We start from the raw sequence: 115,343 nt of genomic DNA on the forward strand, positions 1-115,343 counted from the left end.
CTACATAAAACAAGCGTCTTTCTTCTTCTAATTCATTTCGTGTATTCATACTCATGGCTGAAGGAAATAAACTTTCTTCTAAACCAACTATATAAACATAAGGGTACTCTAAACCTTTAGATAAATGTATAGTCATTAATGAGACTCTAGGTGTATCATCTTTTTCACTATCAAAATCAGTTGCTAAAGCTACATCTTCTAAAAATGAAGTAAGTGATGCATCTTCTCCGGTTTCAATTTTATCTGTTATAAAATCCTTAATACCATTTAATAATTCTTGAACATTTTCAACTTTATTAACACCTTCAGGTGTACCGTCTTTTTGTAAATCTTTAACTAATTGCGTTTGTTTCACTACTAAATCTGCCATTTCAAATGCATTTTTAGTTTGTGCTTCAATTTGCAATCGTTGCATCATATTTATAAAATTTTGCAACTTTGTTTTTGTTCCAGAATTTATTTTAATATCTATTTTGTCAATATGCTTAATAATGTCAAAAATTGACTTTTTATAATGATTAGCAGCTATTGCTAATTTATCAAGAGTTGTAGCACCAATACCACGTGCAGGGTAATTAATAATTCTTTTTAAAGCTTCTTCATCATTTGGATTTATTAGTATGCGTAAATAAGATAATAAATCTTTAATTTCTTTACGTTGATAAAATGAAATACCTCCATAAATTTTATACTTAATATCTTTCTTTCTTAAAGCATCTTCCATTGCTCTTGACTGAGCATTGGTTCTATATAAAATTGCAAAATCATTGTTTGTTAATTGATGATTCATTTGATTTTCCCAGATAGATTGAGCTACAAATCTTCCTTCCTCTCCATCAGAAATAGTTCGCATGATTTTAATACTTTCTCCGGGATCATTTGCTGTCCATACCTCTTTATCTAGCTTCGTTTTATTTTTATCAATAACACTATTTGCAGCTTCTACAATATTATTTGTAGATCGATAATTTTGTTCTAATTTAAACGTTTTAACATCTGGATAATCTTTTTGAAAATTCAAAATGTTATTGATGTTAGCACCACGGAAACTATAAATACTTTGTGAATCATCACCAACAACACATATATTTTGAAAACGGTCTGCTAATGCTCTTACTATTAAATATTGCGAATGATTGGTATCTTGATACTCATCAACCATAATATATCTAAAACGATCTTGATATTTAGCTAACACTTCTGGAAAACGCGCTAATAACTCATTCGTTCTTAATAGTAAATCATCAAAGTCCATTGCTCCAGACTTAAAACACCTATCAACATATTCTTTATATATCTCCCCTACTTTTGGTCTGCTTGCCTGTAAGTCTGCTTCTTGTAAATCTGAATTATTAAAATAAGCTCTAACAGTAATCAAACTATTTTTAAATGATGATATTCTACCTAATATTTGCTTTGGCTTGTATCGGTCTTTATCCAAGTTCATTTCTTTAATAATTGCAGTTATTAAACGTACTGAATCTTGAGAATCGTAAATTGTAAAATTTGAAGGGTATCCAAGTTTATCAGACTCAGACCTTAAAATACGCGCAAAAACAGAGTGAAATGTTCCCATCCATAAGTTTTTCGCTTCACTGTATCCTACAACACTACCAATACGCTCTTTCATTTCACGAGCTGCCTTATTTGTAAATGTTAGTGATAAAATGTTAAAAGAATCGACACCTCCTTGCATTAAATGTGCAATCCGAAAGGTTAACACACGTGTTTTACCAGACCCTGCTCCTGCAATAATTATCATTGGGCCATCTTTTTGTAAAACGGCTGCTCTTTGTGGTTCGTTAAGTTGCTCTAAATAAGTGTTCAAAGAAATATAAATTGAAAGAATTTAAAAACGGAAAATTAACCATTCTTTTAGGTTTTATAAAATATGTTGGCATTTTTTTATTCACAGTCTATTATTTACTTTTTTAGATGTTTTTTCTGATCCTATTTTTATATTTTTATATTTGGTTTTTAAAGAAGACTTGTATATTAGCGTTTCATAGAATCTATATTTTAAGATGGAAGATAAAATTATTGAAGGACTGGCATATGCTTTGCCTGCATTAGTAACAGGAGGAGTTGCTTATTTTATTTTAAGTGCTTTTATTAAGCAAGATAATAACGAGAAGAAATTTAATGCTTTAATTCAAAAGAAAAAAGAAAGCTTACCTATAAAATTACAAGCTTACGAAAGAATGTTATTGTTTTGTGAGCGTATAAATCCTACAAAATTATTAGTTCGTGTTAATCCTATTGGGAATAAAACCGAAGATTATTTACAATTGCTCATAGCAAGTATTGAACAGGAGTTTGAACACAATTTAGTTCAACAACTTTATATTTCAGATAATAGTTGGAAAGCTGTGTTAACATCTAAATTAGCAATCATAGCTAAATTAAGAAAAGTTGCAGAAAGCTCAGAAACCTCAAAAGATTTACGTGAAAATGTTTTAATTGATTATAGCAAGGAAGAAAACCCTACAGAAATGGTGGTTACTTTTTTAAAACAGGATGTTAAAAAGTTATTATAATTATTATTTTAAGTTTTCAAGAATAAAATCTAGAGTTTTATTTGTATTTAAGTTTTCTGCGTAAGCATCTGTTATATGTATAGGAGGCACTGCATATTTGTTTTTTATTAAATATTTAATATCTTCTAAATACTCTAAAGAAACTTTCCCTGTTATTAACAAATTTAGGTCTTTTCCTGACTTATAATAATCGTATATTTTTTTTAATCCAGTTAAATATAAATAATCTTTTGTCAATCCTCCTCCTCGATGCACTCTTGTTGTAATATAAAAAGCTTGTTCTTTTCCCAAATCATATGTATTATGTAACATTCTAAATGTTCTTGAAAAAGAATACCCTTTAGCTAAACTATCTACAGCTATAACTCTATAAGCTAGTTCTTTTAATCGTTTTATGGTTAAATTACCAGACATGTATTCACTAAATACTGCTAAACCTTCTTGAGTTTCTTCATTATTAGGAAAGCCATGTGAAAATATTTTTAATTTGTGTAATAAACCATTCATAGTTGTAACCATATGTACACCTATTTCATGATTGGTTAGAATTCCCATTTCATTTTTTGAGAATCTATGATTACTATTTAACACTAAAGTTTGAATATTATTTAAAACCATAGCTATTGCTCCCATGGCTGAAGATTCTTTTATATTGAATGAGAAATCATATCGGTTAGCATATTCTTTAAAAATAGATGTAGCTTCTTCTGATGTATACTTTGGTTTAAATATTTTATCTTTTTTGTTTTCTTCTTCAAAATGTAATATAAATTTTGCATTTTCAACATCTTGCTCTGTAGGTGTTCCAAAAGAATGTAAACTATTATAATAAAACCTTTTACCTTTCCCTACAGTTTCAATACATCTTACTATACCTGAGTAGAAATAAATAATATCTTCATATAAATCTCTAATCTGCTCGTTTTCTATAGATTCTAAAGGCTGTGTGAAAAATTTTTGATGAATTTTAAATTTATCAAAATCTCTTTTAGGGTATTTAAAAACTGGATCAGTTAAATATTTAGATTTAAAAAAACGTTTTTTCTCTTCTTCTATATTTATTGGATTTACATAATTTAAAAGTTCTATTTTCTTAACAAGTTTATCTATTTTCTTATCTATTTTAAAAAGTGCTGTACTTGCTACTTGCATATGATTAATTGTAAGGCTCCTTTAAAAGGTTTTGTATTTTATTATTTATATTTTAGATAAAAAGCTTCTGCATGTTTTTTTAAGCCTACTTCTAAATATTTTTCTACAGCTAAAACCACTTCTGGATACATTATTTGCTCTAACTCGTCACAATAAATTTTAGCTATCTCGGTAGCTAAAACCAATGTGTTTTTGAAATTTTGAGTAATATATTTTAAAAAATATCCATTACCCTGAAATGTATCATTTATTTTAGCTGTTGATTTTATACCATTTGGCAACGGCATTTTCTCTAAAATAGTTCTCCATGATTCTATTTCATCAATAAACTTTTTATTATTAATATTTAAAGTCCCTAAATTCCATGTAGGTACTTCTCTATCCCATCTTTTCCAGTTATATGAATGCATATCATAAACTATACAAGTTCCAAATTTATTTTCAATTTTTGAAATTAAAACACCTACTATTTTATAAAAGTTCATGTGTTTTATTAAACTTTTAACTTTCAATTCTTCTTGTAATGGTTCTTTCCATAATTCTTTTCCCCAAGCATCTGAATAAATAGCTGTTTCTGGAGTTCTATTTAAGTCGTATTCAAACCGTGAGTCTAATCCTGCAATTACAATAGGATGTGATTGAATCATTTGCTTTGTTGCTGGATCTTCTTCATACCAACGTTCATATTCGGTATGCAAACAATTATTCCATAATTCTTTTCTGAATTGATGACCATCATGAACAGCACCACAAACATAAGGAACATATTTATCTATTTTTAGTGTAAAAGAATAATCACTACAAACCGCTTCAAAAACATCTTCAGATTCAATTTTTAAAACTATTTGTTCAATGGTTAACTTTTCCATCAACTTAAAATTTTCTTTAAAAAAGCATATGTCTTCTTTTCTAATATATCAACAGTTCCATCTGCAAAAATTACTTTCTTAATATCTTCAAGTAGTAATTTTTTATCATTTTCAGAGTAACTATTATCTTCTAAATATTCACGTACCTTTAGCAATTTGACTTCTTCATCAGCATCCATTACTATTTCAGTATGAATTTTATTATATAAATCCTCATTAATAGTTGAAATTATATATTCACTTTCTTCTTTTGTTTCTATATAGTTACAATGGGCTACAAACAATAGCACATAGGTTCTAAATTCTTCTTTAGTCCAACTCATAATCATTATTATTTTTCAATAGGTAACTCTAATCTACTAGCCCATTCCGTCCATGAACCATCATATATAGTATAATTTTTAATTTCTGCTATATCTGCAGCCAAAGCTAATATACAAGCAGTTATTCCTGAACCACAAGTAAAAATTATTGGAAAATCATTATTATTTTTTTTAACAAAAAGAACTTTAAGTTCATCTTTACTTTTCATTTTACCATTCTTTTGTACCTCAGTATATGGTAAACTATAGGATGTTGGTATATGTCCCCCTCTTAAATCTGCTCTAGGTTCAGGTTCATTAGCTTCAAATCTACCTTTCGAACGAGCATCTAAAATAAATTTTTTATTATTTACTGAGGCTTCTATAACTTCTTCAGTATAACTAACTTTATCTGGTTGAAAATTGGCTTGAAAATCTCCAATAAAAAGTTCTCTTTCTTTAGGTTTTTCTGTTATTAAACCAGCTTTTTTCCAAGCTGGTAAACCACCATTTAAAACAGTTATATTGTTAAAACCAAAAGTTTTAAACAGCCACCAAACTCTAGGAGATGAATACATTCCTATATCGTCATAAACCACAATACAACTATTATTATTTATCCCAAGTTTACGAACCTCTTTTTCAAAATTTTCTTCAGAAGGTAAGGTATTAGGGTATTTAGCTTCTTTTTTTAAGAATACATTTTTAAGATCAAAAAAAACAGCATTTACAATCTGTTTTTTTTTGATCTATCATCTTATTTTTAGTTGTAACTTTTTTAATTGTTGCGTCTAAAATTATTAAATTTTCAGCGGTAAAATTATTTTGTAACCATTCAACCTCTACTATAGGCTGATTAATTTTAAGCTTCATCTACTCTACGCTTTAAATCTGTCATTCTTCTGAATGATGCATTTTTTTCTAACACTTTACTTTCTAAAAAATCAATTACTTTTTCTTGAATTTTTACTTTTGACACTTTATTTATGTAGGTAATACCTCCTGGGCTCATTACATTAACCTCTACAAGTTTACCTCCAATTACATCGATACCTACAAAATACAATCCGTCTTTTACCAATTTTGGGCCTATTTTATTACATAAAACTTTTTCTGCTGCCGTAAGTTTATGTTTTTCTACCCTTCCACCTGCTGTAATATTAGAACGATGATCTTTATCACCAGGAATCCGTTTCATTGAACCTATAGGTTTTCCATTAAGTAATAATATTCTTACATCCCCTTTATCAGCTCCTTCAATATAATCTTGAAGTATTACATAATCAGAAGATCCATCACTTTTGTATATATAAAAATCAAGTAACGAATTAATATTACTCATTGCCGATTTTTCTATTAAAATAACTCCAGAACCACCATAACCATTTAAAGGTTTTAAAATCATTTTATCGCAAGGTGATTCTTCAATCATTTTAATTAAATAATCTTTGTTTTTAGATACATGAGTAACAGGTATTATTTCATTATTTGGATCTTCAAAAACTGCAGTATATAACTTATTATTAGCTTCCCGCATTCCTTCTACAGAATTAATTATAAAGACATCATCTTTAACAGAATCAAGAAAATTTAGCATTAAAGGATCTAAAGGTGGATTTCCTCTCATGAAAATAGCATCAAAGCCAGCTAAGGGAAGCATTTCCTCTCTAAGTGTAACTTTTTTATAAAATGACTTTATACTTGATGGTACTTTTTCTAGTCTATTAATAATTGAACAAAATGCATTTGTAACACTATTACGTATAGTTAAATTTGAGGGTGTACAAATTGCTACTCCATGCCCTCTTTTCACACATTCATGTATTAGTGTTAAAGTTGAGTCTTTCTCAGGATCTATTTCTTCCCAAGAATACATTAAAAAGCATATATTCATTTTGATTAACTTGTAATGTTATATATTAATTATAATTACTTAACTTGTTCATAATGATCATCCCAATTTTTTGGTTTCGGATCACCTAACTTTCCAACAGATTTAGCTACAATCATAGAAACTGTTGCATCACCAGTTACGTTTATTGTTGTACGTAACATATCTAAAGGCCTGTCAACTGCAAAAATCAATGCTAAAGCTACTGGATATAAATCTTTTGGAAATCCTATAGATTCTAATACTATAACTAGCATTACCATACCTGCACCTGGAACTGCAGCACTTCCTATTGAGGCTAATAAAGCTGTTAATACAATAGACATTTGATTTGCAAATCCTAATCCTTCTGGCCACAATACTTGCATAACAAATACAGCTGCAACAGCTTGATATAAACTTGTTCCATCCATATTAATAGTTGCCCCAACTGGTAATACAAAACTAGATACCTCTTTATCTACTCCTATATGTTCTTCAACACGTTCCATAGTAACTGGTAATGTTGCTGCACTTGAACTTGTTGAAAAAGCTAATAATTGAGCAGGACTCAATTGTTTTAAAAACCACAATGGGCTTTTCTTCGTATACACACTAACTAAAACACAGTAGAAAACAATCATTATTAATAATCCAAATACTACTACACCTGCATATTTTAATAATGCTAATAATATATCTGGGTCACCTGAAGTAACTACTACATTTGCTAATAACGCAAAAACAGCAAATGGTGATATTAACATAATTAAATCTACCATTTTAAGAATCGCATCATTTAAACTATCAAAAAAATCTTTTAATGGTTTTGCTTTCTTCTCTCCTATCAATAACATAGATATACCTAAAAAGATAGTAAAAAAGATAACTTGAAGCATTGCTTTATTATTACCCATAGCTTTCATAGCATTATCAGGCACCATATCTACAACAAATTGTAATGGACCACTATTCTTTTGCTTTCCTGCTTCAGTTATTTTTGCAGTAATACTTGAGCTTTTAGCATATGTATTTGTTAATTTATCAACTGTTTCTTGTGAGATACCATCACCAGGCTCAATTACATTAACTAAAACTAAACCTATAGTAATTGCTGCTACAGTTGTACCTATATAAATTATAATTGTTCTAACTCCTATATTTTTAAACTTAGAAATATCTTTTAAATCAGATATACCTTTAATAAGAGATGCTACTATTAATGGAACAGCTATTAATTTTAATAGTTTTACAAAAATAGTTCCGAGAGGCTTTATCCAATCAGACACAAAATTGTTCCATCCTAATTGTAATGCTAAAAATCCGAAAAGAATTCCTAAAAGCATACCTATTAAGATTTGCCAATGTAGCGCTAATTTTTTCATATAAGTTTAAGTTATTTATTCTAGATGCTAAAAGTATAAATAATTATTTAAAAAAAGTGTGACTTTAAATTTGTATCTTGTGTCTCAGTATATAGAAACAATTTTTAACATTTTAAATAAATCAAACAAGAAATGGCAGGTATTTTAGACTTATTAGGCAGTGACTTAGGTAAAACAATTATATCAGGTGTTGCTGGATCTACAGGACAAGACACTAATAAAACTAGTAGTGTTTTAACTATGGCATTACCAGTTTTAATGAAAGCAATGCAACGAAATGCGTCAACTCCTGAAGGAGCTGAAGGTTTAATGGGGGCCATTACGAAAAAACATGATGGAAGTATTTTAGATAATCTTGGTGATTTATTTAATGGTGGTGTTGATAAAAATGTAGTTCAAGATGGTGGTAATATACTAGGTCATATCTTAGGGAATAAACAACAAGGTGTTGAACAAGTTATTGGCCAAAAAGCAGGAATAGATTCTGGATCTGTTGCTAATATTTTAAAAGTAGCTGCCCCTATTTTAATGGGTGTTTTAGGTAAACAATCTCGCCAAAATGGAGTTAGTAACTCTGGTGATTTAGGAGGTTTACTTGGTGGTTTATTAGGAGGAAACTCAACTCAAAAAGAACAAAGCTTCCTAGAAAAAATATTAGATGCTGATGGTGATGGTAGTGTAATTGATGATGTTGCTGGAATGGTATTAGGTGGTGGTAATCAACAAAAATCTTCTGGTGGAGGACTGTTAGGTGGTTTACTAGGTGGTTTATTTGGAAAAAAATAGAAACTAATTTTATATTTACTGAAAAGAGAGCTCAATTGAGCTCTCTTTTTTATGTATTTAACCTTATTCTCTATAAGTTTTTATTAATTGGACAATTCATATTCTCCTTTCAATTTAATAACAACAACAACATCATTGTCAATAAGGTTTTTAAAATACCAACCGTGTTTTCCTTCAAAAGGAGCTGTTAAAGTACCTCCCATATTGTTAGAGTATGCTACTGTATAACTTTCATAAAAAACATCTTTTGGGGGATTATCTTGTTTTACTTCTCCATGAAAATCAGTAAAAACAATTTGATCAGTTGTTGACCATTCATATTTCATACTTCCATATTTTAGCATTTTAACTTTGTACTCTATACCTTTCTTTGCTGGAACTATAACTTTAATAACATCTTCTCTTTTTGGCAATTGCTTTTCAGGAGGAGCATTATTTGCTTCGATAGGTTTTATTATATCAGAACTAGAACCTACATCATCAAGTGTTATCTTATTAAAATTTAAACTTGAAGCAGAAGTAGTATTCATTTCAACTTCTTTTTTGTGTAACTTACTAAAGCCAAATAGTTTTCCTGTTCCTAAAGGGTCAATGCCATACTCAGCTGGTAAAACAGCTACTAAGAGTACTATACTCGCAATAAAGAAAGCTATAATTAGTGATTTTAATATCTTTTTTTTACTGTTTAAAGATTGATTGTTTGTTGTCATACTTGTATTTTAAGAAGTTAAATATCCTGTTAATTGATACCCTAATAATAAAAATCCAGCTGCCATTAAAAGTACATTAGTAGTTTTAGAAAATTTTAGATAACTATCATATTGTCTCCAAAAAGAAATACACAATAAAACAAAACCTAAAGCTAAAAATTGACCTACTTCTACTCCTAGATTAAACCCTAATAAGTTTACAAAAAGGCCATCTTTATCAAACTCAAACTCTTGTAATTTAGAAGCTAATCCAAAACCATGAAATAAACCAAAAATTAATACTGCTTTTTTAGTATTAGGTTGTTTTCCTATAAAGGTTTTAAAACCTCCTAGGTTATCAAATCCTTTATAAATTATTGACAATGCAATAATTGCATCTATCAAAAATATATTGATATTAATGCTAGCTAAAACCCCTATAAGAAGTGTTATACTATGTCCTATAGTAAAAAAAGTAATGTAAGTTATAATTTCTTTTGTTTTGTACAAAAAGAATATCACTCCAATTAAAAAAAGTAAATGGTCATAACCTGTAACCATATGTTTAGCTCCTATATAGAGAAAAGGACCAAATGCTATTCCTTTATTATTTAATAAAAATATCTGTGTTTTATCATCTACACCATGAGCAAAACTTATTAAAGGAATAAAAATTAAAATAATTAATAACAGGATTGTTCGTTTACTTTTAAAATTCATTTTTATTTTTTTAATGTATGTATCATATGATAACATCTGCTTGTTTTAAGAACTCTCATTTTTTTAAATGGAGTAGATTTAACATCGATTTCTACTACAAATATAAAATTTTCACTGTCATTTTTATAATTACTTCTTCTTATAAAACAACGTTTTTTTATCTTATAAGATAATATACTCATAAACAAATATTTCTAATTTCTGAAATATTTGTAATTTATAGTTATGTTCTTTTAGCATCAAAAAAAGTCCACAAAAATTAATTTTATGGACTCAATAATATAGAAATTAATATTATTTTAATTCCTATTGCTTCTATTAGCACTTCTATTTTTGTCTGAAGGTTTTTGATTAAATTTATAAACAAAACTTAGACTAAATCTCTGAGCATTTCTATTTCTTATTTGATTTATTTTATAATTACTTCCTACAATATTTTCTCTAACCTTACTACTATTAAATGGATTTGAAATATTTAATATAAGATTACCATTATTTTTAAATAAACTTTTACTAACTGCAAAGTTCATATAAGTTATTGGTAATGTAGTAGTTTGTACATTTACTCTTTTTCCAATATGATACATTCTTGTTTGTAGCCTTACCCCTTTTGGTATTTGTATACTTGTTGAAAGATTTACAAACCAAGTTTTATCAGAAATAGTTGCATCTGAAGAATTTATAATTCCTGTTTGTTTATAATTATAAGCATTAAAATCTCCCGAAAAGCGTAACCACTTTAATGGATTATATGACCCAGAAAGCTCAAAACCATAGCGTTTTTCATTTTCTAAATTAATTGGAGATTGAACAAATACACCTTGAGAATCTTCAACAGTTTCATACTGAAAAACATCTTTTGTATCAGAATAATAAAGAGATGGACTCAATCTAAATTTCTTTTTTCTATAGTTAAAAGATAGTTCAAATGAATCTGTATAACTTGGTTGTAACAAAGGATTACCAGTAAAGCGTGCTGTAAAATCTTTTAACTCCAAAAAGGGATTTAATTGCCACAAAGAAGGTCTTCTAATTCTTTTACTATAACTAAGTTGCCCTGATAAGTTATTTTTAAACTCATACCCAATAGTTGCTGAAGGAAATAAATTCGTATAATTATTTTTTAAATTTAATTGTTTAATTTCACTACCTATAGATACTTTTGTTGCTTCTAAACGCAAACCGAATTGAAAATTAAATTTATTAATTTTAGTATTATATTGAGTGTAAGCTGCAATTATCTTCTCTTTATAATTTAATTTATTATTGATCCCATTAATAATTTCAAAACTTCCATTTTTTAATTCTTCAGCTAAAAATTCATTTACAATTTTTCTATTTTCATACTTTCCTCCAAACTCTAAATGCCCTTTTTTTCCAGTAGTAGTTGTGTAATCAGTTTGAATGGTAATATCATCAGTATTTGTTATACCACTAGTTTGAATTGTTGCTATTGGAGCTTTTATTGGATAGGTTTGTTCAGTTTCCAAATTCCAAATTTTATTACTGTTCCAAAAGTCGTATTGAAAATCTATAGTGAATTTAGTGTTACTCGAATCGAATTCTTTAGTGTAATTGGCTTCTAATTGATTATAATCTCTTTTTTCTTTTGAATTTCCAAGGGTGGAAATTGAGTTTTTAATATTCATAGATGTTGAAATATCATAATCTAATGATGTTGTATCAGTATCTTCAGTTTCATTCCTGTAATAAGCTAGAGTTATCGTGTTCTGTGCATTTAAATAATAATCGGTTCCAAAATAAAATAACTTCCCATCATCATGTCTATTTTCATCTTCATTTTGAGTTAAATATGTTGTAACTCCATTTTTTATTGTTTCCTGCTTTTTTGAATAATCTCCTTCATAATTTGTATAACGAATTCCTAAGTTTGTAAAAAAATTAAACTTTTTAGTTTTGAAATTCACATTTCCTAAAGCTCTATAATCATCTGGAATTCCTACTACCAACCGTACCTGACCATTTAAACCTGATTTTCTATTTTTCTTTAGAATTATATTAATAATACCAGCTCCACCTGAAGCATCATACTTTGCTGAAGGATTTGTTATTACCTCTATTTTTTCTATAACATCTGCAGATAACTGCTCTAATGCTTGCGTCTGAGTTAAACCTGATCTTCTTCCATTAATTAAAATTTGAACATTTGAATTTCCTCGTAAACTTATAGTACCATTAGGGCTTACATTAACGGAAGGAACATTGTTAAGAACATCTGTTGCAACTCCTCCTTGTGTAGTAATGTCTTTACCTACCCTAAATACTTTTTTACCCAATTTTAAAGAAACTTCAGACGCTTCTCCTTTTACAATAACCTCTTCTAATGTCTTAGAGTCTTCTTTCAGTGCAATACTACCTAGATCAATGCTTTTTTTATTATCAGAAATTTTTATTGATTTTTCTATAGAAATGAAACCTATATATTGAATTTCTAAAAAATACTCACCTTTATTTAATTTAGTAAAAACAAAATTTCCTCTTTCTTCAGTTACAGTTCCTTCAATAATTTCTTTTTTAATATTTTTTAATACAACTGTAGCATAGGGTAAAGGTTCATTTATACTGTCTGTTATTATACCTGATATTTGTCCTATGCCGGTATTTTTTTGAGCATAAATTGAAAAACTAATAAACAAAAAACTTAAAAACGTAATAAGTAACTTCATAACTTGAATATTTTAATTTTCTTCAAAATTCAATACTTTAACTACTTCTTTTTTATATTCTTATGTAAACTGCTCTATTGTTTTGTCAACTACTCTAAAAACACCTTTATTTACTATATTTTTACAGTAAGAAATATGTCATATGAAAAAAGCACTTTACATAATTATCTTTCTTCTTTTTAGCTCATGCTATCATACAAAAAATGATAGTAGATATATTATGACAGATGTCTCGGAAACTTTATTTAAAATTGGAGACAATAGTTTATGGGCTAAAAAAAATTATGATGACAGCGATTGGAGTACACAAAAGATAATTCCAAAAAAGGATAAAATATTTTGGGCTAGAAAAGAAATTAATATCACAAAATCTCCAGATTCTCTTCAGGTAATTGGTTTAGGTATTCATTCTTTTGGTGCCTACGAAGTTTATTGGGATGGAATTTTTATTGGTAGAAATGGGCTGCCTGGAAATGAACTTAAAAGAGAAAAAATAGGGACAACCAATGAAAGTTTTATTATACCCAATAGCTTACTTAATAAAGGTAATCATTCTATAGCCTTAAGAATGTCTCAACTTTATGAAAAAAAAGATACACGAAATGTTTATACGTATATATTAGAATATGATTACCTAATAACATATAAATTAAAAGATACTATTTATATAAACATTTTAGCAGGAGCATTTTTGCTCACTTGTATTTACTATCTTTTTTTATTCATTAATGATAAAAAACAATATACAATGTTGCTATTCAGTTTATCTAGCCTTTTGTTTTTTCTCTTAATTATTATGGAATATATTAAGTTTTACATACCTATCCATTATTCAAGTTTCATACTTCGTTTAAAAGTAATTGGTGTCTTAACCTTATTAATTTCTTTTTTGGTTCCTTATTATTTTTCTATTCAGTTTCCTTTCAAACATTTTAAAAAACTTATAGTAGTGTATGCTATTTTCTTATTGTTAATCTATAGGTTTTATTCTCATTCATTTGATTTAACAGCTCTTTTTCTATCACAGATGATGTGGCTATCTTCAACTATGATAATTTCTTATGCTATCTATAAAAAGCAAAAAAGTGCTATTATTATTTTAATAGGTTTGATATTAAGTTTTATCATTTATAAAATTTCAATTTATGATGTTAGTTTATTTGTTAGTTTTAGTATCATTTCTTTATGTATGTTTTATTTATTGTCTGTAAAACTAAAAGATCAAAGAGTAGCCTTTGAGTATTCAATAGCTGAGTCTACACGATTGAAATATGAATTACTTAAAAAGAATATTCAACCTCACTTTTTAATGAATACATTAACATCTTTAATAGATTGGGTAGAAGAATCTCCTGAAAAAGGTGTGGAATTTATTGAAGCACTAGCAGAAGAATTTGATGTATTAAATCAAGTTGAAAATGAAAAATTAATTCCTATATCACAAGAAATAAAGCTATGTAAAAGTCATTTAAATGTTATGAAATATAGAAAAGAAGTCGATTATATTTGGGAAGATGAAGGCGTATTAAATGATAAAAACCAAACCATTCCTCCTGCAGTTATTCACACACTTCTTGAGAATGGAATTACACACTGCTCTCCTTTAAATAACAATACTATGAAATTTAAATTAAGTGTAAAATCAACTAATGAAAATTTAATATATACATTTATAACCTATGGAGAAGTACGAAATAAAATTAAAAATAAGACTGGAGGTACAGGGTTTAAATATGTAAAAGCAAGATTAACTGAAAGCTATGGTCAATCATGGGAGTTTACCTCTAACTCTATAAATAATGGTTGGGAAAATGTAATTAAAATAAACAACATATGAGGATTTTAATTATTGAAGATGAATCAAGAATTGCAAAAAGAATTGAACGTATGACCAAAGAATTCTTTTTAAATACTTTAGAAAATATAACTTGTTTGTACTCATTACCTGAAGGACTAGACTATATCAAAAAAAACAAACTTGATTTAGTTTTACTTGATTTGAATTTAAACGGTGAAAGTGGATTTAACATCTTAAAAAATAGTGTATCAGAAGATTTTCATACAATTATTATTTCTGCAAATAAACATGAAGCTTTAACTGCTTTTGAATACGGAGTATTAGATTTTATACCTAAACCGTTCAATAAATCTAGGTTAGATCAAGCTTTTAATAGAATTATTAAAAAAGAAGGGGTTACTACTGAAAATTTACAGTTTTTAGCAATAAAAAAAAGAAATGGGATTCAGTTAATTAATATTAATGAAGTAATCTACATAAAGGGAGCAGGTGTATACACTGAGGTTTACCTAACAAATGGAGAAAAAGAGCTACATGATAAATCTTTAGAAAAACTTTCTCAACTATTACCTCAAACCTTTTACCGCATTCATAAATCTTATTTGGTTAAAATTATAGAGATTAAGGAAATAATAATACAGTCAGGAAGCAAATACTCTATTGAGTTAAAAAACAATGATATCCTACCTGTAGGTAGAACAAGGTATAAAACATTAAAGGAATCATTATTATAAAAAAACCTATTTCAGTTTTGAAATAGGTTTTTTTATAAAATTTTATTACAAATTGATAATTTGCAAATTTTATACTATGTAAGCATTCCTCCATCAACTGATAATGTTTGCCCTGTAATATACGCACTCATATCAGATGCTAAAAACACGCAAGCATTTGCTATATCTTTAGGACTTCCTCCTCTTTTTAAAGGAATTTCATTACGCCAGCCTTCAACTACTTTCTCGTCTAACTTAGCAGTCATTTCAGTTTCAATAAAACCAGGAGCAACTACATTACTTCTTATATTTCTAGAACCTAACTCTAATGCTACAGATTTAGAAAAACCTAAAATACCAGCTTTAGAAGCAGCATAATTTGCCTGCCCTGCATTTCCTTTTAAACCTACAACAGAACTCATATTAATAATTGAGCCTGCACGTTGTTTCATCATTGGACGAATTACAGCTTTTGTTAAATTAAAAACAGACTTTAAATTTACTTGTATAACCTTATCAAAATCATCTTCAGAAATACGCATTAATAAATTATCTTTAGTAATACCTGCATTATTTACCAAAATATCTATTGTTCCAAATTCCTTTAAAACATCTTTAGCTAATTCTTGAGCTGCATCAAATTCAGCTGCATTAGATTGGTATCCTATAGCTTTTACACCTAAATCTGTTAATTCTTTTTCTAATGCTTTAGCAGCATCTACAGATGAACTGTACGTGAAAGCAACATTAGCTCCTTGTGCTGCAAATTCTAAGGCAATTCCTCTCCCAATACCTCTGGTTGCTCCAGTTATAATTGCTGTTTTATTTTCTAAAAGTTTCATTTATTAGTTGTTTTAACTATAGCAAATATACTATAATACTCTTTAATCTATAATTTTCAAGTTTAAAAATATCACTTTGTAATTTCTCTTTTAGCTATAAAAAAAACCATAGATTTTATATAATAAATCTATGGTTTTGAATAGTTTTAAGAAAGGTTAACTTATTGCTTCACCTCTTTTTTATCTACGTAATTAAATAATTTATCTACATCTAACTCAGTAATTTTACCTAATTTTTGTAACGATTTAACATCTAAATCTTTCTTATTTCCTATTACCATTACGTTATATGATTCTCCTTTAACATTTTTATCAAAGAACGATTTTAAATCAGTTATAGTCATATTTTTAATCGTGTTATACATTTCTTCACGATTATCATTATCAATACCTAAATTCTTTAATCTTTCATAAGACCAAAAGATACTAGATTTTGTAATTCTTTGAGCTGCAATTTTCTTTAATGTAGCTTCTTTTGCTGCATTAAATTGCTTTTCAGCTTCTGGCATATTATTCATTAAATCCATCATAGCATCAACTGCTTGTGATAATTTATTTGCTTGAGTACCTACATACGCCATTACATAATTTGAATCATCTTTTTTACTTGCATTACTATAAGATGCGAATGCAGAATAAGCTAAAGACTTACTTTCTCTAATCTCTTGGAATACAATTGATGATAATCCGCTACCAAAATAAGTGTTGAACAATGTTGATGCTGCTAAGTTTTTAGGATCAAACGGAGCACCTTTTGCTAAAAATAATAGCTCACTTTGAACCATATCATAGTTAGTAAAAAATACATTACCTCCTGTTTCTGTTTCTTTATATACTTTTTTCTCAGGGTAATCTTTTAATTCTCCATATAATTTATGGTGAGTATTTAAAGCAGAAACAGCAGCATCAACATCTTTTCCGTAATAAAAAATACGTTGCTTATAGTTTTTCATATCTTTTACAATATTCACTAACTCTTCTGGATTGATTGCTTTTAACTCGTCTATTTGCATAATATCACGTAAACGAGAGTTTTCACCATATTTACCATAGTTCATTAATCCACCCCATAGAATATTCCCTTTTTGAGTTTTACCATCTTGACGTCCTTTGTAAATTTTTTCTACATACTTAGCATATGCTTCTGGATCAGCTTTGGCATTATCCCATAAATGTTCAAGTAATTCAAGTCCTTTTGACAGGTTCTCTTTCAATCCTCTTAAACCTACATACGTTTTATCATTTTGAGCACTTACATAATAGTTAATACCTAATTTATAAAACTCTTTTTTAATTTCTTCAGCTGAATACTTATCAGTACCAATGTATTCTAGATAACCAGCAGCTAAGCTTAATTTCTTATTATGATCTCCCCCCATATCAAAAATGATATTTAAATCAAATAAATCATTCTTTTGATTAGTTATATAAGAAACATTTATATCGTTTGCTGTTTTAGTTTCCTTGATTGCAGTTTTATAATCTATAAATTTAGGTTCTAAAGTAGCTGATTCAACTTTATTAAAAGCTTGAATAAACTCAGAACTTTTACCTCTATTTAAATTTACAGGAGTTATTCCAGGGTTTTCAACTTTTACGATATTCTTATCTTCCCCTTTTCTTTTATAAGTAACTACATAATTATTTTGGTAGAACTTATTAGCAAAGTCTACTAATTCTTTTTTAGTTACTTTCTTTAAGTCGTTTAAAAACTTAACTTTATTTTCCCATTTTTCATGGTGAATAAATGCATTATAATATGCACTTGCTAATGCAGTATTATTTTCATATTGACGTGTTTGACTTAATTTTAAATCATTTACAACGGCTTCAATCATCCACTCGTCAAACTCTCCTTTTTTCAATTTTTCGATTTGCTCAAGTAATAAATCTTTAACTTCTTCTAAAGTTTGCCCTGATTTAGGATTACCAGTAAAATTATGGTATCCATAATCATTTAAAAATGTAGGAGAACAACCAGCTCTTTGAACAACCTGCTTTTGATTTAAGTTTAAATCTAATAAACCTGCATTTCCATTAGCCATAATCATATCACATAAAGTAACTAACTTCTCTTCTTCAGAATTTACTCCTTTAGAACGATACGCTATAGAAACACTTTCTGATGTTGGACCAAAAACCTCGTTTATAACCGGTTGAGTTATTGCATCCTCTTTTGGTAACACTGGATGTGTTAATTCTTTTTTCTCGAATTTCCCAAAATTATCGTTTACCTTTTTAATTGTAGCATCAAAATCAAGATCTCCAACTAACACTACTGCCATATTATTAGGTACATAATATTTGTCAAAATAATTATTGATATCAACTAAAGAAGGATTTTTTAAATGTTCAGCTGTTCCAATAGTTTTTTGTTGTCCGTAAGGGTGCTTAGGAAATAACCCTTCTAACATTGCAGCATAACGTTTTCTAAAGTCATTATCTTGTCCTCTATTAAACTCTTCAAATACAGCTTCTAATTCTGTATGAAATAAACGTAGAACTAACGTACTAAAACGCTCTGACTCTAAGCTTAACCACTTATCTAATTCATTTGCAGGAATTTTATTTTTATATACAGTTTCTTCAAACCATGTATGTGCATTAGTACCTGTTGCACCTAATGAACTAGTCATTTTATCATATTCATTAGCGATAGAAAAATTAGATGCTTCTAAAGAAACTTTATCAATTTCTTTATAAATAGCTTTCTTTTTTTCAAGGTCTTCTTCTGTTCTGTGCTGCTCATATAAGTCAGAAATTTTTTTCAAATATTCTTTTTCTTTTTCCCAATCTAAAGTTCCTATTTTATGAGTTCCTTTAAATACCATATGCTCTAAATAGTGAGCTAAACCAGTAGATTCTTTTGGATCATAATTTGATCCTGCACGAACTGCAATATAAGTTTGAATTTTAGGCTCATCAGTATTTTTACTTAAATATACTTTTAAACCATTCTTTAGTGTGTACAAACGAAGTCCTGTAGGATCATTTGCAACAGTTTCATATGCAAAACCATTTGCATCTGTTTTTTGTTCTGTTTTTACTTCATTATTTGTAGTAGTTGATTGTTTACAACTCGACACAAATACAAGTAACATGCTAACTAATAGCAACTTAAATTTCATCATGATAATTAATAGTGTTTGATTAAAATAAAAAATCCGTTGAATTTACAAATTCAACGGATTTTATTTAGTTAAATTATGTTAATTCAACATTTTTTTTTGATTTATGGTTAAATTAAGCTAAAACCTTAGCTACCATTTCACCTATTTTAGCTGGAGATTCAACAACGTGAACTCCGTTTTCAGCTAATATTTTCATTTTTGCTTGAGCAGTATCATCATCACCACCTACAATAGCTCCTGCATGTCCCATTGTTCTTCCAGCTGGTGCAGTTTGTCCTGCTATAAAACCTACAACAGGTTTTCTATTACCATCAGCTTTAATCCAACGAGCAGCTTCAGCTTCTAAGTTACCACCTATTTCACCAATCATTACGATTGCTTCAGTTTCTTCGTCATTCATTAATAGCTCAACAGCTTCCTTTGTTGTAGTTCCAATAATAGGATCTCCTCCAATACCAATAGCTGTAGTTATTCCAAAACCTTGTTTTACAACTTGATCAGCTGCTTCATATGTTAATGTTCCTGATTTAGAAACAATACCAACTTTTCCTTTTTTGAAAATAAACCCTGGCATAATTCCTACTTTAGCTTCATCAGGAGTAATAACTCCAGGACAGTTAGGTCCTACCAAAGTACAATCTTCCTTAGCGTCGATATAAGCTTTTACTTTTACCATATCAGCGGTAGGAATACCTTCAGTAATACAAATAATTACTTTAATTCCTGCTTCAGCTGATTCCATAATAGCGTCAGCAGCAAATGCTGGTGGCACAAAAATAATAGAAGTATCAGCTCCTGCTTTTTGTACAGCTTCATCTACTGTATTAAAAACTGGTTTACCTAAATGCTCTTGACCTCCTTTACCTGGTGTAACACCTCCAACAATGTTGGTTCCATAATCTATCATTTGACCAGCATGAAAAGTTCCTTCACTACCAGTAAATCCTTGTACTATAATTTTTGAATCCTTATTTACTAAAACACTCATTGGTTTGTTTTTATTTTTAAATTTGCTATGACAAAAATAGTTTTTTAGAACTTATTTTTGAAACTTTTATTTCTTTTTTTGTTCTTTTAAGAAACGTTTAATTTCTGCGATCTCTTTTAACTTTTCTCTAGACTCTGAAATTGGGGTTCCAAAATACGATTTACCACCTTTAATAGATTTAGTTACTCCTGTTTGTCCTAGAATAACAGCTCCTTTACCAATGGTAATTCCGCTATTTGTACCAACTTGCCCCCAAATAGTTACTTCATCTTCTATTATTACGCAACCTGCAATCCCAGTTTGTGAGGCTATTAAACATTTTTTTCCAACAACAGTATCATGACCAATATGAACTTGGTTGTCAATTTTTGTACCTTCTTTAATAGTAGTATTACCTGTTACTCCTCTATCTATAGTACATGATGCTCCTAAATCTACATTATTTTCAAGAATAACAGTTCCTCCTGAAATTAACTTATCAAATCCTTCTGGCCTGTTTTTATAATAAAAAGCATCTGCTCCTATAACAGTATTAGCATGGATCGTTACATTATCACCTATACTACAATTGCTATAAATTGTTACATTAGGGTGAATTATACAATTTTTACCTATAGAAACATTTTCTCCGATAAAAACATTTGGTTGAATTATTGTCCCCTCTCCTATTATTGAAGTTTCTGAAACAATTGTTTTTGAAGCTATAAAAGGGTTAAAATACTTTATTATTTTATTAAAATCACGAAAAGGATCATCAGAAATCAATAACGATTTTCCTTCAGGACATTCTACCTTTTTATTAATTAAAACAGTAGTTGCTTTTGACTTTAAAGCTTTATCATAGTACTTAGGATGATCAACGAAAACAATATCACCTTTTTCTACAACATGAATTTCATTGATTCCTGTTATAGTAAAGTTTTTTTCGCCAACATATTCAATATTTAATAATGTAGCTATTTGCTCTAAAGTTTGTGCTTTTTTAAATTTCATTTTAAAAAGAAATTCCCGCCTTAGCGGGAATATTAATTATTCTTTTATACGCTCTTGGTATGTACCTTTAGTCGTTTCAATCTTTATTTTATCTCCTTCATTTATAAATAAAGGAACATTTACTCTTGCACCAGTTTCAACTGTAGCTGGCTTAGTTGCATTCGTTGCTGTGTTTCCTTTAACACCTGGTTCAGTATGTGTTACTTCTAAGATAACACTTGCTGGCATATCTACTGATAAAGGCATATCATCTTCTGAATTAATAATAATAGTTACAACTTCTCCTTCTTTCATTAAATCTGGAGCATCTAAAGTGCTTTTTTCTAATGTAATTTGAGAATAGTCAACTTGATTCATAAAATGAAATGTTTCACCTTCACTATACAAATATTGGAATTTGTGAGTTTCAACTCTAACATCATCAATCTTTCTTCCTGAAGGGAAAGTGTTATCTATTACTTTACCACTAGTAACACTTTTTAATTTTGTTCTAACAAATGCAGGTCCTTTTCCTGGCTTAACATGCAAAAATTCAACAACTTTATAAATGTCATTGTTATATCTCATGCATAATCCGTTTTTAATATCTGATGTTGTTGCCATTTTATATTCTTATGTTTTTATTAGTTCTTAAATTATTAACAATTCTATATTGTTAACTCGCTTTAAAATATCCTTTCATGATACCTCTATGAGAATCTTTTACAAATTGTAAAATTTCATCTCTTTCAGAAGTTGCTTGCATTTCAGCTTCAATGATCTCAACTCCTTGAGTATTATTATAATTTTTCTGATACAAAATTCTATAAATATCCTGTATCTCTCTTATTTTTTCTGTTGAAAAACCTCTTCTTCTTAAACCTACTGAATTAATTCCTACATATGACAAAGGTTCACGTGCAGCCTTAACAAAAGGTGGTACATCCTTTCTAACTAATGACCCTCCTGTTACAAAAGCATGCTTTCCTACAGAAGCAAATTGATGAACTGCTACCATTCCTGCTAATACAACATTATCTCCTACTGTTACATGCCCAGCTAATGTAGTATTATTAGAAAAAATACAATTATCACCAACAATACAGTCATGTGCAATATGGCAATATGCCATTATTAAACAATTATTACCTATAACTGTTTTCATTCTATCAGAAGTTCCTCTGTTTATGGTTACACACTCTCTTATAGTAACATTATCACCTATAATAACAGTTGTTTCTTCATCATCAAACTTTAAATCTTGGGGTATTGCAGAAACTACAGACCCAGGGAAAATACGACAATTTTTACCTATACGTGCTCCTTCCATTATAGTAACATTTGATCCTATCCAAGTTCCTGATCCAATTTCTACATTTGCATGTATTGTTGTAAAAGGTTCAATAACTACATTTCTTGCAATTTTTGCTTGAGGGTGTACGTATGCTAGAGGTTGATTCATAATTTATTTCACTTTAGAAATTTGAGCCATTAATTCGGCTTCACATACTAATTTACCATTAGCATATGCATAAGATTGCATATGACAAATACCTCTACGTATTGGTCCTATCAATTCTGCTTTAAATGTTAAAGTATCACCTGGTAATACTTTCTGTTTAAACTTAACATTATCCATTTTCATAAAATAAGTTAAGTAGTTTTCTGGATCAGGAACCGTATTTAAAACTAATACTCCTCCACATTGAGCCATTGCCTCAACTTGTAAAACTCCAGGCATTACCGGTGCACCAGGAAAATGTCCAACAAAGAAATTTTCATTCATTGTTACATTTTTCATCCCAACAACATGAGTGTCTGATAATTCAATAATTCTATCTATCAATAAAAATGGTGGACGATGCGGTAAAATATCCATTATTTGGTGGATATCCATTAAAGGAGGTTGATCTAAATCATATTTAGGAACATTGTTTCGCTTTTCTAACTTTATGATTTTAGCTAACTTCTTTGCAAAAAGAGTATTCACTAAATGCCCAGGCTTATTAGCTATTACTTTTCCTTTAATACGAGTTCCAACAAGTGCTAAATCACCAATAACATCTAATAACTTATGCCTAGCTGCTTCATTTGCCCAATGCAAATTCAAATTATCTAAAATACCATTTGACTTAACTGCTATATTATCCTTTTTAAAAGCCTTTTTTAACTTTTCCATTGTTGTATCTGATAACTCTTTATCAACATAAACAATAGCATTGTTAAGATCTCCACCTTTAATTAAGTTGTTTTCTAATAACATTTCAATTTCATGTAAAAAACTAAATGTTCTAGCTGCTGAAATCTCTTCTTTAAAATCAGAAATTTTAGTTAATGTAGCATTTTGGGTACCTAATATCTTAGTTCCGAAATCTACCATAGTAGTTACTTGGTATTCATCAGCTGGCATTAATATTATTTCACTACCAGATTCTTCATCTTTAAAAGATATTATATCTTTAACTACATATTCTTGTATTTCAGCATCTTGCTCAACTAATCCTGCAGTTTCTAGAGCTTCTACAAAAAATTTAGATGATCCATCCATTATTGGTGGTTCAGAAGCATTAATTTCAATAATTAAATTATCTATATCTAAACCTACTGCAGCTGCTAAAACATGTTCAGAAGTTTGAATTTGCACTCCTTTCTTCTCAAGATTAGTCCCTCTTTGAGTATTTGTAACATACTCAGCTTTTGCTTCAATTGTTGGCTTTCCTTCTAAATCAACACGAACGAATGAATATCCGTTATTTACTGGCGCTGGTTTAAAAGTCATTGTTACCTCATTACCAGTATGTAACCCTACACCCGATAATGTTATTTCATTCTTTATTGTTGTTTGTTTTTTACTCATTTTTGTTTTGTCGAGTATTCAACTCTTTTTCAATTTTATGAATAGTAGTTGCTATGTTTGGTAAATTTTTAAAATGTACGTAAGATTTATTATAATCTGAATAATTAAAAGCTGGGGTACCTTGAACTACGTCTCCATCTTTTAAACTTTTTCCAATACCAGATTGTGCTTGTATTCTAACCTTATTGCCTATCGTTATATGTCCAACAATTCCAACTTGTCCTCCAATCATACAATACTCTCCAATTTTAGTAGAACCAGCTACACCAGTTTGAGAAGCAATAACCGTATGTTTACCTATTTCAACATTATGTGCTATTTGAATTTGATTATCCAATTTAACACCTTTTCTTATAATTGTAGAACCTAAAGTAGCTCTATCAATTGTTGAATTAGAACCAATATCAACATTATCTTCAATAATAACATTTCCTATTTGAGGAACAGCTTTATATTCACCGTTTTCATCTGGTACAAAACCAAATCCATCAGAACCAATTACACAACCTGAATGAATTTTACAATTATTTCCTATTTGGGTTTCAGAATATACTTTTACACCCGAAAATAATGTACAATTATCTCCTATAGTAACGTTATCTCCTATATAAGAATTAGGGTAGATTTTTACATTTTCTCCTATGCTTACATTTTCTCCTATATAACTATAAGCTCCAATATACTCTTTAGCACCTATTTTTGCTGAATCAGCTATTGAATGAGGGTTCTCTCTTCCTTCTTTATTATTTTTTACTTCATTATAAAATTCTAATAATTTAGAGAAAGCTTTATAAGCATCTTCAACCTTAATTAGAGTTGTGCTAATTTCTTTTTCAGGCTCAAAATTTTTATTTACAATCGCTATACTAGCTTCAGTAGTATATAAATATGAATTATATTTAGGATTTGATAAAAAGGTTAATGAACCTGATTCACCTTCTTCAATTTTAGATAACTTTGATACTTCGGCTTCTGGATTACCTACAATCTCTCCTTCTAAAATTTCGGCTATTTGTTTTGCTTTGAATTTCATTAATCGCAAAAGTAATTATTTTTGTTTAATTACATCTTTTAATAACAAGATCATTTAACTTTGAACAAGTATTTTAGGGTAACAAAGGTAATATTTCACCACTGGTTTGGTTAAAGCTAAAACATTTAATTGATCTGATGCTTTAGCAATATCTTTCAATTTCCCTTTTTTTGTGTATATTTTTATAGGTTTTTCGGTGTTGTATGCTTGATTTGAAATTTTATTAGAAAACACAAAGTAATTAAGTGCTTCTTTATTTAAGTTAAGCCTATCATTTACTATGGTTATTGTTTCTTTTATCGACTTATCAGTAAATGGAGTTTCTTGAATTTTAATCTTGAGTAACTCTCTATTAACAATCATTTTAGATAAATTTGATAAAATAAAATCGTCATGATTTATCCATTCTTTAATAGCTGATAAAATATCATAATCATCTAATCTAGAAAATATTTTTAAAGTTTCTTTAGTAAAATTATTACTTGATATTGTATTATAAAGAAAATGTTTTAACGCTTTACTTCCAAACAATTCTACTCCATTAGATGCTAACTCTTTTGCTCTTTTTAATACATTGACTAAAATACTTTCAGCAACGATTCCTGTTTTATGTAAATATACTTGCCAATACATTAAGCGTCTGGCAATAATAAACTTTTCAACAGAATAAATCCCTTTTTCTTCTATCACTAGCTCATCATCAATTACATTCATCATAGCTATTAACCTATCAGACGAAATATTTCCTTCAGTAACACCTGTGTAAAAACTATCTCTTTTTAAATAATCTAACCTGTCAATATCTAACTGACTTGATATTAATTGGTATAAAAACTTTCTATGATATCTCCCTTCAAAAACTTCAATAGCCAAACTTAATTTCCCATTAAACTCTTCGTTTAATTCTCTCATAAATTTTAATGAAATTTCTTCATGAGATATTCCATTAACAATACTGTGCTCTAATGCATGAGAAAATGCTCCATGACCAATATCATGTAGCAAAATTGCTATACATAAGGCATTCTCTTCTGCTTCAGAAATTTCAACATTTTTTGTTCTTAATACAAGAACTGCTTTTTGCATTAAATGCATGCATCCTATTGCATGATGAAAACGAGTATGATTTGCTCCTGGGTACACCAAATTTGATAATCCCATTTGAGTAATTCTCCTTAATCGTTGAAAAAAAGGATGCTCAATAATGTCAAAAATTAACGTGTTAGGTATAGATATAAATCCATAAATTGGATCATTTAATATTTTTAATTTATTTGTTTGTGGCTTATTCAAAATAGATAATTGCTTCAATTTTAAGCAAAAGAATTATAATTTATTAACAAAACCAAATAACCGATAGCTTTATTAACGTATTTTTAGCTTTTACAAATACAACAAAACTTATATTTAGCGTTAAATATAAGCTAACACGATAAAAAAACATATGCGAAATATAGATATACTTTGGGTTGATGATGAAATAGATTTACTAAAACCACACATTTTATTTTTAGAAAAGAAAAATTATAAAGTAACATCGTGTACTAACGGTACAGATGCTATAGACTTAGTAAACGAAGAAAATTTTGACATTGTTTTTTTAGATGAAAATATGCCAGGAATTACTGGTTTAGAAACTTTAGCTGCTATTAAACAAATAAACGCAAATCTTCCAGTAGTTATGATTACTAAAAGTGAAGAAGAGTATATTATGGAAGAAGCTATAGGTTCAAAAATTGCTGATTATCTAATTAAACCCGTGAACCCTAATCAAATACTATTAAGCTTAAAAAAGAATTTAGATCATTCTCGATTAGTATCAGAAAAAACTACTTCTAGTTACCAACAAGAATTTAGGAAAATCTCTATGGATTTAGCTATGGTTAATACATATGATGACTGGACTGATTTATACAAAAAACTTGTACATTGGGAACTTGAACTTGAAAACATTAACGATACTGGAATGCTTGAAATTTTAGAATCGCAAAAAACAGAAGCTAATACTCAGTTTTTCAAATTTATTAAGAAGAACTATCAGGATTGGTTAACTAATGATGATAAACCCACATTTTCTCACACACTTTTTAAAGATTACATTATACCTAATTTAAGTGAAGACCAAGGTGTTTTATGGGTTGTAATTGATAATCTTCGTTATGATCAATATCGAGTGTTAGAACCATTTATCAACAACTATTATAAAAAAGAAGAAGAACATTCATACTATAGTATTTTACCAACTGCTACTCAATATGCAAGAAATGCAATATTTTCAGGTTTAATGCCTTCTGAGATGGAAAAATTACATCCTGAATTTTGGAAAAATGATACTGATGAAGGTGGTAAAAACCTATATGAATCTGACTTTTTAACATCACAAATTCAACGTTTAAACTTATCATTACAGCACGAATACTACAAAATTGTTTCTTTAAAAAGTGGTAAAGATTTAGCTGATAATTATAATGGAACTAAACAAAATGATTTGACTGTGATAGTTTATAATTTTGTAGACATGCTTTCACATGCAAAAACAGAAATGGAAGTTATAAAAGAACTTGCAGGTGACGATAAAGCTTATAGATCATTAACTGTAAGTTGGTTCAAAAATTCACCTTTATATGAAATCATTCAAAAAGCACAAAAATTAGGACAAAAGTTAATTATTACTACTGATCATGGTACTATTAACTCTAAAACTCCTACCAAAGTAATTGGAGATAAAAATATTAGTTCTAACTTACGTTATAAAACAGGAAGAAGCTTAAGCTATGAAGATAAAGATGTTTTTGCTGTAAAAAATCCAAAAGATATTTTTTTACCATCTGTAGCTATAAACAGTCCTTTTATTTTCGCTAAAGAGGATTTATTTTTTGCTTATCCTAATAACTATAATCACTTTGTTAAATATTATAAAAATACGTATCAACATGGTGGTATCTCATTAGAAGAAATAATTATACCTTGTGGTGTTTACAATCCTAAATAAAATGAGAAAAACATTTTTTTTTATTTTATTATTTACTTTATGTTTAAACATTTTTTCTCAAAACCAATACGACAAACTCAGTAAAGCTGCCATGAAGTTAACTGAACAAAAAGTAACTTATGATCCTAGCTATTTTTCAATATCTTATCCCAATGGGGATACTCCTAAAGATAAAGGTGTTTGTACAGACGTAGTTATTCGTACCTATAGAATTCTTGGTATTGATTTACAAAAAGAAATTCATCTAGATATGAAATCTAATTTTAATCTATACCCAAAAATCTGGGGATTAAGAAAAACTGACACCAACATTGACCATAGAAGGGTTCCAAATTTAATGACATTTTTTAAACGAAAGGGCACTATAAAAACAAATTCTACAAATGCTAAAGATTATCTTCCTGGAGATATTGTTTGTTGGAATTTACATGGAGGAGTTACTCATATTGGGATAGTTGTTAATAAAAAATCAAATAATAAAAAACGTTTTATGATTGTTCATAACATAGGTGCTGGCCAAATACTTGAAGATTGCTTATTTAATTTTAAAATTATTGGTCATTATAGATATAAAAACTAAATTTCTATACTCTCATAAAGTTCTTTATTTTTGTTTTTATGGATAAAAATTATTCTTTAAAAGAAATACCTTTAATAGCTGAAGAAGTTATTAAAAATTTACAAAACAAAATAGTTTTATTTCAAGGTGAAATGGGCGTTGGTAAAACTACTTTAATCAAAGAAATTTGTAAGGTCTTAGGAGTTGAAGATGTGGCTCACTCCCCTACTTTTTCATTAGTAAATGAATATCATACTAATAATAATGGAATTGTATATCATTTTGATTTTTATAGAATTGAAACAGAAGAGGAGGCATACGATATGGGAATAGAAGATTATTTATACAGTAATCAATTGTGTTTAATTGAATGGCCTGAAAATGTTAAAAATTTGCTACCTTTAGAAGCTACTACTATTCAACTTTCATTATTGGAAAGTGGTGAACGTAATATTCAACTAAAAACTAACTAATGAGCTCTATTTCTTCGCCTTTTACTAAAGAACAATTAATGCCACAGCCTGAAATGCTTGAAATAAAAAAGCAAAAAGGAGAACTTTTTATAGGCTTACCTAAAGAAACTCATTTTGAAGAAAAGCGAATTAGCTTAACCCCTGATGCTGTTTCTGCATTGGTTGCTCATGGGCACAGAATTGTTGTTGAAACTGGAGCTGGAGATGGTGCTAATTATTGTGATAAAGAATATTCAGATGCTGGAGCTAAAATTTCTTATGATATTAAAGAAGTTTTTGCTTGTAATATAGTTTTAAAAGTTGAGCCACCTTCTCTTGATGAAATTAAAATGCTTAATCCACAAGCTGTTCTTATTTCTGCTTTGCAATTAAAAACTCAAGATAAAAAATACTTTGAAGCATTAGCTAAAAAAAGAATTACTGCCATTGCTTTTGACTATATAAAAGATGATCATGGTGTATACCCTATTGTAAAATCACTTAGTGAAATCGCAGGAATTGCCTCTATGCATATTGCTGCAGAACTAATGACTACAGCTAATGGTGGAAATGGTTTATTATTAGGTAATATTGGTGGCGTTCCTCCAAGTGACGTAGTAATTATTGGTGCTGGTACTGTTGGTGAATTTGCTGCTAAATCTGCTATTGGATTGGGGGCTAGAGTTAAAGTTTTTGACAATTCTATAACTAAATTAAGAAAACTACAAAATTGCATTAATACTCCAATTTACACCTCTACTATTCAACCTAAAACATTAGCTAAAGCATTAATGCGATGTGATGTTGCTATAGGTGCTTTAAGAGGTAAAAATAGAGCGCCAGTAGTTGTTACTGAAACTATGATTGAACAAATGAAAAAAGGTGCTGTTATTGTTGATGTAAGTATAGACAGAGGTGGTTGTTTTGAAACTTCTAAAATTACTACACATAGTAAACCTACTTTTACAGATAGTGGTGTGATACATTATTGTGTTCCTAATATACCTTCAAGGTATTCTAGAACTGCTTCTTTTTCTATAAGTAACATTTTTACTCCTTACTTACTTGAAATTGCTGAAGAAGGTGGCTTTGAACATGCTGCTCGATTTGATAAAAGCTTACGAAATGGAATGTATTTTTACCACGGTATTTTAACAAACAAAACAGTTGCTGATTGGTTTGATTTACCATATAGAGATATTAACTTATTGTTTCTATAAATCTAATTATTAATATTATAACTTGGTAAATTAAATTCAAAAACACTTCCTTTATTTACATAACTATTAACAGTTATTTCTGTTTTGTGAAGTTCCATTATTTTTTTAACGATAGCTAAACCTAAACCAATACCTTGTTCCTTATTGGTTAATGTAGCCTTCATGTGTCGATCAAAAATTAATTCTTGATCATGCTCATAAATACCTGGTCCATTATCTTTAATTTTAACTGAAACATAACCTTGCTTATTAGATAAGTATATTGTTATTTTACCATTAATTGGTGTAAACTTTATCGCATTATCCAATATATTCTGTATTGCTCTTTCAATTAATTTGACATCTGCCATTACCGGTGGTAATGATGTTTTAACAATCATAGATATTTTTATATTCTTGTTTTTTGCTAATATCTCATATCGTTGTTTAATATCTAACATTAAATTAGTCAGGTAAAATGGCTCTAAATTTATTTCAATTTGTTTTATTTCAAGTTTAGAATACTCAAATAGTTGATTTACTAAGTTGGATAAATAACAAGCACTCTTTTCTATTATATCCATAAACTCTTTTCTATCATTAATAGCAATACTCCCTTCTTTTATTTTTAAAGTTTCTATATACCCTCTAATAGCTGTTAAAGGAGTTCTTAAATCATGTGAAACATTAGCTATTAGTTCTTTTCTAAAACTATTTATAGACTCTTTTTCTTTAATATTATGCGATATCGTTTGAGCCATGTTATTATATGTAACAGCTAAAACAGATAAATCAGAATTATATGGGTTGGGTATTCTACTACACAAATCTCCCTCCTTAAACTTATTTACATGATGAATGATTGTACGTAAACTTTTAGTTAAAAACCAAATACTTAACCAACCTATGAAAACAGCAAAAATCATAGTTAATAAAGTTGTTCTAGTACATAACTTAAAAAAATAGTCGGTAAATAGTGAATCACAAATCTGTTGAAATTTTTGACTTGCCAATATTATATATATATAACCTTCCTTATTATTTTTCACAAAATGAGCTGCTGAAAATATTTTTTGTTTCCCAGCTTCTCTAGGGTCATCCCCCAATATATACTGCTCTTTATTTTGTATAAACTTTTTTACAGGTAATAAACTAATCTTCTTTAATGGCTTATTCGGATTCGTATGATCTAATACTACTGAATACAAAATTTCTCCAGATTCATTTAGTAAATACACTTCTATAGCTCTATTAACAGCCATCATATCATGCATTATATCGCCAAATAAACTTTTATTTACAGAGCCATCATCTAAAAAAGGAGAATTCTTTTTGAACTTCTCTTCTATTAAATGATTAGCAATATTAGCATTAAGTCTTTGAGTAGTTTCGCTATAAAACTTTTTAACTGAGAAAAACGTTAAAGAAATATACACTATTCCTACAATAAAAATTAGTGTTAAAAACGTAAATCCTAATTTTAAGATTAATTTATTCGATACTGCTTTGTGATTTTTCATGGGAGGGTATCTTTAACTCATCGTTAAACTTATACCCTACCCCCCAAGTAGTTAATATAAATTTAGGGGTTACCATATTTTCTTCTATTTTACCTCTCAATCTATTTATGTGTGAATTTACTGTATGCCTATAACCATCAAAGTCATATCCCCATACTAATTCTAATAATTTCTCTCTACTATAAACTTTACCTGCATTTGACGCCATTAAAACAAGTAAGTCAAACTCTATTGGTGATAAGTTTATTTCTTTGTTTTTTAAAAGAACCTTGCGCTTATCTATATTTATAGATAACTCTTTAAATGTTAATTCATTGTTAGATTCAATTATTTTTTTGGTTCCCGAAGTATTTTCAAACCTCCTAGTTACAGCTTTCACTCTAGCAATAAATTCTCTTACGCTAAAAGGTTTTGTTATATAATCATCAGCTCCTAACTCTAAACTTAATACCTTATCTAGTTCCTCTGTTTTTGCAGTTAGCATTATTATTGGAGTTTGCTTTACTAACCTAATTTGTTTGCAAACCTCTATTCCATCAATATTAGGTAACGTAATATCTAATATTATTAATGTAAAATCATCATTTAAAGCTTTCTCTAAACCTACATCTCCTTTAAAAGCCTTAATAATAGTATAATTAAGGTCTATTAAATGAAATTCTAACAATTTAGAAATTGCAACATCATCTTCAATAATAAGTACTTTTTTCATTTACAAGTATAATAGCATAAAAAACTGGGGAAAGGCTAACATATAAAATTTAGTCGTGATATAAAAATGATTTTTCTGTGATACTTCCGTGATACTTATAAAAGTTCTTTACCTCATTAAAATTAGCTGCAGCTTTTTTATACATCATAAATACTAACTTAAAAACTATTTTATGAAAAAATCAGCTTTATCACATAGTTCTAATTCTTTAGAATTATATAAACAAAGCAAAGAGGTAAACCAAATAAATAGAGAGTTTAACTTTAATGCTATTAGTAATTTGTCCCCTGAAAATCAAAACCTATTTATAGAATATGGTATTGCAAAAAAAACAACATCTACATTTAAAAGCGTTCTCAATGCTTTTGAATATTGGTTAGGAAAAACTCCTAATAATGTAGCTGCTTCATTTTTAAATGATACAATAACCTATAAAGAATTAGATAATGAAGCTACCATTTTAGCTCTTATTTTAAAACAAAAAGGAATTAAATCTGGAGACACTATTGGTCTGTACACACATCGGTCTATTCATTTTCTAATTGGTATTGTTGCCGCACTTAAATTAGGGGCAATATATGTGCCTCAAGACCCACGGATTGTACCACCAAAAATGTTGAAAAACATTAGTGAATTAAGTAATCAAAAAATGATACTAACCTTTTCAAATTACAAAGAAAGTGTATCTTTTTTTTCTACTAAACAAACTATTCTAATTGATAAAGAATTAAAAAAGAAGATTTACAGAAATTTATATGGCAACATAAAACTTATTAATTATAAGAATGATAATATTAATAAAATTTGCTTCATTTTATTTACATCTGGTACAACAGGGCTACCTAATGGAGTTCAAGTAACTCATAAAAACTTATGTAATATTCTTTTTAACTCTCCAGGTAACTTAGGAATAAAACCAGGTACAAAAGTAGCACAATTGCTAAATATTTCCTTTGATATGGCTGCTTGGGAAGTTTTAGGCTGCCTAGGTAATGGAGGCACTTTATTAATAAGAGATAAAGATATTAACGAAACAGCTCAAAAAGCTAATGTAATTATCGCTACACCAACTGTTTTAACTACAATTAACTATAAAAAATGTAAAAATATAGAAACTGTGGCTGTTGCTGGAGAACCTTGTCCAGTTATACTTGCAAACACTTGGTCAAGAATTTGTAATTTTTACAACTCTTGTGGCCCAACAGAAACTACTATTGTGAATACAATGAAAAAATGTATTCCAGGAACAAGTGAATTATCAATTGGTAAACCAACTCCTAATAACACTGTTTATATTTTAAATGAAGATATGAAACCAACAAAAATTGGTGAGGTTGGTATTATGTGGGCTGGTGGAGATTGCGTTACAAAAGGCTATTTAAATAACGATATTTTAAATGCTAAAAAATATTTAGATGACCCTTTTTTGTCAAAAAAAAGTAAAATGTTTAATACTGGTGATTTAGGAAAATGGAATGAGGCTGGAGAATTAATTCATTATGGAAGAGTTGATGATCAAGTAAAGATTAAAGGCTTTAGAGTAGAACTAGATGCTATTTCAAAAATAATTGAAGGTTTTAAAGAAGTTAAAAGAGCAGTAACATTAAAACATCAAAACTTTCTAGTTTCATTTATTGGATTACAAGCAAAAACTAAAACTAATCTTACTGAGCTTATAAAAAAAGCAATAGAGAAAGAACTACCATATTACTATGTACCCAATGAATTTATCTTTTTAAATGAACTTCCTAAAACTTCTAGAGGGAAAATTGATAAAAGGGAGTTAAAAAAATCTTTAAATAAATAAATCATGGAAAATATCATATTACCTCCAAAAAAAAGTTTTCTATATAGATTAGGAAAACATCCTTGGTTAATACCATATCATCGTTTATTTATACTTATTTCATTAATAAATATTGGTATTTTTATAAAGGCATATACCACTTGGAATTGGTTTAAAGCAGAAGGAATTGAAATTGATAAAATAGCCCAGATAATTATATTCAATTTTGCCTTAGGAATTTTAATTAGACAACAATATGTTATTAATTTATTATTTAAGATCGCAACTAGTCCACCTAAAAATTGGCCTTTATTTATAAGGAGAATTTGTGCTAAAGTATACCACTTTGGTGGCATACATAGTTCTTCCACATCAATGGGAACTCTTTGGTATTTAATTTTTGTAGGTTCACTATACTACCATTATTTAAATTATTTGCCAGGTGTTAATATTGAAATTATCATCATAACCACTATGATCTTGGCTCTATTAATTGTAATCATTCTTATGGCTTTACCTCAAATTAGAGCAAAATACCATAATCAATTTGAATTAACTCATAGATTAGGTGGATGGACAGTGCTGATTTTATTTTGGGTACAAATGTTTTTGTTTATTAATATTCAAAATACTCACAATACACTTTTTTACAGTTCTGATTTCTGGATATTAATCACTCTAACAATAAGCGTTATTTTACCTTGGTTACGACTTAAAAAAGTAGATATCGAAATAGTGAAACCTTCTAACCATGTAGCGCTTACATCTTTTAACTATGGGGTTACTCCTTTTGCAGGTTCATCTACTGCTTTAAGTAAAAACCCTTTATTAGAATGGCATTCTTTTGCTAATGTTCCTGCTCCTGATAAAGATGGATTTAGATTAACCATATCTAGAGCTGGAGATTGGACTGGTAACTTCATTTCTGATAAACCTGAAAAAATTTGGGTTAAAGGTATACCAACTGCTGGAGTTGGTAACGTAGATAAACTATTTAAAAAAATTATTTGGGTTGCTACAGGAAGTGGAATAGGTCCTTGTATTCCACATTTACTATTAAATGAAACTCCATCCGTTCTTATTTGGGCTACAAGAAATCCAGAAAAAACATATGGTGAAAAATTAGTAAATGAAATTAAAGCAGTTCAACCTAATGCTATTATATGGGATACAGATGCTAATGGAAAACCCGATCTAGTTAAGCTTGCTTATAAAGCATATAGTGACTTTAAAGCTGAAGCTGTAATATGTATATCTAACCAAAAACTTACTCAAAAAGTTGTTCATAATATGGAATCTAGAGGAATTCCTGCTTATGGAGCTATTTGGGATTCTTAAAAATTAATTTAAACATAATAAAAATGAACGTACTATTTGAACAAATAGGAAGGGTTGTTGTTGCCAAGCTAAATCGACCTAGCGCATTAAATGCGTTAAATACTGAAACCATGTATGAGCTAATATCTAAACTAGAAAAATTTGATAAATCACCTTCAGTAGGCTGTATAATTATCACTGGAAGCGAAAATATTTTTTGTGCTGGTGCAGACATTAAAGAAATGGCATCTAAAAATTTTTCTCAAATGTTTGAAGAAGATTATTTTGGATATTGGGAAGTATTTTCAAAAATAAAAACCCCTATAATAGCTGCTGTTTCAGGCTACGCTCTTGGTGGAGGCTGCGAATTAGCAATGATGTGTGATACAATTCTTGCTTCAGAAAATGCAGTATTTGGTCAACCAGAAATAAAATTAGGAGTTATACCTGGTATTGGTGGTACTCAAAGGCTTACTTCCTTGGTAGGTAAATCTAAAGCTATGGACATTATCCTTTCAGGAAGAAATATTGAAGCTAAAGAAGCAGAGAACATTGGATTAGCTTCCAAAATTATTTCACAAAACAACTTCTTAAACAAGGTCATAAAATACGCCCAAAACATTGCTAATTATTCTAAAACTGCATTAATAGCTTCGAAAGAAGCTATTAATCAATCATTAGAATGCAGTTTAAAAGATGGAATTGTATTTGAACGAAGAGTATTTCATTCTCTATTCAATACTCAAGATCAAAAAGAAGGAATGGATGCTTTTTTAGAAAAGCGAATAGCAAATTTTAACTCAATTTATCAACCAATTAAAAAATAACTTTACCATGAAAAATTTAATAATATCATTTGTAGTACTTACTATATCTGTACTTAACATTTACAGTCAAGAAGAAAAAGAAAATAAAACAAGTTTTGCAATTATGCCTATACATAATAGTGGCGCAGGATTTAATAATGTTTTCTTAGGATCACATCAAATAAAACCAAAAACAAATTTAACTTTTTATAGTGTTTTTTGGGTAAATCCATCTTTTGGTAATCAAGGTAAAGATTTATTTTTAGAAACTGGTATTGGTTTAGGCTACTCTTTAGCTAATAATAAGCTTTATTTAAACCCTAGCTTAGGTTTTGGTCATGGAAAGTTACTATCAGGTGCTGCTGAAACTAAAATTGCTGAAAGTATAATACCTAGTTTGTTTATGATTTATAATTCTGGTAGATTTGAATTTGAAGCATATACCGCTTATTATAAAAGTTTAAGAGGTGAAGGTAACTCACAAGACTTAATGCTTAATTGGGTTATACCAGGGTTTAAAATTAATAAGAGTTTATCTATTGGAGGGTTTTATGAACATCTAGGTCAAACAAGAGCAGATAGTGGAAATACAATTACCTTATACCAATACTTAGGTGCTTATATTAAAACTACTCTTAATAATGGTGTTTGGTTTAGATTCGCAGCTGGACCAAATATTTCTGGTGATCGTGTAAACTCAAAAGAATTTTATAAAATACAAGCTTTTATACCTATATAAAATTAACTTTTACTGATTTATAACTTGAAAAACCAAAGAGAATAATATCTTTGGTTTTCTTTTTAATAAAAATCACAAGAATCTAATATTATTTTATAACTCTAACCTTAATTATCTCTACTTTTGCATTCAGAAAAAATTTAATTATGCAGTTATTAAAACGTTTTGGATATTACCTTATAGGATTAGCATTAGGCTCAGTTGCTGTATTGTTTTTTTGGAAAAACAAAAATGTCTCTTTTGATTATGGTATGGATGCAAGAACTTTAAAATCTATAAGAATTAAAAAACGTCTATTTTCTAACGATGTTAAACAAATACTAGCTACAAAAAAAATTGATACTTCATATATTTCTCAAATTTTAAAAAATGGAGATGTTGATTTTGGCAAAAGTAAAGCAAGACAAAAACCTTGTGCTGAATATTATATTACTGGTAAAGACAGTTTAAAAAACATGAGTTTATACGTAACACGTTGTGATTCTACTTCAACTATTGATAAAATATTTATCAATTAACGATATTTATCATGTAAACCTATACCTTTTAATATCATAGGTATTATTTTTTCTAAACGCTTTTGTTTTGTAGTTTCACGTTTAGCTTCTATTAAATAATTTACATATTCTCGTTGTTTACTTAAACTGAAAGAATCAAATTTTTCTAGAAGTAATGAATTACTATCCAATTCATTTTGTAATTGTTGAGGAATTATAATAGGTGTTTTATTTTTTTGTGGTTTTATTGCTTTTCCTTTTTCAGCATTATCAATAGCTTCTAGAACATAACTTTTTACTAGTTCAACATCAATATCTTTTAATGAATTAAATCTCCACTGTCTCATTGCTTTTGTTTTTCCCTCTTGTGCGTTTATAAGTAATTTGTTTTCATCTTTCAAAAATATTCCTTGATGAAACCATAAACCACAATAATTTTTAAAAGCCGACATCCCTATTATGTTTTTCCCTTTATATAAATAAGCTGGAATTCCCCATTTTATATCTTCCTCTAATGGTAATTCTTGTAAAGCAGAACGCAAGAGTTTTAACTCTTGCGTCCATTTATTTTTGTCTTGTATATATTCTGTTACTTTTAAATTCATTTTTTTAAATAGAGTTATCACCTAAGGACATCATCCAACTAACACCATATTTATCTTTTAGCATTCCAAATTTACCTCCCCAAAAAGCTTCCGCAAAAGGCATTAAAATAGTACCTTCTTCAGCTAATCCATTAAAAACAGTTAACGCTTCATTTTCATCTTCTGCATTTAAACTAATTGCAAAATTATTTCCAGCTTTAAAATCCTCCTTTTCATTTAAGAAGTCAGAAGCTAAAATAGCCATATTTCCAACCTCCAAAGTACAGTGCATAATAAGTTCTTTTGCAAAGTCAGGAATCATATTGCATATTTCTTCAGGTGCTTCTTTAAATTGCATTAGCATTGTTATTTCACCACCTAAAATATCTGCATAATACTTCATTGCCTCTCCACAATTACCGTTAAAATGTAAATACGTACTAGTTTTCATACTTTTTTAAATTAGTTTGCTACTTCACTCATAAACCTAATTCTCATCAATCGTAATTCATCTTCATCATAATCTCCATCAAACTCATCAAGTGCATCTTGTATTTTATCCGTTTCAGCCTCCATGAAATATTCACTTATCTCTTCTTGCTGATCTTCATCTAATAAATCTTCTATTGCATAATCAATATTAAGTTTAGTTCCAGAAAATACAATAGCTTCCATTTCCTTAATTAATTCAGGCATTTCTAACCCTTTTGATTTTGCTATGTCATCTAATGGTAATTTCCTGTCAGTATTTTGAATAATGTATAACTTTAATCCAGAGTTTACTCCAGTACTTTTTACTATTAAGTCATCAGGCCGCATTACATCGTTTTCTTCAACATAATTCGCTATCAATTTTACAAAATCTTTACCATATTTTTTAGCTTTACCTTCTCCAACACCGTGAACCTTCGATAACTCTTCTAAGTTTATTGGATACTTTAAGGCCATATCATCAATTGAAGGATCTTGAAAAACAGCAAATGGAGGTACTCCTAATTTCTTACCAACATTTTTCCTCAAGTCTTTAAGCATTGCTACTAACTTATTATCTACACCAGCACCATTAGATTTAGTATTAGTGATAATAGTACCATCGTCATCAGTAGCATATACATGATTCTCTGTCATCATAAATGATGTTGGACTACCTATAAACTCTTTTCCTTTTTTGGTTAATTTTAAAACACCGTATTGTTCAATTTCTTTTTTAATTAAATCTACTACTAATACTTGACGTATTAAAGCCATCCAATAATGATTATCTTTATCTTTTCCTATTCCAAAAAATGGTTGTTGTGTGGTTTTATGAGATTTTAATAATGCGTTTTCCTTACCTATTATAGTATTTACCACTTCTTTAGGTTTGTACATTTCATTAGTATCTCTAATTACTGAAAGTAGCTTTACTACTTCATTTTCTGCTTCATGTTTCTTTTTAGGGTTACGCATGTTATCATCCAAATCTGCACCTTCTCCATTTACAGCGTCAAACTCTTCTCCAAAATAATGCAATAAATATTTACGCCTATTCATTGATGTTTCTGCATAACCTACAACTTCTTGTAATAAAGCATGCCCTACTTCTTGTTCAGCTACAGGTTTATTTGCCATAAACTTCTCTAACTTTTCAATATCTTTATACGAATAGAAAGTTAAACAGTAACCCTCTCCTCCATCTCTACCTGCTCTACCAGTTTCTTGATAATAACTCTCTAAACTTTTTGGTATATCATGATGGATAACAAAACGAACATCTGGTTTATCTATTCCCATTCCGAAGGCAATGGTAGCAACAACAACATCACAATCTTCCATCAAAAACATATCTTGATGTTTAACCCTTGTTTTTGCATCTAATCCAGCATGATAAGGCACCGCATTTATACCATTAACCTGTAATACTTGTGCTATTTCTTCTACTTTCTTACGGCTAAGACAATAAATAATTCCTGATTTACCTATTCTAGTTTTGATAAATCTAATTATATCTTTTTCTATTTCCTTTGTTTTTGGACGTACTTCATAAAATAAATTTGCCCTGTTAAAGGAAGCTTTAAAAACATTGGCATCACTCATACCAAGCGTTTTTAATATATCTTCTTGTACTTTTTCTGTAGCTGTAGCTGTTAAACCTATTATTGGAACATTATCAATTTGTTTAATAATCGCTCTAAGGTTTCTATACTCAGGTCTGAAATCATGCCCCCACTCTGAAATACAATGGGCTTCATCAATTGCCACAAAAGAAATTTTTTGTTGCCTTAAAAAGGTTACATATTCCTCCTTAATAAGTGATTCAGGAGCAACGTATAACAACTTTGTTATTCCGCTTTCTATATCAGATTTTACTTGGCTTATTTCTGTTTTATTCAAAGATGAATTTAAAACATGTGCTATTCCTTTATTTTCTGAAATCCCCCTTATAGCATCAACTTGATTTTTCATCAAAGCAATTAATGGAGAAACAACAATAGCTGTTCCTTCTTTCATTAGTGCTGGTAATTGATAACATAATGATTTACCTCCCCCCGTAGGCATGATCACAAACGTGTTCTCATTATTTAAAATGCTATTTACTACATTTTCTTGTAAACCTTTAAACTTATTAAATCCAAAGATTTTCTTTAATGCTTCATATAAATCCGACTGCTCTATACTCATTTCTTTTAATATAAAATTAAAAACAGAAATCTAATTTATAAAAAAACTATTAATAAAAGATATAAACTTTCTTTTTATTAAAAGATTTTGTACCTAAAATATTTCTATTTTTACACTTTTAAATTATACTTAAACTATTAAACTTGAAAAACTCAAGCGATATCCTTTCAATTGCTAAAGAAACATTACTTTCTCAAAGTAATGCTATTGCTAATTTAGCAAATTTATTAAATAACTCGTTTATAAATGCTGTAAACTTTATACTAAATTCTAAAGGACGTGTAATTGTTACTGGTATTGGTAAAAGTGCTAACATAGCTTCTAAAATTGTTGCCACCTTAAATTCAACTGGAACTCCTGCTGTTTTTATGCATGCAGCTGATGCTATACATGGTGATTTAGGAAATGTTCAACAAAATGATACAGTTATTTGTATTTCTAAAAGCGGAAATACTCCTGAAATAAAAGTGTTAGTACCTTTAATAAAAAATTCTAATAATAAAATAATAGCAATAACAGGAAATCCAGACTCTTTTCTAGGAAAAAGTGCAGACTTTTTGTTAAATTCTTATGTTGAAAAAGAAGTGTGTCCTAATAACTTAGCTCCAACCTCTAGTACTACCGCCCAATTGGTGTTGGGAGATGCTTTAGCTGTTTGTTTGCTTGAGTTAAGAGGATTTACTAGTAGTGATTTTGCTAAATATCACCCAGGCGGTGCTTTAGGTAAACGCTTATACTTACGTGTTTCTGACCTTGTTAAAAATAACGAATTACCTAAAGTGAATATTTCTGACCCTTTAACAAGGGTTATTATTGAAATATCAGAAAAAAGATTAGGTGTAACAGCAGTAGTTGATAAAAATGGTTCTATCGTTGGAATTATTACTGATGGAGATATTAGGCGTATGCTTGCTAAGACTACTAAAATTGATGAGCTAATTGCTAATGATATAATGAGTAAAAACCCAAAAACAATACACATAGATGCTATGGCTATTGATGCATTAGATGCACTTGAAAACAATAGTATTACACAAATATTAGCTATTGATGATTCAAATAAGTATGTTGGTGTTGTACATTTACATGATTTAATAAAAGAAGGAATATTTTAACAATGGCTACCAAAGAAATGTCTTTTTTAGACCATCTTGAAGAATTAAGATGGCATTTAGTTAGAAGTTTTGCTGCAATATTTATTTTAGCAATCGTAATATTTGTTAATATTAATTTCATTTTTAATGAATTCTTATTAGCCCATTTAAAACCTGATTTTACAACATATCAATTTTTTTGTAAAATTTTTTCTGCTATTGGAATAGATAGTAGTTTTTGTAACATAGAGTTTGCTCAAGAACTACAAGTACTTAATCCAACTGAAGAATTAATGACAGGTATATGGTCTTCATTAATTCTAGGTTTTGTTATTGCTTTTCCTTATGTTTTATGGGAGTTTTGGCGTTTTATAGCACCTGGTTTACACAGTACAGAAAGAAAAAAGTCTCGAGGGTTTATTTTTACTTCTTCACTATTATTCTTTTTAGGTGTACTATTTAGTTATTATGTAATTTTACCTATGTCAGTTTTTTTCTTTTATAACTTTTCCATTGGAGATTCTATTGTTAAGAATTTTAAATTAGGAGCCTATATTAGTTTAATTACAAATACGTTACTGGGGGTAGCTGTATTTTTCGAATTACCGGTTGTAATTTTTTTCTTATCAAAAATAGGACTTATAACGCCTCAATTTTTACGTAAATACCGTAAACATGCATTAGTAGTAGTATTAATTTTATCAGCTATTATTACACCTCCTGATGTTGCTAGTCAAGTGATAGTATCAGTGCCAATTATGATTCTATACGAAGTAAGTATTTATGTTTCAAAATATGTAATAAAAAAACAACAAAAAAATGTCTCAAAAAGTCCAAGAGTTTAATGAATACCGTTCTAAAATGAACGAAAAAATATTATCCAATGATAATAAAATAATTAAACGTATTTTTAATTTAGATACTAACGCTTTTAAAGAAGGTCATTTACCTGTAAAAACTAAAGAATTACTTGGTTTAGTTGCTTCTGCAGTTTTACGTTGTGATGATTGTATAGCTTACCACTTAGAAACAGCACATAAAAGTGGTGTTACTAAAGAAGAAGTAATGGAAACATTAAGTATTGCTACTTTAGTTGGAGGTACCATTGTTATTCCACATTTACGTAAAGCATACGAGTACTGGGAAGTATTAGAAAGTAATTAAACAATTTAACAATGTTTTAATGATGCTAGTAATATCTTTTATATACTTTTAAGAAATTAAAACATTGAACTTTTAAACTCACAAATGAAATTAAAAGCAGATAACATACAAAAGCTTTACGGTAGTAGAAAAGTTGTAAAAGGAATTTCTTTAGAAGTAGAACAAGGGGAAATTATAGGATTATTAGGTCCAAATGGAGCTGGAAAAACTACTTCTTTCTATATGATTGTTGGAATGATAAAGCCTAATGGTGGAGCTATTTTCTTAGATGATGAAGAAATTACCGAAGATGCTATGTATAAGCGCTCTCAAAAAGGAATTGGTTATTTAGCACAAGAAGCTTCAGTTTTTAGAAAACTTTCTGTAGAAGATAATATTATGTCTGTTTTAGAATTTACAGATAGAAATAAAGAGCAAAGAAAAGCACGTTTAGAAGAACTAATCGAGGAATTTAGTTTAGGTCATGTTCGCAAAAATAGAGGAGATTTACTTTCAGGAGGTGAACGCAGGAGAACCGAAATTGCTCGTTGTTTAGCTTCTGACCCTAAATTCATACTATTAGACGAGCCTTTTGCTGGTGTTGATCCTATTGCTGTAGAGGATATCCAAGGAATTGTAGCTCAATTAAAAAATAAAAACATCGGTATTTTAATTACTGATCATGATGTTCAAGCTACTTTAGCTATCACAGATAGAACATACTTAATGTTTAATGGAGGTATACTTAAAGAAGGAACACCTGAAGAATTAGCAGAAGATGAAACTGTTCGTAGAGTATATTTAGGTAAAGATTTTGAATTAAAGAAAAAGAAGTTTTAAATCACTAAAATCCTATTTACAAACACAATAGACAAAACAAAACTACTTATTACGAGTAATGAAAAAAATGTTTTTTCTAAGTTTTTGATTACTTCTTTATTCATTCTATTTACCATTCCAAAAGGGATACGAATAAGAAGCATATAAAATAACACATAAAGTATAACTCTAAAATATACTGATAAATTTAAAATTAATAATTTTAATAAATTCCCAGTAACTAAACCTAAAGTTCCCAATACAATAATTCCCGAAAAAAGAAAAAAAGAGTAACTTAGTTTATTAATTATAATTGATTCTCTATTACTTATCTTTTCATTTTCTCCTTCATTAATTTCGTTATTGGTTAATAAGCTCACTTTTTTAAAAACTACTATCTTTTTATATAAAAACATTGCTAAGAATGAAAAAAAGAAAATCAAAAACAGTCTTGTAATAAAAATCATAAAGCTTTTTTTAAAAATAGAAAGTTCTGACCTTTTTTAGGGAAATTTTCAATTTTACCGAAATTTTCGTAGCCTTGTTTTAAATAAAACCCTTCTGCTTGAAATGAAAATGTTTCTAATATTGCTAGCTTTGCCCCTTTCTCTATAGCAATTTCTTCAGCTTGTTTTAAAAGTTTTCCTCCTAAACCTTTTTTCCGTTCACTTTCATCAACCCAAAGTATTTTTATCATAAAACCAGCATAATAACCAACCCCACCTATAACACCTCCAACAATTTCTCTTTTATTATTTTTTGCTATTAACTCAATAGGAATCCAAACATCAGGTAATATACGTTCAGTTTGACTATCATTATAATGATTTATTTCAGAAATAATTTTTTCTATTTCATCCTTATTTTGACATTCTTCTATTGTGTTCATTACTTATTTATTAAGTTTTGAAGTAATGAAACTACGATGTATAATAAAATAATTATAGGAATAGCTACAAATTTCAAAGCAACAAGTAGTATTAGTGAGGCTATTAAAAATAAATACTTAACTATATTCTCTTTAAAAGAAAAAGTTTTAAACTTTAAAGAAAACAACGGTAATTCTGTATTCATAATAAAAGTTAGTAATACTGTTATAACTATTAAAAAATATTTATTTTGAACAATATTATTAAAAAATGAATATCCTGAATATTCAAGTATAAGTGGTAATGAAATAACAAATAAACTCATTGCTGGAGTTGGTAAACCTATAAAACTATCGGATTGACGTTCATCAATATTAAATTTAGCTAAACGATATCCAGCACCTAATGTTAATAATAAACCTAAATAAGGTAAATTACTTCCAGATCTTCCATATTCATCAATACCAAAATACCCAACTGCATCAATATCTATTGCATTTACTAATAACTGTAACATTACTATACCTGGTACTACTCCACTTGTTACCATATCTGCCAAGGAATCTAACTGCTTCCCCAACTCTCCTTGTACTTTTAATAACCTAGCAGCAAATCCATCAAAAAAATCTAACCCAATACCAATAATTACTAAAACTGCTGTACCTACAAAATCTCCTTTAACTGCAAAAATTGTAGCAATTGTTCCACATAATAAATTTCCTAAAGTAATTAAATTAGGTATCTGTTTTTTAATATTCATAGTATATAGAATTTAAAGGCGAAAATAAGAAATCATTTTATCAGTTTTACTTTTTCATTGTTTTTTGTCATATTTGTTAAAAATAGCTAATCAATAAAATCAAATGCCAAAAATCACAACTAACTTTACACCAAATTTACCTTTTAGAAATCCTCATTTTAATACAATTTATCGTCCATTATTCATGAGAGATACTATTAGTTATGAAAGAAAAAGGGTTATAACATGGGATAATGACTTTATAGATTTAGATTTTTCATGTATTGGTTCAGATACTCTTGTTTTATTAATTCATGGTTTAGAAGGCAGCTCCAATTCAAACTATATGATCACTACTTCTAAACAACTTAATAAAAATGGATATGATACTGTTTGCATGAATTTAAGAGGATGTAGTGGTGAAGATAACTTATTATTAGGAACTTACCATAGTGGTAAAACTGATGATGTAGATTTTATTATAAATTATTTATGCCAAGAATATCAATACAAAAATATTCTTATTATTGGATTTAGTTTAGGCGGAAATTTAGCTTTAAAATATTTAGGTGAATATGATGCTATACCTGAACAAATAAAAGGAGGAATTGCTATTTCAGTTCCTATTGATTTAACAGCTTCTCAAGCTGAACTTGCTAAATTTAAAAATAAAATATATTTAACAGAGTTTTTGAGAACTATGAAATTAAAACTCCTTAAAAAATCTGAAAAATTTCCTGATTTTAAGCTTGATAAAAAATTATTATTCAAAGCAACTCGTTTTAGACATATTGAGAAGCAATATACAGTTCCTGTTTTTGGATTTGAAAGTTCAGAAGATTATTGGAAAAAAGCAAGCTCTAAACCTTATATACCTAACATAAAGCACACCACACTATTAATAAACTCATTAGATGATAGTTTTTTAACAAAAGAGTGTTACCCTTATAGTGAAGCTGAAAATTCTACTAATTTTTATTTATTAACTCCAAACTATGGAGGTCATGTTGGTTTTTTATCTTCTTTTTCTAATTCACATAATTATTGGTTAGAACAAAAAATTATTGATTTTATCAATGAAAAAGTTATTTTAACTTAGGTTTTAAGTAAGTTAAATATGTTAAAAACAATATCTATTAAAAATGATAGTTATGTTCTTAGTATTTTAGATATTTGTATATCATTCAACCTTAAATATTGAAAACACGTTTTTTATTTTTTATTGTACTATTTACAAGTACATTACAAGCTCAATTCAGAAATTATTCAAATGAATTTTTAAGTATTGGTGTAGATGCTGGCGCTTTAGGTATGAGTAAATCTGTAGTAGCATCTACTAATGATGTCAATTCTATTTATTGGAATCCAGCTGGATTAGTAGCTGTTGAAGATTATCAAGGCTCCTTAATGCATGCTTCCTATTTTGCTGGAATTGCAAATTATAACTTTGCTGGTTTTGCAATGCCTATAGATCAAAGGAGTGCTTTAGGTATAGCTATAATTCGTTTTGGTGTAGATGACATTTTAAACACAACAGAATTAATTGATAATCAAGGAAATATTGATTATAATAGAATAAGTCTTTTTTCTGCTGCTGATTATGCTTTTAATATTGGTTATGCGAGAAAAATGATATTAGATGGTTTTCAACTTGGTATAAATGCTAAAATTGTACGTAGGGTTATTGGTGATTTCGCAACTTCTTGGGGATTTGGTTTTGATGCAGGAGTTCAATTTGAAAGAAATAATTGGAAATTTGGTTTAATGGTTCGAGATATTACCACAACTTTTAACACTTGGGCTATTAATAAAACAGAATTTGAAAAAATTAAAAATGCTATTCCAGGAAAAAACCAAGAATTACCAGAAACTACAGAAATAACAAAACCAAAAGCTCAATTAGGTATTGCTAAAAGTTTTTCTATTAATCGTTTTTTTAGCTTACTTGCTGAAATTGATTTAAACATGAGGTTTACTAAAACAAACGATATCATTGCTTCTGATTTTGTTAGTATAGACCCTTCTTTGGGATTACAATTAGATTATGAAAAAATGGTGTTCTTACGTTTAGGTATTGGAAACATTCAAAATACTACTGAATTTGACGGAAGTAAATCCACAGCAATTCAGCCTAATTTGGGTGTTGGTTTTAATTACAAAGGCATTCAAATTGATTATGCTTTAACAAATATTGGTAGTATTGGTAATGCTTTATATTCTAATATTTTTTCTATTAAGTTTGATTACAGTTTTTTTAGACAATAACTATGCTTAAAAAATACCTTATTCTATTTTTTGTTTTATTTGTTTTTAATTTTTCAAATGCCCAACAAGGCATTAAACTTTCTGCTTACGCTGAAGTAAGTGTGCTAACTTATGGTCCAGGTTATGCCCTGTATGAAAAATTTGGTCATACAGCTATTAGAATACAAGATCCTGTTTTACAATTAGATTTAATCTATAATTACGGTTTTTTTGATTTAACTGAAAGTAATTTTTATGTAAACTTTACAAAAGGCTACATGAAATATAAATTAGTTCGCTATTCCTTCCCTCCTTCTTTAAGAGGCTATAATGAAGATCAAAGATGGGCAAAAGAGCAAATTTTAAACCTTACTAATAAACAAAAAAATAGTTTTTTTAGCTATTTAGAAAATAATGCTCTTCCAAGCAATGCTAGTTATTTTTATGATCCTTTTTTTAATAATTGTTCAACAAAACCAGCAGATATTATTAAAAATGTGTTAGGAGATAATGTAATTTTTAAAGATGATTTTGTTATTGAAAATTCCTCTATTAGACAACTCATGAATAATGAAATACATACAAATACATGGGGAAGTTTGGGTATTAATATTGCCTTAGGCAGTAAACTAGATAAAATAGCTACTTCAAAAGAATATTTATACTTACCTGACTACGTTTTTAAATCTTTAGCCTGCTCAAAAGTTATTAAAAACGGAAAAGAGGAAGACCTTGTTATTACCACTAAAAACCTTTTAAATTACCCTGAGAAAAAGTTAAAATCAGATGCTATTAGCCCTTTTATAATCTTTTTTATACTGTTCCTTATTGGTTTAATTATAACCATTAAAGATTTTAAAAATAACTCACGATCAAAATGGTTAGACTTTTTAATTTTTTTTACAACTGGCGTTTTTGGAATCTTAATTATTTTCTTGTGGTTTTTCACTAATCATTCAACAGCTCCTAATAATTTTAATATTCTTTGGGCTTTTGCTCCTAACATTATAATTTCTTTTCTTATAAATAGAAAAAATCCACCAAGGTGGATTTCTAAATACATTTTACTATTACTAATTTTACTCGTATTAATTCCAATTATATGGATATTTAGAATTCAACTTTTTCCTATTGAATTACTAAGCTTTTTTATTCTACTTCTAATTAGATATACTTATTTATTAAAGTTTACAAAAAACTTTGAATAGCTAACTCATAACTTTGTAAACCAAAGCCTGTAATTATTCCTTTAACATTAGGAGCTAAATAACTTTTATGTCTATACTCTTCCCTTGAATAAACATTAGAAATATGCACTTCAATTACTGGAGTATTTATTGCTTTAATAGCATCAGCTATTGCTACAGATGTATGAGTATAAGCAGCAGCATTTAAAATTATTCCATCATAATCAAAACCTACTTTATGTAACTTATTGATAAGTTCACCTTCAATATTTGATTGATAATAGCTCAAATTTAAAGATGTAAATTTTTTTTGTAAACTTTCGTAAAACTCATCAAAAGAGTTATCTCCATAAATAGTAGGTTCTCTCTTTCCCAATAAATTTAAATTGGGGCCATTTATAATAAGTACTTTTTTCATTTCTTTCTTTAAATAAAAAGTAAAGTTAGCAATTGTTATTTACATTTACCTTTAACTAAACAAAAAACCGTTGAATATTTAAAATACTCAACGGTTTAGTGATTTTTATATAGATTTTATTATCTTCTACTATAATTAGGAGCCTCTTTAGTAATAGCTACATCATGTGGATGACTTTCATTAATTCCTGATGCTGTAATTCTAACAAACTTACCCGTGTTTTTAAGTGTTTCAATGTCTTTAGAACCACAATAACCCATTCCTGCACGTAAACCTCCTATAAATTGATGAATACTTTCAAATAACTCACCTTTGTATGGTACACGCCCAACAATACCTTCAGGTACTAATTTTTTAATATCATCTTCTACATCTTGGAAGTAACGATCTTTCGAACCTTTTTTCATTGCTTCTACTGATCCCATTCCTCTATACGACTTAAATTTACGTCCTTCATAGATAATTGTTTCTCCTGGCGATTCTTTAGTTCCTGCTAATAAAGATCCTAACATTACACAATCTGCGCCTGCTGCAATTGCTTTTGGAATATCACCTGTATAACGAATACCACCATCAGCAATTACTGGTATTCCAGAACCTTTTATAGCCGCAGCAACTTCTAATACTGCTGAAAACTGTGGAAAACCAACACCTGCAACTACACGTGTTGTACAAATAGAACCTGGTCCTATACCAACTTTAACAGCATCTGCACCAGCATCAACCAAGTATTTTGCTGCTTCAGCAGTAGCTACATTACCTACTACTACATCTAATTCTGGAAACTTTTCTTTAACCGATTTTAATGCAGCTACAACAGTTTTTGTATGTCCGTGGGCTGTATCTATAATAACAGCATCAACACCTGCTTTAACTAAAGCTTCTGCTCTATCTACAACATCAGCTGTAACTCCTAATGCAGCTGCTACACGTAAACGTCCAAAAGTATCTTTGTTAGCTATTGGCTTTTGAGTTACTTTAGTTATATCTCTAAAAGTAATTAAACCAGTAAGCTTATAGTTTTCATCTACAATTAATAATTTTTCAATCTTATTTTGTTGGAGAATTTTCTCAGCATCTTTTAACGATGTACCAACATTAGCAGTAACTAAATTTTCAAAAGTCATTACTTCTACAATTGGCCTATTATTTTTATGTTCGAAACGTAAATCTCTATTGGTTACGATTCCTTTAAGAGTGCCATTATTATCTATTACTGGTATACCTCCTATCCTATGCTCTTTCATTAATCTTTTAGCATCTGATACTGTAGCTTCTAGAGATAAAGTTACAGGGTCAATAATCATACCACTCTCAGCTCTTTTTACTTTTCTTACCTCCTGAGCTTGTTGCTCAATAGTCATATTCTTATGTAATACTCCAATACCACCCTCTCTTGCGATTGCTATTGCCATTGCAGACTCAGTTACTGTATCCATTGCAGCAGATACAATAGGAACGTTTATTGTTATATTTTTAGTAAATTTTGTTTGAATTGAAACTTCTCTTGGAAGAATTTCTGAATATGCAGGAACTAATAAAACATCATCATATGTTAAACCTTCTCCTACAATTTTTGACTGGTGAGCATCCATAAATGTAATCAATTTTACTCTTTAAAAAGAGCGTTTAGTTGTTAAAAATTAATTACGTGCAAATATACTATAATTATTCTTAAACTATAATTTAAGTTTATGTTAAGTTTCTTTGGTAATTATTTAAATTAAATCTAAATTAACTTTGTAAAGTTTAAAAAAGTTTATTCCTTTGTTGATTAATTATATTAAATCTAAATAAAATGAAGGTTATATTAAAAGCATCTCTGCTAATATTAGTAGCTATAGTTCTAAAGTCATGTTCCTCAGAAAACGACGAACTTCCACAAAATAAAGTAACAGTAAAAGAAGTGATTGCAAATTATGCAAAATTAGTACACCAAAATTACTTAGACAGTTATAATGCTGCTGTTAAAATGCAAAACACAATTAGCTCATTTACAAGTACCCCCTCACAAGCTGGTTTTGATAGTTCAAAAAAAGAATGGTTAGCAGCTAGAGATATTTATGGTCAAACTGAAGTGTTTAGAGGGTCAAATGGTCCTGTTGATTCTGAAGGTAGCGAAACATGGGTAATAAATAATGAAGGACAAATGAATGCTTGGCCTTTAGATGAAGGGTATATTGATTATGTAACAGCTAGTTCTGATGCATATGCTGGATACACAGCTTATAGTGGTGGTGTTATTGCAGGAACTGATGCTATTACAGAAGCTTTTTTAATTGGTAAAAATGAAAAAGAAAATGATAAATCAATTTCTACAGGATGGCACGCTATCGAATTTCTTTTATGGGGACAAGATGAAACAAACCCTAAAGACCTAAAAGCAGGACAAAGATCTGTAACAGATTACACTACTGATTCTAAAAAAGAGAGAAGAAAAACATACTTAAATGTAGTTACTTCAATTTTAGTTAAGGATTTAAAAAAATTAGTTGATACATGGGCAACAGGAGGTGAATACTACAAAGTATTTATGGCTTTATCTGAAAAAGATGCATTAAAAAATATTATTTCTGGCCCTTTCTTTTTAGCAAATGAAGAATTATCAGAAGAGAGAATGCTAAAACCTGTTGATTTAACAGACGGAATAGATCAATCTGGACAAGAAGATGAACACTCTTGTTTTTCTGACAATACGCATAGAGATGTAGTTACAAATGCCCAAGGAATTATTAATGTTCTTTTTGGAAAATACGGAACTATTTCAGGTGCATCTGTTTATGATTTAATTAATCAACAAGATAACACAATCGCAAAAAAGTTTAAAGATGCTACAGATCAAATGATGTCAAAAATTAATGATATTGATACGAAAGCTAACAATAAAAAACCTTTTGATTTATTGCTATTAGAAGAATCTACTTCTAATCCAGGAACTATTGTTGCTGCAGGTCAATCTTTAAAAGATCTTGGAGGAAATATTAGTGAAGTAGCTGTTAAAATAGGAGCTCCAGTTCAATAAACATCTTTTTAATAATCAAAAAGAAAAAGGTCTATTAACTTAGGTCTTTTTCTTCTTTATTTTAATTCATATTAAATTATAAAGTCATATTAAAAAAATGAAATACATAAGAGTAAAGAAGAATATAAGAATCAAATTGCTTTGCATTTTCTGTATAAGATTCTTCTTTTCATCATGTTCTAAAGATAATTTATCTAATGAATATCTACCAGTAAATCAATATGAACAAGGAGAAGAAAATTTAACTGATAACTTAAGTGTTGCTACAACAAATAATAATTCTTTTGGAAAAGAGATACCCGGATTAAATAGAACTGATAAAATTCGTTTTGCTTCTGGTAATTCATTATTTAATCAATCATGGGTTTCTGCACCAGCGTCAACAACTGGTTTAGACGGTTTAGGTCCAACTTTTAACTCCAGAGCATGTGCTAGTTGTCACTTTAAAGATGGTAGAGGGAAACCGTTTGAGCCTTCTAATATAGGATCAAAAGGTTTTTTAATTCGTTTAAGTATCCCTGGAAGAAATCCTCATGGAGGACCTTTAGCAGTTCCAAATTATGGAGATCAACTTCAAAATCATGCAAATTTAAATATTAAAAAAGAGGCTGATATTAATGTTACATATACTTATATCGAAGAAACATATCCCGATGGAACTAAATATCAATTAAGAAAACCGAGCTATTCAATTATAAATGAAAATTTTGGATCATTAACCGGTGTGTTAATTTCCCCTAGAATTGGCCAACAAACAATTGGGTTAGGATTAATAGATGCACTGCCTGATAATGAAATATTAAAAAATGAAGATGAATTTGATACTAACAAAGATGGTATTTCCGGTAAGGCAAATTATGTTTGGAATGCCATTGAAAATAAAACATCATTAGGTAAATTTGGGTGGAAAGCAAATCAACCTTCTTTAAAACAACAAATTGCTGGAGCTTTTTTTGGTGATCTAGGTTTAACAACTTCTATTTTTAACAATAACCCTTGTCCATCCCCTCAAAAAGATTGTTACGATGCTCCAGATGGTGGAAATCCTGAAGTTACAGAAAAACAAATGGATAGAGTTTTATTATATCAAACTTCTTTAGCTGTTCCTAAAAGACGAAATTATAAAGAACAAAATGTATTAAACGGAAAAGCTACATTTAATAACTTAAAATGTATTAGTTGTCATTCTACTAACTTTAAAACTGGTAGCTATAGTTTTAACCCTTTATTAGAAAATAAAAATATTAAACCATATTCTGATTTTTTATTACATGATATGGGAGAAGGATTGGCTGATAATAGGCCTGATTTTTTAGCAAATGGAAAAGAATGGAGAACACAGCCATTATGGGGTATTGGACTTATAAATACCGTAAATAAACACACATTTTTATTACATGATGGAAGAGCTAGGAATATTGAAGAAGCTATTTTGTGGCATGGTGGTGAAGCTGAAAAATCAAAAAATGAATTTAAAAAATTATCAAAACAACAAAGAGAAGAACTCTTAAGCTTTGTTGAATCTCTTTAATATTATATTTATGAAAAAAGCAATTTTATTACTTGCAATTATATCATTTTTTTATGTATCGTGCTCAAATGACAACACAGTAACACCTGATTATAAACATGAAATTGTTACTTCAGTCACTGATCAAATTATTTTACCTAATTTAAATACAATACTTGAAAAATCTATAGCTTTAAAAAATTCTGTAGAGCAATTCTCAAAAGATCAAACTACAAATAACTTATTAGATGTTAGAAGTAAACTAACAAATATTACTGAGTTTTATGCTAAAATGTATGTTTTTAACATTGGACAAGCAAAAAGTAATTTTATGAATCGTAAAATTAATTTTTGGCCTGTTTATAATATTTCAATCGAAAAGAATATTAGTGAAGGTACTTTTACAAAGTCTTCTATTTTAAATTTAGGAAGCGCTGCTAAAAACTTACCTGGTTTAAATTATTTAGTATTTAAAAAACAGAATACTACTGATTTATTAAAGGAATATAACGCAAACATAAATAGAGTTAGATATTTAAAACTCATTACAAATGAGTTTCATAACAATATAATACAAGTATCTTCTATTTGGTCTTCTACTGGGAATAATTATGCTGAAAGCTTTAAAAGTAATAATGAAAAAGGATTATTAAGCTCTTTTAATTTACTATATAATGGTATGTACAATGTTATAGATAACTGTAAAGTTACTAAAGTTGGTAAACCTGGTGGGCTTGAAAAATCTTCACATACAAACCCTGAGATAGTAGAAAACTTTTACACTGGAAATTCTTTAAATTTAATATACAACAATATAACTTCAGTAGAAGAAATACTATTTTCTGATAAAATAACTTCAGTGTCTACTTATATTAAATCGATTACAAAAAATGATGATTTAAACAATCAAATTAAAAATAAAATTAAGACTATAAAAGAAACTATAAAATCAATAAAAAAACCATTAAAAGAAGCTGTAAATACAGATAAAACTAATATTAAAAAGCTTCACGTTAGTTTGAAAGAATTACTTGTACTATTTCACACTGATGTGCGTAGTATACTATCTATTATTATTACAGGAACTGATAATGATGGAGATTAAAAACAAAAAGCGGATATATTAAATATCCGCTTTTTGTTTTTATATTGAATCTAGTAGTAACCTTACATATTCATTTGTTGACTCTTTGAATACTTTTTTTGTTTTTCCTTGTTCTAACACTACTCCTTTTTGTAATACAATAATTTCATCAGAAATAGCTATTGCATCTTTTATATCATGAGTTACAAAGATTGCTGTACAATTCGTCTTTTTTAATATTTGATGTAAATCTTTTCTTAATTGATTTCTTAATACTACATCTAAATTACTAAAAGGTTCGTCTAAAATTAACAATTCTGGTTTCGGTGCTAATGCTCTTGCTAAAGCAACTCTCTGTTGCTGCCCTCCTGAAAGTTCATGAGGGTACCTAGTATTCATACCTTCTAGGCCTACCAACGATAAAACTTCAGAAACTCTTTCTTTTTTATCTGATTTCTTTGATATTCCATACACAACATTTTGAAAAACTGTTAAATGAGGAAAAAGAGCATAATCTTGAAATACCATTCCTACATTACGTTTTTCAGGTTCAATAAATATTGATTTAGATGAAACTACTTTTTGATTTAGCTTTATCTCTCCGTTATTTAAAACTTCAAGTCCCGATATTAATCGTATTAATGTTGTTTTTCCACTTCCACTCTCTCCTACTATAGATACTATCTTTCCTTTTTCTAAAGAGTATGTAATGTTATTTAAAGCTATAACTTTACCATTGTTAAATGATTTACTTAATTTATTTATTTCTAAAATTTTAGTATTCATTATTTTGCTTTAGATATTAGTCTGTTTAAAAATATAATTGGTAATACACCTGTTAATACTATAAATAATGAAGGTAATGAAGCTTCGGCTACTAACTCATCACTTGCATATTCATATGCTTTTACGGCTAGTGTATTAATTTGATAAGGCTTTAGTATTAAGGTTAAGGGTAATTCTTTCATTACATCAACAAAAACTAAGATAAATCCACTTAAAATGGCTGGTTTCAATAAAGGTAATTCAATTTTAAAAAAAGTCCCTAAATTACTTTTTCCTAACATTTTTGAAACTTCAGATATAGATTTACCCATTTTTAATGAGGTTGCCTCAATTGGGTTATATGCTACGGCAATATACCTTACCACATATGCATATACTAATGCTATAATTGTTCCATTTATTATGAATCCTATTTTTAAATCAAAACTATTTTTAAAAAAAGTAATTAACCATTTATCTAATGACAAAGTAGGAATTAAAACGCCTACAGCAATTACAGCTCCTGGTATTGCATAACCAAGTGTTCCTATTCTAGTTATAGCGTTAATTATAGATAACTTATTCCATTTAGCCATAAAAATTAAAGCTAAAGCAAAAATAATTGCAAAAAAAGCTGACACTAAAGAAAGAGTAAAACTTTGAAAGGCTACATGCAAAAAATCGGTTGTAAATACTTCTTTATATGTTAAAATAGCCCAGTAAATTAATTGTGAAACAGGAAAAATAAAACCACATAAAACTGGAATTAATACAATTGTAAAAAACAATGTTTTAATTCGTTTATTAATAGGATGCTTTTTTAAATTTTGATGATTCTTAGAAGAATTAAAGTACCCTATTCGTTTACGTTGTCTTTTTTCTATAACAATTAAAATAAATATAATAGCAACTAAAATAGCAGACAAATAAATAGCCGTTTCTGGCTCTTCTAAAGAAAACCAAGCTCGAAAAATCCCTGTTGTAAATGTGTTTACTCCATAATATTTAGCCGCACCATAATCATTTAACACTTCCATTAGTACTAAAATTAATCCGCCTACAAATGCTGGACGAGCTAATGGTAAAATAAGTTTAAAGAATGTTCTTCTTTCACTACCTCCTAAAATTTTAGAGGCTTCAATTATATTGTTTGATTGGTTTATAAAGAATGCTCTTGATGCTACATAAACATAAGGATATAATGATGCGCTTAAAACAAATATTAGTCCAAATTGATTCATTATATCAAACTTCACTGGTAATAACTTATCAATAACACCTCCATAATCAAAAATCCCAGCATATGCATATGCTGTTATATATGAAGGTATAGCTAAAGGTAAAATTAACAACCACTCTAGCTGTTTTTTTAATGGTATTTCATATCTAGAAACTATCCAAGCTGATGATATCCCAAATACTAAGGTTAAAATACTGGTACCAATAATAAGAACTAAAGAATTACCAATATAATTTGGTAAAAGAGTTACTACTAAATGATTCCAAGTATCACCTGGCCCATAAAATAAATTAAAAAAGATTGTACCAATGGGAATTGCTACAAACAAAACAATGGTCAATAATAATATTGACCATTTATTTGTATCTCTCTTTATGTTTTGAAATCTAATTTTCACTTACTATTTGTATAAAAACTACAAATATATTTCTTTATTTCCAGCCAGCCCTATCAAAAGTTAAAACAGCTTTCTTATTATTTTTTCCTAACTGAGTTAATGATAAACCATCTTCTTTAAACGTACCCCAAGAAGCTAATAAATCAGACGGTGCAATTTTTGTATTTACAGGATACTCATAATTAGCCTTAGCAAAAACTTTTTGTGCTTTTTCACTTGCTAAAAACTCAATAAACTTTATTGCGTTTTCTTTATTAGGAGCATATTTAGCTATCCCAGCACCACTTACATTAATATGAGTTCCTCTTCCTTCTTGATTTGGAAAAAATATTTTAATTCCTTTCCCAGCTTTTACTTCCTCTGGATCTTTTGAATTTAATAATTTCCCTATATAATAAGTATTAACAATTGCTACATCACCTTCACCTGCAACAACAGCCTTTACCTGATCACGATCATTTCCTTTTGGTGAACGTGCCATGTTAGCTACAATGCCCTTTGCCCATGTTTCAGCTTTTTCTTCTCCTAAATTAGCTATAATTGAAGCTAATAATGATTGATTATATATATTTCCTGAAGAACGTATTAATACTCTTTTATTCCATTTTTCATTAGTTAAATCTTCATAAGAAGATAACTCATTTTCTTTTACTTTTTCAGGATTATATACCATAACTCTAGCTCTTTTTGTTAATGCAAACCAATTGTTATCAACATCTTTTAAATGTGAAGGTATTGTATTGTTCAAAAATTCAGAAGTAGCTGATTGTAACAATCCTTTATCTTTAGCTCTTACTAAACGACCAGCATCAACAGTAATTAAAACATCAGCTGGAGATTGCTCTCCTTCAATTGTCATTTTTTGAATTAATTCATCTGCTTTTGCATTGACAACATTTACTTTTATACCTGATTCTTTTTCAAATTGAGCAAATAATTCTTGATCTGCCTTATAATGACGGTGTGTATATACATTTACTTCTTGTTGCTTTTTCTCTTCTTTTTTAGCTTCTTTTTTGCAACTTAACACTAGTAACGCTATAACAAAAACACTTATTATTTTTTTCATTCTATTTCGGGTATTAATCTCTTAAAAAGAGTATTTATTTAACTTTAAATAATATTATATTTTAATTTCTAAGGTAACATAATAACTTCTAGGGGCTGATGGTATAATACCAGGACCAGGATAACCAGTAGCTCTTCTAGTAAAATATTTTTCATCAAGCATATTATTAACTCCTGCTTCTAGCTTAAACATTTTATATTTATAAGAAGTTGAAAAATCCAGTACATTGTAACTTGGTATAATTCCATTAACACCACTTAAACTTGGGGTTACAGAGTTAGAAGCATCAGTAAATTGCTTAGATAAATAGGTATATTGAATATTTGACGAAAAATTTTGATAACCAAATTTAAGTCCCGTCTTTAAATTTAAATCTGGAACAAATTCTACTTGATTATTTATGACACCTGGAACTTCAGATCTTGTATACTTTGATTTTATAAATGAAGCATTAATAAAATAACTAAAACTATAATCATTTTGTATTTTTAAAATTCTTCTTAAATCAAAATCAAATAAACTTTCAACACCTAATATTCTAGCATCTCCTACGTTTCCTCTTTCTTGAATAACTCTTCCATCTGCTAAACCTTTAGATACTAAACCTATTCTGTCGTTATAAAACAGCCCAAAAGCACCGAAATCATAAGAAATATACTTATTTATATTTCCTCTAACCCCAATATCAGTAGTGTAACCTTTTTCATCATCTAAATTACCAATTCTAAATGATGGATTAACAATATTTAAATCTGAAAAAGTAACCGAACGATAATTTTGTGATATATTTCCGTAAAGTTCAAAACTTTTTGATGCTTTATAACTTAATCCAAGTCCTAATAATAAAAATGACCTTGTATTATTTTTATTACTAGTAATAGTTTCATTCAATATTACATTACCAGCTCCATCTGTATTTATTTTTTTAAAATACCCTTCACTTTCTGTTTTGATATACTCAAATCGTATACCAGGTGTAACAGAAATTTTATCATTGATATAAAATATGTTTTCACCAAAAACAGCTATATTTAAATTAGGATTAAGGTAATTAGATTGATTGCCATAATTTGGATATTGGCCCAAAGCTGAACTAAAGTTTGCATCGGTACCTTTCGTACCTGGACCTTGAATAGAAGTATTATTAGCCTTATAAAACTTAGTTCCTACTAAAAAAGTAGCTTCTCTATTAAAAATATTGTAGCTACTTAACAATCTTGCTTCAAAACCAAAATTTTTAAAGTCGCCTTCTATTAAATCTCTTTCATCTCCAGGATCTACTTGATTTACCCTATTGGTTCTAAACCCTAAAGCTTTTCTTGTAGCATCTAAACCAAAGAAATTAAAAGTAAAAGTAGTTTTTTCAGAAAATTCATGAGACAATTTAAAATTGTACAAAAACCAATCAATTTTAAACCAGTTTCTAGCTCTATTGCTTTGATAAGGATTTTCATTAAACATAATATCTGTTAACCCTCCTGCTTGCTGTGCTAAATAATTAAGATATGTTACCTCAAACTCTAAATTTGTTTTATCATTTACTTCATAACCTAGGTGAAAAAACGCATTTTTAGAATCGAACTTTGAATTTGGTCTAAAACCATCACCTTGCTTGTAATTATAATAGGCTAAATAACTCCATTTATTTTTTGTTCCATTTATGCTTGTAAAATTTGTAAAAAGGCTATTACTTCCAATAGTATTCCTAGTTAAAATTTCTAATGATTTATTCGCGTTTGGCTTTTTTAGTACAAAATTCACCAATCCTCCAAACTGCGTTCCGTATTGTAATGAAGCTGCTCCCCTTACTATTTGAATTTGTTCAATTGCTTCTGCTGGCGGAGAATAATAACTTTCAGGATATCCTAGTACATCTGCACTAATATCATATCCATTTTGTCGTGTATTAAAGTTAGATGTTCTATTCGGGTCTAAACCTCTTCCCCCAATATTTAATTGTAACCCTGCATCATCATTTTCAAAAATATTTAATCCAGCTACTTGACTATATATCTGTCTTGCATTATTTGACGCTAAGTTTACTGTAGACTGATTTAATAATACAACTTCTGTTTTTTTTCCTGCATAAATAGCTGTTTTAACAACATCTTTTAATCTAGATAACTCAAAAACTTTTCTTTTTTGTGCCTGAATTACTATCTCAGATAATTCTTCAGTAAAAGAATTTAAAGTAATGTTAAGTATAGTTTCTTTTTGAGAAAAAGAAACTGTTTTTTCTAATAATTGATAATTATCTACATAAAATACAATATTCAATTGGCTTTTATCAGTTTCAAAAGAATAACTTCCATCAATTCCCGATTTTGCTAATACTCCTCCATTACTATTAAATATTTCAACCTTATTTAAAGGTTTATTCTCTTCAGAAGTAACAATTCCTGTTACTTTAAATTGAGAAAAAACAGATGAAGAAATCATCAATAACAATACTAATAATCTATAATCCTTTAATTTTAATTTCATGATTAAAAGGTATAATCCACTTTTTATGTTTAAAACTCTCTTTTTGTTTCATTAGATCTGTCTTTGGATCTATGTATAATTGACTCATTCTTCCATTTAAAGCTACATAACTGTCTACATATACTTCTACATTTTTATGCCCCTGACTTTTAAAATGATTTCCTAAATAATGTGCATATTCTAAAATAAAATCTGGCTGAAAACTCATTTGTTTTTCCTGAAAAGAAGTTAAAAAATCATCATTTTCAACATAAAAAAACTTTCCTGATTCTCCATCTACTATTTTAAAAACTGAGTAACCAGCTTTTTCAATTAACATTACTCTCCATGAAAATCGAAACCCCTCTTCTGTCCAAAATAACTCACCTGGATATAATAAATATCTCCATGGCAATATTATTTGAAAAGTTAAAAATAATCCTACTCCAACTAATAATAAACTCTTCTTAATTTTTGAATAATTATAATTTGTTATTGAAGTAATGGAAATAGTTTTTTTATTATTTAATAGTTTTTTTAATTTATTTATAATTTTTTGATGAAAACTATCATCAAAAAAGATTAATGTACCTACTATCATTATAAAAGGAAACATCCCAATAGGAAATAAAATCCTAGTAAATACATGAAAGAAAACTACTAAAACAAATGCATATGTTCTTGTTTTCTTAGCTAATAATAAAAAAGGTATTGTTAAGTCATATATTGCTCCTGACCAACTCATACTGTAATGAAACCATTCCAGTTGCATCAAATTATTACCTATAATTGGCAAATCATATTTTGATGGCAGCCATATTTTTAAAGGCATGGCCCTTAATAACCAGTCAGAATTTAATTTTGCTAACCCCGCATAAAAATAAACTATTCCTAACAAAATCTTAATACTATCTACAGTCCATTTAGGTATATTTACATACCTTGTTTTCTTTAGATAACTATCTAATGAAAAAGATTTATTAGCAGGTAAAAAACATAATAAAAAGCTCATTAAACTGATAAAATAATAATGATTAAGATATGTTGTCTTATCCATTAATTCAATAAAAGTAAAGCTTAGAAAAAAAGTAATAATAGAAATTCGGTATTTAAATCCGATTGCAATAAACAAAGCAGATAAACCGCAAATAAAAAAAATAACATAAGTAAAATTACCTACAGGTTTTACCCACTCAAAACCGTAATACGAAAAATGAAATGTTGGTTCTAAATACAATTTTTCAATCCAACCATTTAACCAAAACCTAATTATACTCAATAACATCATTACTCCAAAAAATAGTCTAAATACTATTAATGGAGCAATGTTTGTTTGTTTTGATAAATATTTTTTTAAAAGCATTTGTTGACAAAAAACTGTCTATATCTTACCTGGTGCTATTCTTTTTTAACAATTATGATTAATAATTATTAATCACCATCAGCATCAACATAGTCAACATTTACATTAAAAGCTTGTAACATATCAACTTTTAATAATACAACAGCTTTTTGAAGTTCATCATAAGCTTTTGTCATTTTTGTATTATCGTCTGCTATTTGTTGATTAAAATTTGAGTTTAATGTATTAATCTGAGCTTTAGCGGCATCAAATTGAGCGTTAATTTTAGTAGCCAAATCATTTTTATTTAGTGCATTTAAATACGCTTTAAAGCTACTACCTTCAGTACTTGATTTAAAGTAAGTACCATTAAATAAAGCTTTCACAGCAAACAATGATTCTAAAGCTAACTCTTTAGATATTGTTTTTTTATAAAAAGCTTCAACTTTTTCAGGTAATACAGTTGAAGAAAAATTTCCAGCTGGAATACCTATTTTAACTGCTCGTAATCTTTTTTCGTAGTAAAAGATATAATCATTTACAAATTTGTTTAAAGAACTAGTTGCTGTGTTCCCTGTACTTGTAACAAATTTTTCTCTATAAGTTCCTTCCCAATCATTTACTACTGCAACTGCAGTTTCATTAATTTTTTGAACTACATCCGTTACATATTTTTTATAATTAGCAGCTTTAGAATTTGTTGTATATTTTTCTAAAATTTCAGTATCATTAACTCCTGTTCCATGTAATAAAAAATCTAATGCAGGAAAGCCTTGTGCATCATGATTGTTTGGATGTGTAAAATCATATCCTCCATTAGTAATATTACTTTCTATATCAGCTTTAGAAACAGGATATATATTAATAAAATTAACAAACTCTAATTCTTCTGCTTTACCAATATTAAACATAGCTACATACTGCCATGATTTATAGGCATTGTACCAAGATGTTCTCAAATTATCAAGAGTTGACTGAGTAGGACTGTTTGTAAAAGCAGAAGATTTAGTTTTTAAATCAACAACTTTATTTTTAAATTCTTTAAACGAAGGTATAATAATGTTATCAGCTACATTCGTTAAAATTTTGCTTCTATCAAAAGTATCATCTGTTTTATTATCTGGATTGTCAGAACTTGAACTACATGCTACCCCCAACATTGTAAGCACTAGTATAAATAAACCTTTCTTCATTATAATTATTTCTATTTATTCTAAATAAGTGCAAATATATAAAAAAAGTAGCTGAGTAAACAGCTACTTTTAATATCATTTAACGAGACTTAAATATTATTTTGCTTGATCTACAGTAAAACCATAAACAGCAGCTATTCTAGTAGACATATCATCTAACGTTTTAGTTGTTAGTGTCCAAAAACCATTACCCGCTTGTAACGCTGTTAAGAAACCTTCTATTTCTGCTACTGGTAAATGAGCTTTTCCAGATGTATCTTGAGTGAAACGTAAAGAGTGAACAAACCCGTAACCTTCAGATAAATCATGAAATGCTGAAGCTTTATCTGTTGCTAAAGTAGCTTTACCTGCTTGTAAATAATGTACAGCTCTAACTGCAATTACTTTAGAGACAGCTTTCTTAAGAATAACTATTTGTTGATCTCTTAATGTATAATTTTTTGCAACAATTGCAGCTCTTCCTAATTTAAAAGCTTCATAAATTTCTTTAGCAATACCTTTAAAATTAGAATTTCCATCAACTTTAGCTAAATACTTGTTTAAAAAGCTATCTGCACCTAATTTTGGAGATGCACCATCAACTTCTGCACCATATAAATATCCATAAGCTTCATCCCACTTATGCTCCATGGTAGTATAATTTTTACCTGTAGCTAAAGTTCCCGCATCATTATCAGCTACATTAGTAGCTTCATCTAACACTTTCTTACTTAAATAATTATTCAACATTTGATCTACCATTAATGCACCTATTAATGATTTAGCAAATGCTTGATTATATTCTAATCCTTTAGCATTAACATAACGAGTAGATCCTCCTCCAGCTTCTTGAATTTTACCGGCAGTTCCTGCTACTGCATTTGTTGCCCAATTAGGGAATACTTCAGATACTTGACTAGAAATATAACCGTCAAATTTAGCTTTAATAGCATTTGCCTCCGTAGTATTCGACGCAAAATAATCAGCAGAAGCAGCAGTTTTACTCCTAACATTTTTAGAAGAAGTGTTTAAAGTTGCATCAGTAAAATCATTATTTCCTGCTGCATGTGTAAACATTCCATCTAACTTAGCCTTTGTATTAGTTGATACTTTTAATGCACTAACCAATTCTTCAGCCATTTTAATTCTAGTTGTTTGACCCGAATAACTAACACTCGTATTCCCTCCCCTATTGAATACATAAGTTGCAGGAGCTTCTACTGGTGGTGTTACTACTTCATCACTTGAACATGAAGAAAACATAATAGCAAAAATAGCTACTGCTGAAAATATAACCCTTTTCATCTTTATTTAGATTTAGTTTTAATAAATATTTGACGACAAAAATACAATACTAAGCAAAACACACAAAGTTTAATTAGATTTATTTTAAATAAAAACAACAAAGGCTCTATCACTCATACTTATTTTACTGACGTTCATGACATTAAACCTATTAATTAAAACTAAAAAAAGTATATTTAGAATACATTATTAACTAACTAAATGTTTTTTAAAGCTATGAATACTTCTAACGACATCTTCATTAAAAGAAAAGCTATAGTAAAAACATATAAAATAAAAGGAACCATTGGTGAAGTTAACAACCCAAAAGCTTTTGTTATACACTTTTCATTAACGGTATCCCCTTCTAAAAATATAGTTTCAGGTATAGTAAAGATTAGGCAAGAAATAAACAAACAATGTATTAAACTTAATGTTGTAGGAAAGATAGAAGCATCTAATTATTATACAAATAATAACGTTGTTCATTTATTTGGTGAGTATTTAGTATCTCTCCCCCCTTTAACTATAGGATGTTATTTAGAAAAGTTTACTGCTTGCTTAGAAGTTGACAATAATTGGAATGGTATAGGTAGTTTTATTAGTGGGGCAAAAAATGAAAATAATATCCCTGTAAAGTCAATTTGATTTTTATTGCTATAAAACGATATCCACCTTTTGTTAATCAATCTTTTATAACCTTTAAAATTACGCTTGCCATTGTTTTTATATCACTTAAGGTAAAATTACAGCTATAACTAGCTATTAATTATACTTTTATATTAACGTTTAACCTACTCAAATGACTACAGTAAAAACTGATCAAAAAAAAGTACCCAAAGAAAATACTGAAGGTATTTCTCCGAAAGTTATTAGCGAATTAAGCAAAGAAATTAATAATATGCTATCTTATGCTATATACAATGGCATAATAATTAATACCCAAATAAATAATTTAATACAAAACAGTAGCGTTGATGATTTAATTAATGCTCATAATTTATTATCCAAAAATATAGCGCCAGCTACGCCAAAATCTATAGAATTTACAAAAAAACTACGTTCATCAGAAAGTGGAAAATCAATATTCAATAAACTACCTTTAGTACGTAATTTAATTTTACTAGCTCTTTTATTTTTAATTCTTTTCATTATTACTGGCTTGTCTCCTAAAGTAAATAATCACTCACTTGATGAAGGCATAATGAATAACAATGGTTTTTCATTACTACTAAATTTAACTTTTCTTTCATCAATATCTGGTTTAGGAGTCTTATTCTTTCTGTTAAAAAAGGTTAGTGACTCAATTAAAAACACAACTCTTGTTGCCGAAGAATCAATATCATATATAGCTCAAATAACATTAGGAATAATCGCAGGATTAATTATGTCAGAAATTATTTCTTTTTATTCCACCGATCCAAAAAACATTGATCTTTTTAGTAAAAGTATTTTAGCTTTAATTGGAGGCTTTTCATCTGATGCAATTTTCAGCGTTTTACAAGGAATAATTGATAGGATTAAATCAATTTTCACCTCTCCAATCATTAAATAAATTTATAAAAAATTTTAGGGGAAATTGGGTAGATACAAACTAAGAACTACTTCAATTTTAAAAGTTTTCTTTATACTTTTAGTTATGATATCTACCCTTATTTTTTTATTAAAAACTTAAAAAATGAAACTATCTATTTTAAAACTTTCTTTTATCTGCCTATTACTTACTGCATGTGCAACTGTGCCTAAATCAACCGTTACGCTAACTAAACAAGTAATTGACGAAGCAAATAGTATGCATAATTTAAATATAAGTTTAGTAAAACAACTTTTTAGTGAGCGTAAAGCACGGTTAAGTAATTTTATTGAAACTAAATATACTCCTACATTAATTAATAAATACAAAAAACTTTTGCCAGATTCAGTAAATTATAAAAACGAATTAAGCAACATTATAAAAAGTATTTTACCTGTTATTGAAACTAAAAAAGATTCTTTAAATAATTTATTAGATGCACAAGAAAAAGTAATTATTTCTAAACTAACTAATAACTATAAAACATATAGTAAAGCATCAACTTCTTTACAAAATTTAATCAATTCTATTGCAAAAGTAAATGCTACAGAAAAAGACGCTTTATTAGCTATAGATAATTTAACTGGCAACAAAATTGATGTAACAAAAGTAGAAGATAATTTGAATGATTTTTTAAACAAAACATCGACTATTTTGAATAAACTAACTCCTTTTGAAAAATTATTAAAATAATATTATGAGCACAATTAACTGGAATAAAATAGCAAATGAAGCAGCCTCACAAACTGACTCTGAATTCAATACACAAATAGCAAGTTTAACTAATTTAAATATTACAGAAGTAGATACATTTATTCAAGAAAGTAATATTTCTAATGCTAATGCATTAAAAGTATTAAAAATAATAGACAATGCTACTGATAATAACAACAGTAAGGCTACTGCTATTTCTACAATTGAAAATGGTGTTAATTTCTTAGTTAAATTAGCTTCAAAAATAGTTTAATCTCTATGAAAACTCCTTAAAACATAAAAACCTTAGAAATAAAACTATATTTTTTGTTCTAATCTAAATTCATATTTCAATTTAAATATGCCCCTTTCAACCACAATTCTAATTCTCTTATTAGGTTTGGTTTGAAATAAATTTGCTATTTCATTAAGTGAATACTCATGAGCTTCCTTACCATTAAGCTGTTTTATAATATCTCCTTCTATTATTCCAGCTTTCTCTGCTGGTGAATCTTTTACAATTTTATTAACTTTATAAGAAGGTTTAAACTTATAACTATAACTTGTAACAAAAGAAACTATGTGTCCCGGTTTAGAATCTTCTTTTCTAGAATATCCATTATGTTTCATTGAGTTCTTCTGTTCTTTTACTAATTCTTCTCCATTATAAATTATCTGTAAACCACTCATATTATAATAAAACCCTTTTTTCAACGATCCATTCTTTTTTAGTATTACTTTTTTATTTGGGTAATCAATCCATACTTTAAATCTTCTTAATATATTTCCTCCAATACTTCCATCTCGCTTTTTAAAACTTCTAGCATTAATTGTTGTAGCTGAATCTAAAAATGAAACTGTTGGTTCTTCTATAATATACTTACCAATTTCTAACTTAGGCACTCTACTTCTTTTACCATAAATTGTTCCACTTAAACCTTCTCCTAGAATATCAACAAAAAACTTTTCAGGAACCTTTATTTCTTCTTTTGACCCTTCAAATAACCATAAAGCATCACTTCCTCCAGAATCTATAAGCATTTTTACAGGTATATTATTTCCTGCACTATCTATTTTTATACTAACATTTATATAAGGTTTATTCCTATAAAACTCTACATCTAATTTTTCACAAGATCGACACTTAGGTTCTTTATACTTTTCAGGTTTATAGAAATATAATTTTTTAGATGAATAATTTATTTTAACTATAACATCTTTTAATAAATCGTATCCTATAACCCCATGAATTGTTACTCCCATTTTTGAAGACAACTTAAAAGTATCATCAACAACAACATAAATATCTTGGCTTGTTCCTAAGATATTATTAACTCTAAAGTTATTATTTCTTGATAAAATAGCTTCTACAGGGTCTCCTACTCCAAGCCCTCTAATAAATACTTTCTTTGTATTATTTAAGGTTAAGCTATCTGTTTTATTTAAATTAAAAAGTATCGTTTTATTTACACCTGTATCAAGTATAAAAGAAAGCTTAACACCATTAACTTCTAATGGAAAAACAATTAAGTTATTAAACAATTCAAATTTAACAACCTGTTTTTTACTTCCTTTAAGAAACTGGAATTTTGATTGTGATTGAATATTTATAGTACATAAAAATAGTAGACATAGTAGAAATTTCTTCAAAAGCATATATTTAGGGATAACTAAATATACAATCATATTTTTACAATAAATAATTTTTGGGATTTTTTTAACCTTATTTTTTCGTAGTAAACAAGCATATATTGTCAAAATAATTTTGCAAATTTGCCCAGTAAACAACTAATTAAATTAAAAATGCCATCTATTTCTATTAAGGGAAGTTCAATGCCTCAATCACCAATCAGAAAACTGGTTCCTTTTGCTGAGGCAGCTAAAAAAAATGGAACAAAAGTATTTCATTTAAATATCGGTCAACCTGATATAAAAACACCTCAAGTTGCCTTAGATGCAGTAAAAAATAATACTATAGAAGTGTTATCATATGCTAGATCTGAAGGCTCTGAACAGTACAGAGAAAAATTATCGAATTATTATATAAATAATGATATTCATGTATCTGCTAATAATATTATAGCAACAACAGGAGGTTCTGAAGCTTTATTATTTACTATTGGTAGTATTACTGATCCAGGTGATGAAATTATTATACCTGAACCTTTTTACGCAAACTATAATGGTTTTTCAACAGCTTCTGGTGTAAATGTAGTACCAGTAATTTCAAAAATTGAAGATAATTTTGCCTTACCAGCTATTGAAGATTTTGAAAAATTAATTACTTCAAAAACTAAAGCTATTTTAATTTGTAATCCTGGAAACCCAACAGGTTATTTATATAGTGAGGCTGAAATTGAAAAATTAAAACAAATTGTATTAAAACACGATTTATTTTTAATTGCCGATGAAGTGTATCGTGAATTTACTTATGATGGTGAAAAACATAATTCTGTAATGTCTTTAGAAGGTTTAGAGCAACATTCAATCATGATTGACTCAGTTTCTAAACGCTATAGCATGTGTGGAGCTAGAATTGGATGTATTGTTTCTAAAAATGAAGAATTTATTAGCACTGCTATTAAGTTTGCACAAGCAAGATTAAGTCCGCCAACATATGCTTTACTAGCTAGTGAAGCAGCTTTAGACACTCCACAAAGTTATTTCGATGAAGTTATTGAAGAATATCAAGATAGAAGAAATACATTAATAACTGAATTACAAAAAATTCAAGGTGTTAAAGTAGCAAACCCTAAAGGAGCTTTTTATTGTATTGCGGAATTACCTGTAGAAAATTCAGAAGATTTTGCTCAATGGATTTTAGAGAAGTTTAATCATAACAATGAAACGGTTATGGTAGCTCCTGCTGGTGGATTTTATTCTACTGAAGATGAAGGTAAAAATCAAGTACGTATTGCATATGTTTTAAATAAATCAGATTTAAAGCGATGTGTAGAAATATTAAAAGTAGCTTTAGAAAAATATAATAGTTAATTGAATATTCAAGAAAATATATCATTAAAAAAGTACAATACGTTTGGCATAAATGTAAATGCCAAACGTTTTGTTTCTGTTAATTCATTATATGAATTAAAAAATATTTTAAAAGAAGAACAAAATGTTTTTATTATTAGTGGAGGTAGTAACATGCTACTCACTAAAGATATTGAAGAATTAGTAATTCATTTAAATTTAAAAGGAATTTCTATTGATCGTGAAAATGATAACTCAGTATATTTAACTGTTAATACTGGTGAAAACTGGCATGATTTTGTTCTTTGGTGTATTTCTTTAAATTATGGTGGTCTTGAAAATTTATCTTTGATTCCGGGTAATGTAGGTACTTGTCCTATTCAAAATATTGGAGCCTATGGTGTAGAGGTTAAAGACACTATTACCAAAGTTGAAGCTCTTGAAATTGAAACTGGAAAATTAGTTATCTTTTCAAATGAAGAGTGTGAATTTGGATATAGAAATTCGATTTTTAAAAATCAGGCTAAAGGAAAATATATAATAACTTCTGTTAGTTTTGAACTTACCAAAAAAAATCATGCCCTAAATACTTCTTATGGAGCTATTGAACAAGAATTAGCTTCAAAAAATATTACTAAACCTAATATTAAAAATATTTCTGACGCTATAATTTCAATTCGACAATCAAAATTACCAGATCCAAAAAAAATTGGAAACAGTGGTAGTTTTTTCAAAAATCCAGTTATTTCTTTATGTCATTTTGAAAAACTTAAAAGTAAGTTTCCTGAAATTCCTCATTATATTATATCAGAAAGCAGTATAAAAATACCTGCAGGCTGGTTAATAGAACAAAGTGGATTTAAAGGTAAACGCTTTGGTGATTATGGCGTACACGAAAAACAAGCTTTAGTTCTAGTTAACTATGGAAACGCAACTGGTAAAAACATATACCAGCTGGCTCAAAGTATTCAAAATACTATAAAAAGTAAATTTTCTATTAATTTAGAAATTGAAGTAAATATAATCTAATACTTAATACCTTTTCTATTATTTTCAACCTTAATTTTGATAGGTTGTAAATTTCTATTTGTAAAAAAAGAGTTGAAAAAAGTTTTAATATTTTTAATTAAGATATTCATTATGCTATTTTTAAGGGGTTAAACTATTTATATGACACAGTTTTTTTTAATCGGTCACTAATATATAAATTAACTTTCTTTTTTTAGCATTTTAATATGTCTTATTAATCTTTTAGTATCTAACCCCAAAGTTCCATTGTAAACTCCTCTTATTCTACCTTTTTTGTCTATTAAAACAAAGTTTTCTGTATGTACAAATGCATTTTCATCTTTTGTTTTAATAAAATCTTCATCAGCAAAATATGCTTTTCTTGCTAAATTATATATTTGATCTTTATTTCCTGTAACTAAATTCCATTTACCAGATATAACATTATTATCTTCAGCATATTTTTTCAAAACACTAACAGAGTCTTTTGAAGGCATTACAGTATGTGATAACAATAAAACATCTTTGTCATTTTTAAATTCTTCTTGTAAAATGCTCATGTTTTTTTCAAGAACAGGGCATATTCCTGGGCAACTAACAAAAAAAAAGTCTGCTACATATATTTTGCCTTCATAGGTTTGTTTTGTTACATCTTTACCATCTTGATTAATCAAATTAAAATTTGGAATGCTATGAATACTTTTATACCTCTCGCTCTCTTTAGAAATCCATTCAGGTGTAAATAATGATGAGTTAAAAAAAGGTAATGTTATTTCTTTATTTACTTTCTTTTCTTTTTTACAAGAAATTACCATTAAAATAAAAACAATAAATAATAACACACCTATTAAATTTTCTAGTCTTACTCTTTTATTTGAAATTTTCATTTGTTGTATTTACAGTGTAACATTTCTTCAATCCTATTAAACCAAACCTATCACTATTTTTAGTAACAAAATTTGCTCTTATTTTTCCATTTAATTCCCACATTTTTTGTGAACCTTCTTCTTTCCCATTTTTATAATTAAATGCCTTAAGTTGTTGACCATTTTTAAACCATTCGTTTACCTCTCCATTATACTCTCCAACATCATTAAAATGATATTCAAATTTTAATTGACTTTCACTCCACCATGATTTATGAATACCTGATTTGTTTCCTTTTGTATAAAAACGTTGTTCAGCTAATACATTATTTTCATAATTTTTTATTTCAATTCCATGCTTTTTCCCATTTTCATAAGTTGTAAAATTGTTTGTTTTATTTATTTTATCGTAAAAAAACATAGTTCCTGTAAATGGAGTATTTTTATAATTTAACACTCCATTCTTCATAGAAAAAAGTTCTTTTTGAAATGAAATAACTTCATTATTAACCTTTACATTTTTACAAGAAATAAAACCTATAAACACTAGAAATATGAAAATATTTTTTTTCATTAAACTTTAATTTATTGAGAAACATTTCCTGGTGTACCATAATAGCCACTACCATTTAAATAAGGATCATCAGAAGTTATATGATAATGATAAATTCCATTAGGAAAATCAGGGGTTACAGAAACATGTCCATGATAATCATCTAAATCTGAATTCGTAATTGTACCACCATTTTCTTCTGGCCCATAAACTGGAAAACCGTCAGCTAATAAACCTAAAAAACTAGATTTCCCTAACTTACTTGTTAGGTATACCGGCTCTATATGATAATGATACTGTCCACTATTTTGAGGGTGTCCTAAATATTGATCAAATGAATTAATTTCATTGGTTAAAGGCTGATTATTAGGACCTGCATATTGATTAAAAAATGCTACTCCATTTAAAGATATACCTATTGGTCCTAATGATGTTGCTTCTTTTATAGTTGCTTCTTTTGGATACAAAGGAATTTTAAATGTTATATTTTGAGCTTGAATAGTATTTGGGTTTTTATTCCAATTAGGATTGGTACCATTATATGCTTCATACATAACGTTTCCTTGCTCCCAATACGGGCTCTTATGATCTGGTAAACCATTCGTTGTAATTTCTAAAAAATCTCCATTTATACTATAGGTAACACCATCAATATTATCAAATTTACTAACTATACTTCTAATATCATATACTGTATCACTTGTTGATTGGTCATTTCCTGAATCTAAATTATCTTCGTCTGAACTACAACCAAAGCTTAAAAAAGCAAAAAGCAACATCATTATTTTATAATTCTTCATATTTTATTATTTTAAATTATTTAAAAATTCTTTTAATTCATCTAACTCTTTCTGATCATTTGTGCTTAAACTACTATCTAACAAATTTGTTCTCTCAAAAAAATCATTACTTAACTTATAAAAAGCTTCATCACCATTAGTAAACTTTATATATTTATGCGTCAGATTCCTGACAGTATATTCATCATTTCCAGAAGTTTTACCATGTTCAGTATATGTAAATCCTCTAAAATTAGTAGTTGAAGAACTTGATAATAACTCTTTAAAACTTTTACTATCATTTAATTCATTAGTTCCAGTATTTGCTATATCAGCTATAGTAGCGAATAAATCAGTAGTGTTTAATAAATTTTCATCTACTTCATTAAATCTTCCTATATTTTTACCAGAAACAATCATTGGAACATTCACTCCTCCTTGATATAAAGTTCCCTTTACTCTTTGTGTTCTATAATCTTGTGCTGCTGCTCCTGGAGTACCATTATCACCTATAAAAATAATTACTGTATTATCTTTTTCGTCTTGAGTCATAGAATTCAATAACCTTCCTATTTCGCTATCCATTGCTTCAATCATAGCCATATAATATGGTAATGGATTAGCATCTATACTTCCCTGATCAGAAGGTAAATTTCCTTGAGAATGCAAATTATTTGGCGGTAAATGAAAAGGAGTATGTGGTGCATTATAGGCCAACCATAAAAACCAAGGCTGATTTTGTTGTTTTACCCAATCAATTGCTAAATCAGTAAACTTAGTTGTTGTATACTCTGTAGAAGCATTTGTGTTTTGATTACTGGTAAAATTCCAATTAGTATATGATTGAACTCCTCCATTTAAAAGACCAGCATAATAATCTATACCCATTTGAGTTGGATGAGAGGCATCTTTAGATAAATGCCACTTACCAATAACAGCATTACTATGACCACTATTTTTATCTTTTAAATATTGTTGTAATGAAATTTCAGAGGTGGGTAATACATCATCAACTTCCATTACTCCTGTTCTAAAACCATATTTACCAGTTAGGATACTTGACCTAGTTGGTGTACAGGTTGGATATGACCATAAGTTTGTAAACCGTATTCCGGTATTAATCATGCTTTGTAAGTTTGGCATATTAGGCTTAACTGTTCCTACATTAAAACCTGGTGTAGCATCTAATCCCATATCATCAGCTATAATAAGTAAGATGTTAGGGCTATTATTATTATTTGTTTGTCCTCCAGAATCAATAACTTGATCAGAACTACAAGCAAAAAAACTTATTAATACTGTTAGAAAAATAAAGTGGAATTTTAACTTCATAATTTTACTTTTATTATATGACCCTTAATTTACAAAATAGTTTAAAAAAGTTTTAAGATAATTTGATTAGTACTTTTAGTATCTTTGCATTTTTAAATCTATTATTTCTTTAGAATGAAGTTAATTTTTGTTACAATCGGATTGTTAGCAATTGCCTTTGCAGGAATTGCTATCAAAATATGGGCTAAAAAAGATGGAGAGTTTGCTGGTACTTGTGCAAGTCAAAATCCGATGCTTAATGAAAGTGGTGAAGCTTGTGGATTTTGTGGTAAAACACCAGATCAATTTGATACTTGTAGCGAGCCAGAACATAACTAAACATCTCTTTTTTCCATGGTATTTACTGTACTATTCTACATTTTTGTAGCGGTTACAGTTGTTCAGGTTATTTATTTTTTATGTTTTTCTTTTTTTGCTTTTAGCAAACAAAAAAAAATAACAACTTCAACCAACAAACCTGTTTCAGTTATTATTTATACAAAGAATAATACTGATGAACTAAAAAAAAATTTACCTTTTATAATTAATCAAAATTATGATGATTTTGAAATTGTATTAATCAATCATGCTTCTTCTGATAATAGTTTAGATTTTATGGAAAAAGTTCAGCAAGAAAACAATACTATAAAAATTGTTAATGTTGAAAACAAAGAAGCTTTTTGGGGAAACAAAAAATATGCGATTACATTAGCTATAAAAGCTGCAAGTAATAATCATTTACTTTTTTTTGATATAAATGGAAAAACCGTTTCTAATGATTGGATTCATGAAATGAGTAAATGTTTACATTCTAATAAAACAATTGTTATTGGTCATAAAAAATTAGCCTTTAAAAAATATTCATTTAGTAATATGTTTTTTCGTTATGCTAATTTTTTCACAACATTAAAAATGTTTTCATATGCTAAATTTGGAAGTCCTTTCAAAGCATATCAAAATAATTTTGCTTACACTAAAAATGATTTTTTTAAAGTTAATGGCTTTATAAACCATATAAAAATTCATTTAGGTGAAAGTGATTTACTTCTAAAAGATATTTCTAATTCAATAAATACTAATATTTCAACATCTTATACTAGTTTTGTTGAAGAACAAAGTATTATTACACTAAAAGATTATTTTGTAGAACAAAGAAAACAAACAGTACTCTTTTCTCATTATTCATTAAGAAATCGTTTTTTATTATCTTTTTTTAATATCACTAAGGTTATTTTTTATTCCCTTTTTATATACTTTTTAATTCAAAAATGTCTAGTAACAATACCTTTTATAATTTGCTATTTCTTAATTCAATATATAATAATAGGTAAAGCTATAAATAAGTTAAAAGAACAAAACTTACTTTATTTTTTACCTATATTAGATGTTTGTTATGTTATATCATTAATTTTTATATTTTTTACTAATAGAATATCTAAACCTACACCTTGGAAATAGATAAAGAAATAATTTTAAAGCATATTAAAAATGCTAAAGAAGGAAGTCAAATTTCATTTAATTTTTTATTAGATAGTTTTTGGGGAAGTGTTTATTATTTTCAATTAAAAAAAACTGAAAATGACAATGATGCAGAAGACATAACTATTCAAACTTTTTCAAAAGCTTTTGATAAAATCTCCTCTTTTAATGAAGAATATCAGTTTAAGACGTGGTTAATAGCTATTTCTAAAAATGTTTTTATTGATTTTATCAGAAAGAAAAACGCTTCAATTTCAATAAAAACAACTACTGAAAAAGAATCGGAAGCTTTTGATGTAATTGATGATTCTCCTTCACCAGAAGATAAAATTATTACAGAGCAAAACCTTGCAAAACTTTTAAGAGATATCAAACAGTTAAAACCTAAATACCAAGAAGTTATAAATTTACGTTATTTTCAAGAGCTAAGTTATAAAGAGATTTCTGAACAAATTGATGAGCCCATGAATAATGTAAAAGTTAAATTACTTAGAGCTAAAAAATTACTGGCAGAGATTATTAAAAAATCATAAATAACGTTTTAATATTTTTTAATTACATTTATCGTGATTTTAACCCCCTGAAAATCATGAAAAAAACATTTTCTTCTTTAGGTCCAGGTCTATTATTTGCTGGTGCAGCAATTGGAGTTTCACATTTAGTTCAATCTACCAGAGCTGGAGCTGAATTCGGGTTTGGCTTACTTTGGGCATTAGTGTTAGTGCATATTTTCAAATATCCTTTTTTTCAATATGGTCCTAGGTATGCTGCTGCAACAGGAGAAACTTTATTAGATGGTTACAGGAAGTTAGGTAAAGGAGTTTTAATCAGCTATTATATTTTAAATTTTGCTACAATGTTTACCATTCAAGCTGCTGTAACAATTGTAACTGCTGGTTTAGCTTCACATCTATTTGGTTTTACAAATGACTTAGTTCAGTGGTCAGCAATAATAACATGTATCAGTTTTTCTATTTTACTAATTGGTAGGTATAAAGTTTTAGATAACTTAATGAAATATATCATTGTTATCTTGACTATTAGTACTTTAATAGCTGTTACTGTTGCTATTTTCAGTACAGATAAAGGTTTTTCTTTTACACAAATTATTCCCTCAGGAACTGCACAAATTACCTTTTTAATAGCATTTTTAGGATGGATGCCTGCTCCTTTAGATATTTCAATATGGCATTCTCTTTGGTCGGTTGAAAAAGACAAAACTACTTACCAAAAAATTAAACCCAAACAAGCTATTTTTGATTTTAATGTAGGATATATAGGAACACTTTCTCTAGGCATTTGTTTTGTAATACTAGGAGCTATGGTAATGTATAAATCGGGTCAAACTTTTTCTAGTAAAGGAACTGTATTTGCTTCACAGTTAATTAATTTATATACTAAAAACTTAGGAGATTATGCACATATCTTTATTGGTGTAGCAGCATTTACAACTATGTTTAGCACTACACTAACAACTTTAGATGCATCGCCAAGGGCTATGACGAAAGCCTCCTCTCTCCTATTTAAAAAGAAAAATAAATTATCTTATTGGTTTTGGATGTTAATACTAGCTCTTGGAACTTATATTATTTTACGCTTTTTTTTAGCTGACATGGGCTTTCTCATCAAAATAGCAACCGTTCTTTCTTTTTTAACTGCTCCTTTTTATGCTATCTTAAACTATATACTAATTACTGGAAAACACACTCCAGAAAAATATAGACCTAGTAAAGAGTTAAAAATACTAAGTATTACAGGTATTGTATTTCTTATTGTATTTAGTATTTGGTTTTTACTTAGTTTCTAAATCTTTTCTTCGTAAATTTGTACTTCAAATTATTTTAAGAAAGAATGGCAAACGAATCGGTTATACTTCCTGAAAGACCAAAAAAACCAAAATGGTTACGTGTAAAACTACCTGTAGGTAAAAAATATACGGAATTACGTGGACTGGTTGACAAATATAAACTGAATACTATTTGTACAAGTGGTAGCTGTCCTAATATGGGAGAATGTTGGGGAGAAGGTACTGCTACATTTATGATATTAGGTAATGTATGTACACGCTCTTGTGGTTTTTGTGGTGTAAAAACAGGTAGACCTGAAACTGTAGAATGGGATGAACCTGAAAAAGTAGCTCGTTCAATTAAGTTAATGAGTATTAAACATGCTGTTATAACTTCTGTTGATAGAGATGATTTAAAAGATGGTGGTTCTATAATTTGGGCTGAAACAGTTGACGCAATTAGAAGAGCAAATCCTAACACTACATTGGAAACATTAATACCGGATTTTCAAGGTGATGAAAAACTAATAGATAGAATTATTGAAGTACATCCAGAAGTTGTTTCTCATAATATGGAAACTGTACGTCGTTTAACACGTGAAGTTCGTATTCAAGCTAAATATGATAGAAGTTTAGGTGTTTTAAAATATTTAAAAGATAGCGGTATGAGAACTAAATCTGGTATTATGCTCGGTTTAGGTGAAACTGAAGATGAAGTTATTCAAACAATGAAAGATTTACGTGGAGTTGGTTTAGATATTATCACTATTGGTCAATATTTACAACCTACTAAAAAACATTTACCCGTAAAACAATTTATAACTCCAGATCAATTTAAAAAATATGAAACATTAGGTTTAGAAATGGGCTTTATGTATGTTGAAAGTGGTGCTTTAGTTCGTTCTTCATATAAAGCTCATAAGCATGCAAGCTAAAACCTAATATTAAATTAGAGATTTCTTAACATTTTAACACTTAAAAGTTAATTAATTGTAAAATATATAAATTTCAAATAATTTTAAGTTTAATATTTATAATTTTGGCACAGAATTTGGAAAACAATATTTGTAAAACAATAGATTTTGTTTTCATTGTGTAAATTATTTGAATTAGTTGATTAACAAAAGCCCGCTCTAATGAGCGGGCTTTTCGTTGTTTTGATATTTTCAATTATTAATTAAATAGCACTAATTATATCATATTTTGTAACTATATGATGCTTTCCATTTTCTAAATCTACTAATACCGCTTGGTTTTCTTTAGTAATTAGTTTAGAAACCTCATCAATAGAAGCCGATTTTTCAACTACAGGATACATAGCTCCCATTACTTCTTTAATAGGTTTATCTGCAATATTCTTATCTTCCAAATAACTATGTAACAAAGCTGATTCATCAACAGAACCAACAAAACCATTAACATCTTTTACTGGAATTTGTGATATTTTAAATGCACGCATTCTTTCAATTGCATGTGAAACTAATTCTTCAGTTTGAATTGTTACTAAAGGCTTATCTATATGAGACTTAATCAAGTCTTCAGCAGTAGTTACTTCATCTTCTAAAAATCCTCTATTTCGCATCCAATCATCATTAAACATTTTACCTACATAACGGCTACCATGATCATGAAATAATACAACTACAACATCATCTGGTTTAAATTCATCTTTTAATTGTAATAAACCTTTAATTGCTGAACCTGCTGAATTACCAACGAAAATACCTTCTTCTTTAGCTATCTTACGAGTATATACAGCAGCATCTTTATCTGTAACTTTAGTAAACCCATCAATTAAGCTAAAATCAACATTCTTAGGTAAAATATCTTCTCCAATTCCTTCTGTTATATATGGGTAAATTTCATTCTCATCAAAAATTCCAGTTTCATGATATTTTTTAAATACAGAACCATAAGTGTCAATTCCCCATATTTTAATATTAGGATTTTTTTCTTTTAAGTATTTTGCGGTTCCTGAAATTGTACCTCCAGTTCCAACTCCAACTACAAAATGAGTTATCTTACCTTCTGTTTGTTCCCATATTTCAGGAGCAGTTTGCTCATAGTGAGCTGTTGCATTTGAAGGGTTATCATATTGGTTTACATACCAAGAATTTGGAGTTTCTTCACCTAAACGTTTAGATACTGAATAATATGATCTAGGGTCATCTGGTTCAACATTGGTAGGGCATACAACTACCTCAGCACCAACTGCACGTAAAATATCCATTTTCTCTTTTGATTGCTTATCTGATATTACAAAAATACATTTGTAACCTTTTACAATAGCAGCCAATGCCAATCCCATTCCTGTATTACCAGAAGTACCTTCAATAATTGTTCCTCCAGGTTTTAAGCGTCCATCTGCTTCAGCATCTTCAATCATTTTTAAGGCCATTCTATCTTTAACAGAATTTCCTGGGTTAAATGTTTCTACTTTAGCCAATACCAAAGCATCTATTTCTTTGGTAACAGAATTTAACTTAACCAAAGGAGTATTACCTATGGTTTCTAGTATATTATTAGCGTAATTCATTATAAGTTATCAGTTTTGTATTGCAAAGAAACAAAAAGTTCTTCTCAAATTAGGCAAACTTAATAGATTTTGAAGGTTGAATTTTTGTTATAATGTATGATGGTATTATTAACATTAAAAAACATAAAATCAATGTTCCTAAGTTTAAAAATAAAATAGACCAAAAATCTATAGATACGGGTACAGTAGATACATAATAATTTTCGGGATTGAGTGTTATTATTTTCAAGTATTTTTGGATACTCAAAAATACTAATCCTATAATATTTCCGTATAATAACCCCTTTAATATTAAATAAGATGCATTATATAAAAATATCTTTCTAATACTCCAATTAGAACTACCAAGAGCTTTTAATATACCAACCATTTGTACTTGTTCTAATATTAATACTAAAAGAGCAGTAACCATATTTATACCAGCTACTAAAATCATTATACCAATAATTACCCAAACATTATTATCTAATATATTCAACCAATTAAATATTAAAGGATAACTATCTACTATTGTTGAACTATTAAGAGTTGAGCCTATTGATGTATAAATTTCATTTCCTTTTTCTTTCAAGGTATCAAAATCATCTATTAATACTTCAAAACCTCCTATTTCATTATTTTTCCATTTATTAAGCCTCTGTACTTCTCGTATATCTCCAATAAGCATTGTTTTATCAAATTGCTCAAAACCTGTATTATAAATACCTACAATTACAGGCTTACGTATTTTAAAAGGTCTTTTACTATTTTCTACACTAAATACCATTTGAACAGTATCTTTTAATGTTAATTCCAGTCTTTTTGCTATTGACTCTGATATTAAAATCTCTCTATTTCTATCAAGTGAAAAATTAGGTAAACGCCCTTCCTTTAAATATTCATTAAAAAAGGTAAAATCATAATCATTTGTAACGCCTTTTAAAATTACTCCTTCAAAATCTTTAGCAGTTCTTATAACTCCAAACTTATTAGCGAAAGTTTGTACATTTTTAATACCCGCTATATTTTTAAACTTAGGGTAAAAATCTTGGTTTTTATCAATTGGAACTATTGAAACATCTGATGTATTATTATCATAGTTTACTATTTGAACATGACCCTTAAAGCCAGACATTTTATCTCTAATTTTTTTCTGAAATCCAGAGCCTATTGATACTGCAATTAACATAATAGCTATCCCTAAAGTAATTGCTATAGTTGCAATTTTTATAATTGGAGATGATATACTATTTTTATACTCTTTACCAGCTACAATACGCTTAGCAATAAACAACTCGAAATTCAAAAGCTATGATTTTTTTTAAGTATACCAAATGTACTTAATAATTTTTGAAGATTTTGATAAAAATTATCTTGAATGAAGAGCTTTCTTTTATTATATTAATAAAAATTGAAATAATCGCATATATTTGAAACTTAAGTAGAATTGAAAAAAACTCAATAATAAGCCTAAGTCTTATTATTAATAAAAGAAACTACAATATATTGTAAAATATAACAAACAAGCTTTAATTTCACTCTTAAATATCATTAAATGAAGCATTATATAAATTACCTATTCTTATTTTTTTGTTTACAATTTACTTCTTGTGCCCAACAAAAGCAGAAAAAAGATTCTCCAATAAAAAAACAAGATGAAACTTTAAAAATTGGAGCAGATAGAGTTAATTTATACCTTTCTATTTTAAAAAACAAAAATATTGCTATTGTTGCAAACCAAACTTCTACAATTACCACTTTACAGCGTGCTGAAGTTTCTAAAAACGTTATGGGATCAAAGAGCGTAACGCAACACTTGGTTGATTATTTACATAGTTATAATACTATTACCGTTAAAAAAGTTTTTGCTCCTGAACATGGTTTTAGAGGTAAAGCAGATGCTGGTGAAGTTATTGTTGACGGAATTGATACTAAAACTAATTTACCTATAATTTCTTTATATGGTAAAAATAAAAAGCCTAGTTCCGAACAATTAAAAAACATTGATTATGTTGTTTTTGATATACAAGATGTTGGTGTTCGTTTTTATACCTATATTTCAACATTACACTACGTAATGGAAGCATGTACTGAAGCAAATATTCCCGTTATAATATTAGACAGGCCCAATCCTAATGCTCACTATATTGATGGACCTGTTTTAAGTTCTAAACATAAAAGCTTTGTAGGAATGCATCCTGTTCCTGTTGTTTATGGAATGACTATTGGAGAGTACGGAAAAATGATTAATGGAGAGAAATGGTTAAAAAATGGAATTAAATGTGATTTAACTGTTATTCCTCTTGAAAACTACACACATAATACTGAATATAAATTACCTATAAAACCATCACCTAATTTACCTAATCAAAAATCTATTAACTTATACCCTAGTTTATGCTTTTTTGAAGGTACAAATGTATCAGCAGGTAGAGGTACTAATAAACAATTTCAAATTTATGGGTCTCCATATTTAAAAAATTTAAATTTTAGTTTTACACCTCAACCTAATGAAGGTGCTAAGTATCCAAAACATAAAGAAAAATTATGCTTTGGTGAAAACCTAGAAGAAACCGAATATTTATCTAGTTTACAATTAAAATGGCTGCTTAAAGCTTATAAACAAACTAGTGAAAAAGAAAAATTCTTTAATCCATTTTTCACAAAACTTGCTGGTACTGAATTACTGCAAAAGCAAATAGAAGATGGTTTGAATGAAGAAAAAATCAGAGATTCTTGGAAAAAAGAATTAAACAGTTTTAAAAAAATTAGAACTAAGTATTTACTTTACAAGTAACTCCATTAAAACAAATTAATGATTTATATTTTAAATAGCATAAAAAAAGAAGTTATAAATGGCCTCTTTTTTTATGCTATTTATTTTCATAATATATGCTTGTAATTAATTCTATAAATTTACAATACTCTTTCTTTTATTTCTTATTCAGAAATACTATAAAACAACTGTTCTTCTTAGTAAATAGAGTTTATTTTTTTTTATCGTTTCATTTAAATTTTATTAGTTAAAATGAGAGTCTAAACAATATCATGATAAATATCATAGTAATTATTTCTTAATACTTATAAATTTATCATTCACCAAAGTGATATCTAATTTAAATTCTAAAGATGAAACATTTTAAAAACCTCTTCTTATTACTACTAATTACAATCTCACTTAATAGTTGTAATACAGCACAACTTATAGAACAATGGAAAAACCCAGAAATAGATAGTTTATCAATTTCTAAAGTATTAATTGTAGGTTTAACACCAAACATAGAGGCTCGAAAAAAATTTGAAAATCAATTAAAAAAAGAATTAGAATCAAGAGGAATAGAAGCTGTTATAAGCCTAGATGTATTTGAACCTTCATTTAGAATTGAAAAAAAGTCAAAAGAAGAATTAAAAGTTATTGAAAATATTTTGACTACAAACTATTTTGATGCTGTACTATTAAGTAAAGTAAAAGGAGTTGAAAACAGAGTTATATACTCTAAAAACTATATAAGTAAAGAATCTTTAGATATTAAGTTTAAAGAAGACTACTACAACCATCAAGAGATAATTGAAAACCCTAAGTATTATGAAAAATATAAAATTTATAATGCAGAAACGTCGCTATATTGTATTTGCCCTACAAAAGATAGAGAGTTAATTTGGAAAGGAAGTATTGATATAATCGACCCTAAATCAGTAGATAAAACAGTTGACGACTATATAAACTTATTAATGATTGCTTTAGAAGAACAAAATTTATTAAGAAAAAAATAAAATACCATAGATTTTTATAATAAAATCTATGGTATGTATTATTTAATCTATAACTCTATTCTAATGTTTTCTAATACTATTTCTGAAACCTTTTTCAACTTATCCTCTTCGTAAAGTTTATCTATAGTTTTAAAATCAATCTCTTTTTTTAAAGGTTTATAATTGTTATAATCTAATAAACGAATTCCTTCTACCAAATGTTCTTTCTTAATATCTCTAAATCTAACTCCTCCTTCATTCGTATGATATTTATAAGCCAAATACTCTAAATGAAACGTTTCTTTATTAAACCAATATAAAAACACATCGTCAAAATCATCTCCTCCTCCTTCTTTATTAAATGTTACCTGAATCTTATAATAACCTTTGCCTTTAATTGAAACTGGTTCTAGTAATTTTTTATTTACTGCTTTATCATTTAAACCTAAAGGTAACACAGAAAAATAGTGTACCGAATTTACTGAATTACTAAATCTATTTTCATCCTTATCTGATAACACCACCGGCTCGTTATTTTCATAACGCTTAAACCCGTTATTAGATAATACATCCTTAACTGTTAATGTATCAGATTTAGCAATTTTCGTAAATACATAGTTCCCGCTATTTCTTTTACCTTCATATAGCTTTCCTCTAAATGTAAAAGAAAGTGTTGCATTCTTAATTTTATTTACTCCTGATTTTTCTAATGATAAATCAATAATTTGTTGTGCTGTATACTCTGGTTTACAGGCAACAAATACATACAATAATAGTAGTGAAAAATATTTCATAAAGTTTTGTTTGGTTTGGTCGTAGTTATAATTCAAAATTACAAGAAAGTTTACCTAACACAACATAAAATTCTGTTAATAAAAAACTGCCCATTTAGGGCAGTTATTAGTTACTATTCATCTGTTAGAGTTTTCATAAAAGCTACAATTTCTTTTATTTCTTTATTTGATAACTTTAGTTCATCAAAAGGTAATGTTTGGTTTGGTAAATTAAAACCTAAACCAACTCCTCCTCCCTTGTTATAAAAGTCTACAACCTCTTCTAGTGTATTATATACTCCATTATGCATATAAGGAGCAGTTTTAGCTATATTTCTAATTGTAGGGGTTTTAAAAAAGTGCTTTCTTTCCTCTGTATTATATAAATAAAACCTTCCTAAGTCTTTACTTAATTTAGTAGTATCAATATCTGGAGTTCCTATGGCTTCTAATTCTGTATCATTATAATTTGGTGGCACTGTACCGTTAAAAACAGGAGCAAAATGACAAGTTGCACACAAAGCTTTTCCCATAAATAAATTAAACCCATTTTTCTCTTCTTCTGTCAAGGTATTATCTTCACCTCTTATGTTTTTATCAAACTTAGAATTAAATGTATTTAGTGTTCTTACATAAGATGCAATCGCATGTCTGATATTATATCCTATACGTTTATTCTTATACAATTTTTTAATTTTCAACTTATAAGAATCATTATTTATAACTCTTGCTACAACTGAATCCATAGACATATCAAACTCGTTATGGTTTTTAACAACACCTACAACCTGACCTTCTAAACTCCCTGCTCTAGAATCCATAAAAAAACCTCTTTGATATGTAGCATAAGTAATCGTTGGAGTATTTCGAGTTTGATTTTTATCAAATACTCTTTTTCCATCAGCAAAACCTAAATCTTTTACATGACAAGTAGCACAAGACATATTAATTTGTTTAGAAAGAGTAACATCATTAAATAAGCTTTTACCAAATTTTATTTTTTCATTTAAAAAAGTAGTATCGCTTTTTAAATCTGAAAAATACGTTTTATTTAATGTTCCTTTTGAAAAAAGAGAAGTCATCGTATTAGATAATGCCATTTCAAAAGGAAACTTAACTTTCCAATCTTCTTGAATTTCCACTAATAACTTTAATTGCTTAGGAATGGTATTTTTAATAAAACTAAACCTATCAAAAGTATCAAAATCATGTGTCAAGTCTAAGTTAGCTTTATCCATCAACTTTATAAATCTTTTTAAAATATCTTTAGAAGAGAATTTTGGTTCACTAATTTTAAGGATATCTAAAATAGTTTTATTCGTATATTTTGATTCATTTAACGACTCATTTAAAACTGGAGAATCAAAACCTGTAATACCAGTAGTAGCTATTCGTGTAATATGTTCACGTAATAACCATATTATATGGTAATCTTTTAATTGTAAGTTTAAGTTATTTTTAATCAACTTCAGCCTAGCGTTGGTTACATTTACTAAATTTGTTAATGCTAAAGTATCTAAAGAATCTTCATACAATGTTTCCTCTATAACTTGAAAACCAATTGGGTTTATTACTCTAGTATCTAAACTCTCTTCACCTTTTACTATTAAAATATTAGGAGCATTTAATGATTTATAGTTATTCTTATCAGAATAAGCTAAAATAGGTTCAAGAAATTTAAAATTCTTTCTCGCATTTATATAGTACTTCTTTTTATCCTCTATATTTTCATGTGTATTTATACTGTCTAAATAATTAACTGTTGATAGTAAATGCTTTTTATAAAGTTTTTGTATTTCCTTATTTATTACATTAATACACTCGTAATTATCTTTCTTTTCATCACATGAAATAATTAAAAGCAAAAGACATACACAAAGGTATGTCTTAGCTTGATACAAACTGTTTTTCATAAAATACTATCTATCTAATCCTGTAATTATATGTAAAACAGATCCTTCTTTTCTACTATTAGCTACATCAGAGTTTGCTAATGGATCAGTAAATGCTGTTCCATCTGCAGGATCCCAACCATGATTTTGAGTAATAACCATAAAAGTATTTTTCCCTGTGTTTACAACATCAGTAACATCTATCATTCCTGTAATTTCCCAAGCTTTTCCAGTATTACCATATCCTTTGGTTGCTGCATAATCTTGATTACACTCTAAAACTACTTTTAACTCTCCAGTAGTTAAGTTATACTGATATAATCTTGCATAATGATTTTTTTCAGCAACATCAAAGTATCCATTTGGATCTTCTTGTATGTATGCATAATTCTCAGTAATTAAAATATTATCAGGACTATGAAAATCTTTTGCCTTTCCAGTTAATTTGTCTCCATCTAAAATACACGTAATTTTTGCTGCTCCTGTAGGATCATTTTCATTTAATACTACTTTATAAATACGTCCATAATAAGTACCTTTATCTTTTAAACCATCTTTTCTTCTTCCTGTAACACAAAAATAAATTTCTCTATTATTTTTAGCAGAACCTCTTCTCCAATCTATGTCCTCTAATCTAGAGAATCCCATTACACCTTTAGTTTTAGCCTCAGTATCTAAAGCATTAATCTCCTTTTCAGCTAATTCAACAAATTCAGCATTATATTCAACACCTTCATTCATATCTACTTCATAATTAATTCCTGCAGATGTTACTTTTAAGCCATATAACTTACCACCATTTAAGTCTCCTTGATTTCCTACATACATACCTAATTGACCTGAAGGTGTATTATTATCACTATGGTCATCACCTATGAAAACAACAGTTTTACCTGCATAAGCATCTTTTCCTATTGCTACTGCATTTTCTGTAGACCATTGTCCCAAAGCTGTTAACATAGTAGCACTTCCTGCTGCACTTGCATTTTTTGTTGGATCTGTAGAAAAAATTCCTTTTGAAGAACCTCCCCATTCTCCACCAGACAAATACAAAGGACCAAATCCGTGTTCTTGTGGTGTTATTAAAGAACCTGAACATTGTGCTGTATTTCCTGTAGCTTGAGCATTTAAAATATAATCTCCTGAAGTTGGTCTTAATTTTTCATTTAACTTAATTCTTGCAATTGAATAATCTGCCTCAATATTATTAATTAATGTAAAACTTCCATCAGACTCTGCTAATAAACCAGCACCATCAGCCATAGACCCATACACAAAATTAGGACTATTTGGTATTACATCTTCCGATGATAAAATCGGAGTAATTTTTAAATGAGAAAACTGTCCTGTTACTTTTAAAAAGTTAGGTGTTTTTGATGCTGTTAAATATACTGATGAATTTGAACCATCTGTTCCATTATTTCCATCCTTACCATCTTTTCCGTCAATTCCATTTACACCATCTATTCCGTCTTTACATGATATAAATCCCCCTATGATACATGTTAAAGTAGTTAATGCAATTTTACTTAAATTTAATTTCTTCATTATTCTCTATTTGTTTAGCTTTAATAATTCCACAAATCAACACCTATGAAATTACCTTATCCTTATCTTAGCTTTAAATTCATATAAGCTAAAGGTTAACAACTTTATTAAAACATGAATAACTAGAATTACTCTAAATAAGAATACTTTTAAACAAAAAAAAACGTCAATTATTGACGTTTTTTTACCCTTTCATACCCATATAAATATGGAAAAATATAAAGAATCCTCACTAATACTTAAGCAAAAATAATTCAAATAATGCTTCGATTTAAACAATGAGAAATTCAGATTCTTTATAAAGCTTTTTCATAGAAATTTTCCCCGACGACTCCTAGTATTATTTTTTTACATTGTTTATTTTAACCTTGTTTGATTAAGATTTTTAGTATGACACAAAGATATTTAGACTTTTTCTTATTGTGGTAAGTCAATGACTTACTTTTAGTAAGTCATTGACTTACTTTTTACCATTTTTACATACTTATTTACCATTATTAACTAAAAAGAACTTTTTAATCTTTTAAAAACCAATATATTTGCTACCGAAATGAAAGAAATGAATACTCACATATCACCAAAAGCACTAACTAACAGTCGTCAATTTCAAGGAATTGATGAAGTAATTGTATTAAAAAAGGCGCTATATGTATATTCTAGTAATTATTTTAAGATGAAATAACCCTAAAAATTTAACTATACATAAGCGTCCAAGTAAATTTGGACGCTTTTTTTTATATTTTTTTTAAGCATAATGATGAAAATTTAAATACATAAAATATAATTGAACTTGAATACTAAGCAATTGAACACTAAAACATTGCATACTCAACTATAACTTAGAGACTCTCTGAGAAGGAATCCTACACTTAAAAAATACACATAAAACACTGTAAAACAATCATTTAACAATGAATAAAGTTTGTATATTCCAAAAAACAATATAATATTTGCACCATCAAATAAAATGAATAATTAAATAATAACCATATGTATTTACACAGAAAGATAAGTAATGAGTTTGTTTGGCTAAATGGAGCAGGTTCTGGCGTAGTAATAAATAGGGATGCAATTTGTAAAATAAAATATAGAAAAGTGAGGTAACAAAACTCACATACTATACACAATATACCAAAGGCGTCTTTTTAACAAAAGATGTCTTTTTTATTACAGAAAAAACAACTAAACATCCAAACTAAACAGTAATCCATTTTAAAAATGTTAAAATACGTGAATTTATTGCCTATATCATAAAAAAAATGTATATTAGGTATATGAAAAATTAAAAAATGCTATGAGAACATTAAAATTGCACATACTAAATGAAAAAGGACGTTTACTCATCCAAATGCAACGCTTACTAAAATTACGAACACCGTAAGATTAAAACCCACTAATTTAGGGTTCAAATCAACTAGCGTCATTTCAAAATTACAAACGCTTCCTAATTTATCGACAAAGTAGAATTTACATGAAGTCTGTTGTACTCAATAGGCCTTATAAGTAATACATCTTCATTAAGCTGGCATTCGCCTGCTATTAATTCTACTAACATTCTCAAATTCTGAGATGTATGGTTATGCCGTTAATTTAAAATTAACGCATTAACACTATCGAAAAACATTCGATGTAACTATTGCTGCATATGCGGCATGGGAAACTAATGTCAACTATTAAAATTGAAAATTATGAAAACTTTAAAAACTATTCTAGGTCTAATTGCTATACTATTAATAACTACTTCTTGTACTGATTTAAGTGAAGATTTAACACTACAAGACAAAATAAAGAAAGACAACATTACAAATACTATGAAACCAGATAATTTACCTTCTGATACTGGTGGAACTCCAGGTAATGGTTCTAATCAAGATACTGGTGATGGTGGTGATGGTAATGATGATGGAGGAAAAGGAAACTAACTTTATATAAATTTAAGCCTTTAACAAATGTTAAAGGCTTTTTTTTTAGCTTTGTTAAAAATAATACTCATTTTGAAATCTTTAAAAAAACACCTTTTTATAATTTTATTTTTATATTTAAATTTTTGCTATGGATTCCAAAATGATAGTATTGATATATGGATAAAACAATCTAAAAACAAAAATTTAACTAAAATTAATAGAAAAAAACTACTTGAAAAAGCTTATGATCAAATTATCTCTAATGACAAGGTTCTTCCCTTAAAATTAAGTTCTATTGCATATGAACTCTATAATTTAAAAGATACTATTTCCTTTTTTAAAATAAACAAACAGGCTTTAAAACTTGCTCTTAAAATTGATCATACTTATGCCATCGGTGATGCCCATTGGAACTATGCCACCTATTATATACGCTTAGAAATATATCATAAAGCTTATTTTCATTTTAATAAAGCATATCAATCATTTATCAAGAAAGGAAATAAAAAAGAAGCAGTAAAGATATTGTGGGGCATGGCTAGAATAAAAGGTAGGTACAGAGATTATACGGGTAGTGAACTTTTAAATATAAAAGCTATTAAAATTTGTAATGAGCTAAAAGACTATAAACAACTTTATAAATTATATAATCACTTAGGTTTATTACAGAAAGATATTAAAGAGTATGATAAAGCAATTGAATATTACAATAAAGCACTTAATTATTTTACTGAAGTTCCTAAAGAATTGCAGCAAAAATATCATATAGAGATTTATAATAATATAGGAGACGCTTTATTTAAAAAAAAAGAATACAAAAAAGCTCTTAAATTTTATAATAAAGAGTTAAAAAACAAATCACTAAGACAAGAGCAATTAGCAAGAGTTATTCACCATAAAGCTTACTGTAAACTTTTTATGAATGACACTATTGGAATTCAAAAAGACTTTCAACAAGCGTTAGATATTCGTATTAAATTAGGCAAAAAAACAGATATTGTATATAGTAAAAAACAGTTAGTTGACTTCTATATCTACAAAAAAGACACTACTAAAGCACTACAGTACGCACAAGAAGCTAATAGATTAGCTTTAGAATTAAAAAACAGTGTTGCTTATTTAGCAACATTACAACAACTAGCTAATCTTGATACCAAAAACTCTAATAAATATTATAGTCGTTACATTGAGTTTAATGATAGCTTAATAAGTGCTGAACGTAGAATTCAAAATAAGTTTACTCGTATTGAGTTTGAAACTGATGAGTATATTGAAGAAACGGAACGGCTATCTCAACAACGTATTTGGATCATCGTTACTAGTATTGCTGGTGTATTTATTTTAAGTTTATTATACTTTTTACGTGTACAAAAAGTGCAAAATGAAAAATTAAGTATTGAAGCTGAGCATCAAAAAGCTAATGAAGAAGTATATGTTTTAACATTACAACAGCAAGCTAAACTAGAGGAAGAACGCATTAAAGAACGTAATAGAATATCAGAAGAACTACATGATGGTATTTTAGGAAAACTATTTGGAACTCGTTTTGGCTTAGGGTTTTTACCAATAAAAGGAGAAGAACAAACACTTGAAAAACATCAAAATTTATTGAATGAGTTACAAGATATTGAAAAAGAAATTAGAGATGTTTCTCATAAATTAAGTGATAATTTTAGTAATTCAGATATTAACTTTACCTCTATTATTAAACAATTATTAGAAGATAAAGGCGTTATTGGTAACTTTACACACAACATTACATTTTCTCCTGATATTGTATGGAAAGATATTAATGAAATTACAAAAGCTAATATTTATAGAATTATTCAAGAAGCTTTACAAAATATCATTAAGCATGCTAAAGCAAAAAAGGTTATCTTAGATTTTTCTTTAAAAAATCAAGATTTAGTTATCAAAATTCAAGATAATGGAGTTGGTTTTAATAGCAAAAAAGGTAAAAAAGGAATAGGATTAAAAAATATAAAAACGAGAATTGAAAAATTAAAAGGAAGCATTGAAATAAAATCCGAAATTAATGTAGGTACTACCCTACTCATTAACACCCCTTACATCCAAAAAGATGGAAAAAAAACAATTAACAGCGTTAATAATTGATGATCACCCTTTAATATCTGAAGCTTATAAAAGTGCTTTTCAATACATAGAAAGTCAGGAAAATGAATATCGTTTTGAAATTCATGTAAAACACAATTGTGATGATGCTTGTGCTATTATTAAAGAATACTCAAGCTTGAAAAACAAAATTGATGTTATTTTTTTAGATATGCGATTACCTGCATCAAAAGATGGCACTATACTTTCAGGTGAAGATTTAGGCTTAAAAATAAACCAGCTATTACCCGATTCAAAAATTATTGTTTCTACTACCTTTAATGATAATTTTAGAGTGCATAGTATTTTAAGAAATATTAATCCTGATGGTTTTTTAGTAAAAAATGATATTACACCACAAGAACTAGTTACAGCTATAAAAGAAGTTATTACTGCCCCTCCATACTACAGTAAAACAGTAATGAAGTTAATACGAAATCAAATTGCAAGTGATTATGTACTAGATGATATAGATAGAAAGATATTGTACGAGCTTTCTATAGGAAATAGGATGAAAAAATTACCTGAGGTTATTCCGCTTTCTTTTGCTGGAATTCAAAAAAGAAAAAGACAATTAGCTAAAGTATTTGATGTAGATGGTAATGATGATAGAGAGCTAATTTTAGTGGCAAGAGATAAAGGTTTTTTATAAAATATAATATCAAAAAAAAAACAAAAAGGGAACTATTAAAAAATAGTTCCCTTTTATATTTATGTCTTTTTTACTTAGAAATTATACCCTACAGAAACTTGAAAAACTCCGTTTTTAATATCTGTACCATTTTCTTTCGCTAAATTAGATAATCCTAAATTATAACGAGCCCCAAAATTTAAACCATTATTTAATTTATATCCTAAACCAAAGTTTAAACCAAAGTCCATATTCTCAGCGTTTTCTTTAAAATCTTGAGTATTCGAAACACTAGCGGCTTCAGCTTTAGTTTTAGCTGATAATAAAAATCCTAATTGAGGTCCTGCTTCAATACTAAAGTTGTCAATTAAATAATATTTAGCCATAACAGGAAGGTATAAGTAATCTACTTTTGTAGTAAATTCAAAATTTACTCTTCCTTGCTCTCTTTCATACTTCATACCTTGTGCAGAGTATAATAATTCTGGTTGAATAGAGAATTTATCAGTTATTTTGAACTCAACAACTCCACCAACATGAAAAGAAGTTCTTACACTTGAGTTATCTGGAATATCTCCTGTTAAGTTAGCAAAGTTCACTCCTGCCTTTACACCAAAATCAATGTCTTGTGCTTTAGCTGTAAAACCTAAAGCAACCATAGCAATTACTAATAATTTTTTCATAATTTAAAATTCTTGTTTTTTTTATATTTTTAAGATTGAGAATTTACTTTTGAATATAAAACAAAATAAAAAAGGGAACTATTAAAAATAGTTCCCTTTTTTTGTACTTGTTCTGTTTATACTACTATAAAGAAAAAGAGTAAGTTCCTCCAATTCCGAATGTAGCAGCAGTAGAAGTTACATCAATAGATAATGGTCCAATTCCAACAGTTTGGCTTACGCTAGCTGCAGAATAATCAAGGTGTAACGTAATTTTGTCAGTTACTTTGTAACCTACAAGAGCACGGTAATAAAACCCTCCATCATTAGCATCAGGTCTGATCCCAATACCGTAACCTAAATCAGCACCAATAGTAACTTTTTCAGCTACAGCGTAACGTGCAGCAGCAGATAATGGTAAAAAAGCGAAATCAGCTCCTTCTCCATTAAAGTGGATGTAAGATACAGATGGTCCTACTTGAAACTTATCAGAAACATTAAATAAATAGTTTGCTTCAATAGCTCCTGTAACATCAAATGCATCACTTGCATCTCCTACTGGTAAACCAATAGTTCCACCAACATTAAGTTGTCCTTCTTGTGCGTTAACAGCTAATCCAAAAGCCATCATTGCTACTAATAATAATTTTTTCATAATTTTTTAATTATATGTTTGAAAGGACAAATGTAGTCCTATACTTTAAATAATACCTACTTTTTTTTGTGTTTTTTTGTTAAAAATTAAGATAAAACCCATCTTTATTTTAACCATTATTTAACATACTAATAGGTAGGGCTGTTAGCTCTACACTCAATATATACTAATAGTATATTTTACAAAGCAAACATTACACCCAATCCAAAATTAGACATAGTTGCTCCATCATTTGTAATACCTGAATATGTTGCTTGTACCATTAATTTTTCTGAAACATTATATCCTATCATTGGTCTGTAATAAAAACCTCCTTGATTTCCAGTATTCATACCTACAGCATATCCTAAATCACCACCAAAAGTAAACTTATCAGAAGGACTAAACCTTGCTGCTGCAGATACTGGCAAAAATTGAAAATCTCCAATACCAACATTACCTATTGTTTTTCCAAAATAATTTACAAATGATACTGAAGGACCTACTTTAAATTGATCTGAAACATTGAAAAGGTAATTTGCTTCTGCACTAAGAGCAAAAGAAGTAGCATTACTAGCATCTCCAGTTGGAATTCCAACGTTAGCTCCAATATTAAACTGTCCATCTTGTGCATTAACTGCTAAACCAAATGCCATCATAGCAACTACTAATAATTTTTTCATAATTTAAGTTTTTATGTTTTAAGTTATTTCGTTCTTTCTAATCAAAAGAGATGCCAAAATAAAAATTACTCAAACTTTTAAGACATTATTTAAAATATAAGCACAAAAAAAAGGAGAATGATTACATTCTCCTTTTTTTTGTGCTTATATGTATTAATTTAGAATCTGTATCCTAAACCAATTTGAAAATAATCTACTTTAGTAGATACTACAGCATTTTCTACTCTATTAGTTAATCCAAAAGAATATCTAGCAGTAGCAAAAAGATTATCAGTAAAATCGTAACCAGCTCCAGCAGCTAAACCTAAACCAAATGAATTAAATTCATCACCAGTTTCATCAACTATTAAATCTAACATTGGTCCTGCCAAAATAGAAAAATTTTCAGCTACATAATATTTAGCTAAAATTGGCATAGTAATAACGTTAGTTGAATTATCATTTTTAAATGAAGCAGTGTATGCTAATTCTGGTTGGATGTTAAATTTTTCAGAAACTTTAATGTCTGCAAAAAAACCTACGTAAAATCCAGATGCTCCTTGAGAAGCAGAAATTCCATTTGCTGATGCTTTTACAGTCATATTACTAAAACCTCCAGTAATACCAAAAGATGTTTCTTGTGCGTTAACAGCTAAACCAAATGCCATCATAGCAACTAATAATAATTTTTTCATAATTCTAAATCTTTTATAATTTTTAAAGTTGGCAAAATTAACATTTTTTTTAAAATTTTAACATGATTTTAATAATAAATTAAATTATCAGTTCAACCATTACATCATGTTTCTAATAATCAAAATGTTATAAATCAAAAAAACAGTTAAAAAGAGATCCTTTTAACTGTTTTTCATAAAGAATTACAAATTCTATTCGTGTAAAAAATTATCTATAATTGATTAAAATATTTTACTTTTCTTTTTTAGTTACTAATTTTCTTGCATTTTTTACCTTTTGCTTAGTTAATGCAATATCAATTACCTCACTCATTTCAGTTACAAAATGAAACTTCAATCCTTTTAAATAGCTTTGCTTAATTTCTTCAATATCCTTTTTATTTTCTTTACATAAAATTATTTCTTTAATATTAGCTCTTTTAGCTGCTAATATTTTTTCTTTAATTCCTCCAACTGGTAACACTTTTCCTCTTAATGTTATTTCTCCAGTCATAGCTAATTTGTTTTTAACTTTACGTTGAGTAAATACAGATACTAAAGATGTTAACATGGTAATACCAGCACTTGGCCCATCTTTAGGAGTTGCTCCTTCAGGTACATGAATATGTACATCGTAATTATCTATAACTTCAGGCTCAATTCCAAACTCTTCAACATTTGCCTTAATATATTTCATGGCAATAGTAGAAGATTCTTTCATCACTGTTCCTAAATTACCTGTGATTGATAAATTCCCTTTTCCTTTAGAAAGTATCGATTCAATAAATAAGATATCACCTCCTACACTTGTCCAAGCTAAGCCTGTAACAACACCAGCTGTATCATTATTCTCATACTTATCTCTTTCTAAACGTGCTGCTCCTAAAATAGTTTCTATATCTTCAGTTGTTAAAGCAATATTATACGCTTCTTCCATAGCTATAGATTTCGCGGCATAACGAACAACTTTTGCTACTTGCTTTTCTAATCCACGAACTCCAGATTCTCTAGTATATCCTTCTACAATTTTTTCAATTTGAGCTTTTCCTAATTTTAAATGCTCATTATTTAATCCATGTTCTTTTAATTGTTTAGGTAATAAATATTTTTTAGCAATTTCTATTTTTTCTTCAATAGTATACCCTGTTACATTTATAATTTCCATACGGTCACGTAATGCCCATGGAATTTGTCCTAAATTATTTGCTGTAGCAATAAATAACACTTTAGAAAGATCATAACCAACTTCTAAATAATTATCATAAAACTCAGTATTTTGCTCAGGGTCTAATACTTCTAACATTGCTGAAGAAGGGTCACCTTGATGACTTTGGCTTAATTTATCAATTTCATCTAATACAAATACAGGGTTAGAAGTTCCTGATTTTTTAATATTTTGAATTAAACGCCCTGGCATAGCTCCAATATACGTTTTTCTATGCCCTCTAATTTCTGCTTCATCACGTAATCCTCCTAAAGACATACGTACATATTTACGTCCTAAAGCTTCAGCAACAGATTTACCTAATGATGTTTTACCTACCCCTGGAGGTCCGTATAAACAAATAATTGGCGATTTCATATCACCTCGTAACTTTAAAACAGCTAAATGTTCTATAATACGTTCTTTAACTTTTTCTAGCCCAAAATGATCTCTATCTAATATTTTTTGAGCCTTTTTTAAATCAAATTTATCTTTAGAATATTCTCCCCAAGGTAATTCTAACATTAACTCTAAATAGTTACGTTGTACACCATACTCAGCCATTTGAGGATTCATTCTCTTCAAACGATTCAATTCCTTTTCAAAGGTTTCTGCTACTTCTTTTCCCCATTTTTTAGATTTAGATTTAATTCTCATTTCATCTAATTCTTGATCATTTGAAACACCACCTAATTCATCTTGAATAGTTTTTAGTTGCTGATGTAAATAATATTCACGCTGTTGTTTATCTAAATCAGATCTAGTTTTAGATTGAATATCATTACGTAACTGTAATCGCTGAAGTTCTTTGTTTAAATTCTTTAATGTTAAAAGGGCACGTTCTTTTAAATTATCTTTTTCAAGTAAAACTTGTTTTTGGGCAATACTTAATTCCATATTAGATGAAATAAAGTTTACTAAAAACGAATTAGATTGAATATTTTTAATTGCAAAAGAAGCTTCAGAAGGTAACATTGGATTCTCTTTTATTACCTCAAGAGCTAACTCTTTTATAGAATCAATTATAGCATTAAATTCTTTTTTATCATCTATTTCTCTTTCATCAATAGCTTCTTTAACATTAGCTTTTAAATAAGGCTCTTGTTGAGTTACTTCAGTAATTTCAAAACGTTTCTTTCCTTGAATAATAACTGTTGTATTACCGTCAGGCATTTTTAACACTCTTAAAATTTGAGCAACTACACCAGTTTTATGTATATCATCAACTGTTGGGTCTTCTACTTCACCATTCTTTTGAGCAACAACTCCTACAACTTTATCTCCTTTATTCGCGTCTTTTATAAGCTGAATTGATTTATCTCTACCTGCCGTAATTGGAATTACAACTCCTGGAAATAATACTGTATTTCTTAAAGGTAATATAGGTAGTTCATTAGGAACATCTTCATTATTCATATTTTCCTCATCTTCTGGAGTTAATAAAGGAATCAACTCAGAATTTTCGTTAAATACGTCTTGAAGCGACAAATTGTCTAAATGTATAATTTTTGATTTACTCATAATTTTTTATCTGTCATGTTGGCATTTTGTTTATTTACAAAACAATTATAAAACGCCATTTTAAAAATATAAAACTCTTAAAAACAAGCAATTAGCGCAATTAACTTTTTTTAAGACACTTATATAGGTCAATTCTTATGCCAAGAGCTCCCCTACAAAACTTAATTATTTTGTAACTATTTTTGTAATATCACGTCAAATAGCTACACAAACAACTTAACTATGAAGGCTTCATATTTTTTTATTCTTACAATTTTTATTTTTTCAACTTTTAGCTGTACTTCAAAAAAAAATCCCCCAGAATTCATTAAAAAAGCTACTGGACGTTACTATTTTAATGCTGACGAAGTTATTGAAGTTCACTTTACTGACGCTAAGTTACTTTTAAATTGGAGGAATCAAAATTTAAACCCTTTAAAATTAAATGATTCTACTTTTTATGTTAGAGAAATGAATGAAAAATTAATTTTTAACTCTGTAAAAAACAACATTGAATTAGCTACCAAAAGAGAACATAAAGGCAAAAAATATGTTTTTAACAAAATGAAAGAGGGAGAAAAAACGCCAAGTGAGTACTTAACCCAAAATAATTACGAAATGGCTTTAAACGGGTATTTAAACATCAAAAAAACTGACAGTTTAAATCCTGTTATAAAAGAAAGAAATTTAAATAGACTTGGATATAGATACATAAGAAACGATGACTTTGATAAAGCTATTAATGTTTTTAAAATAAATACCATTTTATACCCAAATAGCTCAAATACTTTTGATAGTTTAGGTGATGCATATGTTAGAGTGAAAGATACGGTAAATGCTATTGATAATTATAAAAAGGCTTTAGCTATAAACCCTGAAAATAGGAGTTCAAAAAGAAATCTTAAAAAGTTAACTAGAAAATAAAACCCCTAATAAAAACGGTATTTTTTTAAATTAATATCAGAGCAGCAATACCTATAAAAACAACAATCTGTGCCCATTTTAAATACACTCCTACTTTATCATTTTGTTTTAAATAACTAGATATTGAACCTGCCAAAATTGCTATTCCTGAAAAAATGATAAAAGAAGTAATAATAAACACTCCACCTAGTATATAAAACTGTAATACCGTTGACATTGATTTAGAAAACAAAAATTGTGGAAAAAAGGCTAAAAAGAAAATCGTTACTTTAGGATTTAATACATTCATCCAAAAGCCGGTTTTAAATAATTGCAAAGTTGTTTTTTGTTGTACATTTTCAGTTGAAAATGCAATTTTAGCATCACTTTTATATACTTTAAAAGCTAAATATAATAAATAAGCCGCTCCGAAAAGTTTTATTATAAAAAATAGATTTTCATTTCTTTTAATTACTTCAGAAACCCCAAAAGCAACCAAAGTTGTATGAATAATGCATCCTGTCATTAATCCAATTACAGTTGCTAAACCATATTTTTTTCCGTTCACTATACTTTGAGTAAGAACAAAAATATTATCCGGTCCAGGTGAAAAAGCTAGTGTTGTAGTTGCTAACACAAAAGATATTAGAATTTCAATCATTACTTTAATTCTTAATTTTCGGCTAATTTAAATGATATATTTTATAATTTTAACGTTAAATTGGTTTGTTTCAACTGTTCCTTGAATGTTTTTTTTGAAATTTCTACTTTATAAAAAGGTACCATTTTTTTTAATAGTTTTTTTGCTTTAGGAGTATTTAATAACTCAGGAAATGCTTTTTCCAACACAGAAAACATAATTGAAGTTGCTGTAGATGCTCCTGGTGATGCTCCTAACAAACATGTTATACTTCCATTTTTACTACTTATTACTTCTGTTCCAAACTGTAATTTTCCACCTTCATATTCGTCTTTTTTTATAATTTGAACACGTTGACCTGCTTTTACAATATCCCAATCTTCGCTTTTTGCTTTTTTTATAAACTTTCTTAATGAATTCATTCTATCCTCTTTATCCATCATTACTTGTTCTACCAAATATTTAGTTAAAGGTAAATTATGCCAAAAAGCTCCCAACATTGAAGGTATATTATCAAACTGGATGGATTTAAATAAATCTAAATTAGAACCTTTCTTTAAAAACTTAGGGCTAAACCCTGCAAAAGGACCAAACATCAATTGTTTTTCCCCATCTATGTAACGAGTATCTAAATGTGGGGTTGACATAGGAGGATCACCAATACCGGCTTTACTATACACTTTAGCTTCGTGCTGCTTTATTATTTCTTTATTATTACAAACTAGCCATTCACCACTTACAGGAAAACCTCCATACCCTTCTTTTTCATCAATTTCTACTTTTTGTAACAGTAATAAACTCCCTCCCCCTGCTCCTATAAATACATGTTCTGCATCTATATTTTTTATTTTTCCAGTTTTAGTATTTTTTACTTCTACTGTCCAATCAATTTCTGGATCAGGATCAATATCTAAAACCTCATAATTACAATGTACTGGTGTATCATATTTTTCTTCTAATATTTTAAATATTTTTTTTGTCAACACTCCATAATTCACCTCGGTACCTCTATCTATCCTTGAAGCTGCCATTACTTCATTTCTCTCTCTATTTTTAATAATTAAAGGAAACCATTCCTTCATTTTTTCTGGATCTCTTGTAAACTCAATTGAATCAAACATATAATGTTCTTTAAACACTTTATATCGTTTTTCTAAATAATTACTATTCATTTTACCCAAAACCCAACTATGGTGCTTAACTGGTTTTACAAAGTTTTCAGGAACATCTATCAATTTTTCTTCAACTAAATAAGCCCAAAATTGTTTAGATATTTCATACTCTTTACAAATTTTGATTGCTTTTTGAATAGATATAGTTCCATCTTGATTTTCTGGGCAATAATTCAACTCACATAGAGCAGAATGACCTGTTCCTGCGTTATTCCATGCAGCAGAACTTTCTTGAGCTACATCATTTAATTTTTCTAAAATTAAGATTTTGATTTCAGGGTTTAATAATTTTGCTAATAATGCTAAATTAGCACTCATAATTCCGCCTCCAACACAAATTAAATCGTATTCTTTTTTTGAATTCATAAATGATGATTTACTTTTTTAAAGCATGAATATAGTACTATTAATTTTCTTTGAAAAAGTATTTGTGTTTCAATATTATTATAATTAGAAACCCCATAGCTTAACACTATGGGGTTTTTAAAAAGAAACTAAACTTTCTTTTTTAAGATTTTTTTAGAATAGCTTTATTTATTCGCTTAACTAAACTAGGGCCTTCATAAATAAACCCGGTATATATTTGTACTAAATCTGCTCCTGCTTCAATTTTTTCTAAAGCATCTTTTTCAGAATGAATACCACCTACCCCAATAATTGGAAATGATTTATTTGATTTATCAGACAAATACTTAATTGTTTTTGTACTTTTATTTTTAACTGGTTGTCCACTAACTCCTCCATTACCAATTTCTTCCAATCTTTCTTTTGACGCTTTTAACCCTTCTCTATCTATAGATGTATTTGATGCTATTACTCCATCTATTTTAGTTTCATTAACCAAATCTACAATTTCATCTAGCTGATTATTATTTAAATCTGGTGCTATTTTTAATAGAATAGGCCTTTGTATTTTTTCTTTATTATTTAATTTTTGAACTTCAGAAATCAACTCTAACAAATACTCTTTGTCGTTTAACTTTGCATGACTTCCTACATTAGGGCAACTAACATTCAACACAAAATAGTTAACATAAGGATGCAACTCTTTAAAACAAGTTATATAATCTTCTGTATAATTCTCAGGAGCTGTATCAGTATTTTTACCAATATTTCCTCCAATTATTATTTTACCTTTATTCTTTTTTAATTGCTTAATTGCTGACTCTAAACCATCATTATTAAATCCCATTCGATTAATAATTCCTTGATCGTCTTTTAAACGAAATAATCTTTTTTTAGGATTCCCTACTTGTCCTTTTGGTGTAACAGTACCAATTTCAACAAAACCAAATCCAAAATCAGCTAATTCATTGTATAATACTGCATTTTTATCAAATCCTGCTGCTAAACCTACTGGGTTTTTAAATGTTAACCCAAATAAATTTCTTTCTAATTTTTTATCATTTACTTGATATAAACCTCTAAAAACTGAAGAGACTAATGGTATTTTTGATAAAAACCTTACTAATGAAAAAGTAAAGTGGTGTATCTTTTCTGGATCAAAAAGAAAAAAAACTGGACGAATAATTAATTTATACATTTATTTTTAATTTAACACACAACCAGATAGCATTAGCCTACTGATTGTTTTTAATTAGGTACAAAAAAACTCCAAATCAATGGAGTTTTTAAATTATCTTAATACAGCATCTAAATTCTTCTCGAATGTTTGCTGTAACTTCTGCATTATTTTATCAATTTGTTTATCTGCTAATGTTTTACTCTCATCTTGTAATAAAAAACTAACTGCATATGATTTTTTACCTTCAGGTAATTTATCACCTTCATATACATCAAACAAATCTACTTCTTTTAATAGTTTCCTTTCTGATTGAAATGCTAAGTTATAAATTTCTTTAAACTCAATTTTATTATCTAATAATAATGCTAAATCACGCTTTACAGATGGAAATTTAGGTAAATCAGAAACTTTAAGCTTTTTATTACCAACTAACTTTAATACATTCTGCCAATTAAAATCAGCAAACAACACCTCTTGTTTAATAGAAAACTCTTTTAAAATAGCTCTTTTTACGACTCCAAGTTCTACTAATTTTATTTTCCCTACACTTAATACAATACCTTCTGAAAAAACATCTGTTTTTACAGGTGTAGTTTTTAAAGAACTTATACCTAACCTACCTAATAAAGAAGTTACAATTCCTTTTAAATAATAGAAATCTGACAACTGTGTGGTTGTTTTCCAACTATCTTTAGTTCTATTTCCTGTAACAAATAAAGTTAAATGCTTATCTTCTTGGTAACCACTTTCATATTTATGATATGTTTTTCCAAACTCATAAAATTTTAAAGCGTTTTGCTTTCGGTTTATATTATAAGCTACACTTTCTAAACCACTAAACAATAATGACTGACGCATTACTTTCAAATCATTACTCAAAGGGTTTAACATCTCTACATTATTATCAGAGTTTAAATTCTCAGATAAAGAAACATAATCTTCCTTTGTTAAAGAATTAGCCATAGTTTCATTAAACCCTAATGCGGTTAATTGATTAGCTGTAATATTTTCAATTTTAGTTTCTTTATCGCTATCAAATGAAATTGAAGTATTTAACTTGTGTGAAAATTCAATATTATTATATCCATAAACTCTTAAAATTTCTTCAATAATATCAGCTTCACGTTGTACATCAACTCTGTAAGACGGAATAGTTAATCCTAAACCAGCCTCTGTTGAACTATTTATTTTAATATCTAAAGATGCTAAAATATTTTTTATTGATTCTTTAGGGATTTCTTGTCCTATTAACCTATAAGTATTTTCAAAAGATAAAAACACTTGAAAATCTTCAAGTTTTTCAGGGTAAAAATCTAAAACATCAGAAGATAATTTTCCTCCTGCATATTTCTCTATTAATAACGCCGCTCTTTTTAAAGCATATTCAGTCATATTAATATCAATTCCTCTTTCGAAACGAAAAGAAGCATCTGTGTTTAAAGCATGTCTTTTAGCTGTTTTACGAATAGAAACAGGGTTAAAATATGCGCTTTCTAAGAAAATACTAGTAGTATGCTCAGTAACACCAGATTTAATACCTCCAAATACTCCTCCAATACATAAAGGATTATTATCAATATCACAAATCATAATATCTTCAGAAGACAACTCTCTTTCAACTTCGTCTAAAGTTACAAACTTAGTTCCTTCTTCTAAATTTTTAACAACAACTTTATTCCCTTTAATTTTTGAAGTATCAAAAGCGTGTAATGGTTGTCCTAATTCATGTAAAACATAATTTGTAATATCTACTATATTATTTTTAGGTGTTAATCCAATTGCGTTTAACTTGTTTTTAATCCACTCAGGCGATTCTTTTACTTCTACATCAGTAATTGTAATACCACAATAACGAGGAACTAACTCTTTATTTTCAACTTCAATATCTATTTTTAAAGTACGCTCATCTACATGAAAATCTGAAACAGAAGGCGATATTAACTCTAAACTTGTTCCTTGTTGAATTAAACCAGCACGCAAGTCTCTTGCTACTCCATAATGACTCATGGCATCTGCTCGGTTTGGTGTTAAACCTATTTCAAAAACATAATCAGTTTCAATTTCAAAAACTTCAGCACAAGGAGTACCTACTTCTAAGTTTTCTGCTAAAACCATTATACCATCATGTCCTTTACCTAAACCTAATTCGTCTTCGGCACATATCATTCCATGACTCTCTTCTCCTCTTATTTTTCCTTTTTTAATCTTAAACCCTTCTCCATTATCATTATACAACATAGTTCCAATAGTAGCTACAGGAACTTTTTGTCCTACTGCCACATTTGGAGCACCACATACAATTTGAAGAGGTGCATCACCTCCTAAATCAACAGTTGTTACATTTAACTTATCGGCATTCGGATGCTTTTCACAAGTTAAAACCTTACCTACAACAACACCTTTTAAGCTTCCTTTAATACTTTCAACTATCTCTATTCCTTCAACTTCAAGGCCTAAATCTGTTAATAGTTCTCCCGTACTTTCAGCTTCTTTTTCTACTTGTAAAAATTGTCGTAACCAATTATATGATATCTTCATCTTTTAAATCTCGGATTTAGCCTGCAAATTTACATAAATTAAAACAAAAAACCATTCACTTAAACCTATGTTTATACTTGTCTCGTTATTAACCTTTTAATAACATTAGACAGCTTTCTTTTTCTTTACTTTGTGAGCATTTTTAAAAAATTTAACAAATAGATTTTCACATGAAAAAATTATTACCCTTCTACACACTGCTCTTAATGTCATTTGCAGTTTTCTCTCAAATTCCTTCTTATTATAATGATGTGAATTTGAACCAAACCGGAACATCTTTAAAAGATGCTTTGGCTACAAAAATTATTAGCACACACGCTACAAACTTAACTTACACTCCAGGTGTTTGGGATGCTTTAAAACAAACAGACCTTGATTTAACCAATAACTCTAAAGTTGTCTTAATTTATGGTTATAGTGATTCTGATGGTAATTATGTTACTGACAGAACTAGAAGTAAAGATGATAATGGTGGTAGTGCAGGATCTCAATGGAACAGAGAACATGTATATCCAAAATCATTAGGAAATCCAAACTTAGGTACTTCGGGGGCTGGTGCTGATGTTCATCATTTAAGACCAGCAGATATTTCTTTTAACTCACAAAGAAGTAGTAAGAAATTTGCTCAAGGTTCAGGTAACGCAGGAGATTCTTCTGGAGGATGGTATCCTGGAGATGAATGGAAAGGTGATGTTGCTCGTATGATGATGTATATGTATTTAAGATACGGTAGTCAATGTTTACCAAAAAATGTTGCTATAGGTACTGCTGCTGCTTCAGACGCAAACATGATTAGCTTATTATTACAATGGAATGCAGAAGATCCTGTTTCTAATTTTGAGAAGCAACGAAACCCAATTATTCAAAATTTACAAGGAAACAGGAATCCTTTTATTGATAACCCAGCCTTTGCAACTAAAATTTGGGGAGGTCCACAAGCAGAAGATTTATTTGGAAATGGAAACTCAAATGATACTCAAGCTCCTACAGCTCCTACAAATTTAACTACTTCAAATATTACTGAAACAACTGTAAACCTATCATGGAATGCAGCAACTGATAATACTGGAGTTGCTGGCTATGATGTTTATAGAAACTCAAATAAATTAACTACAGTTACTTCAACAAATTATCAGGTAACTGGATTAAACGCTTCTACTAGTTATAACTTTTATATTAAAGCTAAAGATGCTGCTAACAATATATCAATAGCTAGTAATACTGTAAATATTACAACCACATCTGCTCCTACTTCTGGAACTGCAACTGATTTATTAATTTCTGAATATATTGAAGGTTCTTCTTATAATAAAGCAATTGAGCTTGCGAATTTTACAGGAAACACTATCAATTTAAGTAATTACACTCTTAAAAAAGCGTCTAATGGTGGTGGATGGACTAGTACTCTTACATTAAGTGGACAATTAACAAATGGTAAGACATATGTAATTGCCCATTCAAGCGCTTCTGCAACTGTAAAAAATAAAGCTCAAAAAACTGATACTAGTGTATTATCATTTAATGGTAACGACGCTGTTGGCTTGTTTAAAAATAATGTTTTAATTGATGTAATAGGTAATCCAACTAGTTCTTCAACATTTGCTAAGGATAAAACTTTACAAAGAAAATCATCTATCAAATCACCTAATTCAAACTATACAACTTCAGAATGGAACAGCCTTTCTAAAGACACATTCAATGGTTTGGGTTTGCATTCTATTGATGGAGGTACCCCTGCTGATACGCAAGCACCTACTACTCCATCAAACTTAACTGGTTCTACTATTACAAAAACATCTGTAAATTTATCTTGGAATGCTTCAACTGATAATACTGCTGTTACAGGATATGATGTATATAAAGGATCAACAAAAATAACTACAGTTACAACTACAAACTTCAATGTTACTGGCTTATCAGCTGCTACAAGTTATAACTTCTATGTAAGAGCTAAAGATGCCGCTAACAATGTTTCTTCTTCAAGCAACACCATTACAATTACAACTTTAGCAAATACTGTTACTTATTGTTCTTCAAAAGGAAATAATGCTAGTTATGAATATATTGACAACGTAGCCATTGGAGGTATTTCAAATGTTACAGGAAATAATAATGGGTCTGCAGATTTTACAGCTCAAACTGGTAATCTTACCTATGGAAATAATACAATTATTGTAAGCGCTGGTTTTTCTAGTTCTTCATATACTGAATTCTGGAAAGTTTGGATTGATTTTAATCAAAATGGAACTTTTGAAACTAACGAAGAAGTTGTTAGTGGCTCATCTTCTAGTTCTGCAAACTTAACAAGTACTTTTTCTGTTCCTTCTTCAGCTATTGCTGGTAAAACTAGAATGAGAGTTTCTATGAAGTGGAATGCAGCACAATCTTCTTGTGAAACTTTCTCTTATGGAGAAGTAGAAGACTACTCTGTTAACATTGGAAGTTCTTCAGCTAGAAATGATAAAAACTTAACTACTAAAAATTACGCTAAATTAGGTAATGAAGCTCCTTTATTTAATGCTGACATTTACCCTAACCCTGCTTCTAATTCTATTTCTATTAAAATAAATGATTTTAGAAAAGCTAACTACAGAATATCAAATACTCTGGGTCAAATAATTAAAAAAGGACGTGTTTCTAATTCTATTAATGTTTCAGACCTTAACAAGGGAATTTATATCCTTGATATAAATGATGGAAATAAATCTATCATTAAAAAATTCATAAAAAAATAACAATTATAATTAAATAATTTTCAAGGGTAATAGTTTTAACTATTGCCCTTATTTTTTTTAACTACTATCCTAACTCCTACAACAACAATAATTGCTCCTATAAATTGCCAAAAACTCATTGATTCATTTAAAAATATTATAGCTAATACTATAGTAGAAAAAGGTCCAATACTTCCTAAAATGGAAAAATTAGAAGCTCCTATTTTTTGAATAGCATATGACACTAAAAAAGAAGGAATCAAAGTTGCAATAATAGCCATTAGAAATCCTAAATAATAAACTTCTTTAGGGTATATAAAAATAGATGTTCTATCTACTAGTAAATAATGTATAACTACACAAATTGTAGAAACTATCATTGCATAAGAAGTAAATGTTTTTACTCCAAACCTAGGAATTAACCAACCACTTCCTACCAAATAAGAAGCATAAGTTAAAGCACTTAAAAACACCAATACTCCTCCTAATAGTAAGGTGTAATCAAAAACTTGACTTCCACTACCAAAGGCTAAAACAACTCCGATATATGTTAATAGAATTGCCCAAACTTGATGCTTTGTAACTTTTTCTTTAAAAAACAACCTATTAATTAGCAATACTAAGGTTGGATATACAAATAAGATAATTCTCTCTAAACTAGCTTCAATATATTGTAACCCTAAAAAATCAAAATAACTAGCTAAATAATAGCCTATAAAACCGAAAAAAAACAACCATAAATAATCTTTATTTTTTAGAATTACTTTAACTTCCCTCTTTCTATTATCTAGTAATAAAATGATTATATAAAAAGGTAATGAAAACAACATTCTAAATAATAACAAGTGAATTGAACTTACATTATATTGATACGCCATTTTAACCATAACTGCTTTTGAAGAAAACATTACAATTCCCAAAACACCTAAAAACACTCCTGATAATTTCATTAAAGCTATTTTACAACAAAAATAATGAGTAACTAATTTTATTAAAAAATATTTTAATTAGTCATACGATGTTCAGTGTACGTTTATTTTAAACATTCCCTTGTATTACTAGTTAAAATTTCAAGTTAAAAGAACATTTTCAATTAATCCTTGCTCAATAAAATTCTTTATACTATTTTTCATTTTGAAACCTTATAAACATTAAAGTTTACGTGTATGAGTTATAATGCAACGATAGAAGAGGAAAATAAAGAAATAGCCAATAGATATAAAGATTTACTTAAAGGAACTTATCAAACACTTTCAGAAGATGATAAAAAGCTTATACGTAAGGCCTTTGAAATTGCTGTAGAAGCACACTCTGAACAACGAAGAAAAACTGGAGAACCTTATATTTATCATCCAATTGCTGTTGCTAAAATAGTTGCTTATGAAATAGGCCTTGGAGCAACTTCTATTGCTGCTGCACTACTCCATGATGTTGTAGAAGACACACATTATACTCTTGATGATATGGAGCGTTTGTTTGGTGAAAACATTGCTCGTATTGTTAGTGGATTAACTAAAATTTCTAGCTTAAGAAAAGAACAAGACTATTCTATTCAAGCTGAGAATTTTCGTAAAATGCTACTTACACTCCATGATGATGTACGTGTAATTTTAATTAAAATTGCTGATAGACTTCACAACATGCAAACAATGGATTCTATGCCACCTCATAAACAGGTAAAAATAGCTTCCGAAACTTTATATATATATGCTCCTTTAGCTCATAGACTTGGGTTATACAACATAAAAACTGAACTTGAAGATTTAGGTTTAAAATATACTGAACCTGATGTATATAATGATATACTTAGTAAAATTGAACATAGTAAAGAAGATCAACAAAAATATATTGACAGCTTTACAAGTGTTTTAAAAGAAGCTTTAAATAAAGAAGCTTTTTCTTATGAAATAAAAGGTCGTTTTAAATCTATTTTCTCTATTAGAAGAAAAATGCGCAAACAAAATGTAACTTTTGATGAAGTATACGACAAGTTTGCCATTAGAATTATATACAAACCAAAATCTAAAGATGAAAAATTTGATGCTTGGAAAATATATTCTATTGTAACAGATTTCTTTAAACCTAATCCAGCCCGTTTACGTGATTGGATTTCACAACCAAAATCTACTGGGTATGAAGCATTACATATAACTGTTATTGGCCCTCAAGCCAAATGGGTTGAAGTACAAATTCGTTCGCAAAGAATGGATGAAATAGCTGAAAAAGGGTATGCTGCTCATTTTAAATATAAACAAGGTAATGTTAGTGAAAACGGATTAGATGGTTGGTTAAACCGTTTAAAAGAAACTTTAGAAAACCAAAGTATAAATGCAGTTGATTTTGTTGAAGATTTTAAATTAAACCTATATGCTAAAGAAATATATGTTTTTACTCCTAATGGAGACTTAAAATCATTACCCAAAGGTGCTTCTGCTTTAGATTTTGCTTTTTCAGTTCATACAGATGTAGGTCTTAAATGTCGTGGTGCAAAAGTAAATGGTAAACTAGTTCCTTTAAGTCACGAATTAAAAAGCGGAGATCAAGTTAAAGTTCTTACAGCTGCAATTAACAAACCTAATGTAAGATGGCTCGATTTTGTTTTAACAGCACGTGCTAGAACAAAAATAAAATCTGCCTTAAAAGCAGAAGAAAAGAAAATAGCTGAAGAAGGAAAAGCTATATTAATGCGTAAACTTCGACACTTAAAAATCAATACTAGCGAAAAAACAATTCATGAAATTGCTAATTACTTTGGCTTAAAAACAAGTTTCGATTTATTTTATAGGGTTGGTAATGGAGCTATAGATAATACCAAACTAAAAGAATTTTTAGCTCAAAGAAGTGGTCCTTTAATGAGCTTTATTAGAAGTACCTTTAAAAGAAGTCCTAGTAAAAACGTTACAGATAAAGAAGAAGTAACTAGCAACTTTGACTCTTTAGTTTTTGGTAAAGATGAACAAGTATTAGATTATACTTTATCTAAATGCTGTACTCCTATACCTGGTGATAAGGTATTTGGATTTGTAACAATAAATGAAGGTATTAAAGTTCATAAAAACGATTGTCCTAATGCTATTTCATTGCAATCAAATTATGCTTATAGAATAATGCCTGCTAAATGGATAGATTCAACTCAACAAGAATTTAAGGCTTCTTTAGAGTTTTCTGGTATAGATAAAAAAGGCATCGCCAATAATATTACTCGCATTATTTCTAATAGTACTGATGTTTATATATACGGAATAAACATTGCTGGTGACGATGGAGTATTTGAAGGAAACTTAACATTAGGAGTAAAAAATAAATCTCAATTAAATAAATTAATTGACAGTATAAAAAGAATTGATGGTGTACAAAAAGTAGAACGTGTTAATACTTTGTAAATATCATTTTAATATCATCCTTTTTTTATCAATAAATAAACGTAAATTTGCCCTTTCGTAAAATTCTAATTAATGAATAACTCTGCAGAAAATCAAGAAATTGTAAAAAAAGTATTTACTTCTTACTTAGAAGAAAATAAACATCGTAAAACGCCTGAGCGTTACGCCATTTTACAAGAAATTTATGATGCTGAAGAACATTTTGATATTGAATCATTATACATCAAAATGAAAAATAAAAACTATCGAGTTAGTAGAGCTACGCTATACAATACAATAGACTTACTATTAGATTGTGGTTTGGTGAGAAAACATCAATTTGATGGACAATCTATGGCTAGATATGAAAAGAGCTATTTTGACAAGAATCATGACCACGTAATTTTAACCGATACTGGTGAAGTAAAAGAGTTTTGTGATCCAAGAATACAAATTATCAAAAAAACAATTGAAGAAGTTTTTGATATTGATATTCATAACCATTCATTATACTTCTACGGAACAAAAAAGAAACAAAATTAACAACAACAAAATAACTTATTAACAATACACAATTAGATGGCAGTAGATTTATTACTCGGATTACAATGGGGAGACGAGGGAAAAGGTAAAATTGTAGATGTACTTACAAAGAACTACGATATTATTGCACGTTTTCAAGGGGGGCCAAATGCTGGACACACTTTAGAGTTTGATGGTATTAAGCATGTTTTAAGAACTATTCCTTCAGGAATTTTTCATGACAAATCAATTAACGTAATTGGTAACGGAGTGGTTATCGATCCTGTAGTTTTTGTACAAGAATTAGACGGATTAAATAAATTTGATCTTGATTATAAATCAAAATTAATTATCTCTAGAAAAGCACACGTAATTTTACCAACACACCGTTTGTTAGATGCTGCTTCTGAAGCTTCTAAAGGGAAAGCTAAAATTGGTTCTACATTAAAAGGTATTGGTCCAACATATATGGACAAAACTGGTAGAAACGGGATTAGAATTGGTGATTTAGAACTAGATAATTGGAAAGAGAAATACAGAAGTCTTGCTAATAAACATGAAGCTATGATTAGCTTTTATAATGTTGATGTTCAATACGATTTAAAAGAAATGGAAATTGAATTCTTTGCTGCTGTTGAGCGTTTAAAAGAATTACAATTTATTGATAGTGAAGAATATTTAAACAAAGGTTTAAAAGAAGGTAAAACCATCTTAGCAGAAGGAGCCCAAGGTTCATTATTAGACATTGATTTTGGAACTTATCCTTTTGTAACTTCTTCTAACACTACAGCTTCTGGTGCCTGTACTGGTTTAGGAATTGCTCCTAACAAAATTAAAGAAGTTTTTGGTATTTTCAAAGCATATACTACACGTGTAGGTTCTGGACCATTCCCTACTGAATTATTTGATGAAGTTGGAAGTGAAATGGCTAAAATTGGTCGTGAATTTGGTGCTGTAACTGGTCGTCCTCGTAGATGTGGGTGGTTAGATTTAGTTGCTTTAAAATATGCAGTTCAAGTTAACGGTGTTACACAGTTAATGATGATGAAAGGCGATGTACTTTCTGGTTTTGACACTTTAAAAGTATGTACTTCTTACAAATATAAAGGTGAAGAAATTTCTCATTTACCATATAATATTGAACCTGAAAACATCGAACCAATTTATACTGAATTTAAAGGTTGGGATGATGATTTAACAGGAATGACTACAAAAGAAGAGTTACCTAAAAATTTATTAGATTATATCTCTTTTATTGAAAAAGAGACTGAAGTACCTATTAAAATAGTATCTGTAGGTCCAGACAGAAAACAAACAATTGTTAGATAAAAAAAAAGAGCTCTTAAAAGAGCTCTTTTTTTTACTTTTTACCTAAAATTTCATCTGCAAAAGAATTACACAATAAAAAGGTATCCTCAACATCTTTAAATGTAGTTTTAGGGTTTATTAAACACATTCGTAAAACTACCTGCTTATTTAAAACTGTAGTTACTAACAATGCTTCCCTAGATTCCATCACCTTTTTAGAAATTTTTTGATTTAATTCATCTAATTCTTGTTCAGATAAATTTAATCCAAGTGGATTGTATCTAAAATTAATAACAGCTAAAGTTGCTGGTGATATAATTTCCCAATTTCTACTTTTACGCAACATCTTTTCAACGTCATCAGTTAATTGAATATTATAAGTAACTGCTTTTTTAAACGTATCTAATCCATAAGTTTTAATAGACATGTAAAATTTTAATGCTCTAAAACGTCTTGTTAATTGAATTCCATAATCATAGAAATTAATTTCAGATTCATTTCCTTCAATATCACGTAAATACTCAGGTTTTTCACTAAATGTATTACTCAACCATGAAGCATCTTTTACTAACAAACACCCTATTTCATAAGGCTGATAAAACCATTTATGTGGATCAACAGTAAGTGAATCTGCTCTCTCTATCCCTCGTAAAGCTTTTGCTCCCTTTTCAGCTAAAATGGCAGCGCCACCATAAGCACCATCAACATGCATCCATAAATCTTCTTCTTCGCATATATCAGCTATATCGTTTAAAGGGTCAACAGTTCCTGTATTAGTTGTTCCTGCAGAAGCAATGTAACAAAATGGCTGTAAACCTTCTAATCGATCTTTAGCTATTGCATTTTTTAATTTATTAATGCTTATTCTAAATTCTAAATCTGTAGGTAAAATTCTAATCTGTTCTTTCTTAAACCCTAAAACACGAATAGCTTTTATATTAGAAGAATGAGCTTGATCTGATAAATAAATAACAGCTTTAGAAAAATCATCTCCACATTTTAAACGTCTTGCAGTTACTAAAGCAGTTAAATTAGCCATAGAACCACCACTAGTAAAAATACCACCTCCTTTTTCTACGGGAAAATCGTACATTTTAAGTAACCAGTTCATAGTTACTATTTCTAGTTCAGCTGCAGCTGGAGAAACCATCCAACCTCCTGAAAAAATATTAAATCCAGTTGCTAAACTGTCTGCCATAGTACTAATAAAATTACTAGGACCAGGTACAAATGAATACGACTTTGGATGTGATGTTAAAATACTATTAGGTATCACATTATCCATTACAAAATCTAAAACATCTTCAGCTGGCATACCCTCTCCTGGGGCTTCTTGTAAGAAAACAGTATCCATTTCTTTTCTTGAAGCACTAACTACAGGTTTTTTGCTTTCAAGCGTATCCCAATGTTCAGTAATTAAGTCAACTATTTTATATCCATAAGACTTCATTTCTTCTTTTGATAAATCAAAATGAGCACTCATATCTTTATATATTTTTAATTTATTGCAAAATTAAAACATTTGAAATCCTTAATCACTCTTAATTTTTAAAATTAATAAGATAATTTGTGCATAAAACATCAATATAGAAAATACTATCTAGTTGATAAAAAATAAGGTTCAGGGAAAGTTTTAACCTCTAAATTATTTACTATGCTAAATAATATATTACAAACTAAAGCTGCTGATAAATGAGATCCAACAACTAATTGTGGGGGTGTTATTTTTTCTGAATTTAACTTATACAATTCAAAAAAACTATAAAACCAATCCAAGTTAATATCCTTCCTGTTTTTTAAATATGTCAACATATTTTCAATTAACACCAATTCAAACCTTCCGTCATTTCTTTCTACATTATAAATTTGTTTACTTGTTGGCGTTACCAGATAAGCTGCAGCACCCCAACCAAAATTTAAAGGGTGTATTACTGGTATACCTTTTTCTTTACATATTTCATCAAATGCAAAAGGAGTATGTTCTGTATCAAAATCAATAGCATTTATTGCAACATCACACCCTTCTAAATATTTTGATATTGTAGTTGGCTCTAAAAAAAGGTGATGATATTCAATACTAACATCAGGGTTAATAGCCTTTAATCGTTTAGTTATTTCTTTAACTTTAGATTTATTTACAGATTCATTATCATAATTC

The 115,343-nt window shown here is 28.4% G+C and carries 103 protein-coding genes (2 of these 103 cut by a window edge); 45 read left to right on the forward strand and 58 right to left on the reverse strand.

Annotated elements, in window-relative coordinates:
- Nucleotides 1-1,828, reverse strand: the 5' portion of a protein-coding gene (locus BLV71_RS14595) for an ATP-dependent helicase (protein ID WP_093871254.1). The gene continues 503 nt to the left of window position 1, outside the view; the window shows 1,828 of its 2,331 coding nt (coding positions 1-1,828); its start codon is at nt 1,826-1,828; its stop codon lies beyond the left edge, outside the window.
- A gap of 196 nt (nt 1,829-2,024) precedes the next feature.
- On the opposite strand from BLV71_RS14595, the gene BLV71_RS14600 reads away from it, so the two are divergent.
- Nucleotides 2,025-2,537, forward strand: coding sequence for a DUF7935 family protein (locus BLV71_RS14600; RefSeq protein WP_093871255.1), 513 nt, complete (start codon nt 2,025-2,027; stop codon nt 2,535-2,537).
- 3 nt (nt 2,538-2,540) lie between these two features.
- On the opposite strand, the gene BLV71_RS14605 is transcribed toward BLV71_RS14600, so the two are convergent.
- From BLV71_RS14605 to BLV71_RS14630, 6 genes are all read right to left on the reverse strand, one after another.
- On the reverse strand, nt 2,541-3,689 hold the full coding sequence (locus BLV71_RS14605; protein ID WP_093871256.1) for a flavohemoglobin expression-modulating QEGLA motif protein: 1,149 nt from the start codon (nt 3,687-3,689) through the stop codon (nt 2,541-2,543).
- Between the two features lie 41 nt (nt 3,690-3,730).
- Nucleotides 3,731-4,558 (reverse strand): N-formylglutamate amidohydrolase, encoded by an 828-nt coding sequence (locus BLV71_RS14610; protein ID WP_093871257.1) that lies wholly within the window; start codon nt 4,556-4,558, stop codon nt 3,731-3,733.
- A complete protein-coding gene (locus BLV71_RS14615) occupies nt 4,558-4,881 on the reverse strand; it encodes a hypothetical protein (protein ID WP_143032797.1) in 324 nt (107 codons plus the stop codon). The genes BLV71_RS14610 and BLV71_RS14615 overlap by 1 nt, the downstream gene beginning before the upstream one ends.
- A gap of 8 nt (nt 4,882-4,889) precedes the next feature.
- On the reverse strand, nt 4,890-5,609 hold the full coding sequence (locus BLV71_RS14620) for a sulfurtransferase (protein WP_369813938.1): 720 nt from the start codon (nt 5,607-5,609) through the stop codon (nt 4,890-4,892).
- Between the two features lie 113 nt (nt 5,610-5,722).
- Nucleotides 5,723-6,754 (reverse strand): glutathione synthase, encoded by a 1,032-nt coding sequence (gene gshB, locus BLV71_RS14625; RefSeq protein ID WP_093871260.1) that lies wholly within the window; start codon nt 6,752-6,754, stop codon nt 5,723-5,725.
- A 35-nt stretch (nt 6,755-6,789) separates the two neighbouring features.
- Nucleotides 6,790-8,115 (reverse strand): dicarboxylate/amino acid:cation symporter, encoded by a 1,326-nt coding sequence (locus BLV71_RS14630; protein WP_093871261.1) that lies wholly within the window; start codon nt 8,113-8,115, stop codon nt 6,790-6,792.
- A gap of 132 nt (nt 8,116-8,247) precedes the next feature.
- On the opposite strand from BLV71_RS14630, the gene BLV71_RS14635 reads away from it, so the two are divergent.
- Nucleotides 8,248-8,901 (forward strand): DUF937 domain-containing protein, encoded by a 654-nt coding sequence (locus BLV71_RS14635; protein WP_093871262.1) that lies wholly within the window; start codon nt 8,248-8,250, stop codon nt 8,899-8,901.
- Between the two features lie 83 nt (nt 8,902-8,984).
- On the opposite strand, the gene BLV71_RS14640 is transcribed toward BLV71_RS14635, so the two are convergent.
- The 3 genes from BLV71_RS14640 to BLV71_RS14655 all read right to left on the reverse strand — a co-directional run bounded on the left by BLV71_RS14640 (nt 8,985) and on the right by BLV71_RS14655 (nt 12,997).
- Complete coding sequence (locus BLV71_RS14640; RefSeq protein ID WP_093871263.1) at nt 8,985-9,611, reverse strand: hypothetical protein; 627 nt, start codon at nt 9,609-9,611, stop codon at nt 8,985-8,987.
- A gap of 9 nt (nt 9,612-9,620) precedes the next feature.
- Nucleotides 9,621-10,310, reverse strand: a complete 690-nt coding sequence (locus BLV71_RS14645; protein WP_093872051.1) for a HupE/UreJ family protein — start codon at nt 10,308-10,310, stop codon at nt 9,621-9,623.
- Between the two features lie 299 nt (nt 10,311-10,609).
- A complete protein-coding gene (locus BLV71_RS14655) occupies nt 10,610-12,997 on the reverse strand; it encodes a TonB-dependent receptor (protein ID WP_093871265.1) in 2,388 nt (795 codons plus the stop codon).
- Between the two features lie 142 nt (nt 12,998-13,139).
- Between BLV71_RS14655 and BLV71_RS14660 the strand changes: the two genes are divergently transcribed.
- Together BLV71_RS14660 and BLV71_RS14665 are read left to right on the forward strand one after the other, a co-directional pair.
- Nucleotides 13,140-14,834 (forward strand): histidine kinase, encoded by a 1,695-nt coding sequence (locus BLV71_RS14660; protein WP_093871266.1) that lies wholly within the window; start codon nt 13,140-13,142, stop codon nt 14,832-14,834.
- Complete coding sequence (locus BLV71_RS14665; RefSeq protein WP_093871267.1) at nt 14,831-15,529, forward strand: LytR/AlgR family response regulator transcription factor; 699 nt, start codon at nt 14,831-14,833, stop codon at nt 15,527-15,529. The genes BLV71_RS14660 and BLV71_RS14665 overlap by 4 nt, the downstream gene beginning before the upstream one ends.
- 74 nt (nt 15,530-15,603) lie before the next feature.
- On the opposite strand, the gene fabG is transcribed toward BLV71_RS14665, so the two are convergent.
- From fabG to BLV71_RS14710, 9 genes are all read right to left on the reverse strand, one after another.
- The gene (gene fabG, locus BLV71_RS14670) at nt 15,604-16,350 is read right to left on the reverse strand and encodes a 3-oxoacyl-[acyl-carrier-protein] reductase (RefSeq protein WP_093871268.1); all 747 of its coding nucleotides are present in this window, start codon (nt 16,348-16,350) and stop codon (nt 15,604-15,606) included.
- A 161-nt stretch (nt 16,351-16,511) separates the two neighbouring features.
- Nucleotides 16,512-19,481: a M16 family metallopeptidase gene (locus tag BLV71_RS14675; protein WP_176974413.1), complete on the reverse strand. Its 2,970-nt coding sequence runs from the start codon at nt 19,479-19,481 to the stop codon at nt 16,512-16,514.
- Between the two features lie 112 nt (nt 19,482-19,593).
- Nucleotides 19,594-20,469, reverse strand: coding sequence for a succinate--CoA ligase subunit alpha (sucD, locus tag BLV71_RS14680; protein ID WP_093871270.1), 876 nt, complete (start codon nt 20,467-20,469; stop codon nt 19,594-19,596).
- Between the two features lie 66 nt (nt 20,470-20,535).
- Nucleotides 20,536-21,462, reverse strand: coding sequence for a UDP-3-O-(3-hydroxymyristoyl)glucosamine N-acyltransferase (locus BLV71_RS14685; protein WP_093871271.1), 927 nt, complete (start codon nt 21,460-21,462; stop codon nt 20,536-20,538).
- Nucleotides 21,463-21,498: 36 nt separating this feature from the next.
- Nucleotides 21,499-22,065, reverse strand: a complete 567-nt coding sequence (gene efp, locus BLV71_RS14690; RefSeq protein WP_093871272.1) for an elongation factor P — start codon at nt 22,063-22,065, stop codon at nt 21,499-21,501.
- 52 nt (nt 22,066-22,117) lie between these two features.
- Nucleotides 22,118-22,903: an acyl-ACP--UDP-N-acetylglucosamine O-acyltransferase gene (gene lpxA, locus BLV71_RS14695; RefSeq protein ID WP_093871273.1), complete on the reverse strand. Its 786-nt coding sequence runs from the start codon at nt 22,901-22,903 to the stop codon at nt 22,118-22,120.
- Between the two features lie 3 nt (nt 22,904-22,906).
- Nucleotides 22,907-24,298 carry a bifunctional UDP-3-O-[3-hydroxymyristoyl] N-acetylglucosamine deacetylase/3-hydroxyacyl-ACP dehydratase gene (locus BLV71_RS14700; protein ID WP_093871274.1) on the reverse strand — a complete coding sequence of 464 codons (1,392 nt, stop codon included), beginning with the start codon at nt 24,296-24,298 and terminating at the stop codon, nt 22,907-22,909.
- Nucleotides 24,291-25,331 carry a UDP-3-O-(3-hydroxymyristoyl)glucosamine N-acyltransferase gene (gene lpxD, locus BLV71_RS14705; protein ID WP_093871275.1) on the reverse strand — a complete coding sequence of 347 codons (1,041 nt, stop codon included), beginning with the start codon at nt 25,329-25,331 and terminating at the stop codon, nt 24,291-24,293. Before lpxD ends, BLV71_RS14700 begins: the two co-directional genes overlap by 8 nt.
- A 54-nt stretch (nt 25,332-25,385) precedes the next feature.
- On the reverse strand, nt 25,386-26,642 hold the full coding sequence (locus BLV71_RS14710) for an HD domain-containing protein (RefSeq protein WP_255405211.1): 1,257 nt from the start codon (nt 26,640-26,642) through the stop codon (nt 25,386-25,388).
- A 133-nt stretch (nt 26,643-26,775) separates the two neighbouring features.
- On the opposite strand from BLV71_RS14710, the gene BLV71_RS14715 reads away from it, so the two are divergent.
- The 4 genes from BLV71_RS14715 to BLV71_RS14730 are packed head-to-tail and all read left to right on the forward strand — an operon-like array spanning nt 26,776 to nt 30,554.
- Nucleotides 26,776-28,323: a T9SS response regulator signal transducer PorX gene (locus BLV71_RS14715; RefSeq protein ID WP_093871277.1), complete on the forward strand. Its 1,548-nt coding sequence runs from the start codon at nt 26,776-26,778 to the stop codon at nt 28,321-28,323.
- A 1-nt stretch (nt 28,324) separates the two neighbouring features.
- Nucleotides 28,325-28,903 carry a DUF1287 domain-containing protein gene (locus BLV71_RS14720; RefSeq protein WP_093871278.1) on the forward strand — a complete coding sequence of 193 codons (579 nt, stop codon included), beginning with the start codon at nt 28,325-28,327 and terminating at the stop codon, nt 28,901-28,903.
- A gap of 38 nt (nt 28,904-28,941) precedes the next feature.
- Nucleotides 28,942-29,355: a tRNA (adenosine(37)-N6)-threonylcarbamoyltransferase complex ATPase subunit type 1 TsaE gene (gene tsaE, locus BLV71_RS14725; RefSeq protein WP_093871279.1), complete on the forward strand. Its 414-nt coding sequence runs from the start codon at nt 28,942-28,944 to the stop codon at nt 29,353-29,355.
- Complete coding sequence (locus tag BLV71_RS14730; protein WP_093871280.1) at nt 29,355-30,554, forward strand: alanine dehydrogenase; 1,200 nt, start codon at nt 29,355-29,357, stop codon at nt 30,552-30,554. The genes tsaE and BLV71_RS14730 overlap by 1 nt, the downstream gene beginning before the upstream one ends.
- A 2-nt stretch (nt 30,555-30,556) precedes the next feature.
- On the opposite strand, the gene BLV71_RS14735 is transcribed toward BLV71_RS14730, so the two are convergent.
- Entirely contained in the window at nt 30,557-32,053 is a 1,497-nt protein-coding gene (locus BLV71_RS14735) for a sensor histidine kinase (protein WP_093871281.1), read from the reverse strand.
- Nucleotides 32,025-32,765, reverse strand: a complete 741-nt coding sequence (locus BLV71_RS14740; protein WP_093871282.1) for a response regulator transcription factor — start codon at nt 32,763-32,765, stop codon at nt 32,025-32,027. Before BLV71_RS14740 ends, BLV71_RS14735 begins: the two co-directional genes overlap by 29 nt.
- 172 nt (nt 32,766-32,937) lie before the next feature.
- Between BLV71_RS14740 and BLV71_RS14745 the strand changes: the two genes are divergently transcribed.
- From BLV71_RS14745 to BLV71_RS14765, 5 genes are all read left to right on the forward strand, one after another.
- A complete protein-coding gene (locus BLV71_RS14745; RefSeq protein WP_093871283.1) occupies nt 32,938-34,572 on the forward strand; it encodes an AMP-binding protein in 1,635 nt (544 codons plus the stop codon).
- Between the two features lie 3 nt (nt 34,573-34,575).
- The gene (locus tag BLV71_RS14750) at nt 34,576-35,889 is read left to right on the forward strand and encodes a ferredoxin reductase domain-containing protein (protein ID WP_093871284.1); all 1,314 of its coding nucleotides are present in this window, start codon (nt 34,576-34,578) and stop codon (nt 35,887-35,889) included.
- A gap of 23 nt (nt 35,890-35,912) precedes the next feature.
- Nucleotides 35,913-36,695 (forward strand): enoyl-CoA hydratase-related protein, encoded by a 783-nt coding sequence (locus tag BLV71_RS14755; RefSeq protein ID WP_093871285.1) that lies wholly within the window; start codon nt 35,913-35,915, stop codon nt 36,693-36,695.
- A gap of 7 nt (nt 36,696-36,702) precedes the next feature.
- A complete protein-coding gene (locus BLV71_RS14760; protein WP_093871286.1) occupies nt 36,703-37,413 on the forward strand; it encodes a DUF6733 family protein in 711 nt (236 codons plus the stop codon).
- A 146-nt stretch (nt 37,414-37,559) separates the two neighbouring features.
- Nucleotides 37,560-37,931, forward strand: coding sequence for a DUF4258 domain-containing protein (locus BLV71_RS14765; RefSeq protein WP_093871287.1), 372 nt, complete (start codon nt 37,560-37,562; stop codon nt 37,929-37,931).
- Here the strand turns inward: BLV71_RS14765 and BLV71_RS14770 are convergent.
- The 3 genes from BLV71_RS14770 to BLV71_RS14780 are packed head-to-tail and all read right to left on the reverse strand — an operon-like array spanning nt 37,928 to nt 41,155.
- Nucleotides 37,928-38,515, reverse strand: a complete 588-nt coding sequence (locus BLV71_RS14770) for a YdeI/OmpD-associated family protein (RefSeq protein WP_093871288.1) — start codon at nt 38,513-38,515, stop codon at nt 37,928-37,930. The genes BLV71_RS14765 and BLV71_RS14770 overlap by 4 nt on opposite strands.
- A 4-nt stretch (nt 38,516-38,519) precedes the next feature.
- Nucleotides 38,520-38,945, reverse strand: coding sequence for a VOC family protein (locus BLV71_RS14775; RefSeq protein ID WP_093871289.1), 426 nt, complete (start codon nt 38,943-38,945; stop codon nt 38,520-38,522).
- 11 nt (nt 38,946-38,956) lie between these two features.
- Nucleotides 38,957-41,155: an ATP-dependent DNA helicase RecQ gene (locus tag BLV71_RS14780; RefSeq protein ID WP_093871290.1), complete on the reverse strand. Its 2,199-nt coding sequence runs from the start codon at nt 41,153-41,155 to the stop codon at nt 38,957-38,959.
- Nucleotides 41,156-41,298: 143 nt separating this feature from the next.
- On the opposite strand from BLV71_RS14780, the gene BLV71_RS14785 reads away from it, so the two are divergent.
- The 4 genes from BLV71_RS14785 to lptB all read left to right on the forward strand — a co-directional run bounded on the left by BLV71_RS14785 (nt 41,299) and on the right by lptB (nt 44,232).
- A complete protein-coding gene (locus BLV71_RS14785; RefSeq protein WP_093871291.1) occupies nt 41,299-42,270 on the forward strand; it encodes a KpsF/GutQ family sugar-phosphate isomerase in 972 nt (323 codons plus the stop codon).
- Nucleotides 42,271-42,272: 2 nt separating this feature from the next.
- A complete protein-coding gene (tatC, locus tag BLV71_RS14790; protein WP_093871292.1) occupies nt 42,273-43,094 on the forward strand; it encodes a twin-arginine translocase subunit TatC in 822 nt (273 codons plus the stop codon).
- Nucleotides 43,069-43,413, forward strand: a complete 345-nt coding sequence (locus BLV71_RS14795) for a carboxymuconolactone decarboxylase family protein (protein WP_093871293.1) — start codon at nt 43,069-43,071, stop codon at nt 43,411-43,413. Before tatC ends, BLV71_RS14795 begins: the two co-directional genes overlap by 26 nt.
- Before the next feature lie 84 nt (nt 43,414-43,497).
- The gene (gene lptB, locus BLV71_RS14800; protein ID WP_093871294.1) at nt 43,498-44,232 is read left to right on the forward strand and encodes an LPS export ABC transporter ATP-binding protein; all 735 of its coding nucleotides are present in this window, start codon (nt 43,498-43,500) and stop codon (nt 44,230-44,232) included.
- On the opposite strand, the gene BLV71_RS14805 is transcribed toward lptB, so the two are convergent.
- Genes BLV71_RS14805 through BLV71_RS14815 form a run of 3 tightly spaced genes read right to left on the reverse strand, consistent with a single transcriptional unit; the run spans nt 44,229 to nt 45,834 of the window.
- Nucleotides 44,229-44,678 carry a hypothetical protein gene (locus BLV71_RS14805; protein WP_143032798.1) on the reverse strand — a complete coding sequence of 150 codons (450 nt, stop codon included), beginning with the start codon at nt 44,676-44,678 and terminating at the stop codon, nt 44,229-44,231. The genes lptB and BLV71_RS14805 overlap by 4 nt on opposite strands.
- Nucleotides 44,675-45,100 (reverse strand): GNAT family N-acetyltransferase, encoded by a 426-nt coding sequence (locus tag BLV71_RS14810; protein ID WP_093871296.1) that lies wholly within the window; start codon nt 45,098-45,100, stop codon nt 44,675-44,677. Before BLV71_RS14810 ends, BLV71_RS14805 begins: the two co-directional genes overlap by 4 nt.
- Nucleotides 45,100-45,834: a CDP-alcohol phosphatidyltransferase family protein gene (locus BLV71_RS14815; RefSeq protein ID WP_093872052.1), complete on the reverse strand. Its 735-nt coding sequence runs from the start codon at nt 45,832-45,834 to the stop codon at nt 45,100-45,102. Before BLV71_RS14815 ends, BLV71_RS14810 begins: the two co-directional genes overlap by 1 nt.
- Before the next feature lie 109 nt (nt 45,835-45,943).
- On the opposite strand from BLV71_RS14815, the gene BLV71_RS14820 reads away from it, so the two are divergent.
- From BLV71_RS14820 to BLV71_RS14830, 3 genes are all read left to right on the forward strand, one after another.
- Nucleotides 45,944-46,918: a YheT family hydrolase gene (locus tag BLV71_RS14820; RefSeq protein WP_093871297.1), complete on the forward strand. Its 975-nt coding sequence runs from the start codon at nt 45,944-45,946 to the stop codon at nt 46,916-46,918.
- 98 nt (nt 46,919-47,016) lie between these two features.
- Complete coding sequence (locus BLV71_RS14825; protein ID WP_143032799.1) at nt 47,017-48,084, forward strand: putative type IX sorting system protein PorV2; 1,068 nt, start codon at nt 47,017-47,019, stop codon at nt 48,082-48,084.
- Between the two features lie 2 nt (nt 48,085-48,086).
- Nucleotides 48,087-49,271, forward strand: a complete 1,185-nt coding sequence (locus BLV71_RS14830; protein ID WP_093871299.1) for a lipoprotein N-acyltransferase Lnb domain-containing protein — start codon at nt 48,087-48,089, stop codon at nt 49,269-49,271.
- Here BLV71_RS14830 and aroQ read toward each other — a convergent pair.
- Nucleotides 49,252-49,668 (reverse strand): type II 3-dehydroquinate dehydratase, encoded by a 417-nt coding sequence (gene aroQ, locus BLV71_RS14835; RefSeq protein WP_093871300.1) that lies wholly within the window; start codon nt 49,666-49,668, stop codon nt 49,252-49,254. The two genes, BLV71_RS14830 and aroQ, sit on opposite strands and share 20 nt — an antisense overlap.
- 119 nt (nt 49,669-49,787) lie before the next feature.
- Entirely contained in the window at nt 49,788-51,263 is a 1,476-nt protein-coding gene (gene guaB / locus BLV71_RS14840) for an IMP dehydrogenase (RefSeq protein WP_093871301.1), read from the reverse strand.
- 203 nt (nt 51,264-51,466) lie between these two features.
- Between guaB and BLV71_RS14845 the strand changes: the two genes are divergently transcribed.
- The 3 genes from BLV71_RS14845 (at nt 51,467) to BLV71_RS14855 (ending at nt 55,305) form a co-directional block, all read left to right on the forward strand.
- Nucleotides 51,467-52,690, forward strand: coding sequence for an imelysin family protein (locus BLV71_RS14845; protein WP_093871302.1), 1,224 nt, complete (start codon nt 51,467-51,469; stop codon nt 52,688-52,690).
- A 97-nt stretch (nt 52,691-52,787) separates the two neighbouring features.
- The gene (locus BLV71_RS14850; protein ID WP_093871303.1) at nt 52,788-54,221 is read left to right on the forward strand and encodes a di-heme oxidoreductase family protein; all 1,434 of its coding nucleotides are present in this window, start codon (nt 52,788-52,790) and stop codon (nt 54,219-54,221) included.
- Between the two features lie 10 nt (nt 54,222-54,231).
- Nucleotides 54,232-55,305: an imelysin family protein gene (locus tag BLV71_RS14855; RefSeq protein WP_093871304.1), complete on the forward strand. Its 1,074-nt coding sequence runs from the start codon at nt 54,232-54,234 to the stop codon at nt 55,303-55,305.
- A gap of 39 nt (nt 55,306-55,344) precedes the next feature.
- Here the strand turns inward: BLV71_RS14855 and BLV71_RS14860 are convergent, their stop codons facing one another.
- From BLV71_RS14860 to BLV71_RS14890, 7 genes are all read right to left on the reverse strand, one after another.
- Nucleotides 55,345-56,070 (reverse strand): ABC transporter ATP-binding protein, encoded by a 726-nt coding sequence (locus BLV71_RS14860; RefSeq protein WP_093871305.1) that lies wholly within the window; start codon nt 56,068-56,070, stop codon nt 55,345-55,347.
- A complete protein-coding gene (locus BLV71_RS14865; RefSeq protein WP_093871306.1) occupies nt 56,070-57,686 on the reverse strand; it encodes an ABC transporter permease in 1,617 nt (538 codons plus the stop codon). Before BLV71_RS14865 ends, BLV71_RS14860 begins: the two co-directional genes overlap by 1 nt.
- 34 nt (nt 57,687-57,720) lie before the next feature.
- Nucleotides 57,721-58,755 (reverse strand): Fe(3+) ABC transporter substrate-binding protein, encoded by a 1,035-nt coding sequence (locus BLV71_RS14870; protein ID WP_093871307.1) that lies wholly within the window; start codon nt 58,753-58,755, stop codon nt 57,721-57,723.
- Nucleotides 58,756-58,809: 54 nt separating this feature from the next.
- Nucleotides 58,810-61,239: a TonB-dependent receptor family protein gene (locus tag BLV71_RS14875; RefSeq protein ID WP_093871308.1), complete on the reverse strand. Its 2,430-nt coding sequence runs from the start codon at nt 61,237-61,239 to the stop codon at nt 58,810-58,812.
- The gene (locus BLV71_RS14880) at nt 61,214-62,581 is read right to left on the reverse strand and encodes an HTTM domain-containing protein (RefSeq protein ID WP_093871309.1); all 1,368 of its coding nucleotides are present in this window, start codon (nt 62,579-62,581) and stop codon (nt 61,214-61,216) included. Before BLV71_RS14880 ends, BLV71_RS14875 begins: the two co-directional genes overlap by 26 nt.
- A gap of 68 nt (nt 62,582-62,649) precedes the next feature.
- Entirely contained in the window at nt 62,650-63,753 is a 1,104-nt protein-coding gene (locus tag BLV71_RS14885) for an imelysin family protein (protein ID WP_093871310.1), read from the reverse strand.
- A 96-nt stretch (nt 63,754-63,849) separates the two neighbouring features.
- Nucleotides 63,850-65,037, reverse strand: a complete 1,188-nt coding sequence (locus BLV71_RS14890) for a DUF4856 domain-containing protein (protein ID WP_093871311.1) — start codon at nt 65,035-65,037, stop codon at nt 63,850-63,852.
- 216 nt (nt 65,038-65,253) lie between these two features.
- Between BLV71_RS14890 and BLV71_RS14895 the strand changes: the two genes are divergently transcribed.
- From BLV71_RS14895 to BLV71_RS14910, 4 genes are all read left to right on the forward strand, one after another.
- Complete coding sequence (locus BLV71_RS14895; RefSeq protein ID WP_176974414.1) at nt 65,254-65,664, forward strand: DUF1842 domain-containing protein; 411 nt, start codon at nt 65,254-65,256, stop codon at nt 65,662-65,664.
- Between the two features lie 154 nt (nt 65,665-65,818).
- Nucleotides 65,819-66,571: a hypothetical protein gene (locus BLV71_RS14900; RefSeq protein ID WP_093871313.1), complete on the forward strand. Its 753-nt coding sequence runs from the start codon at nt 65,819-65,821 to the stop codon at nt 66,569-66,571.
- 123 nt (nt 66,572-66,694) lie between these two features.
- Nucleotides 66,695-67,282 carry a hypothetical protein gene (locus BLV71_RS14905; RefSeq protein ID WP_093871314.1) on the forward strand — a complete coding sequence of 196 codons (588 nt, stop codon included), beginning with the start codon at nt 66,695-66,697 and terminating at the stop codon, nt 67,280-67,282.
- 4 nt (nt 67,283-67,286) lie between these two features.
- Nucleotides 67,287-67,556: a hypothetical protein gene (locus BLV71_RS14910; protein WP_093871315.1), complete on the forward strand. Its 270-nt coding sequence runs from the start codon at nt 67,287-67,289 to the stop codon at nt 67,554-67,556.
- Nucleotides 67,557-67,600: 44 nt separating this feature from the next.
- On the opposite strand, the gene BLV71_RS14915 is transcribed toward BLV71_RS14910, so the two are convergent.
- Nucleotides 67,601-68,938 carry an aspartyl protease family protein gene (locus BLV71_RS14915; protein ID WP_093872053.1) on the reverse strand — a complete coding sequence of 446 codons (1,338 nt, stop codon included), beginning with the start codon at nt 68,936-68,938 and terminating at the stop codon, nt 67,601-67,603.
- A gap of 147 nt (nt 68,939-69,085) precedes the next feature.
- Here BLV71_RS14915 and BLV71_RS14920 point away from each other — a divergent pair, with 147 nt between their 5' ends.
- Together BLV71_RS14920 and murB are read left to right on the forward strand one after the other, a co-directional pair.
- Nucleotides 69,086-70,276 (forward strand): pyridoxal phosphate-dependent aminotransferase, encoded by a 1,191-nt coding sequence (locus BLV71_RS14920; RefSeq protein WP_093871316.1) that lies wholly within the window; start codon nt 69,086-69,088, stop codon nt 70,274-70,276.
- The gene (gene murB / locus BLV71_RS14925) at nt 70,277-71,284 is read left to right on the forward strand and encodes a UDP-N-acetylmuramate dehydrogenase (protein ID WP_093871317.1); all 1,008 of its coding nucleotides are present in this window, start codon (nt 70,277-70,279) and stop codon (nt 71,282-71,284) included.
- A gap of 179 nt (nt 71,285-71,463) precedes the next feature.
- Here the strand turns inward: murB and BLV71_RS14930 are convergent, their stop codons facing one another.
- From BLV71_RS14930 to BLV71_RS14945, 4 genes are read right to left on the reverse strand one after another with little or no spacing between them, the layout of a single operon-like run.
- Nucleotides 71,464-72,150, reverse strand: coding sequence for an SCO family protein (locus BLV71_RS14930; RefSeq protein WP_176974415.1), 687 nt, complete (start codon nt 72,148-72,150; stop codon nt 71,464-71,466).
- Complete coding sequence (locus BLV71_RS14935) at nt 72,134-72,703, reverse strand: toxin-antitoxin system YwqK family antitoxin (protein ID WP_093871318.1); 570 nt, start codon at nt 72,701-72,703, stop codon at nt 72,134-72,136. The genes BLV71_RS14930 and BLV71_RS14935 overlap by 17 nt, the downstream gene beginning before the upstream one ends.
- A gap of 11 nt (nt 72,704-72,714) precedes the next feature.
- A complete protein-coding gene (locus BLV71_RS14940; protein ID WP_093871319.1) occupies nt 72,715-73,482 on the reverse strand; it encodes a YHYH protein in 768 nt (255 codons plus the stop codon).
- Between the two features lie 6 nt (nt 73,483-73,488).
- Nucleotides 73,489-74,793: a sulfatase-like hydrolase/transferase gene (locus BLV71_RS14945; RefSeq protein WP_093871320.1), complete on the reverse strand. Its 1,305-nt coding sequence runs from the start codon at nt 74,791-74,793 to the stop codon at nt 73,489-73,491.
- 114 nt (nt 74,794-74,907) lie between these two features.
- On the opposite strand from BLV71_RS14945, the gene BLV71_RS14950 reads away from it, so the two are divergent.
- The 5 genes from BLV71_RS14950 to lipA are packed head-to-tail and all read left to right on the forward strand — an operon-like array spanning nt 74,908 to nt 78,972.
- The gene (locus tag BLV71_RS14950; protein ID WP_093871321.1) at nt 74,908-75,111 is read left to right on the forward strand and encodes a membrane or secreted protein; all 204 of its coding nucleotides are present in this window, start codon (nt 74,908-74,910) and stop codon (nt 75,109-75,111) included.
- A 15-nt stretch (nt 75,112-75,126) separates the two neighbouring features.
- The gene (locus BLV71_RS14955; protein WP_093871322.1) at nt 75,127-76,230 is read left to right on the forward strand and encodes a glycosyltransferase; all 1,104 of its coding nucleotides are present in this window, start codon (nt 75,127-75,129) and stop codon (nt 76,228-76,230) included.
- Entirely contained in the window at nt 76,221-76,784 is a 564-nt protein-coding gene (locus tag BLV71_RS14960) for an RNA polymerase sigma factor (RefSeq protein ID WP_093871323.1), read from the forward strand. The genes BLV71_RS14955 and BLV71_RS14960 overlap by 10 nt, the downstream gene beginning before the upstream one ends.
- 56 nt (nt 76,785-76,840) lie before the next feature.
- Complete coding sequence (locus BLV71_RS14965; RefSeq protein WP_093871324.1) at nt 76,841-78,058, forward strand: Nramp family divalent metal transporter; 1,218 nt, start codon at nt 76,841-76,843, stop codon at nt 78,056-78,058.
- Between the two features lie 44 nt (nt 78,059-78,102).
- The gene (gene lipA, locus BLV71_RS14970; protein WP_093871325.1) at nt 78,103-78,972 is read left to right on the forward strand and encodes a lipoyl synthase; all 870 of its coding nucleotides are present in this window, start codon (nt 78,103-78,105) and stop codon (nt 78,970-78,972) included.
- A gap of 242 nt (nt 78,973-79,214) precedes the next feature.
- On the opposite strand, the gene BLV71_RS14975 is transcribed toward lipA, so the two are convergent.
- Both BLV71_RS14975 and BLV71_RS14980 read right to left on the reverse strand, forming a co-directional pair.
- A complete protein-coding gene (locus BLV71_RS14975; RefSeq protein ID WP_093871326.1) occupies nt 79,215-80,573 on the reverse strand; it encodes a pyridoxal-phosphate dependent enzyme in 1,359 nt (452 codons plus the stop codon).
- Nucleotides 80,574-80,622: 49 nt separating this feature from the next.
- Nucleotides 80,623-81,858, reverse strand: a complete 1,236-nt coding sequence (locus BLV71_RS14980; RefSeq protein WP_093871327.1) for an ABC transporter permease — start codon at nt 81,856-81,858, stop codon at nt 80,623-80,625.
- Nucleotides 81,859-82,107: 249 nt separating this feature from the next.
- Here BLV71_RS14980 and BLV71_RS14985 point away from each other — a divergent pair, with 249 nt between their 5' ends.
- Both BLV71_RS14985 and BLV71_RS14990 read left to right on the forward strand, forming a co-directional pair.
- Nucleotides 82,108-83,349 (forward strand): exo-beta-N-acetylmuramidase NamZ family protein, encoded by a 1,242-nt coding sequence (locus BLV71_RS14985; protein WP_093871328.1) that lies wholly within the window; start codon nt 82,108-82,110, stop codon nt 83,347-83,349.
- A 332-nt stretch (nt 83,350-83,681) separates the two neighbouring features.
- Nucleotides 83,682-84,326, forward strand: coding sequence for a hypothetical protein (locus BLV71_RS14990; protein WP_093871329.1), 645 nt, complete (start codon nt 83,682-83,684; stop codon nt 84,324-84,326).
- A gap of 47 nt (nt 84,327-84,373) precedes the next feature.
- On the opposite strand, the gene BLV71_RS14995 is transcribed toward BLV71_RS14990, so the two are convergent.
- The 3 genes from BLV71_RS14995 to BLV71_RS15005 all read right to left on the reverse strand — a co-directional run bounded on the left by BLV71_RS14995 (nt 84,374) and on the right by BLV71_RS15005 (nt 88,518).
- Entirely contained in the window at nt 84,374-85,099 is a 726-nt protein-coding gene (locus BLV71_RS14995; protein ID WP_093871330.1) for a DUF6503 family protein, read from the reverse strand.
- Between the two features lie 113 nt (nt 85,100-85,212).
- Nucleotides 85,213-86,991 carry a cytochrome-c peroxidase gene (locus BLV71_RS15000; RefSeq protein ID WP_093871331.1) on the reverse strand — a complete coding sequence of 593 codons (1,779 nt, stop codon included), beginning with the start codon at nt 86,989-86,991 and terminating at the stop codon, nt 85,213-85,215.
- 6 nt (nt 86,992-86,997) lie between these two features.
- Nucleotides 86,998-88,518 (reverse strand): PhoX family protein, encoded by a 1,521-nt coding sequence (locus BLV71_RS15005; RefSeq protein ID WP_199488219.1) that lies wholly within the window; start codon nt 88,516-88,518, stop codon nt 86,998-87,000.
- 559 nt (nt 88,519-89,077) lie between these two features.
- On the opposite strand from BLV71_RS15005, the gene BLV71_RS18910 reads away from it, so the two are divergent.
- From BLV71_RS18910 to BLV71_RS15020, 4 genes are all read left to right on the forward strand, one after another.
- The gene (locus tag BLV71_RS18910) at nt 89,078-89,200 is read left to right on the forward strand and encodes a hypothetical protein (protein ID WP_255405213.1); all 123 of its coding nucleotides are present in this window, start codon (nt 89,078-89,080) and stop codon (nt 89,198-89,200) included.
- Between the two features lie 1,006 nt (nt 89,201-90,206).
- Nucleotides 90,207-90,440 (forward strand): hypothetical protein, encoded by a 234-nt coding sequence (locus BLV71_RS15010; protein ID WP_093871332.1) that lies wholly within the window; start codon nt 90,207-90,209, stop codon nt 90,438-90,440.
- Between the two features lie 72 nt (nt 90,441-90,512).
- Complete coding sequence (locus tag BLV71_RS15015) at nt 90,513-92,537, forward strand: tetratricopeptide repeat-containing sensor histidine kinase (protein ID WP_176974416.1); 2,025 nt, start codon at nt 90,513-90,515, stop codon at nt 92,535-92,537.
- On the forward strand, nt 92,503-93,186 hold the full coding sequence (locus tag BLV71_RS15020; RefSeq protein ID WP_093871334.1) for a response regulator: 684 nt from the start codon (nt 92,503-92,505) through the stop codon (nt 93,184-93,186). Before BLV71_RS15015 ends, BLV71_RS15020 begins: the two co-directional genes overlap by 35 nt.
- A gap of 74 nt (nt 93,187-93,260) precedes the next feature.
- On the opposite strand, the gene BLV71_RS15025 is transcribed toward BLV71_RS15020, so the two are convergent.
- From BLV71_RS15025 to lon, 5 genes are all read right to left on the reverse strand, one after another.
- On the reverse strand, nt 93,261-93,848 hold the full coding sequence (locus BLV71_RS15025) for a porin family protein (RefSeq protein ID WP_093871335.1): 588 nt from the start codon (nt 93,846-93,848) through the stop codon (nt 93,261-93,263).
- A gap of 124 nt (nt 93,849-93,972) precedes the next feature.
- Complete coding sequence (locus tag BLV71_RS15030) at nt 93,973-94,482, reverse strand: hypothetical protein (RefSeq protein WP_093871336.1); 510 nt, start codon at nt 94,480-94,482, stop codon at nt 93,973-93,975.
- Nucleotides 94,483-94,661: 179 nt separating this feature from the next.
- Complete coding sequence (locus tag BLV71_RS15035; protein ID WP_093871337.1) at nt 94,662-95,144, reverse strand: porin family protein; 483 nt, start codon at nt 95,142-95,144, stop codon at nt 94,662-94,664.
- 158 nt (nt 95,145-95,302) lie between these two features.
- The gene (locus BLV71_RS15040; protein WP_093871338.1) at nt 95,303-95,818 is read right to left on the reverse strand and encodes a porin family protein; all 516 of its coding nucleotides are present in this window, start codon (nt 95,816-95,818) and stop codon (nt 95,303-95,305) included.
- 232 nt (nt 95,819-96,050) lie between these two features.
- On the reverse strand, nt 96,051-98,522 hold the full coding sequence (gene lon, locus BLV71_RS15045) for an endopeptidase La (protein WP_093871339.1): 2,472 nt from the start codon (nt 98,520-98,522) through the stop codon (nt 96,051-96,053).
- Nucleotides 98,523-98,744: 222 nt separating this feature from the next.
- On the opposite strand from lon, the gene BLV71_RS15050 reads away from it, so the two are divergent.
- Entirely contained in the window at nt 98,745-99,425 is a 681-nt protein-coding gene (locus BLV71_RS15050) for a tetratricopeptide repeat protein (protein ID WP_093871340.1), read from the forward strand.
- 25 nt (nt 99,426-99,450) lie between these two features.
- On the opposite strand, the gene BLV71_RS15055 is transcribed toward BLV71_RS15050, so the two are convergent.
- From BLV71_RS15055 to pheT, 4 genes are all read right to left on the reverse strand, one after another.
- Complete coding sequence (locus BLV71_RS15055) at nt 99,451-100,065, reverse strand: LysE family translocator (protein ID WP_093871341.1); 615 nt, start codon at nt 100,063-100,065, stop codon at nt 99,451-99,453.
- Between the two features lie 41 nt (nt 100,066-100,106).
- A complete protein-coding gene (gene mqo / locus BLV71_RS15060; protein ID WP_093871342.1) occupies nt 100,107-101,582 on the reverse strand; it encodes a malate dehydrogenase (quinone) in 1,476 nt (491 codons plus the stop codon).
- A 142-nt stretch (nt 101,583-101,724) separates the two neighbouring features.
- Entirely contained in the window at nt 101,725-102,759 is a 1,035-nt protein-coding gene (locus tag BLV71_RS15065) for a quinone-dependent dihydroorotate dehydrogenase (protein WP_093871343.1), read from the reverse strand.
- 93 nt (nt 102,760-102,852) lie between these two features.
- Complete coding sequence (pheT, locus tag BLV71_RS15070; protein WP_093871344.1) at nt 102,853-105,279, reverse strand: phenylalanine--tRNA ligase subunit beta; 2,427 nt, start codon at nt 105,277-105,279, stop codon at nt 102,853-102,855.
- 170 nt (nt 105,280-105,449) lie between these two features.
- Here pheT and BLV71_RS15075 point away from each other — a divergent pair, with 170 nt between their 5' ends.
- Complete coding sequence (locus BLV71_RS15075; protein ID WP_093871345.1) at nt 105,450-108,014, forward strand: endonuclease; 2,565 nt, start codon at nt 105,450-105,452, stop codon at nt 108,012-108,014.
- A 35-nt stretch (nt 108,015-108,049) separates the two neighbouring features.
- On the opposite strand, the gene BLV71_RS15080 is transcribed toward BLV71_RS15075, so the two are convergent.
- The gene (locus tag BLV71_RS15080; protein ID WP_093871346.1) at nt 108,050-108,943 is read right to left on the reverse strand and encodes a DMT family transporter; all 894 of its coding nucleotides are present in this window, start codon (nt 108,941-108,943) and stop codon (nt 108,050-108,052) included.
- Between the two features lie 216 nt (nt 108,944-109,159).
- On the opposite strand from BLV71_RS15080, the gene BLV71_RS15085 reads away from it, so the two are divergent.
- From BLV71_RS15085 to BLV71_RS15095, 3 genes are all read left to right on the forward strand, one after another.
- Entirely contained in the window at nt 109,160-111,376 is a 2,217-nt protein-coding gene (locus BLV71_RS15085) for a RelA/SpoT family protein (RefSeq protein ID WP_093871347.1), read from the forward strand.
- A gap of 72 nt (nt 111,377-111,448) precedes the next feature.
- Nucleotides 111,449-111,898, forward strand: a complete 450-nt coding sequence (locus tag BLV71_RS15090) for a Fur family transcriptional regulator (protein WP_093871348.1) — start codon at nt 111,449-111,451, stop codon at nt 111,896-111,898.
- Nucleotides 111,899-111,934: 36 nt separating this feature from the next.
- On the forward strand, nt 111,935-113,206 hold the full coding sequence (locus BLV71_RS15095) for an adenylosuccinate synthase (protein ID WP_093871349.1): 1,272 nt from the start codon (nt 111,935-111,937) through the stop codon (nt 113,204-113,206).
- A gap of 31 nt (nt 113,207-113,237) precedes the next feature.
- Here BLV71_RS15095 and BLV71_RS15100 read toward each other — a convergent pair whose 3' ends face one another.
- Nucleotides 113,238-114,668 (reverse strand): pyridoxal phosphate-dependent decarboxylase family protein, encoded by a 1,431-nt coding sequence (locus BLV71_RS15100; protein WP_093871350.1) that lies wholly within the window; start codon nt 114,666-114,668, stop codon nt 113,238-113,240.
- 113 nt (nt 114,669-114,781) lie between these two features.
- A protein-coding gene (locus tag BLV71_RS15105) for a HesA/MoeB/ThiF family protein (RefSeq protein WP_093871351.1) crosses the window boundary here: on the reverse strand, nt 114,782-115,343 show its 3' portion. It continues 227 nt past the right edge of the window; only the last 562 of its 789 coding nucleotides appear in the window; its start codon lies beyond the right edge, outside the window — the gene reads right to left on this strand; its stop codon occupies nt 114,782-114,784.

It is taken from the genome of Tenacibaculum sp. MAR_2010_89 (genome assembly GCF_900105985.1).
GTDB lineage: Bacteria > Bacteroidota > Bacteroidia > Flavobacteriales > Flavobacteriaceae > Polaribacter > Polaribacter halocynthiae.

Coding starts and splice junctions, on each gene's coding strand:
- BLV71_RS14600 (WP_093871255.1), top strand. CDS start 2,025: ATGGAAGATAAAATTATTGAAGGACTGGCATATGCTTTGCCTGCATTA.
- BLV71_RS14605 (WP_093871256.1), bottom strand. CDS start 3,689: ATGCAAGTAGCAAGTACAGCACTTTTTAAAATAGATAAGAAAATAGAT.
- BLV71_RS14610 (WP_093871257.1), bottom strand. CDS start 4,558: ATGGAAAAGTTAACCATTGAACAAATAGTTTTAAAAATTGAATCTGAA.
- BLV71_RS14615 (WP_143032797.1), bottom strand. CDS start 4,881: ATGAGTTGGACTAAAGAAGAATTTAGAACCTATGTGCTATTGTTTGTA.
- gshB (WP_093871260.1), bottom strand. CDS start 6,754: ATGAATATATGCTTTTTAATGTATTCTTGGGAAGAAATAGATCCTGAG.
- BLV71_RS14630 (WP_093871261.1), bottom strand. CDS start 8,115: ATGAAAAAATTAGCGCTACATTGGCAAATCTTAATAGGTATGCTTTTA.
- BLV71_RS14635 (WP_093871262.1), top strand. CDS start 8,248: ATGGCAGGTATTTTAGACTTATTAGGCAGTGACTTAGGTAAAACAATT.
- BLV71_RS14640 (WP_093871263.1), bottom strand. CDS start 9,611: ATGACAACAAACAATCAATCTTTAAACAGTAAAAAAAAGATATTAAAA.
- BLV71_RS14645 (WP_093872051.1), bottom strand. CDS start 10,310: ATGAATTTTAAAAGTAAACGAACAATCCTGTTATTAATTATTTTAATT.
- BLV71_RS14655 (WP_093871265.1), bottom strand. CDS start 12,997: ATGAAGTTACTTATTACGTTTTTAAGTTTTTTGTTTATTAGTTTTTCA.
- BLV71_RS14660 (WP_093871266.1), top strand. CDS start 13,140: ATGAAAAAAGCACTTTACATAATTATCTTTCTTCTTTTTAGCTCATGC.
- BLV71_RS14665 (WP_093871267.1), top strand. CDS start 14,831: ATGAGGATTTTAATTATTGAAGATGAATCAAGAATTGCAAAAAGAATT.
- fabG (WP_093871268.1), bottom strand. CDS start 16,350: ATGAAACTTTTAGAAAATAAAACAGCAATTATAACTGGAGCAACCAGA.
- BLV71_RS14675 (WP_176974413.1), bottom strand. CDS start 19,481: ATGATGAAATTTAAGTTGCTATTAGTTAGCATGTTACTTGTATTTGTG.
- sucD (WP_093871270.1), bottom strand. CDS start 20,469: ATGAGTGTTTTAGTAAATAAGGATTCAAAAATTATAGTACAAGGATTT.
- BLV71_RS14685 (WP_093871271.1), bottom strand. CDS start 21,462: ATGAAATTTAAAAAAGCACAAACTTTAGAGCAAATAGCTACATTATTA.
- efp (WP_093871272.1), bottom strand. CDS start 22,065: ATGGCAACAACATCAGATATTAAAAACGGATTATGCATGAGATATAAC.
- lpxA (WP_093871273.1), bottom strand. CDS start 22,903: ATGAATCAACCTCTAGCATACGTACACCCTCAAGCAAAAATTGCAAGA.
- BLV71_RS14700 (WP_093871274.1), bottom strand. CDS start 24,298: ATGAGTAAAAAACAAACAACAATAAAGAATGAAATAACATTATCGGGT.
- lpxD (WP_093871275.1), bottom strand. CDS start 25,331: ATGAAATTCAAAGCAAAACAAATAGCCGAAATTTTAGAAGGAGAGATT.
- BLV71_RS14715 (WP_093871277.1), top strand. CDS start 26,776: ATGCGAAATATAGATATACTTTGGGTTGATGATGAAATAGATTTACTA.
- BLV71_RS14720 (WP_093871278.1), top strand. CDS start 28,325: ATGAGAAAAACATTTTTTTTTATTTTATTATTTACTTTATGTTTAAAC.
- tsaE (WP_093871279.1), top strand. CDS start 28,942: ATGGATAAAAATTATTCTTTAAAAGAAATACCTTTAATAGCTGAAGAA.
- BLV71_RS14730 (WP_093871280.1), top strand. CDS start 29,355: ATGAGCTCTATTTCTTCGCCTTTTACTAAAGAACAATTAATGCCACAG.
- BLV71_RS14735 (WP_093871281.1), bottom strand. CDS start 32,053: ATGAAAAATCACAAAGCAGTATCGAATAAATTAATCTTAAAATTAGGA.
- BLV71_RS14740 (WP_093871282.1), bottom strand. CDS start 32,765: ATGAAAAAAGTACTTATTATTGAAGATGATGTTGCAATTTCTAAATTG.
- BLV71_RS14745 (WP_093871283.1), top strand. CDS start 32,938: ATGAAAAAATCAGCTTTATCACATAGTTCTAATTCTTTAGAATTATAT.
- BLV71_RS14750 (WP_093871284.1), top strand. CDS start 34,576: ATGGAAAATATCATATTACCTCCAAAAAAAAGTTTTCTATATAGATTA.
- BLV71_RS14755 (WP_093871285.1), top strand. CDS start 35,913: ATGAACGTACTATTTGAACAAATAGGAAGGGTTGTTGTTGCCAAGCTA.
- BLV71_RS14760 (WP_093871286.1), top strand. CDS start 36,703: ATGAAAAATTTAATAATATCATTTGTAGTACTTACTATATCTGTACTT.
- BLV71_RS14765 (WP_093871287.1), top strand. CDS start 37,560: ATGCAGTTATTAAAACGTTTTGGATATTACCTTATAGGATTAGCATTA.
- BLV71_RS14770 (WP_093871288.1), bottom strand. CDS start 38,515: ATGAATTTAAAAGTAACAGAATATATACAAGACAAAAATAAATGGACG.
- BLV71_RS14775 (WP_093871289.1), bottom strand. CDS start 38,945: ATGAAAACTAGTACGTATTTACATTTTAACGGTAATTGTGGAGAGGCA.
- BLV71_RS14780 (WP_093871290.1), bottom strand. CDS start 41,155: ATGAGTATAGAGCAGTCGGATTTATATGAAGCATTAAAGAAAATCTTT.
- tatC (WP_093871292.1), top strand. CDS start 42,273: ATGGCTACCAAAGAAATGTCTTTTTTAGACCATCTTGAAGAATTAAGA.
- BLV71_RS14795 (WP_093871293.1), top strand. CDS start 43,069: ATGTCTCAAAAAGTCCAAGAGTTTAATGAATACCGTTCTAAAATGAAC.
- lptB (WP_093871294.1), top strand. CDS start 43,498: ATGAAATTAAAAGCAGATAACATACAAAAGCTTTACGGTAGTAGAAAA.
- BLV71_RS14805 (WP_143032798.1), bottom strand. CDS start 44,678: ATGATTTTTATTACAAGACTGTTTTTGATTTTCTTTTTTTCATTCTTA.
- BLV71_RS14810 (WP_093871296.1), bottom strand. CDS start 45,100: ATGAACACAATAGAAGAATGTCAAAATAAGGATGAAATAGAAAAAATT.
- BLV71_RS14820 (WP_093871297.1), top strand. CDS start 45,944: ATGCCAAAAATCACAACTAACTTTACACCAAATTTACCTTTTAGAAAT.
- BLV71_RS14830 (WP_093871299.1), top strand. CDS start 48,087: ATGCTTAAAAAATACCTTATTCTATTTTTTGTTTTATTTGTTTTTAAT.
- aroQ (WP_093871300.1), bottom strand. CDS start 49,668: ATGAAAAAAGTACTTATTATAAATGGCCCCAATTTAAATTTATTGGGA.
- guaB (WP_093871301.1), bottom strand. CDS start 51,263: ATGGATGCTCACCAGTCAAAAATTGTAGGAGAAGGTTTAACATATGAT.
- BLV71_RS14845 (WP_093871302.1), top strand. CDS start 51,467: ATGAAGGTTATATTAAAAGCATCTCTGCTAATATTAGTAGCTATAGTT.
- BLV71_RS14850 (WP_093871303.1), top strand. CDS start 52,788: ATGAAATACATAAGAGTAAAGAAGAATATAAGAATCAAATTGCTTTGC.
- BLV71_RS14855 (WP_093871304.1), top strand. CDS start 54,232: ATGAAAAAAGCAATTTTATTACTTGCAATTATATCATTTTTTTATGTA.
- BLV71_RS14860 (WP_093871305.1), bottom strand. CDS start 56,070: ATGAATACTAAAATTTTAGAAATAAATAAATTAAGTAAATCATTTAAC.
- BLV71_RS14870 (WP_093871307.1), bottom strand. CDS start 58,755: ATGAAAAAAATAATAAGTGTTTTTGTTATAGCGTTACTAGTGTTAAGT.
- BLV71_RS14875 (WP_093871308.1), bottom strand. CDS start 61,239: ATGAAATTAAAATTAAAGGATTATAGATTATTAGTATTGTTATTGATG.
- BLV71_RS14880 (WP_093871309.1), bottom strand. CDS start 62,581: ATGCTTTTAAAAAAATATTTATCAAAACAAACAAACATTGCTCCATTA.
- BLV71_RS14885 (WP_093871310.1), bottom strand. CDS start 63,753: ATGAAGAAAGGTTTATTTATACTAGTGCTTACAATGTTGGGGGTAGCA.
- BLV71_RS14890 (WP_093871311.1), bottom strand. CDS start 65,037: ATGAAAAGGGTTATATTTTCAGCAGTAGCTATTTTTGCTATTATGTTT.
- BLV71_RS14895 (WP_176974414.1), top strand. CDS start 65,254: ATGAATACTTCTAACGACATCTTCATTAAAAGAAAAGCTATAGTAAAA.
- BLV71_RS14900 (WP_093871313.1), top strand. CDS start 65,819: ATGACTACAGTAAAAACTGATCAAAAAAAAGTACCCAAAGAAAATACT.
- BLV71_RS14905 (WP_093871314.1), top strand. CDS start 66,695: ATGAAACTATCTATTTTAAAACTTTCTTTTATCTGCCTATTACTTACT.
- BLV71_RS14910 (WP_093871315.1), top strand. CDS start 67,287: ATGAGCACAATTAACTGGAATAAAATAGCAAATGAAGCAGCCTCACAA.
- BLV71_RS14915 (WP_093872053.1), bottom strand. CDS start 68,938: ATGCTTTTGAAGAAATTTCTACTATGTCTACTATTTTTATGTACTATA.
- BLV71_RS14920 (WP_093871316.1), top strand. CDS start 69,086: ATGCCATCTATTTCTATTAAGGGAAGTTCAATGCCTCAATCACCAATC.
- BLV71_RS14930 (WP_176974415.1), bottom strand. CDS start 72,150: ATGAAAATTTCAAATAAAAGAGTAAGACTAGAAAATTTAATAGGTGTG.
- BLV71_RS14935 (WP_093871318.1), bottom strand. CDS start 72,703: ATGAAAAAAAATATTTTCATATTTCTAGTGTTTATAGGTTTTATTTCT.
- BLV71_RS14940 (WP_093871319.1), bottom strand. CDS start 73,482: ATGAAGAATTATAAAATAATGATGTTGCTTTTTGCTTTTTTAAGCTTT.
- BLV71_RS14945 (WP_093871320.1), bottom strand. CDS start 74,793: ATGAAGTTAAAATTCCACTTTATTTTTCTAACAGTATTAATAAGTTTT.
- BLV71_RS14950 (WP_093871321.1), top strand. CDS start 74,908: ATGAAGTTAATTTTTGTTACAATCGGATTGTTAGCAATTGCCTTTGCA.
- BLV71_RS14955 (WP_093871322.1), top strand. CDS start 75,127: ATGGTATTTACTGTACTATTCTACATTTTTGTAGCGGTTACAGTTGTT.
- BLV71_RS14965 (WP_093871324.1), top strand. CDS start 76,841: ATGAAAAAAACATTTTCTTCTTTAGGTCCAGGTCTATTATTTGCTGGT.
- lipA (WP_093871325.1), top strand. CDS start 78,103: ATGGCAAACGAATCGGTTATACTTCCTGAAAGACCAAAAAAACCAAAA.
- BLV71_RS14975 (WP_093871326.1), bottom strand. CDS start 80,573: ATGAATTACGCTAATAATATACTAGAAACCATAGGTAATACTCCTTTG.
- BLV71_RS14985 (WP_093871328.1), top strand. CDS start 82,108: ATGAAGCATTATATAAATTACCTATTCTTATTTTTTTGTTTACAATTT.
- BLV71_RS14990 (WP_093871329.1), top strand. CDS start 83,682: ATGAAACATTTTAAAAACCTCTTCTTATTACTACTAATTACAATCTCA.
- BLV71_RS14995 (WP_093871330.1), bottom strand. CDS start 85,099: ATGAAATATTTTTCACTACTATTATTGTATGTATTTGTTGCCTGTAAA.
- BLV71_RS15000 (WP_093871331.1), bottom strand. CDS start 86,991: ATGAAAAACAGTTTGTATCAAGCTAAGACATACCTTTGTGTATGTCTT.
- BLV71_RS15005 (WP_199488219.1), bottom strand. CDS start 88,518: ATGAAGAAATTAAATTTAAGTAAAATTGCATTAACTACTTTAACATGT.
- BLV71_RS18910 (WP_255405213.1), top strand. CDS start 89,078: ATGAATACTCACATATCACCAAAAGCACTAACTAACAGTCGTCAATTT.
- BLV71_RS15010 (WP_093871332.1), top strand. CDS start 90,207: ATGAAAACTTTAAAAACTATTCTAGGTCTAATTGCTATACTATTAATA.
- BLV71_RS15020 (WP_093871334.1), top strand. CDS start 92,503: ATGGAAAAAAAACAATTAACAGCGTTAATAATTGATGATCACCCTTTA.
- BLV71_RS15025 (WP_093871335.1), bottom strand. CDS start 93,848: ATGAAAAAATTATTAGTAATTGCTATGGTTGCTTTAGGTTTTACAGCT.
- BLV71_RS15030 (WP_093871336.1), bottom strand. CDS start 94,482: ATGAAAAAATTATTATTAGTAGCAATGATGGCTTTTGGATTAGCTGTT.
- BLV71_RS15035 (WP_093871337.1), bottom strand. CDS start 95,144: ATGAAAAAATTATTAGTAGTTGCTATGATGGCATTTGGTTTAGCAGTT.
- BLV71_RS15040 (WP_093871338.1), bottom strand. CDS start 95,818: ATGAAAAAATTATTATTAGTTGCTATGATGGCATTTGGTTTAGCTGTT.
- lon (WP_093871339.1), bottom strand. CDS start 98,522: ATGAGTAAATCAAAAATTATACATTTAGACAATTTGTCGCTTCAAGAC.
- BLV71_RS15050 (WP_093871340.1), top strand. CDS start 98,745: ATGAAGGCTTCATATTTTTTTATTCTTACAATTTTTATTTTTTCAACT.
- BLV71_RS15055 (WP_093871341.1), bottom strand. CDS start 100,065: ATGATTGAAATTCTAATATCTTTTGTGTTAGCAACTACAACACTAGCT.
- mqo (WP_093871342.1), bottom strand. CDS start 101,582: ATGAATTCAAAAAAAGAATACGATTTAATTTGTGTTGGAGGCGGAATT.
- BLV71_RS15065 (WP_093871343.1), bottom strand. CDS start 102,759: ATGTATAAATTAATTATTCGTCCAGTTTTTTTTCTTTTTGATCCAGAA.
- pheT (WP_093871344.1), bottom strand. CDS start 105,279: ATGAAGATATCATATAATTGGTTACGACAATTTTTACAAGTAGAAAAA.
- BLV71_RS15075 (WP_093871345.1), top strand. CDS start 105,450: ATGAAAAAATTATTACCCTTCTACACACTGCTCTTAATGTCATTTGCA.
- BLV71_RS15080 (WP_093871346.1), bottom strand. CDS start 108,943: ATGAAATTATCAGGAGTGTTTTTAGGTGTTTTGGGAATTGTAATGTTT.
- BLV71_RS15085 (WP_093871347.1), top strand. CDS start 109,160: ATGAGTTATAATGCAACGATAGAAGAGGAAAATAAAGAAATAGCCAAT.
- BLV71_RS15090 (WP_093871348.1), top strand. CDS start 111,449: ATGAATAACTCTGCAGAAAATCAAGAAATTGTAAAAAAAGTATTTACT.
- BLV71_RS15095 (WP_093871349.1), top strand. CDS start 111,935: ATGGCAGTAGATTTATTACTCGGATTACAATGGGGAGACGAGGGAAAA.
- BLV71_RS15100 (WP_093871350.1), bottom strand. CDS start 114,668: ATGAGTGCTCATTTTGATTTATCAAAAGAAGAAATGAAGTCTTATGGA.